The following is a 115,343-nucleotide window of genomic DNA, read 5'->3' on the forward strand; positions in this document are numbered from 1 at the left end:
GCGACAGCTTGAACTGCTCCTGAAATCTCAGATATGTATCGTTGTTCCAACCGGGATAGAACGGAGCAATAATGTTCTTCATCTGCTTCACGGTCATATGCTCATAATAGAAGCTCTCATCCGAGACGTAGCCGATCCGCCCCCGAATCGCAGCCTGCTCCTGACGGTTGTTCTGGCCGAAGACCCGGATGTCCCCTTGATCCTGCGAGATTAAGCCCATCATCAACTTGATCATTGAGGTCTTGCCTGCACCATTCGGGCCGATCAGCCCGGTAATGTAACCCTCCTTAATCGATAACGAAATATCCTTCAGCTCAAAACGGTCGTAGCTCTTCGTTACATGGTCCAGCTCAATTACAGTACTCATTCCTGTTCCTCCTCATAGAGCAGCTTCAGCATCTCCGCGAGTTCAGCGTATTCCATGCCCAGTTGTCTGCTCTCGTCAATAATCTCCTTCAGCTTGCCCTCTACCATCCGCAGCCGCTGTTCCCGGATATATTCCTGATCGGCCCCGGAGACAAAAGACCCCTTGCCGACAATCGAGTTGATCAGCCCCTCCCGCTCCAGCTCCTCATAAGCCCGCTTTGTGGTAATGACGCTAATCTGCAGCTCCTTCGCCAGTAAGCGGATCGATGGCAGCGGAGTACCCGAGACCAGCTCGCCTTGGAGAATCATCTGGCGGACCTGTCCCACAATCTGGGCGTAGATGGGTTCGCCAGATGTACTTGATATCACGATATTCATGCAGCAGCATCAGCTTCCTTTGTGTTTGTTGTAACTAGTGTATATATATATTATATACACTATATTCAGTTGTGTCAATCTCCTAGTGTCATACCCGTAATTAGCCGATCATTCCCTGAGACCGTAGAAAGTGGTATACGATCTCGCTCTGCAGCCTTACTCTTAAGGCATAATCCAGGCTCCAGCAGGTCTCTACGGTCACCGCCCGGGCACCGAGCAGGCGCTGGAAGGCCATCCGGGAAGTTCCTGCACGCTCCCTATGCCGTATGTTGAAGCGGTAAGCTCTATTCGTGATCGTCTGATTCATCCGCATCACAATTTGCTTGGCCAGTCCATGCGCCCGGCTGACCGGGCTGATGATCAGAGTCTGGCCGACCCGCTTCGGATTCAGCTCGGACAACCCGTTCGCCTCATGCAGATCCAGTACCCACGAGGGACGGTAGCGCAAGGCAAGCTGCCATACGGCTGCCGACAATGGATGACGGGCCGGGGCGCCTTGTCCGCGCGGGAAGGTACGGTTCAGGTCGGGCTTCCCGCGAATCCCCTTGCGCCGTGCGATTTGATTCACCAGCGGGACGATAATCAGCTTTCCTGAACGCAGCATCAGATCTCCCCGGCTGAGCCGGCTGGCGATGCCTTGCGCTGCACGGCTGCTCGCCGGCTCATTGCCGTGAACACCGGAGATGATCATGAATACAGGTCCGGGGACACCGCTGCTAATGACATAATAAGGTGTGGCATAGGGCGTTCCTGCCGCCAGCGTATGCTTCTCTACAGACAATGTGGTTCACCTCGCTCTGGATAATGCGGATCATGTGGATGATGGTATACAAGATTCTGGACAGCACCAACGGTTACTCTGTAATGTATGCGGATTACCTGCGGGGGATTGGACGAATAGGACAGCAAAATAACCCCACAAAGTGGAGCTTTAGCGTAGGTGATGACCCAAAAACTTTGCGGGGGCCCCAAAACATATAAATTCTTTCTAAAAAAACCGGACAAGTCCAATATGGACTCATCCGGCTTCTTCTCTGGATACACGATAGTACTAGCGGGTGTCAAGTAGAAACGGCTTCGTAGTCCTTTTAAAGGACGGTACCGTTTCAGCGAGAAATAGAAGGATAGTTTATAGTGTGAAGCATATAAATTTTATTTTAATAAAACACGACCTGGTTCTTCCCGGCAGACTTCGCCTCATAAAGAGCCTTCTCCGCCTTGGCAATGAAGTCAGACGGGCGGTCAGAGGGAACAGGTACCTTCAACAGGCCGCCTATGCTTACAGTGACCACCCCTTCCTCTTCAAAGCGGTCGCGGGGAATCTGCAGATCGGAGACACCTTGACGGACTGACTCGGCTAATTGCTCCGCCTGGGAGGCGGACGCACCCGCCATCGTGAGGATGAAGTTCGCCCCGCTGAAGCGGGCCACGAAGGTGCCGTGCGTGATGCTGATGATATTCAGTACGTCGGCTACCGACTGGATACAGAGATCGCCGCCCTTCAGCCCGTGTACCGCATTATAGGAATGGAAATCATCGATATCAATCGACAGCAGCAGCAAGGGTTCCCGGGTATTCAGCGTATCCTCCCAGCGCTGATCCAGCTCATGCACAAGGGCCTGGCGGTTCGGCAGATCGGTTAGTGAATCGGTCGTCAGATAACTTTGCATCTGATTGGCCGCATCGATATAGGCTTCACCCTTCGCCTCTGTACCGGTTCCAGTGTTAAGCACCGCCATAATGGATGGTCTGCCGCCATGAATAACCGAGGCCAGACTCAGGCTTACGTCCAGCGGTTGCCCGTCACTGCTCAGGAACTGTCCCTGATCGGATACGAACTGGGTCACATTCTGGCTCAGGTCTGTGAAGTGCTGCTCCAGGGCTGGCCGGTAAGACTCCTGCACATAGTTCAGGAACGGCTGCCCGATCAGGGATTTTCCTTTCTCTTCACCCATCAGCTCCACTGCACGGTTATTGCAGTAGGCGATCACATCATCGGTAATCATGAAGAAGGCTACCGGAGACAGATCCATCAGCTGCAGATACCGCTGTTCGTTGTGGCGCAGACTGCGGGCATTCTGCAGGGCCTGTTCTTCCGCCTGACGCAGTTGGTTCTCGGTCTGTCCACGCAGAATAGATTTGAGCTGAGGCAGAATGTTAAGATGCTGCTCTCTCCACGGAAGTGAGGTGGACTGAACCACCTGCCGCCATTTCTCAAAGGACTTGCGGGGAGACAGGCGCTGTCCGTCATTCTCCTGAATGACAGCCTTAGCCGGATCTCCGGCCCAGTCCACAATCTCGACCACCTCAGGCCTGAACCAGATCATGTAATTCTGGTGTCCTGGAGTCAGGGAGAGATAGATGACACCGGAGGCTTTATTCTTGTAAGCTTTGGCTGATTCATATTCCAGACTGAGCCTGGAGGTGCAGTAGGTGTAATCCTTCGACTTCCCTGCCAGCCAGCCGGCAAGCTCCCGCACCTGCTCCTGGGAGGGTGCTACTCCGAACAGCATCAGCTTGTCCTGATAACACACGGCTGCGCCGGAAGCCTCCATCATACCCAGTAGCGTCTGCTCTTCATCGCCGAGCTGTTCAATCACCCGGGAAGAGCTGACGTTACCTGTGAAAATATCGACAATCCTCATCGCCTTGGTCCGCAGCTCCAGCTCCGTCTGATAATTGTCGAGCTGCTGACGCTGGTACAGCTCACTCGAGAAGAAGGCGCCCAGGAAATTACACAGATTACGGATACGGTGCGGGACATACTTGGGAGAATAGTGATGACAGGTGATCAGTCCCCAGAGCTTGTTATTATTGATCAGCGAGATGGTGGTCGTTGCGCCTACCCCCATATTCTGCAAATACTCAATATGGAGCGGAGACACACTACGGAGGATGGACAAGCTGAGGTTCAAGGGCTTACCGGTAAGCGGCTGCAGCACCGGGGTGATCGGAACCGGAAGATAGTTCACATCGACGATTGTTCGCAGCCAGTTGCGCAGATACAGCTCACGCGCCTGCTTCGGAATGTCAGACGCAGGATAATGATGGCCAAGGAACGGTTCCAGTCCTTCTTCCTTGGCTTCCGCAATCACCTTGCCGTTCCACTGTTCATCGAATTCGTAGATCATGACCCGGTCATAACCGAGCATCTCCTTCACCTGCTCGGCGGCGGCCTGGCTGGCTTCGAGACGGTTCGCCGTATGCTTCAGCCGTCCGAAGAACGTGCGGATCCAGTCGAAGTCATTGGAGCTGTCGCTCTGATCGATGGAGGCAGGCTCCAGTTCAACGATCATCAACCCTTCACTTTCGTGAATGATGCAGAAGAAGTCCACCGGCTGATCTGCCACTTTAATCGTTATAACTATATATTGTAAATCTGCTGTTTCTTTCGCATTCACACTGCGTTCAAGCATCATCTTCAGCTGCTCCGGGCCTACCAGGTCAGCCATAGGCGTTCCTAACAGTGATTCTGCAGCTGTTCCCAGTAACTTACCCGTATTCAGACTGGCCTGGACAATCCTAGGAGCTGTGTCCTGAGTTACAGCCAGCAATACACCATGCGGCTGAATAAGTCCGGGAATATGGATGGGCTCCTTCTCACAGTTATTAAGATCCACGGGTTCCTTGGGGTCCAGCCCGGCTTCATTCAACAGGGTCCGGTTCAGCGGCTGATTCTCATGTTCTGTATTAAAATCTGACATAGGTGCAATGCCTCCATTGAAGTAAATGATTTCTAAGCTGTTTTGGCGTAGGTTCATTCTAACTTACTTTGGGCAGCAATAACAAACATAAGTCTGGTCTGCACAGCCTGTTTTGGCTTGTATTACAGTCCTGGAATAATTATGTATAATATGGATGGATAGAGCATAACCTGTGACGGCTAATCCATTCCTATACTCCGAGGTGACCGTAATGCGGCGAACCAAACGTTCAGGTAGAGAGATTGTTTCTTTTCTGCTAAGCGCCTTCTCCATACTGATCATTGCCTTCTTCCTCATCCGCTATGTGCTTCAGACCGTTTCATTCGCACCTTAACAGCCTGCCCACGCAAAAAGGAGCATTTGGGGGAAATGCTCCTCTTCGGCTTGCATATACCAAGTATTAGGTTGCACTTCCGGAAGAATTGTAATCCGAAAGTCTTACCAATAATTTACCTTAAAAACCTCAATAATACAAGTATTTCCTTCTATTCCAGTGAAAATGTGACTAATTCATAACTGCGCTTCGCCGCTTGGCTGCGCATCCGGGGATTTGGGGCGCATCAGGCTTTGCCGCCTGATCTATAGGCCCCTTATAATGAACCTACTCTGCGCAGAGAATAACCGAGAGAAGGAACATTCACATGGATGCTAATCCCCTGTTACAGCGCAAGACCGCACAATTTACACATCTCGTTACCGAAGGCACTCATTATGAGGTCGGACGCGCCTTGGGCGCCCATCATAAGAATAACTCCGCCATGCTATCCTTCTTGTCCTCCCCCTTCATGGGAGCCTCCCCGCTGACTCCCTATGCTGCGGACAAAGCCATGGAGAGCTTCGAGCGCTACTGCCCCGGCTTGAATGAAGAAATTCAAGGCTTCGCCGATGAGACCGGCGTAGAGGCCGCCCATGTCGTATTCTATTATTCCTATTTTCAGGCACCGGGCCACTGCACACAGGCAGCCTACCGAACTGGAGCAAGTGGGGAACAGAGCGGACATATCTGTCATATGCGTAATTATGATTTTGGCTGGGAGGATGAGCCGTATAATCAGCTGCTGCTCAGCACAACCCGGGTGAAGGGCAAACCGGCGCATACCGGCTTTGCGCTGCAGCTGTTCGGGCGTTATGACGGGATGAATGAGGCAGGGCTTACCGTAACCACCACCTCGGGGAGAGTCCGGCCGGAGATGACCGGGGAGGGCTTTATTTTTCCAGGCGTAGTCCGGGCCTTGCTGGATCAATGTACTACCGCGGAAGAAGCGGTCCAGCTCATGCGCAGCATGCCGGTGGCTGACTACAGAAACTTCCTGATCTCTGACGCCCAAGGGAACATCGCCCTTGTGGAGACGGCTGGTACCGGGAAAGCGATCCAATATCATCCGGCTGCTGCCAGCTTAAGCACAAGCCAGCTTGTGCTCTCGGCGAACCATTACACCCTGCCCTCCATGCAGCTACACAATCAGCAAGTCATGGAGAACTCATGGACAAGATATGACGCGCTGCGTGCAGCACTTATGGACGATAACACCCCTATCGATCCTGTAGCAGCCATGAAAGCTGCCGCAGGACGCGAATATCCCGAAGGGATCTGCTGTCACCATTACAGCGAAGGCTTAGGCACCTTATGGTCCATGGTCTGTGACAATACAGCCCGTGAGCTGCATATCTGCTTCGGTTCCCCTCAGCTTAACGGCTGGAGGACATTCGGCTTCTATGACCCGGCGGGAATGCGTGTATACGAGGCAGTGCTGCCAGACAAGCCGTCCGCTGAGGGATTCTGGACCCCTACCCGGTAACCTTACCTCATTCTTGCTGCTGTGACGCCTTCCGCAGAATAGACTGCACAAACGCCGTCTTCCCGTCACAATAGGCATCAATGTCATAACGGTACTCTTCAGCCAGCCGCTGCTTAACCGCCTGATATTCCTCCCGGGCAGCGGGATGGCTGCGCAGATAATCACGGAACCGGATATGCTCCACGTAACCCTTGCCGTCCTTGGGACATACATAAAGATGGTATTTCATGAATCCGTCATCCTGGTTGCTCTTGAAGGCTTCCCGGCCCTCAATGCCCAGATTACCCTGATGCTCATAACCGAACGCCTGCAGTCTGCGGATGATCTCCGGCAGCTGGTCATAGCTCTCCATCACCAGATCGATATCAATCACAGGCTTGGCCCACAATCCTTCAATCGAGGTGCTGCCCACATGCTCCGCTGCGATAATCAGATCTCCGGCGATCTCCAGCATCCGCTTCTCAATTCTGCTATGTTCCGCCTTCCAGGCCGGATCATACGGAACCACCTCTACAACCTTAGTCTTCTCAGCCATAATCCCTCTCCTCCTTCGATTTTATCCATACACTATAGTTCTACAATAAGTCTAATGATAGAATAATAGAATCCTTTTAATAATGACGGAAAGAGTGGACATATGCGAATTGGATTTTTTGACTCCGGAATTGGCGGGTTAACCGTGCTTCATCAGGCGCTTAAGCTCTTGCCGCAAGAGGACTACCTCTTCTATGCAGATACAGACCATGTGCCCTATGGGGAGAAGACGAAAGACGAAGTCAGGGAGTACATCCTGCAAGCGGTGGAATTCATGGCCAAGCAGCATATCAAAGCGTTGGTTATCGCTTGTAACACAGCCACCAGCATCGTGATCGAAGAGCTGCGGCAGCGGTATGACTTCCCGGTCCTCGGGATCGAGCCGGCAGTCAAGCCTGCGGTTGAACAATCGGAGGGCAAGCAGAAGAAGGTGCTGGTACTCGCCACCCGCTTAACGCTGCAGGAGAAGAAGTATCATGATTTGATGCACCGCATTGATCACGGGGAGATTGTAGACAGTCTGCCGCTGCCCGGGCTGGTTCAGTTTGCGGAGCATTTTGATTTTGACGAAGAGAGAATTATTCCCTATCTGAAAAGTGAGCTGGCCCACTTGGACCTTAAGCGGTACAGCACAGTGGTTCTTGGATGTACCCATTTCCCCTACTTCGAGGGAAGCCTGCGGAAGATATTCCCGGATACGGTTGACTTCATCTCGGGCAGTCTCGGAACCGCCAGACATTTGAAACAGCTCCTTGAAGCGGAGGGCCGGATCAACGAGGGGACGGGCGATATCCTTTTTTACAGGTCCAGTGTCCCGGTAGATGATCCCGCAATGTTATCTGAATATAAGCGTCTGTTCCAGCGTCTGGATGACATTGAACAATCGATGAATCTGAGCAAAAGGAGTGATCCCGCATGAGTCACTATACAGCCATAATGGAAAGATTACGCCGGAATCCGCTGAAGAATGTTACGCTGCTCAAAATGATGACGGCTTATCATGCACAGATCGACAGTGTGCTGATTGAACAGCAGAAGGAGTGGGGCGTGCTGCTGCTTATGCCTGCCACTACCTTCGGCTATGATCACCGGACCTACCCGGAGGCTGACACCGTTGTGCTGATGGACTACAGCAGTCCTGAGGTCTTCCCTGCCCTGCTGAAGCGGTTGCCGCGGGACGCCAACCTGGTCTTCAAGCTTCAGGAGGATGCGTACCGTCAGGCGCTGGAACCGTATTTCGCACTGCGGCGGGTCCGTAGTCTATATTCTTATTCTTCGGCCGAAGGCCAGGGGTTCAGCGCAGATGAGGCCTGCACGGTCAGTGAAGCTATCGATGAACGGCTGCTGCCGCTGTGGATGGCGAATGATTATTCGCTAGAGGAGATCACGCAGTATTTTGCAGACGGGGCGTTCGCTGTGACGTTATTTGACGGGGATACGCCACTCAGTACATGTATGGTGTACCGCAATGAGGAACGAATCTGGGAGATTGGCGGTGTGCGTACCATAGAAGCTGCCAGACAGCGAGGCTTGGCACAGCGCGTAGTCCGCACAGCAGTCTTCCACACTCTGCAACGGGGCTACATTCCCAGGTACCAGGTGCTGGAGAACAACCTCGCCTCCATCCGCCTCGCCGAATCCATTGGCCTTACCCGCGCTGTTACGCTGGAGCACTGGGTTAATTATTGATGGATTGAATTAGTGTAATCAACCATATCTACAGGAGGCAGACTATGCAAGCAAGCGAAAGATACGTTTACCACATTGTAACCCGGAAGAAGATGGCCCTGAATCAAATCATTCATTTTGACAACCAGCAAAAAAACACCTTGTATCGCTTCTTTTTTGAGCAAGAACAGTTGAATGCCAAAGGGGAAGACGTTATTCAAATCCTGCACGGCAATTATACTGATGACGGTTTGAAATTGGATAAAGAGGATGCAGATGTTACGGTTAAGTATGCGGAGCAGACCATCCGAGCGGTTCGAGAGGTGATCGTTGAAATGGTAAGGTTACAGGAACATCCTGAGTATCCTTCACGTTTGTCTTGCTTATACGCAGCAAAGAGCTATGAAGACGCCCTGATGTGGAAAAGCATATTCGATTCGTATCACCGGAAAGTGCTGCAGATCGTGAAGCTTAAGGTCACTGGAGCTATTTTTGAAGGTGACGGCAGTCTATTGCCCAAGGAAGACGGGGCCCCATTCTCCCGTAAAATCGAACAAGCCAGAGAATATTGGAAAGGTAATTACAATAATACGCTCCCAGAGCTGTTGATTAACGGAAGAATCGAAGTCGTAGACATCCTCACAGAGTACCCTTGCTCCTAAGAATGCTGATGCTCTCCTGCTGGCGGTATTCTGTGGGGGTAAGGTTGTATTTCTTGCGGAACATTTGGGTGAAATGGCGCATGTCCTGGTAACCTACCCGCTCTGCGATATCGGCCAGCTTCAGCCCCGGATTCAGTAGTAGCAGCTTCGCCTGCTCCAGCCGCAGCGAGGTGACATATTCCTTGTACCCCTGCCCCGTCTTCTGCTTGAACAGCTGGCTGAAATACGCCGGATTCAAGAACACCACCGAAGCGATTCTCTCCAGCGACAGCTCCTCGTAGAAATGCTCCTTAATGTAGTGCAGCGCGACTTCAATCGCCTTCTCTCCACTCCCCTTGAGCGGCTCAAGCGGCGGCCCCTGGAAGGCCGAAGCCTCCCGCATCCGCTTCACGATCTGCGGCACTGTATGGAAGTCACAGCTCCGCCCGGAATAGATCATCTGAAAAGGGATTTTCAAATAATGCGTCAGATGCGTCTTCACCTCCTCCTGGAACTGCTCTACCCGGACGCTCTCGCCCGGTGAGATCAGGCCCAGCAGGTGCTGGCGGTCATAGCTGACCACGAAGCCCCGCCCATACCGCTCGATCAGCTCGGAGAGAACATTCTCAACAATGAAATGCTCCAGCCGGGCGCTCTGATCCCCCGCCTCCAGCTGAACCATCACCAGATAGAAGGAGTGATAATCTTCAATGAACGCGTCGATGTCCAGATTCCCGATATCCAGCCCGGAGGCCAGCCGCTGAAAAACCCCCTCGCGCAGGAACCGCAGACTGGCCTTCAGCCGCTCGCCTTGCCGCGAGATTTGGTTATCCTGCTGGATTTCGCTTGTCAGGCTGTCGATCAGCTCGGTCAGCTTATGCTTGCCGATCGGCTTGAGCAGATAGTCCCGTGCCCCCAGCCGGACCGCTTCCTGGGCATAGGAGAATTCGCTGTGGGCAGAGATGACAATCCATTTCACATACGGATACCGGCGTTTCGAGATTTTCATGAATTCCAGCCCGTTCATGCCCGGCATCAGAATATCGGTCAGCACGATATGGATGTGCTGCTCTTCCAGAATCTTCACCGCTTCCTCCGCCCGCTCAGCCACGAACACCTGATGCTCTGCACTAATCTGCTTAATCGTACGCTTGATGCCTTCACGGATGGCCCGTTCATCATCGGCTATAAGAATATTCATCCTGGTCGCTCTCCTTCCACTGGAATAGGCAGCACGATCGCCACCTGCGTCCCCTCACCGGGGAAGCTCTGAATTTGCAGACCATAGCCCTCCCCGAACATGAACCGCAGGCGGCGGTGCAGGTTCTGGAGTCCGATCCCGCTTTTGCCGCCTTCTCTGCCACTGGAGCCAGAACTATCCGGACCATCCACATTCAGCGACTCCTGTAGCCTTGCAAGCTGCTCCCCGTTCATTCCGTCCCCGTTATCCTCCACAATTAGCTCAAGGTGGTCGTCCTCTTGCCGGGTGTATACCTTAAGAATCCCCTGACGCGAGAGCGGCTCCAGTCCATGCTTGACCGCATTCTCAATGACCGGCTGCACCGTCATCTTCGGGACCCTTATGTTCAGCCAGCGTTCATCGATATCCGTCACGATTACGAGGCGGCCCTCCAGACGGATCGAGATAATCTTCAGGTAATGCCCGATCTGCTCCAGCTCCTCCCTCAGGCTCACCTCAGCCCCGTCTTCCCACTGGCTGCTGTAGCGGAACATTGAGGACAGCGACAGCACCAGCTCGCCAAGCTGTTCATTGCCCTCCTCGTCGAGCATCCAGTAGATCATATCCAGCGTATTGTATAGAAAATGCGGGTTCACCTGAGACTGCAGGGCATGCAGCTCCGCATTTTTTTCGCTGACCGAGGACAGCTTGACCCGTTCAATCAGCTCCTCGATCCGCCGGACCATCCGGTTGAAGGAAGCGACCAGAATATTAATCTCCTGATACGAAGAGACCTTGACCATGCCGCGGAAATTCCCCACCTCCACCTGCCGCATCTCGCGGATCAGCTTCTTCAGCGGCGAAGAGATGGTCTTCGATACAATGGAAGCAATTAATGTGGAGACCAGGATCAGCGCCGAAATCACGATCAAGAGATAACGCTTCATCTCCACCAGCTCCACATTCAGATCCTTGTCCGGCGTAATACTCATCACCCACCAGCCCGAGAAAGACAGCTTAGACGCCACAACCAGTTGGCCGCGCTCCTGCTGAACCATCACATGCTCCGAAGCGGGGAGCTTAGGCAGACGGGCAGCGTCCGGCTGCGGATCTGTGGCCGAGGTGACAAACCGTCCATCCGGGGACATCAGGTAGACCTGGCTGTGCGCGCCCAGCTTCAGATTCTCCAGCGCGTCCAGCACCGGCTGCGGGTCTGTCTCATACAGCACGATGCCTATCGGCTTATGCTCATTCAGGTCATAGAGCTGCCGCCCGAAGGCGAAGACCGGACTGTCCTCCACCTGGTCGATCAGGGAGTGCGGGTACACCCCGAGCCAGACCATTTTCCCTGAGGAAGCCTGCAATTGCCGGTACCAGTCCTCCTGCCTATAATTCGGATCGACCACATTCATATAGTTGCCATAGTTGTAGATCTTGCCGCGGTCCGTGATCACATGAATACCCACCAGATCGTCCCGCGAATAAAAAATCGAGCCGATGATATTCGTCACCGTCTGCTCATTGATATAGGCCACCGCCGGCCCGTCCGTCTTCTCATTAATCAAGCGGATCATCTCGAAGTTATTGCTGAGCGATTTGGACAAGGCGTCATACCCCTTATAGAGAAGCGTGAATAGGCCTGCGCTCTGGGCGACGTTTTTTTGCGACAAATCACCGATCTTCTCATGCAATTGGTCTGTAGTCCGGTTATAGTACAGCAGGCTGACAATAAGCAGAATACTGGACATGCAAAAAAGAAACAGCAAGAACAACCGATGATGAATGGAATGAAAGCCGAGCTTCATAAGACTCTCCCCTTTACGCACCTGTTCTGCCGTTTCCTATTATAAAACTTTTCCATTTTTATGCAATGAGGGAATTCAGCATGCCTTACCCTACCCCTTAACCGCTCCGGCCACCATCCCTTTGGTAATCTGATTCGACAGGAAGAAGTAGATCAGAATGACCGGCAGCGCGCCCATCACCAGGAAGGCCCCGATATTCCCGTAGTTGACCGAATACTGGCTCACGAAGGTATAGACCCCGAATGGAAGGGTTTTGAGCTTCTCTGACGAGATGAACGTAGCAGCCAGGATGTACTCGTTCCAGATATTGATGAAGGTTAAGATACATACGGTCATGACAGGCGGAATCGACACCGGCAGGATAATGCTGCGGAAGATCCGGTACACGCTCGCCCCGTCGATGAACGCCGATTCTTCGATCTCATGTGGAATAGCTCTCATGAAGCCGCTCAAGATGAACACGGCGATGGGAGTCGAGAACGCGATGTACGGCAGAATCAGCGACCAGTGGGTGTTGAGAATATGCATGTTTTTGAAAATAATCATCAGCGGCAGCAGCGTGGCCTGCATCGGAATCATCATCCCCATCAGGAAAATGGTCATCACGACATTGCCGTATTTCCACCGGAACCGGGAGATCGCATAGGCTGCCATAGAAGCCAGCAGAATGACACAAATCATCGTAAGGGCGGTAACGAACACGCTGTTCGACAGGTACTTCAGATAACTGCCCGAGGTGTAAGCCTCGTAGTAGTTATGCCATTGAAATTTTCGCGGTAAAGAAAAGAAGCTCCCGTCCTGAATCTCCTCATTCGTCTTCAGAGAGTATAGCAGGAGCCACAGTAGCGGGTAGAGCTGGGTAATGACAGGAATGGCAAAAAGAAGATACACGATTCCTTTTTTAAGCTTACGCATGGTCCGCGCACTCCTTTCCTATTCGAATTTTCGCTCAAGCCGGTTGAAGATCATGTTGATGATGCCGGTAAAAATGAGACAGACCACCACGAGGAACGTCGCAATCGCGCTGCCGTAGCCATACTTGAAGGACAAGAAGGAGCTGTTATACATATGGGTGGAGATGACATCCGTTGCATGCGCCGGACCGCCGCCAGTCATGACCATGACCAGGTCGAAGGCTTGCAGGGACCCGATAAACGCCAGGATGATCGAAATTTTGAAAATCGGAATGATTAGCGGAAGCGTAATGTAACGATCCGCCTTGAAGCCGTCAGCCCCGTCAATTCTGGCCGCTTCGTACAGCTCGTCGGGAATGTTCTGCACTCCGGTATACTGAATCAGCAGATGGTAGCCGAAATACTGCCACAGGGACACCAGATACAGAGAATACATGGCGATATTAGGCTCGGTCAGCCAGTTATGCGTCCAGCTCTCCAGCCCCAGGGACACCAGCACACCGTTCAGCATCCCCCCCATCGAAGTAGGGTTATAGATGGTCTTCCAGAGTTGTCCAATAATAACGACTGATAAGATGACCGGCGTGAAGTAGATCGACACCAGCGTGTTGGCTCTGCGCAGATAGCGGTTCAGCAGGATCGCCATCCCCAGACAGAGCGGGATTTCCAGCATGGAAGCCACGGCGTACAGCAGCGTTCTCCGAACAGAGGGCCAGAACACCGGGTCATTCCAGAACATATTCTTGAAGTTGCCGAAGCCGACGAACTGAGAGGTCGTTAGACCGTCCCACTTCAATAAGCCCGTGTATAATGAGACCAGTATGGGAACGAATACCAGGCACACATAGAGCAGCAGACATGGCAATATGAAGGCAGCGATTGTGTATGCCGGAACCTTAAGGACTTTCATCTTTCCCGCCTCCTAATCAAGCAGATTCTTCTTTATATACTGATTCATATCATTAATGATTAATGCTATTAACTTTAAAAAGTGCATGATAAACCCGATGCGAAGCAGCCTGAATCAGCTGGCTTCGCATCGAGCAGGACGGCTATACGATTGCAGGGAATGCGTTAGATGGCGTAAATTGAGTGAAGCTTAGATTATACGAAACGCTGAAGTCTTAGGCTTATTTATTGGCTTCAAATGCGGCCTGATGCTCTTTGGCTACCGCCTTGGAATCCATCTTTTGAACGAACAGATTCTGAATGCTGCTGAGGTGGACTTGTGAAGTAGCTGGATTCATCGTGTTGTCGAAGGACAGATCGCCGCCTTTTACTTGGTTGAACAGACCGGCCACAGTGATAGCCAGCTCGGAGTAACCGGCAGCTTTCAGGTCACCGTCTACCTTTTGCCCGATCCCTACAGCATTCTTCAGTTCGAACTGTTTTTTAGGATATTCAGAAGCGAAGAAGTTCAGGAAATCCTTCGTTTCCTTCAGATGCTCGCTGTTTGCAGACACGGCAAATGCGCTGCCCGGTGCAAGCATGAATTCGTTCGGATCACCTTTACCGTTAACAGTAGGAAATTGGAAGGCTCCCACTTTACCGGCTACAGAAGAAGCATCATTCGCGCCCGTCTCCCAAGTACCGATAACCCACATTGCTGCCTTACCGGATCTGAAAATGTTCCCGCCGGCATTTGCATCGATGGAAGTTGCCCCGTCAGGGAATGCGCCTGCTGCTACCAGTTGCTGGAACGCGTCTACCGCTTCAACAAAGGCAGGATCTTCAAATGTTTTCTTGCCATCCACTACGTCTTTCAGGAAGCCAGGACCGCCGTTTGTACGAAGCAGGATGTTCATGAACAGGAACGAGCCGGTCCACGAATCCTTTTCACCGATAGCCAGTGGAGTAATCCCTTTGTCTTTTAAGAGCTTAACGTCCTTCAGTAATTCTTCAAACGTGGTTGGAGGTTCTGCAATTCCGGCTTGGGCGAACAAGTCTTTGTTGTAGTAGACCACTTCAATATTATTGCCGTCAGGAAGCGCATACACATTGTTATCGAAGCTGTAATAGTCGAGCAGACCCGCTTGGTACGTATCTTTCAGTCCATTCTGATCGAGCACATCATTCAGCGGGGCTAATAATCCTGCATCTACAAAGGGCTTCATTTGAGCGGCAGGGTTAACCATCGTAATATCAGGTATTTCTTTGGAGGCTGCTTGTGTTTTCAGCTTCACCTTCTGTTGATCCGTGTTCAGCGTATCCAGCTCAATCTTTACATTGGGATGCTCTTTCATGTACTGGTCAGTCAGCTCGTGGATCATTTTGTAAGACGGTGTTGCAGGGTCAGGGTAGATGTTCTGGAAGGTAATGGTTACCTTCTTGTCGCTCGGAGCGTCTGTAGCAGCGGCATTGCCGCTGCCTGTGGCGGCGTTCGGTGCGGCGGTGTCCTTAGCCTTGGAATTGGCGTTGTTGTTCGAGTTCCCGCATGCGGCAAGGCTTACTGCCATTAGCGCGGCGAACGCGACGGTGGCGGTTTGCTTCATTTTTCTGTTGACCATTCATTAAAGCCCCCTCTGTCGTGATAAGCTAATTATCATCGCGTAGAGCGCTTCCGGGCAAGGTGGGAACTGCAGAAATGAGGTTTGTTTTTTCTAGGGTATGCTTGGGCGGGCTTCGTTCGTCAGCTCTTTATCTAACATCTGCTCATCGTCTTTCACATAGCCACAATCTTCGTAGGTCCGAATAGCCGCAGTGTTCCTTCTACCCGTCAATACCTTGACCCGTTTCACTCCGCGCAACCTAAGCTCGTCTTCCAGACAAGTAATGATAGCTCTGGCAGCTCCCTTTCTTCGGGCGGTATCTTGCACATAGAGTTCTGTAATTTCTCCATAGGGCTCCTCATAGCAAAAGGAATACAGGCTTTGAGCGCAGCCAAAACCGATGATACTACCGTTCAACTCGGCTACGGCAATCAGTTCGTTACGGTTAGTATGTAGATGTTCAATAATTCGGGCCGGGGATCTGTGGACGCCGCCGTTGAACTCTTGATTGAGTCCCGACAGTGCCTCAGCATCTGTTATGGACGCTAGCCTTACAGTTATAAGTGAATTCACTTGGAGTCACCTCGTCTATTTATATTTTTATAAAAAGCACTAAAGAATTGAACTCTAAGCTTGGTCGTCACTGCGGTGAACATTTGGACTTCCGGCCGCTGTTGTCACCAGATTTCTTGATTTAAACCACTGTTCGTGGTAGAAATCCGGTGACTGCTGATGCTTCAGAAGGGAGCTTTCCTGCGGAAAGCTTTCAGGCGGTCGCTATCGCTCCTACAGTTCCAAATTTCCCCTCCGCTTCTTTTTGCTTTTTGCTAATTTCTGAAGTGCATCTTCAGTAAAAGCAGCCGATCACGTTAGATCGGCTGCTTCCAGATTCAACTACTTTGTAAGTCCGGCTTCGCGTACAGTATATTCAGAATGACCGTCTGCACGATAATGAATATCCCGCCAACCACCCAATATAACGGCAAGGCTGCGGGTACCTGAAACGAGAACAGTCCCATCATGACCGGTGACAGCCATCCCATCCAAGCCATTTGGTTACCCGGGCTTTGCTGATTCTGTACAGCTGCAGATTGCGATACGCGGAACTGCACGTAATAGACCGCAGCGGCAATAAGCGGCAGAATCATATCTGCGGTTCCCAGGTTGAACCACAGGAAATCGTGTGCGGCAATCTCTGGGGTACGGCGAATGGCGTAATAAAATGCGAGGGTGATCGGCCATTGGAGCAGCATCGGTAAACAGCCCATACTTAACGGATTAAACTGATGCTTCTGGTAGAGCAGCATCATCTCGGCCTGCTGCTGCTTAGCGGCATCCGCACTGGCATTGTTCTTATACCTCTCCTTCAGCTCCGTTAACTCCGGCTGGAGGACGGCCATCTTTGCTCTCATAGCCATTTGCTTCTTGGTCTGATTCATCATGAGCGGCAGGATTGCAAGCCTGATGATGAGCGTCATCAGCACAATCGATAAACCGTAATTTCCTTGAAAGGCATTTCCGAAGAATTGGATTAAGAACGAAAACGGATAAATAAAGAAGTGGTTGAATATCCCTGGGGAATCCGCACTAATCGGGCTGGTTTGGGATGCTGCTGAGCAGCCGCTAAGCACTATGGCCGTAATAAGTCCCATTGCTAGGACGAGAAGGGGCTTGGCCCATTTTGGATACAGGTTCATCTTGTTCATTGTTGCCCTCCCTAATTGAATGTATGGATCTCAATGTAGGAAAGGACTATTGTCATCCTCATCAGGTGCTTCTCTACGCCTGGCGGTTCGTGCGATCCACCGCTGAATACTGCTCGGCTCCGACAGCCGGACCGATACAGACCAGGTTAAACCGGGTGCAGCAAGTTCATGACCCCAGTGGATCTCCTGCAAAGAAAAGTAGGTAAGGGGTATCGACACTAACGAATAGATAAAAGCGATGGAGAATGCCAATTGAATCAAGTCGTATAAATACTCCAGTCCGGTTCACCTCCGCCTGTATGCGTCATAATGGAATAATTTGAATAATGGTTAAACGTCTATACGTTAGAGTAACGGTGTGGTTCCAGGATGCTGGCGAATCTCACTAACCTCTTAAGCGTAATAGCTCTAATTCTTGAAGAACTTCCTTTACGTCACAGCTGGAATTCAAGATATGGATCATCTCTTCCGTAATGAGGAGATCCTCGTAGATTTTTGCAACAACCTCTAAGGATAGGGATAATTCAAAGTAACCTGTTGCAAATTCCACAAAATCCTCTGGTGTATGGAATATACAGCCCAATAAAAAATCAGAACCATCACTTGTACCTTCTGGAATCTCAACGTTTCCTTTGTGCCAGCTAGTGTCACTGTTTTTACGCCAAATACAAAAAGTCACATCTTCTTTTTCAATTGCATCATCTTCAAGTAATGATAATAATTCCTTTGGGACGTCATCATAAATCCCTTGCCATACTTTATGTTCATCTTGTGCATATGGGCTTAATTCAGATTCGTGATCGAAGCCTTTTATGATGGAGCCTTCAGGAGAAAACAAAATAAACAGATGATCCCCTGATCCATTATCTATTTTCGCCATAGAAACACCCTCATTCCAATCTTGAACATAGCTATGGTAACGAAGCCATTCCTCCTGACAAAGAATAATATTCAGTGATGCTTTGATTTTCATTAGCTTTTGTAACATTGTTGGATCTGGTAAACGCTCTAACGCTTTTGCTTCCATAGAATCCTCACCCACCATATAATATTTTTCTAATTATACCGTAGTTCTTTGTATAATTTCCGTGGTTAAACAAGAAGCAGTTGATCACGATAGGATCAACTGCTTCTTGTTGTATAAGCGAGAGACATCTCCGCATATTGGCTATCACTATATCAATTATGCCGGAGGCTGCTTCCATTGTTTGACCACACCGACCAGACCCGGCACATCAAGGCCGTCGAGCGAAAAAGCTTTGCGCAGCAGGTCATGCGGGATGAACTCATCATATTTGCCGAGGTAAGGGGCTTCATCCGGCTTCAGGAGCGCGAGTGCATCCGTAGCGGCAGCGGTCTCAGCGATAATCTCATCCTCCAGCTTCTCTGCATCCACTTTACCGGCGACTACCATGTAATACGGTTCCATGGGCACGACCGAGCGCAAGCCAAGCGGCTCCTTCAGATTGTTCTTGAGAAGGCGCTCCAGCGTACGGAACTGGCGGCTGCCAGCCCACGGAAGGATGAACATGGAGTCTCCCCCGGCTGGCAGAACGGAACGCGTCAGCAGTCCGCTCTCCTTCGCGAGCCTGCGGGCCCGTTCCAGTCTGGCGGCCGCGCTTGGTGCAAGGTATGGGTACAGAGCCGTAGATCCTAATACTTCGCGGATCTTCGTCATAATCCGGGTATGGACATCTCCGCCTGCGCCGAGCCATAAGGTATCCACTTTACCGCGTGAGCCTTTGACATAAACGGCCTTATGGCGGTTGTCCACCTCCTCGACCTTCCATAGCTTGCCTGCCAGTGTGAAGCAGTAGCCCGGAGGCGGAACGGTGGTAATGGACCCGATCTCCTCGGTTCCGTTATAGACGACATGCTCTTCATCGTCCTTGAATACCGCATAGAAGCGGAAGTTGTTAACGATCTTCTCGCCAGCCATTCCAATTAGCAGGCTGCCTTCATCCATCTTCTCGATATGGCCCATGCCCAGCATGTACTCCATGAAGTCATCATAATCAGCGGGATCGATGCTGCGGAAGGACGGCAGGCTAAGCACAGCCTCTTTCAGCTCCTCCGGCTCTGCTTCGCCCATGCTCTTCAGAATGCTCATCGTCTGATGATACAGGAGACCGACCGGCAGCTGGCGCACGGCCAGCGGCTCTACCCACTTCTCGCGTACGTACAGCTCGATGACGGCAATGGCCCGCAGCAGCGTCCACGGCATGCGCGCCGGGAGCTGCGCCTCCTCGTCCTCCTCCTCTGGCGTGACGAAGATCATCTCGGAGGCGGCGTCCCCGCGCCTGCCCGAGCGGCCCAGCCGCTGCACGAAGCTCGCGCAGCTATAAGGCGCGCCGAGCTGGAGTACCCGCTCCAGCTCGCCCAGGTCAATCCCCAGCTCCAGCGTCAGCGTCGCTGCAGCCACAGCCGGCCCTGCGCCCTCACGGAGCGTGGCCTCGGTCTCCTCGCGCAGCATCGCGGAGATGCTTCCATGATGCACATGGAAGACATCCCGCTCGCCGCGCTTAGCGGCAATGCGCCGCATCTCCAGGATGGCCTCTTCGGCATCGGTGCGGCTGTTCGTGAAGATGAGCGCCTTCTTCACATGCGTGTGATCATAGATGAAGCCATAGTAAGCCTGGCGCGCCCGCTCCAGGTGTTCGGCCTCCTCTTCATTCCGCGCATCCGGGAACGAGAAATGCTCCACGCTCAGCCGCAGCTTGCGCCCGCCCTGCGGCGCGCTGACCTCCACGCTCTCGCGCGTGCCTGCCGCCAGCCACTCCGTGACGGAGGCGTAGTCGCTTAAGGTCGCAGACAGGCCGACCCGCCGCGGATGACAGCCCGCCATCCGCGAGATCCGCGCCAGCTGGCTCAGCACCTGAATGCCGCGGTCCGCGCCCATGAAGGCATGAACTTCATCGATAACGATGAAGCGCAGATCATGGAACAGGGCCGGGATCGCATTCGGGCGGTTCATCAGCAGGCCCTCCAGCGATTCAGGGGTGATCTGCAGCACCCCTGAAGGGTTCTGCATCAGCTTGGTCTTGTCCGCCTGCGGCACATCGCCATGCCAGTGCCAGACCGGAATGTTCCCTTCACGCAGCAGATCATTCAGCCGCGTGAACTGGTCGTTAATCAGCGCCTTCAGCGGCGCGATATATAGAATACCTACCGATGCAGACGGACGCTGGTGCAGCTCCGTAAGCGCCGGGAAGAAAGCTGCTTCGGTCTTGCCTGAAGCCGTCCCTGAAGCGATCAGCAGATGATGCGGCGTGTCAAACAGCACACGGCAGGCATCGACCTGCGCCTCGCGCAGCGTATCCCAGCGGTTCTTGTAGATGAATTCCTTGATGAACGGGGCCAGCCGGTAGAACGGATTATCACTCATAGGTCGAACTCCGCCAGGAAGCCGTCCAGCTCATTCTGTTCCGTCTCGGCAGGCCGCGAAGTCCGCTCCCCGACCAGCTTCTCGAATGAAAGCTCCGGATGCTGGTGCAGGGTATGCAGCAGATCCATGAAGTCCCGCACCACCTCTCGTGCGGTGAGCAGTTCATCAGCTCCCAGCCGGTTGACCGCCTCCTCCATGAAATGCACCAGCTGCTCCTGTGTCAGTCTTGCTTCATATCCGTAGTGCAGCGCGTGGATATCCCGCAGCTTCTGGAGCAGGATCAGAATCTCTTCATGGGACAGCATGTCCAGCGCGATAATCGGCCCTGTGTAATTGTTCAGCCCGCTGCCTGCATACCGTCCGGCCACCAGCCGGGAGCGCAGGGCCTCATAGCTGAACAGACCGCGCCGGTGGTCCTCCACGAACTGCGGCGTACCGCCAACGAAGATGCCCAGCCGCTCTGCTTTGCCCTGCATCGTATCATTGAACATAGTCAGCAGCTTCTCGTAATTGCTCTGCCGCGAGATGCTGTTGGTAATCTTGTAGAGGTTCACCCCTTCATCGATGAACAGCAGCAAGCCCTTATAACCGATGGCTCCGGTGAATTCCGCCCACAGCTTCATGTAGTCATACCAGTTGTCATCATCGATGATGACACCAACGCCGAGCGCCTTCCGCGCTTCCGTGCGGGTCGGGAACTCTCCCCTCAGCCAGCGCAGGGCATCCTGCTTCAGCCCGTCATCGGCCAGCTTGTGCCCGTTCCAGTAGGAGGCCAGCACCTTGGCGAAGTCGAAGCCATGCACCAGACCGCGCATCTCGGAGGCCACCGAATAGATGCGCTGCCCGACCTCATCGCCAAGCTCCGGCGCATCAGGGCCATAGCCCTTATCCTGCATCACCGCCTGCTGCAGCGTCATGATCCACTTCTGCAGCATGATCTCCAGCGCCCCTCCATCCGGGCGGGTCCGGGTCGAGAGATGGCTCATCAGCTCGCGGTAGGTGGCGAGCCCCTGGCCCTTCGTGCCGACCAGCCGCCGCTCCGGCGACAGGTCAGCATCGGCAACCACGAAGTCACGGTCCATCGCATAGTTGCGGATGATCTGGAGCAGGAAGCTTTTACCGCTGCCGAACTTGCCTGTTATCAGCTTGAAGGCAGCTCCGCCATCGGCGATATTCTCCATATCGCGGAGAATCGCCTCCACCTCCGGCCGCCGGCCGACGGCGATATGTTCAAGACCGATACGCGGTACAACTCCCGCTGTCAGCGAATTGACGAGCGCGGTGGTCATCCGCTTCGGTATTTTGAGTGGGTTCATTTACGAATTTCACCTCTTTATATAGTCCAGCATGGATAGACATTCTTCGGTCAGCTCTTCCCCGTCAATAATGAGGTCTCCCAGACTGTCCATTGCCAGCTCATTAATCTCATCGTAGAGCAGCTCTGCCATCGTTCCTGCTCCCGCAGTCAGCCGCTGCACCTTCGCAGAACCGTCCTCCTCTGCCAGCGTCAGCACGGCCTCCCGTTGCAGCGGAGTCAGCTCTGAAGCGAACAGCGTCCAGCGGTCCGCTTCGCTATCTGAGGCTGGCGGCTGAGAATCGGCAAGTTTCTGTCCGGCAGACAGGTGGTTTCCTGAAGGCTCTTCATGGTCCCGCTCGATCCGCTCACCACCAGCCATCCGGCCCGCTTGCTCTTCAGCTTTTGCAGAGTTATCGGAATCACGTTCCGCATTCCCATCATTTTCCTCACCTGCTGATTCGACTCTCTCAGCCGCATCCCCATCAGCTCTAATACCGGCCAATCCGGCTCCTCCATGTGCTCCTTCAGACTCAATTATCCATTCCGCGTCATCCTCATGACCCGGCTCCCCGGTGTCTTCCACCGTAAGCAAGGAACGCACCACCTCGGAGTCGCTTGCCAACTGCTCCAGCTTCTGCTGGTCAATGACCACTGCCGGTCCCTTCTCTTCCTGCTCCGCCTTGCGGAATTCACGCTCCAGGAACCGGGTGACGAGATCATCCATATCGGCATCAACCCGGACATCCTTCAGTCTTCCCCGGTATCCCATCAGCGCCCGCAGCTTATTCTCGGTCAGCCGGAACAGCCGGGTAATCAGGCTGCGCAGCGGCGGGGACTTGCTGACCCGGATAACAGGCACAAGAACAGAATAGCCATACAGGGAGATATCGTATACCGCGCTGCGGAACAAATAACGCTCACGGACGACAGGAGGGGCAGGCGGGAACATCGTGATTAGATTCGAGCCATGCTTCCGCGCGACATAAGCATCAATTAGGGCTACAACCTGGGGAATATAACGATCCGCAGCGATTTTACCCTCGCCGGTATAGAATTTGGACTTGCTGATATCATAGTCCGACATCACACTCAGTACCTCGATCCTAAGCTGCTCCGGGGCAGCCGACAGGCAGCGGACCAATTCAAGCTCAGCCAGATCCCCGGCCAGCCCGCGCGAACGGGCCACAATCTCCGAGAGAGGGATATCCAGCTTATGGACAAAAGAGAAATCCGCAATCCACCCGCCAAGGTACTGATCCAGACGTTTGTAACTATCACGGTAGGCCTCCCACAGCAGACTGAGCTGACGGCAGCCCTCCTGAGGCTCGTCCCAGCCCACACCGTTAATCAGCTCATAGATATGCAGGAAGATATATGAGAGATCGGTCTTCGGGTATCTCCCCTGCCGGACTTCATCCCGCCAAAAGAAATACCATCTGCTCTGCGCGCCGGTCATATGCCCGTAGGTGGGCCAATAGCTTTTGAACGGGACGAACAGCGCCGCAGGCTCCTTGTGCTCTATAAGCTCACGTGCACGCTGGACGAACTCGCTCTCTGTAGTGGTTACCGGCTCCACACTCTCTTCCATATCCCAAAGCTGGAGCTGGACTGTATCGTAACCGGACGTTGTCTTCTTAACCGGCTCTGACTTAGGCTTCCGGCTGCCTTCATCTACAGTACCGCGCGGCGGAATCGCCACATTCTGCTCCGTACTCTCCCAGACCAGCTCCGAGAAATGCAGCCCCTGCCTGTCTTTAGCCATGCTTCATCGCCCCACCCGTATGTCTTGGTAATTCTCACATTATATCATATACCCTATGCAGCGGATGCAGCCGCTCCAGTCATGTATTGGAGCAGTTAATAAAGTTACTATACTTGCTACTCTTACTCCCCGCTACTCCTATCCCGCTCTGCCGGACTGAGATTCCGTTATTCCGAACAAATCCGGCAAATATGACAGTCAAGCGGACTCAGTGCAATTAGAATAAAAAGTGGACGCCACGTTAAGAGACACTGGATAATAGGCTTAACGAAGGAAGGTGTCCAATGTGGGGGAACGACGGCAACGATACAATGAAGAATTCAAGAAGCAGACGGTGAAATATGTGCAGGAGCAGACCAAGAGTATTGGGGATATCTGTGAGGAGCTGAATATCCCCAAGAGTACGATTCACCAATGGATCTCTCAGTACCGCCAATTCGACCAGGAGGCCATTCACCACCCGGAGAAAATGCGTCAGATCGAACAGACGCTTAAGGATGCCGAAGCGGAGAATCACCGCAAAGAACGTGAAATCGAGGACCTGAAAGAAGAGCTGGCCATTCTAAAAAAGGCGCTGCACATCTTCAGCAAAGAAAAGAACTAAGGTTCCAGTTTATCGAAGATCACCGCTCGGATTTTCGATTGGAGAAGATGTGCAAGGTCCTCAAGGTATCCCGAAGCGGGTACTACAAATGGCGTACGGCAGAGCAGCCGGTACGACTCGAGCGAAAAGAGAAGCTGATTCAGCGTATTCGGTGGTATCACCAGGATTCAGGGGGCACCTACGGCAGCCCAAGGATTCATCGGGAACTCCAAAGGGAGGGCTGGAAGGTCTCCGAGCGTACCGTCGGCCTCTTCATGCGCGAGCAAGGGATACGTTCGTGTATGGCCCGTAAATACCGGGTCACGACCACGGACTCGAATCACGATCTGCCGATTGCGCCCAATGAACTCCAGCAAGACTTTTCGGCCACAAGGCCAAATGAAAAATGGGTGGCCGATATTACGTACATTCCGTGTCGTCAAGGCAAACTCTATTTGGCGAGTATTCTGGACCTGTATACGAAACAGATTGTCGGGTGGAAGCTCAGTGACCGGATGACCACGGATCTGGTTCTAGGCGCCCTCCAGCAGGCCTACAAGGCGAAAAAGCCTGGGAAGGACCTGATACACCACTCCGACCGAGGATCTCAGTATGCCTCCAAGGACTACCGGAAACAGCTCCAAACCTATCGCATGAAAGCGAGTATGAGCCGCAGGGGCAACTGCTACGATAATGCTTGTATAGAAGCGTTCCACAGCATTCTGAAGCGCGAGTTGATCTACAGTCATCCGAAGTTTAAAACCAAGGAAGAGGCCTACCAAAAGCTATACTGGTATTTGGAGTTGTTTTACAACCGCAAGCGTTCCAACAGTACTCTGGGATACATGTCGCCAGTGCGTTTTGAGCAACTTTACTACCAGACAGTCGTTTAATTGGCGTCCACTTTATTGACAGAAGAGCACAGAATCCCTTAATTAGACAATATCGTCTCATTTCAGGGCCAAATAACCCAAATAAGCGCTTCTGTGTCCGCTCGGGCCTCATAAAGTAGCTTTTTGAAGAAATAACGGATTCTCAGTCCGCATAACCGCTAAAATATCTGAAGCATCTGTCTATAGAGTCGCACAGTCGCACAGCAGGAATGCACCCGCCGCCGGCGTACCGCCATAAATCAATAAAAAGACCTTGAGAGACTAACTCCTCAAGATCTTGGATGAGAGCGTCTGTCACCACACCGCAACTTGATGTAACCTGCCGGGCAATGAGAACGTTCGTTTGTGTCTCCATAAGAATATACTATACTCACCCTGCGGGCTGCAATAGCGGAGCAAAGCTACAGGGGTTTACTATATAGATTGAACTAAAAATTCAAGTTAAAGGAAAAGTGGCGGAGGGGAATTTTGGAACTGGAGGAGCGGTAGCGCCGCCTTTGTGTTTGAATTTCTACCGCGTAACGCGGTTTAAATCAGGAAATTCAAACACAACAGCGGCCGGAAGTCCAAAACTTCTCTGGAGTCACGGCTATTCCCAAAACATAAAAAACCACTAGTTCAATTTATATAGTACTTGCACCTGCACTTGCCCCCCACCCTCACCCCTTCAAATAATCACTCGGGCTGCGCCCGGTAATCATCTTGAACACCTGACTGAAATAGGCGGGGTTGTTGAAGCCGACCATTTCACTGATCTCATACACCATATGCTGGCCGGATTGCAGGAATTCGATGGCCCGGTCCACCCGGTACTGATTCAGGTAGCTGACGAAATTCTCACCGCTGATCCGTTTGAACAGCTGGCTGAGATATTTCGGATGCACATGCAGCTCCTGCGCGAGGCCCATGAAGCTGATCTCCTGGGTATAGTGGGCTTCCACATAGCTTTTGACGCTCTCTACCAGACGGTTCTTCTTGACATTCATCTCGGTGAACGCTGCGTTCAGGAATGCCGGAATCATCTGGCCCATCCACTCCGTCAAGCTTCTCCAGGTATAGTAGCCCGTCACCGCCTGCAGGAATTCGGACATGCTCATAGGGGGAGTGCGGCCCGGGCAGCAGGCATTCCAGTAATACATCAGCGTAGTGAACAGCCCGACACACACCGTCTGTATGTCCTGAATATTATTCTGGTCCTCCTGCCGGAGCCTGCCGAAGATGATCTCCCAGGTCTCCCATACTTTTGAGGAATCCCTGCACAGCAGCACCTCATTCCACTCTTGGAGCAGCCGGGAATAGTCCTCCAGCGTCCACGGGTTGGTGGCTTTGCACGGCTCATAGGCATAGATGGGACTGGTCTCCTGAAACTCCGCGGAAGCAAGCGCCTCTCTGCTCTCCAGATAAGAATCGATCAGTTCATGTATGGCAGATTTGACCGAACCAATGCCGGCATAGGCCTGAAGCTGAATGTAATTTCGGATCTTATCCATCGTCTCCTGCACTACTTCCTTCAGAACCGGGATTGGTTCTCCCGCCTCACGGTCCAGCAGCAGCACCACCAGCAGATCGTCGGAATAGTCCAGTACATGACCTTGCACAGAGGGATGTCCGGCAAGCTTGTGCTGGAGTGTCTCCCGGCAGATATTGCCCGCTCCGAAGCGCAGCAGCTGCCATTCGCGCTCCTTCAGCTTATGCAGCGGCGAAGGCCGGTTCAGCTGGATGCTGGCCGCCGCCAGCCGCTGCGGACGGGTAATCTGGAGATATCCGAGCCGCTCCTCGGAACATTCCTCCGCACTGTAGCGGGTGGTCAACAGCTCCATAAGCAGACGCTCCCGCAGAAAAGGAAGCGTGCGGCCGATTTCCTGCTGATAACGCTCCTCCAGCCGCTTCTTCTGCTCTCCGGCATCCAGATCCAGCAGCACAGCGCGAAGCACTGCTTCGATCTCGTCTACCCGGGCCGGCTTCAGCAGGAAATGGCTGACGCCCCAGCGCATCGCCTGCCGGGCATTCTCGAATTCCTCGTAGCCGCTCAAGATAATAACCGGCAGCTCCGGGGCCAGCTCCCTTAGCGCCTCTGTAAGCTCCAGCCCGCCCATGCCCGGCATATAGACATCGGTCATCACCAGATCGGGGGAGAGCCTGCGGAACAGCTCCAGCGCTTCATGGCCGTTGACCGCTGTTCCAGCCAGGGTCAGGCCCAGCTTCTCCCAGCCCACATGTCTCGTAAGGGCTTTCAGAATATGCGGGTCGTCATCCACCAGCAGTATAGAGCGGCTCATATCTGATCGCGCAGCAGCCGTTCCAGCTGCTCCTCCGTCTCAATGACTGGCAGCGTAATCATAGCCGCAACCCCTCTCTCCGGCCGGTTGGCCAAGTATAGTCCATACGGTTCCCCGCAGTACAACTGAATCCGGCTCATCACATTCCGGGTGCCGATGCCGCTCACCTGCTCCATCGACCAGCCTTCCTCTAAGCCCCGGCCGTTATCCAGCAGTGTGATTTGCAAGTAAGGCTGCCTTCCCGGCGTCTTAATCTCCTGCACCTCCAGATGAATCTGCAAAGGGCCGGAGCCAGGCTCCCGGCTGCCATGAATAATTGAATTCTCAATCAGCGGCTGGAGAATGACCTTCGGAATGAAATAACTCCGGACCGCCGGGTCCGCAATCGACTCCGTATACTCAATGGCAATCGGCAGCCGTTCCTGCTGGATGCTGACATAACACCGCGCATGCTCCAGCTCGTCGCGCAGACGAATGAGCATTCTGCCGCCGCTCAGGCCGATGCGCAGCATTTTGCCAAGCTGGGTAATCATGTAGCTGATATCCTGGGCGTCGTAATCCATTGCCTTCCAGTGAATCATATCCAGTGTGTTGTACAGGAAATGCGGCTTGATCTGGGCCTCGAGCAGCCCTGCCTGAGCCTCCCGCTTCGCGGCGCTTGCTTCCCGCTCGCTCTGCACCAGCTCCTGCAGCCGGTTCACCATGTGGTTGAAGCCGTAAGACATCTGCGTGTATTCCTCTGTCAGCGACTCACTCATACTGGCCCGGAAATCTCCGCGCTCCAGCTTCCGCATCTCCTGAATCAGCCTGCGCACCGGACGGATCATATTCCGGATGAAGAAGTACGCCAGCAGCGCCGACAGGAGCAGACAGAGCAGGCCGATCCCGATCACCTGCCTGTCCGCCTTACGAACCTCCTGCAGCAACTCACGGGTCGGGATGACCTGAACCAGCCGCCAGGAGATAGTGCTCGGTCTGGAGAACAGGACGAGATAGGACTGTCCGTCCTTGTTCAGCAGCTCATAGCCTTCATTGCCCTCATACGTATGCTGGTAGAGCCAGTCCGCATCTAGTAAAGTTTTGCCGGCAGAGCCCTCCTCCTTGTTCACCAGCAGCAGAAGATTGCCGCTTGTATCCACCAGATGAATCTGACCGTCCAGCACAGCAGGGATATCCTTGAACTGCTTTAGGATATCGTCTGCGGACAGCCGGATATAGAGGTAGCCGATCGTTTTGCCTTCATTTCCGAACAGATGCTGGATATGGCCGATCAGATAAGGCTCGTCTTCGCCGCCGCTGCCCTCCAGGGGAACCCAGAGTGAATCCGCCTGCTTCAGCTGGGGATACCAGCTCTCGTTCCTAATCGAAGAGACAGGAAAGACAAGGTCCGTGGAGCTTTGCGGCACCCCGCTGAACAAGTCACTGTAAATCTCAATTGAGCTTACCCCTTCGTTCAGCACCAGCGAATGCTGGAGAATCTCCGTAATCTCCCGCCTCCTGGAGATCATCTGATACTTGGAGCCAGGCGTAGTCTCCAGCCCCTCAATAACGTTCTTGTTCGCGGCAATAGAGTAGGCGGTGCCTGACACATTGGTCATGAAGTCGAAGCCGCGCTTCGTGCTCTCATTCAGCAGGGCAAGCCTGGTGGTGCTGATCTCGCTGAAGGTTACGTCCGAGAAGGTCCGGTACGCCAGCAGGACTATGAACCCGAGAAAGATCAGATTGAACGTAATAATACTGGCCGCCATCAGCGTGGAGAGCTTGCTCCGCCTGATCCGCAGCAGCCAGGTGCCGAGCATTCTTTTTTGCATTTGCCCCATCCCTATGCTTTTCCCAAGATTCTATCCTTTCAGGCCGGATGTCGCAATTCCTTCCACGAAATACTTTTGCAGCGTGATAAAGAGAATGAAGCACGGCACCAGCGACAGCACCGACATGGCGAACATCGGGCCCCAATCCGACTGCGAGCTGGAGTCCAGGAACAGCCGCAGCCCGAGCGGCACGGTGTATTTTCCAATATCGCTAAGGAAGATGAGCTGGCTGAAGAAATCATCCCAGGTCCACATAAAGGTGAAAATCATCGTCGTGATCAGCGCAGGCAGCGCCAGCGGAATAATAATCCGGCTGAAGATTTGCACCGGCCCGCAGCCGTCAATCGTTGCCGCTTCGTCCAGCTCCTTCGGCAAACCCCGGATGAACTGGACCGTCAGGAAGATAAAGAAGCCGTCCGTCGCCATCCACTTGGGCAGAATCAGCGGCGCGAAGGTGTTCACCCAACCCAGGCTGTTGAAAAGGATATAACGCGGGATAAGGGTCACATGCAGCGGGAGCATAATCGTCATCAGCATCAGCGCGAAGCCCAGTGCCTTGAACCGGAAATTCAGCCGCGCGAACGCATAAGCCGCCATGGAGCAGGTGATCACATTACCGAGCACGGCCCCCAGAGAGACCAGAGCCGAGTTCTGCAGGAACCGGGCGAAGGAGCTGCCCTGGAACCCGAACCAGCCGCTGACATAATTATGGAAATTCCACTGCCGGGGCCAGAACCAGATTTCCGAGAAAATCATATTCGCCGGCTTGAACGAGCTGCCTACTAGCCACAGCACCGGGTACAGCATGACAAAGGCGATCAGACAGATGATGAAGTGCTTGAGCCATATGGCACTTTTCGAAGCGCTGCCTGTATCCATAGCTTATTTCCCCCCATCTTCATAATGCACCCACAGCTTGCTGCTGCCGAATAGCAGGAGTGTGAATACCCCGATCAGCAGCACCAGTACCCAGGCCATCGCCGAGGCATAGCCCATCTGGAAGAAGGAGAAGCCCTTCTTGTACAGGTACAGGGAATACATCAGGGTGGAATTCACCGGTCCCCCGCTGCCGTTACTGATAATGAACGCTTGGGTGAACGACTGGAAGGCGGTGATCGTCTGCATGATGACATTGAAAAAGATAACCGGAGACAGCACCGGCAGCGTAATGTGCAGGAATTGCCCCACTTTGCCTGCACCGTCCACCGAGGAGGCGTCATAATATTCCGGCGGCACCTGCTTCAGCCCGGACAGGAAGATGATCATCGACGAGCCGAATTGCCATACCGACAGCAGGATCAGCGAATACAGCGAGTATTTGGGATTCGATACCCAGTCAGGCGCCTGTATCCCCCCCATGGCCAATAGCTGATTCAGCAGCCCATCGCCGCCGAGCATCTTGCGCCACAGCATCGCAATAGCAACACTGCCTCCAAGCAGCGTAGGGATGTAATAGACCGTCCGGTAGATGCCGAGGCCCCGTATGCCTTTGTTAAGAAGCAGGGCGACCGCCAGGGCAAACATCAGCTTCAGCGGCACCGACACGAATACGAAGATAAACGTCACCTTAAGCGACTGGATAAATAGCGGATCTGCAGTGAGCATGGTGGTGAAGTTATCCAATCCGATCCATCTGGAGCTCTCCAGAATACTGTAATCTGTAAAAGAAAAATAGAGTGAGGCCGCCATCGGCCCCAGGGTCAGGCACACCAGCCCCAGCAGCCAGGGCGACAGGAACAGGAGGGCAATCCCGTTCTGATTGTAGCGCAGCTTTGTTTTACGCCGCTTCATGCCTGCTGGTCTATCTACTGTCATCAGATCTGCACTCAATGGCTCTCTCGCTCCTCTGTATTTATTTGGCCTTGTCCAGTATGGCGTTAGCACCGGAGATGAACTGCTCGCTTACCTGCGGAATGCCGGCCTGACCGAAGGAGATCTGCTCGCTGGCGCTCTTGAAGTTCTTATCAATCTCCGAGAAGCCCTGCGGGTAAGGCGGGTCAATATCACTGGAATGCTTGGAGACCACATCGATAAAATCAAAGATTAACTGCTCCTCGGCGGTAAGCGAGGGCTTCAGCTGCTCCCGCACTGCGGAATTGACCGGTACTCCCCGTTCAGCCCCCAGAATAGCGGTGCCTTCCGGGTCATTGACCATGAAGTCAATCAGCTTCGCTACCTCCTTGGGATACTTGGTCTTGGCATTCCCGGAGATGAACTGGCCGGGCTTCAGATATTCGCCGATCTTCTGCTCCCCTTCCATATGCGGAATTACCTGCATCTTCAGCTTCTGGCTCTGATCCTTCAGCACATTCTGATAGGTAATCAGCTGGTTGGACCAGGCAAAATCAAGGGCAGACTGGCCAACGGACAGTGGCCGGGTCTCCAGAGCATTCGTCATCGCGGCAGTTACTTCTGCCGTTGTAGCGCCGCCGCTGTCCCGCAGCCCCTGCCAGTAATTGAACCATTCATCGATGACCTCCTGGGAGACCCCGAGCTTATTCCCGGCGAACAGGCCGCTCCCGTTCTGGCGCACGAATACCTCGAAGATGTTCGTAGTGCCCGAAATATCCGGCGTACCATAGTAGCCGTCGCCTTTCTTCTTAGCAATCGTATTCGCCATCTCCGCAAAATCCTTCCACGTCCACGACTCCTGCGGCTCCGCAATTCCCAGCTCCTGAAGCACGGAAGCATTATAGACAACGCCGGGAGCGTTCACTCCAAGCGTGACGGCGTACAATTTGCCGTCAATGCTTCCTGCCGAGAGCATGCTGCTGTCATGGTCCTCCGTCCGTAGCGTTCCATCCTGGGTATAAGGCGTCAGGTCAAGCAAGGTGCCGCGCTTGGCGTAATCGGACAGGAACGCATAGTCCATCTGAATGATATCCGGAGCATTCGAGCCTGCCACCTGGGTAGACAGCTTATCGAAATAGCCGTCCCAGCCGGAATATTCCGGCTTAATCGTAATGCCCGGATTCTTCTCCTCGAAGCGCTTGATCATCTTGGTAGTCAGATCGTGGCGTGTCTGCGAGCCCCACCAGGTCATTCGCAGCTCAATTGCAGGTGCCGAACCCTCAGTCTTGGAAGAAGCCTTAGCGCCGTCCGGTGCATTCGATCCGCCGGATGAGCATGCAGCCGTAGTCATCAGCATTATGGAGCTTAGAAGCAGTACAAGTCCTTTGGTCCCCTTGATTGTCATCTGTTGCCTCCTCAAATTTGTGAAGTAAGCGGTTACATTAATGATTATACGGAACGCTCTGCATGGGGTAAATCCAGAAAAGTAAGGGGTTATATCAAATAAGTAAGACAAAAGCCAGCCGGAATCTTCCGGCTGGCCTGTTAGTCCTGGTTAGTTCTTTTAAGTATAAATCTGTTCCGTAAGCAGTCTACTCTAGCTCCAGTCCCTTCGTTTCCTTCCCCAGGAACAGCACCGCCAGAGCGCCGATTATAATCGTGACGAAGAAGATCATGAAGATGGAGCCAATCCCGACCGCCTTGCCAACCAACAGGCCGACCAGCGTTGGGGCAATAATGCCTCCAATCCGTCCAAAGGAGGTGGCGAGTCCGGCACCTGTAGAACGGATCTTAGTCGGATACAACTCAGGTGTGTAGGCGTACATCCCGCCCCACGCTCCCAGGTTGAAGAACGACAGGCAGATCCCGGCAGCCATCAGCATGCCTTCGGTCGTTGAATTGCCGAACCAGGCAGCGCTAACGGCTGTCAACAGCAGGTAGATGACCAGTACGAACTTGCGGCCGTATTTCTCGATGAAATAAGCGGCGGTGAAGTACCCCGGCAACTGGGCGAGTGTCATGATCAGCACATACTCGAAGCTTTTGACCAGACTGAAGCCCTTCAGCACCATCACCGTCGGCAGCCACAGGAACATTCCATAATAAGAGAACACCACGGTAAACCACAGAATCCACAGCATGATGGTCGAGCGGCGGTACTCTGCCGACCAGACTGCCGCTACACGCTTCTTCAAGGGCACTGGAGGAGCTTTCTTGATCTCCGCGAACTTCGGTGAGTCATCGATTGCCCTGCGCAGATAGAGCGCATATAGCGCCGGTACCGCCCCGATGGCGAAGGCGACCCGCCAGCCGTAATCCGGAATGACGAAGTACGCAATCAGCGCCGACAGAATCCAGCCCACCGCCCAGAAGCTCTCAAGCAGCACAACAGCACGGCCTCTTTCCTTGACCGGCATGCTCTCGGATACCAGCGTAGAAGCCACCGGCAGCTCTCCGCCCAGCCCGAAGCCGGCAATGAAGCGCAGCACACATAATACTGCATAACCTGCGGCGAATGCCGACAGTCCGCTTGCAATCGAGAAGATCAGCAGCGTCCAGAGCAGCACCGATTTGCGGCCGAAGCGGTCCGCCATAATTCCGGCTGCGGCTGCACCGACCGCCATCCCTACCGAGTTAATGCTGGTTAAATAGCCGATCTTTTCCGGTCCCAGCGACCATTCCTTGGCTAGTGCAGCCACGACGAACGAGATCATCCCTACGTCCATTGCGTCGAACATCCAGCTTAGACCTGCACTGAAGAGCAGCTTCCGCTGCTTCGGATTCTGCAGCAGCGACATTTGATTCCACATGACTTAAGGCCCCTCTCCCCTGATTCCCGCTAATCCAATAGCTCCTGACTAGTATCACTTACACATTCTAGAAGCGGATGATTCAAAAATCAAGGAATAACACCGCATTGAAATATTGCCGGGCCATCGCCTGAAAATAACAGGTCTGCACCGAAATCGCAGCGATCAGCAGCATATTCTGCACCGCATCCCGCTGCCCTCTGCTCAGGTGGCTGAGCCGCTTCATCATTTTGTCCATGGCCGACTTGATTGCGCTGTCCGATTTCCACAGATATTCCTTGGGATTTCCGGTCAGAGCCTGCCCTTGCGCCGGAAGCGGGGAACGGGTCTTAATCTCCTCGAACAGCTCGGCATACCCGTGATACAGCTGTGCCGGCTCCACCAGATCATCGTCATCGCGCTCAGGCGCCAGGAACAGCATACGAAAGAGCTGCCTGATGCTCTCGAAATCAAGCGCAGCCTTCAGATCATCTATTATAAATAGAATGGCCGCCTGATTAATGGAGTACTTCTTCCCTTCACGCGGGGACCCGAGATATTCCTTGAAATCGCGCTTCACCCAATTCTGCATAGCAGAGACGGATAAAGTGGAATACTCAATCAGACCGCCAAGCGAAGCAATTTCACCCAGGGACAGCCCTTTGACGCCACCGCCTTTGATCAGCTTTTGCAGAATCGGGGGGATATCCGTAGACAGAAAAGCGGGCAGGCTTGTCCCCTCCCGCACCTCGTCACGGTGGAACTTAGTCCAGGCTTCCTGCAGAATATGGAGCGGCTTCCGCTCCGAGTTGGGCCCTAGAGACAGTAATAGTCCGGACATCTCTATCCGGCTAAGTGTAAAAGCTTCCATAGCTGGCAACCCTCCACCATTTGATATTTCACTGAAAAGTTCGTACAATAGGTTCATATGAACTCATAATATGAGTATAACCTATTTTAGGGACGAAAGGGATGGTAAAGATTATATGGGTATAGGACTTAGTTTGACGCTCGTGGCAATTTTGATTATTTTAACCGCATTTTTTGTAGCGACGGAGTTTGCAGTAGTGAGATTACGGGGCAGCCAGGTCAGCCAGATGGTGCTGGACGGCAAGAAGAACGCACTGGCAGTACAGCGGGTAGCCGCTAACCTGGACGGATATCTGTCCGCCTGTCAGCTCGGTATCACGATTACTGCACTCGGGATCGGGGCATTGGCAGAGCCTGCCTTTGAGCAGCTGCTCATTCCACTGTTTGATCTGGCTGGTGTGAGTCACAACGTTAGTAAGCCCATTGCTTTTGCATTGGCCTTCATTATCGCCACCTTCCTCCACGTCGTGGTCGGAGAGCTTGCACCGAAGACCGCCGCTATTAATATTCCGGAGAAAATTGGTCAGATTACCGCACCGCTGATTATTTGGTTCTACAGAATATTGTACCCTTTGATTTGGATCATGAACGGTTCTGCCAACCTGCTCGTCCGTATGTTCGGCATGAAGCCTGCCAGTGAACACGGCGACGCGCACAGTGAAGACGAGATCCGCCTGATCTTGTCCGAGAGCTATGAGAGCGGCAAAATCAACAAAGCGGAATATGGTTATGTTAACCGGATTTTCACCTTTGATGAGATGCTCGCCAAGGAAATTATGGTTCCCCGGACAGATATGGTCTGCCTGTTCACCGATCATTCGCTGCAGGAGAATTTTGAAATTATCCGCAAGGAGCAGTATACCCGCTTCCCTGTAGCTGACGGCAGCAAAGACAATATCATTGGCATGATTAATACCAAGCAGCTCTACCTGCAATACGACAATAATCCTGATTTCGATTTCAAAAGCCTGATCCTGCCTCTGGTGACAGTATCGGAGGTTACGCCAGTAAAGACCCTCCTGACCCGTATGCAGAAGGAGCGCGTGCATATCGCCCTGCTGCTGGATGAATACGGCGGCACCTCCGGTCTGATTACGATTGAGGATATTCTGGAGGAGATCGTCGGTGAGATCCGCGATGAGTTCGACGAGGATGAGCGCAGAAATGTGGAAAAGCTGAGCGACACTCATTATCTGTTCGACGGCAATGTCTCCCTGCTGGAGGTCAAGGATCTTACCGGACTTGATTTCCATGATGAAGAAGTCACCACAATCGGCGGATGGCTGTACAGTCATATGGAAGAACCGGCTGTCGGCAAAAGCCTCACCTACGAGCATGTCACCCTGACGGTCCGAGAGATGAACCGCCACCGTATCCGCAAGGTGGAGATCCTGATCGATCTTCCGGTCACCGAAGAATCAGATGCACACCACGAGTAAGGCTTATAGATAAGCTGCAACAAGTAAGGCGCTCCCCTTGAGTTACTGGGGAGCGCCTTTGTTCTTATTTTAGGAAATTATGGTTTCTTTCTTTTGTGGATAAGGGAGGCACAGAGACCGGGGGCGCCACGTAGGCCAAATGTAATCGAAAAACCGATTACATTCGGACCGGGGGCGCCGCGTAGGCCGAATGTAATCGAAAAACCGATTACATTTGGATCGGGGGCGCCGCGTAAACCGAATGTAATCGAAAAACCGATTACATTTGGACCGGGGGCGCCACGTAGGACGAATGTAATCGAAAAACCGATTACATTTGGATCGGGGGCGCCGCGTAAGCCGAATGTAATCGAAAAACCGATTACATTTGGATCGGGGGCGCCACGTAGGCCAAATGTAATCGAAAAACCGATTACAATTGGACCGGGGGCGCCACGTAGGACGAATGTAATCGAAAAACCGATTACATTAAGCAAATGAGGGGTACTCCTGCCCCTGAATTCACCGGATGCCCCTTGAAGTGGGCGATTTCCGTTCAGTTCCTCCTGTAGGTTGATGCGATATGTATTTTTTGAAAAGCTTGCTTCCCTCTCCGTCGTACCCCAGACGCTCATAGAACCGGTGAGCATCCGTAAGGATGCTCTTGCTTGACAGCCTCACCTTAAGTGCACCTCTGGCTGCGGCAGCCTCTTCTGCGAACCGCAGCATGGAGGCTCCTATTCCCTTGCCCCGCAACTCCTCGATGATGACAAAACGCTCTATCACTGCGAACGGACGGTCACCGCTAAGCGCATCCATACACAGATGCAGATGAACCGTTCCGGCAACTTCCCCGCCCTCTACATAGACAAACAGCAGACTGTCCGGATTATCGGCAATTTGACTTATTCTTTGGGGGGACACATGAATATCGCTGGAATCCGGCAGCAGAATCCGGTATAAGCCCTCTATGCCGGCAGCGTCCTCCGCCCGTGCTTCTCTTATCATCTATAATCCTCCCCTTAACAATAATTAATGAGATTAACCTTTATAATTAATCTCATTAATTAACTGATATAACGGCAGATCATTAACACGTTTCCGTCCGGGTCCTTAAAGTTAAACCAGTGGTCATTCTCAATATCCGTAAGGATCTCTGCCCCGCTGGCTTTGACATAATCATAGGCGGCATCAATATCATCGGTAAGCAGATGGAAGGACGGCACCTTCAGCACGGCTTCGGCTGTGAATATTTTACTGTCCAGTACAATCCCCGGCCCCTGCATCGGCACCTCATACAGATGCCCGAATAATACTTCGCCGTCAAGCGGCAGTCCGAGCAGACTGCAATACCAGTTCTTGGACCTTTCGATATCACTAACCGGGATGAAGACAGCGCCAATCTGATTGCGTATCGGACTTGTCACAGCAGTATAGCCTCCTCATAGAGTGCAAGTTGTTGAATCCTACAGCCTTTAATGATTTCGATAAAATATGTCAATTTCCTGCCTGTTTAGGGATGAGAATATAAGTTATGCTATAATCTTGTCAGATCCTATCCCTATTGTCAGGAGAATGAACTTGGCTAACCTTTTCTTTGGGCATTTGAAGCTGACGCCGCCCAAAATACTATCGCTCGGCTTCGTGCTGCTGATCGCTGCCGGAACCCTGCTGCTGTCCCTGCCTGCCGCTTCTACGGGCGGAAGAATCTCGTTCATTGATGCGCTGTTCATGGCGACCTCTGCGACCTGTGTAACCGGACTTGCCGTCATAGATACGGGTACGCAGCTTTCGACCTTTGGACAGATCGTGCTGCTGGTGCTGTTCCAGTTCGGCGGTCTTGGATTCGTAACGATGGCTACGCTGATTACGCTGGTGCTGAACAAACGAATCTCATTGAAGGAACGCCTCTTGCTGCAGGAATCCATGAACCAGAATTCCATGCAGGGTATTGTGAAGCTGATCCGCCGGGTGCTTATCTACTCCCTCGTGATCCAGTTGACCGGCGCCATTCTGCTGGCCGCAAGATTTATAGTAGATATGCCTATAGGCAAAGCAGTGTATTACGGAATATTCCATAGTATCTCCATCTTCAACAACGCGGGCTTCGATCTGTTCGGCGACGTTCACGGGCCATTCAGCGGTTTAACACGCTATGTGGAAGATCCTATTGTGAATATTACCTCCATGCTGCTGATCTTCCTCGGCGGTATCGGCTTCATTGTATTGTCCGATGTGATCGATTATCCCAAGCGCAAGCGGCTGACACTACATTCGAAGGTCGTGCTCGCAACTTCAGCAGTGCTGATTCTGGTCGGAGCTGTTGTCTTCTTCTGGCTGGAGCTGAACGCTACACTGAAGCCGCTGCATGCCGGAGGCAAGATTATGGCCTCCTTCCTGCAAGCTATTACGCCCCGTTCCGGCGGGGTGACAACCATTGAGATTCCGCTGCTGCGGGAATCCACCCAATTCCTGATGATTCTGCTGATGTTCATCGGGGCGGCTCCCGGCTCCACCGGCGGCGGAATCAAGATTACCACCTTTGCGATTCTGGCCAGCACCGCCTACGCCAAGCTAAGGGGCAAAGAGGATATCGTCATGTTCCGCCACCGGATCTCGAAGGAGAATGTATACAGGGCTATTACTATGACGCTGCTCTCTCTAATGTTGGTGGTCATCTCCACCATGCTGCTGTCGGTAACAGAGAGCGCAGATTTCCTGAGCGTATTGTTCGAGGCGGTGTCCGCTTTCGGCACTTCAGGCATCACTATGGGACTGACCACAGAGCTGACCACGACCGGCAAGGTGCTGGTGATCATTCTTATGTTCGTGGGCCGGACCGGACCGCTTACTCTGGCCTATGCGCTCAAGCCGAAGAACAGCAAGGAGCTGTACCGTTACCCGGAAGGCAATATCACCATCGGCTAAGAAAGCACACATAAGAAATGCGACCCTGCTCGTCCTAGGCAATCAGACGGGACGGGGTCGCATTGTTATATCCGGAATAAGCTTAAGCTTCCTCTTCCGGGATCTCCTGGGTATCCAGCGCTGCATCCAGCAGCTGATTGTACAGATCATCGTCATTCTCCAGCAGCGCATCGACTTCCAGGAACTGCTCCTCACTCCCCGGCTCCCCGGCGAAGCTCAGGCTGTAATCCCATTCGGTTCCACGGGAACTGTAGAAAGTAATCTCATAAGGGGAACGGTGATTCTCTAATGTAAATACCGTTCTCCCCACAAAACTTCTATCCTCTACGCGTTTCATTTCTGCTTTGGTGATTTCCAGGTTCATCCTCTTTCCTTCCTTTCATCTGATCATGCCCACAATATTCAGTATAACATTGATATGTCAGCATTTCTCTTTCCTTTTGCGCTGTAATTGACTTTTTTCATCCGGCGGTTAATAATTTAGTACAATGCTTATATAGAGCTAAAAATAATGGTAATGGAGGAAATGTCAATGACTGAAACAGAGCTTCAGGACAAGCTAAGTAAATATGCTGATTTGGCGGTTCAAATCGGTGTGAATGTTCAGCCGGGACAAATCCTGGTCGTGAACGCACCGATCACTGCGGCTGAGTTCGTCCGCCTGATTACGGCCAAGGCTTATGCCATTGGTGCCAGCCAGGTGAAGGTGAACTGGAGTGACGAGTTCATTACCCGCCAGCAGTTCGAGCATGCCGCACCCGAAGTATTCACCAAGGCGCCAACCTGGTTTGCCGGTGAAATGACTGAGCTTGCAGAGAACGGTGCCGCCTTCCTGTCGGTCATTGCCGAGAACCCGGATGCCCTCAAAGGCATTGATCCTGAGCGGATTGCGAGCTTCCAGAAGACACGGGGCGCAGCGCTTACGAAATACCGTGAATTGCAGATGTCCGACAAGGTTAGTTGGAGCATTGTAGCGATCCCGTCCCAGCCTTGGGCAGACAAGGTGTTCCCTGAGGTCCCTGCTGACCAGCGCGTAGACAAGCTGTGGGAGGCCATCTTCCATACCGTCCGTCTGGACCGTGAGGACCCTGTTGCCGCCTGGCAGGAGCATCTGGACACACTGGAGTCGAAGGCAAATGTTCTTAACGCGAAGAAGTACGCGAGTCTGCACTACATAGCACCCGGAACTGACCTTAGCATTGAGCTGCCTGAAGGCCATCTATGGGCGCAGGGGGACAGCATCAATGCCAAAGGTCATTCTTTTGTCGCCAACATGCCAACGGAAGAAGTGTTCACAGCTCCGCTGAAAACCGGCGTTAACGGTACGGTCCGCAGCACGAAGCCGCTCAGCTACGGCGGAAATGTAATTGACGGTTTCTCGATCACTTTTGAACAGGGCCGGATTACCAGTGTGAGCGCTGAGCAGGGCCAGGAAGCCCTCGAATATCTGATCAGCCTGGATGAAGGCGCCAAGTATCTGGGGGAAGTTGCACTTGTGCCGCATCAGTCGCCGATCTCGGAATCAGGGATTCTCTACTTCAATACCTTGTTCGACGAGAATGCCTCCAACCATCTGGCTATTGGCACCGCCTATGCCTTCTGTCTGGAAGGTGGCAAGGAAATGAACCAGGATGAACTGACCGCCCGCGGCCTCAATAACAGTGTGACTCACGTTGACTTCATGATCGGCTCGGCCGAGATGGATATCTACGGAATTACCGCTGACGGTACACGCGAGCCGGTCTTCCAGAAGGGCAACTGGGCCTTCTAACCCCCCCCTTATAAGCTATTGCATTTCATTAGATAATGAATGGAGCTGAAGCTATTGCTGGATTTCAACCAAAAGCTGGAGAATTACGCACTGCTCGCTGTAAAGATCGGCGTTAATATCCAACCCGGCCAGACCCTTGTCGTGAATGCGGATATCGTATCGGCTGCACTGGTCCGCCTGATTGTACGCCAGGCCTATGAAGCAGGTGCGAAGCTCGTCAAGGTTAACTATTCCGATGAATTCGTCACCCGTACCCGCTATGATCTGGCGCCGTCCGAGAGCTTCCTGGAGCCGCCGAAGTGGCAGGCCGATGAGCTGGAGGATCTGGCAAGAGGCGGAGCGGCATTCCTGACAATCATCTCAGCGAATCCGGACCTGCTGAACGGAGTAGATGCAAGCCGCATTGCGGACCATCAGAAGACCGCCGGTCAAGCTATGGCTTCTTACCGCGAGATGCTGATGGCTAACCAGGTCAGCTGGACCGGCCTCGCCTTCCCATCTGCTTCTTGGGCCGCGAAGGTGTTCCCGGACGCTGCGCCTGAGCAGCAGATTGAACTGCTCTGGAACGCCATCTTCAAGGCCGTGCGCGCAGACCAGGAGAATCCGGTGCAGGCCTGGAGTATCCATCTGGCCGGTCTGAAGCAGCGCTGTGAGCTGTTGAACGCGAAGAAATACCGCAAGCTGCACTACACGGCTCCGGGCACCGATCTGACGATCGAATTGCCTGAAGGACATATCTGGTGTCAGGCGGGTGCGGTGAACAGCCGCGGCATGTCCTTCCTGGCGAACATTCCGACCGAGGAAGTGTTCACCGCTCCGCTGAAGACGGGTGCGAACGGCACGGTCCGCAGCACGAAGCCGCTCAGCTATGGCGGCAACATCATCGACCGCTTCAGCCTGACCTTGGAGAATGGTAAAGTGACAGACTTTACTGCTGAAGTCGGCCAGGAAGCCCTTGCTTCCCTGCTGGCTATGGATGAAGGGGCCGCCTACTTCGGCGAAGTGGCGCTTGTGCCCTTCCACTCCCCGATCTCGGAGAGCGGCATTCTCTACTACACTACCCTGTATGACGAGAATGCTTCCTGCCATCTGGCACTTGGCGCTTCCTACGCCTTCACCCTGCAGGACGGCATTAATATGAGCAAGGAACAGCTTGTAGACAAGGGCATGAACCAAAGTCTCACTCATGTAGACTTCATGATGGGCTCCCCGGAGATGAATATCGACGGAATTGCCGATGACGGCTCCACCGACCCGATCTTCCGGAATGGAGACTGGGCTTAAGCTTAATCTATGTACTATGAATGAGACCCCGCTATCTCCTCTTGAGGAATATGGCGGGGTCTTTGTGTTTACCAGGGGACTTTTCCCCTGAGAGTGCTATGTGATGAGAGTGCTATGAGATTTAATGAGTGACAAAGTGGCTGATTGCACTTTCTGCAATAGAATTCACGGAAACTACGGTTAAAACACCTTCTGCTGTATTTCGTACAACAGATTTCTGGATTTCAGCTCCAAACCCCCGTTTTCTCAAAATTCTAGTGTATAAAGTGCAATAGATCCATTTTTTCGGCGAAATTAGCGCTTATCTATTGTATAAAGTGCAACCGAAGGTGAAGTTAAGTGGGTCAAAGCAACCCAAACAGCCCAAATGTGAACATTCAGTCAAAGAATTTTCACAATATTGTTGAAATTAGTTCACAAATATGTCACAATACAATTATAGATAGTGTTTACAGTTCCAAAAGAGGAATGTTTTAGTCCATGAATAATCTAAGGAGGGAATTCAGATGAAAGAAACTTTCACTCATGACAACACGGATTCTATGGAAACAGAACGTCTGGAAGTCCAGGCTCCCAAAGACTTAAGTATCGTTGCCTCCGACGCCATCAAGTACACTGCCTACATCATGCTGCTGTTCGGATTCCTGTACTTCCTGGTTGCCTACCTTGGCCCCATGCTGTAAGGCTGCTTCAATATACACAAGATACGCAGTACAATCACATATTCGTAAGCGCTTACGGCCAGTCTCCTGCGGGAATGAGATTAGCCGTTTTTATTTGTCTCCCATGTCAAAACGCCAAAAACGGCAGCCCTCTTCATATGAAGGACTACCGTTCTTTGTCTACTTCCAGCCCAGCGCCTTGTTGATCCAGGCAACCGCCTCCGGTGCCCACGCCGCTTCCATACGTGAACGCAACCAGGCTATCGCCTCTTCTCTCGATCCCTCAAAGGGCAGAATGCCCGCTTCATGCATCCAGTGCCCCGAGGTTTCAAAAGAGGTGCTGTTCCAGCCATTCGGCTCTCCGTCCGCATTCACCCGTTGCTTCACGCCGGAGATTACGATATCCAGAGACCCTTGCAGCTCCGTTACTGCATTGTCAAAAGCCGTTTTCTTCTCCTTGGCCTTCATATCCGCCATAGAGCGCAGCTGGCGTGTCTCTATTCCCTCATTCGCCCGGATAATCTCCAGCAGAGTCAGTGCTTCTCTCGTGGCCAGGCCGCTCTGATACCGCTCTTCCAGAGACTGCCGAGGCCCGGACGCTGCCAAGTAAGCCGGAAGCCACTCGCGGGATACGAGCACGGCTTTTTTCTTGATGAATTTTCCGTAGCCGGCTAAGTCTTCTCCGGGAAATCTGACCCGCCAGCGCCAGGGGTCCAGCTCTGTATCCGTATGCCAATTCTCCGCCAGCGTCAGCCCGTTCACAGACGGATGCTCCGGGATCAGGGGTGCCAGCGGCACAATCCCCAGCCTAGCAACTACCTCAGCCATCTCTTCAAAGGTGGTTACATTCTCTTGCTTACCTGCTTCGCCCACGTCATTCAGCCTCCTAAATCAATCTGGCTTGTACACCAAATTAAGCTTATCATTATAAATGAGCAAATTCACTTCCTGCATATGCTCATTAGGAGATTTTGTTTAAAAATATACCATTTTCATTACAGCCAATCTGAAAATGCTCATCCTGTAAAATCCAGGCATCTGATTTCTCGACAAAGAAATGAAAGCCTCCGATGGATTGAACCACTGCCGGATCAATCGGTGTAGCACTTGCATTGATGCCAATTGTAAAAGCATCTGAGCCTCCACCCGCATATTTTGCATAAATCCTTACATGTTGGGCCTCTGCCAAACCCCATTCATCCTTAAAAGAATCAATCGCTTGTTCAGATACCTCAAATGATATCATTTCTCTTCTCTCCTTCCCTTCCTGCAGGTTAATCACATTTTTTAACTTCCCCCCGATAGTTAGCCATTCGAAAACTGGCCCCGCATCCACATGAGGCTTTGGCATTAGGGTTATTCATGGTGAATCCGCCTATCATTCCGCTTTGTTCATAGTCAATTTCGAGACCATCGATATATGGAATACTCTTCGTGTGAACTAATAGACGAAATTTATCTTTATTGAACACCACATCCTCCTCTGTTTGCTGCTCATCCAAGACAAGGGTATAAGACAATCCGCTGCATCCCCCTTCTTCAACACCTACTCTAAGAAAAGAGTGCCTTGTATCAGCGGTTAATAAGATTTCGGCGATTTTCTCTGCTGCGATCTCACTGACCTCAATGTTCATTTTCATTCCTCCTATACAAGCTTAATTTAGTTTTGGGTCCCCCAGTCCATTAGACAAGGTATGAACGTAGCGAGAGCTACTCCTTTTGGTGTAAGTTCATACATGGTTCGTGTAGGACGCTGGGGACTGGTTCTCTTGACCAGATTATGATGTTGAAGCTCCTTTAAACGCTGGGAAAGGATTCTTTGCGTAATGGAAGGAATACTCCGGGTCATTTCGCTAAACTTCTTCGGACCGTAAGAAAGAGTGAATAAGATATGGATCGTCCATTTGGACCCGATGATGTCATAGGCTATAAGAAGTTTCTCCCTATCCTCATTGGACAATGACCGGTACACCCTCTTTCTTAAGATCAGCATTCTTGATGGATTGCGGTGAGATCCGGGTGCTGGCAATGATACTTATGACGATCAACAAGAGATGGAAGCCCATGGCTACAATTAAGCCGGATTGCAGTGACATTCCAGCAGCCTGACACACGACAAGGATGGAACCCCCAATCCCAATAACTACACCGGGTGTAAAAGAATCCGCAAATTGCAGATTTGCCGAGGTTTGGCCCGCGCCGCCTTCCCCTGTTTGGGAAAAGGCTACAACACCGCTAACCGGATGCGCCAATCCAATACCGACCCCCGCGATAATCTGACCCATAACTGCAACGGCAACAGACACAACCGGTATCCAAAAGACGATGGCAATCCCTATGGCAAGCAGAAATACCCCCAGAATAATTCTCATATGACGTCCACGGCCCTGATCTGCCGCATCCCAACGTCCTTGCACATACGCAATGATACACCAGCTTAGTGCAGCACTCGCTACGATTAAACCCGCCTGAGAAGGTGTAATTCCCTGCACATCAATTAGAGCCAATACCAGGAAATTCTGTGTGCTGGCATAGGCAGCGAAGAACAATCCGCGTGTTGCGAGAATCGCCGGCATCCCTCTTCGCAGCGTAAGTGTTCCCTTGGGCAGCAATTGACGGAGCGGTAATATCACACCTACGAGGCCAATCAGGGCGAATATAAATCCCATTATACTTGGAAGCATACTTAGACCAATCAGGAAAAGGCCTGTACCCATCGTTAAGAGTAACGCCATCCAAGTGGATGAAGATCCGCTGTCCCCTCCCGTCTGCTGCACTTTCAATTTCCTGAAAGCCGGTAAACTAAGCACTGCTGAAACAACCAGCACAGGTAAGATCCCCCAGAAAACAAACCGCCACGACCACTGATCTGCTATAAGACCTGCCACATATGGACCGAGCATGGACGGAAGAACATAGGCTGTACCAAAGGCTCCAAGTATTTTGGCACGTAACTCATCCGGGTAACTTAAGGAAATAGCCGTATACACACAAGTCATCATAGCTCCGGCACCCAAACCTTGCAGGGCCCGTGATCCAATCATGATATACATATCGCCTGCGGTTGCGGCAGCGACCAGTCCTGCGATAAACAACAGAAGCGCATATGTGAAGGGTGCAGCAGGTCCTCTTTTATCTATAATTCGACCGACGACCAGTGTACCGATAATCTGCGCAAGCAGGTACGTACTGAATATCCATCCGAACAGGCTAAGACCGTTCAAGTCTCCGGCAATCGAAGGAGCAATGGTGGTTACGGATAGACCTTCGAATCCAACGGCCATCACGGACAGGATAATCCCTATGGATAGTGCAAAATAACGCGGGCTGAAAATACTTTGATGATTAGACGACATGAATGGTGACCTCCAAGAAAATTGGTATGTATACATCGTATCCGGATACTTAGTAAACATTTTTGTTTATAATGTCTAGGCTACATTCGGCCTTTGACTTTGTCAACATTTTTATTTAAAATGTAGGGAGTGATGAAGCTTCAATAGCTGCAAAAAGGAGGAGCACCATGAGCCGGAATGAAATCAAAAAGGATGTCTCCACCCGTACCCGAAGAGCGATCATTGATCTGTTAAAGGAGCGTGGGGGCATGGATGTTATGACCCTCTCCGCTCATTTTTCGCTGTCTGGAATGGCTATTCGCCAACATTTGAATGCACTGAAGGAAGAGGGATTGGTTACGAATGTGGAAGAGGCCCGTCCCATGGGCCGGCCCACCAAGCTGTGGATATTAACACCCGCAGCTAATCGTTTTTTTCCAACCGGATATTCGGATTTATCCATCAGTCTCATTAATTCGATGAAAGAGGCTTTTGGCAATGAAGGGCTGGACAAGCTGCTGGATGTTCGAAATAAAAACATGCAGGCACAATATCTCAAGCATCTTGGTACGGCATCGGATGTTAGAGAGAAATTGGAGAAACTGGCCGAGATTCGAACGAATGAAGGTTATATGGCCGAGGTTAAGGAGCAGGAGGATGGCAGTCTCTTATTCATCGAGAAACATTGCCCGATCTGTGAAGCGGCGGCTGTATGTACCGGGTTATGCAAGAATGAACTGCATTTATTTAAAACCGTTCTAGGGGAGGATATTCATATTGAACGGGGGGAGTACATTTTAAAGGGAGGCAGAAACTGTATCTACACCGTAAGGCAACATAAGCCGTGACAACAAGAGCAACCTCTTCTTGGAGATTGCTCTTTGTTGTTATTTCAGGCGTACTTCGTCCGCTCCCATACAGCGGATTCCCGCAATATAGGTATTAATCAGCCGGGTGAGTGTAACATTCAGGTCAAGCGGCATTCCAAATCCGCCTTGATGCTCCAGGGTAGACAATCCATGCAGGATACTCCGTAGTCCACGGACAGCATGCAGATTGCCTTCCTCATCCAAACCGAATGCGGATATCACCTGGATGATGAGCGACAGGATCTTCCCTCCCGCCGCTTCCAGAGCGGTGTCTCCTTGTTCGGGTGCTTTTAGCGTCGTCTGGTACAGCCCCGGGTGCGCTCTGGTGAATCCGATGTAAGCCTGACTCATGGCATGTACTGCAGCCTCTCCGCTTAGCCCCTCCGTTGCCTCCGATATGACCTCATGCAGCTGCTCCAGACCATATACCGCCATCAGTGTACGCAGCCCTGAGAGTCCGTTAATGTGATTATAGAGCGACGGAGAACGTACGCCCAGCTTGGCGGCCAGCGCAGCAAGCGTAACTTCCTCAATTCCGTGTGCGTCTGCCAGCTCTGCTGCGGCCAGTACCAGCGTGTGTGTATCCAGTCCTGCTCTAGCCATGTACCCTCTCTCCTCCCTTTACTTGCCCTTCGGCCTCCGCAGCCGCCCGCTTCATCGCCTCTATCGGAGCTACAAGCAGATCACCATGTCCTACCGCCAGTACAGAAGGGGCAAGATCAATCAGCCTGTAGGCACTCACCAAGGCCTGTTCGGGGCTCCAAGTCGCCATAGCCGGAAAAGGAAACCAGGGAACCTTCTTGCCGGACACTGCCGTGGCCCGGAAGGTCTGGAACGCATCACCAACGATCAGCGCTCCACTGCGCCGGTCCTGAAAAGACATCGATCCCGGCGTATGTCCGGGAGTGCTGAACGCTGTCAGCGAGCCGATGCTATCGCCGTCATGCACCAGAATGTCGGGCCGGGTCACTATTTTGGCGGGTACACTGCCCTTAATAGGAGTCTGCAGCTCACCGGCTCTAAGCGAGCGGTCACCAGCCAACAATGCAGCATCCCGCTCCGAGATATAGACCTTAGCCTCCGGCACCTCCTTCTTCAAGGCATCAAGCGCCCCGACATGATCCATATGACCATGAGTGAGAATAATACGGGTCAGCGGCTTACCAAGCTTGGCAACCTGATTCAGAATCCCGTGCAGACTATAGGACATTCCCGCGTCAATAAGTGTAAGCTCCTGTTCTTCCTCGATCAAATAACAATTCACTGGAAAAATACGCGGCAGCCACGTAAGCTGATGCAAATGGCCTTCTCTTGTTACTCTCATCGTAACTTCCTCCTCGAAACTAATCTCATTAGTTAAAATATAAACTAATGAGATTAGTTTCGCAAGAGATATTTACTCATACAAAAGTGAACGGCTTAGGCAGGGGTGTGGCGACATCCAGTCTCTGCTCCTCGTGCCAGTCCAATGTGATCGGTTTTTCGATTTCATTGGGTCCGCACGCCCTCGCTCCGCCCAATGTAATCGGTTTTTCGATTACATTAAGTTCGCACGCCCTCGCTCCGCCCAATGTAATCGGTTTTTCGATTACATTGAGTTCGCACGCCCTCGCTCCGCCCAATGTAATCGGTTTTTCGATTACATTGAGTCCGCACGCCCTCGCTCCGCGCAATGTAATCGGTTTTTCGATTACATTGGGTCCGCACGCCCTCGCTCCGCCCAATGTAATCGGTTTTTCGATTACATTGAGTCCGCACGCCCTCGCTCCGCCCAATGTAATCGGTTTTTCGATTACATTGGGTCCGCACGCCCTCGCTCCGCCCAATGTGATCGGTTTTTCGATTACATTGAGTCCGCAAGCCCTCGCTCCGCCCAATGTAATCGGTTTTTCGATTACATTGAGTCCGCCCCCCTCGCGGCTGTTTATCTCCTGAACAGCCAAAAACACCACCCGCATTGGATGGTGTCCTGAACGATCAGTGTGATCGAATTTGTCTATTCCCTTCTATACGCGTCCCGGCCCGTCTCCCGCTCAGCCAAACCGGCCCATAATGTATTCCTGCGTCATCTGGTTCTCGGGGTTCGTGAAGACCTTCTCGGTCTTGTCGTATTCCACCAGAGAGCCGAGATAGAAGTAGGCGGTGTAATCCGAGATCCGCGCGGCCTGCTGCATGTTGTGAGTGACGATCACAATGCGCAGCTCTTCCTTCAGCTCCTTGATCAGCTCCTCTACCTTACCGGTTGATACCGGGTCAAGGGCCGAAGCCGGCTCATCAAGCAGCAGGATCTGCGGGTTGACCGACAGCGCCCGGGCGATACACAGACGCTGCTGCTGTCCGCCGGACAACGCCAGAGCGGAATCCTTCAAGCGGTCTTTGACCTCGTCCCACAGGGCGGCGCGGCGCAGGCTGCTCTCGACGATTTCATCCAGCGCCTGCTTGCCCTTGATGCCGTGATATTTCGGGCCGAAGGCGATATTGTCGTAGATCGATTTGTAGAACGGATTGGGCTTTTGCCAGACCATGCCGATCTTTTGCCGCAGCTTGATTACATCCGTGCCTGTAGCATTGATATCGACACCGTCAATCCAGATGCTGCCCTTGGTCGTAGAGCCGGAAATATCGTCATTCATCCGGTTCAGCGAACGAAGAAAGGTTGATTTCCCGCAGCCCGAAGGGCCGATCAATGCGGTCACCGTATTCTGGGCAAAAGGAAGGCTAATCCCCTTCACCGCCTCATAAGTTCCATAGAATATACTCAGATCCTCCGTTTGAAACGACTCGCGTACGACTGGCTCTGCGATTCCCATCTTAGTTCCTCCTACAGACTCTTTTTGAAAAGCGGATTGCCTTGTCTATTCTTAGCTCATTCTCTTGGATGCAGTAAGCTTGCGGTAGATGAATCTGCCGAAGTAACGGGCAGCCAGATTGAAGATTAATACGGTCAGCACCAGGACGGCTGAAGCACCCGCTGCGATCTGAAGCGCATCCGGTGCCAGGCCTTCACTGTTGACCTTCCAGATATGCACCGCCAGCGTCTCCGCCGGACGGAACGGGTTCAGCGGTGAGGAAGGGCTCAGCGGATTCCAGTTACTGAAGTCCAGGCGCGGGCTGCTCATTCCTGCGGTGAACATCAGCGCGGCTGCTTCACCGAACACGCGGCCAGCCGACAGGATTGTGCCAGTGATAATAGTCGGCAAGGCTACCGGGAGCAAGACCGAGGTAACGATCTTCCACTTGGATAATCCGAGCGCGAAGCCTGCCTCCTTCTGCTGCTTAGGCACCGTGCGGAAGGCTTGCTCCGTGATGCGCACCATCAGCGGAAGGTTGAAGAAGGTTAACGCGAGCGCACCCGAAATCAGGGAGAACCCAAGATTGAAGGTGTTGACGATCAGCAAGAGACCGAACAGACCCACGATAATCGACGGGAAGGAAGACAATACCTCCACGACCAGACGGATGAAGTTGGTCAGCTTGCCGGGACGGGCATACTCCGCCATGAAGATTCCGGCACCCAGCCCCAGCGGCACGGTGATGATCAAGGTCAGCACCAGCAGGAACAGGGAGTTGAACAGCTGCGGCCCGACGCCTCCGCCTGCGCGGATCTTTTGCGGCGCGGAGGTCAGGAAGTCCCAGCTAATATGATTGAAACCGCGGATCAGGATATATCCGAGCAAGCTAACCAGGATGGCTACGATCAGCAATGCAAAGGTTACGATAACGACTGTGGCTATTTTATTCGCAGTTCTCGGCTTCAAATTTTATTTCTCCTTTCGAGCATTCTCACCAGCAGGACGAATACGAAGGTCATCAGCATCAGCACCAGCGCCATACTCCACAGCGCATTGTTCTGCGGTGAACCCATCGTGGTATTCCCCATGCCCAGCGTGATGACACTGGTAAGGGTGGACGCGGACTCGAACAGGGAGTGAGGCACGAACGGCGCGTTACCGATAACCATCTGCACGGCAAGAGCCTCGCCGAAGGCGCGGGCCATACCAAGCACTACACCCGTCATAATCGCCGGGAAGGTCGTCGGGAGAATGACCCGGGAGATCGTCTGCCAGCGTGTGGCACCGAGCGCAAAGGAGGATTCTTTCAAGTTTTGCGGCAATGAAGCAAGCGCGTCTGCAGCCACGCTGGTAATCGTCGGCAGAATCATGACCGACAGCACTAGCGCGCCTGCAGCCACCCCGATGCCCTGTCCGGGCAGCGTATCCCGCAGAAATGGAACAATGACGCTTAAGCCTACGAACCCGTAGACAACAGATGGAATGCCTGACAGCAGCTCGATGACCGGCTGCAGCAGCTTTTTACCCCAGCCCGGCACAATCTCTGTCATGAAGAGCGCAGCGCAGATACTGAGCGGACTTGCGATAAGCGCAGCCAGCAGCGTGACCAGGAAGGAACCCGAGATGAACGGGAAGGCTCCGTAGGAAGGTGTGTCTGCTTCAGGCGACCACTTCGTGCCGAACAGGAATTCAGAGACCTTGACCTCACCGCTCACGAAGTTGGCCACGCCTTTGGAGGCTACGAAATAGACCATGGATATAATGATGACAATGAGCAGCAGTACACAAAAGGACATATAAATACGTCCGATTAAATTTTCTATATGATGTTTTTCCAGCCGCTTGTTTGTTGGTTGTCCCCTCAAGATGCTCCCTCTTTCTAAAGTGAAAAGAGAGGCAGAGTTTATCCGCCTCTAATCACATTAAAGTTGAAATCCGATCCTAACTGTGAACCGTTCAAGGTTATTTAGGTGTTACAGTACCTGCAACATCACGCGATACCTGCATTTTGGAAGCCGGGATGTAGCCAAGCTCGACCACATCGCCAGTCTGTACTTCATCCGTCAGAAAGTAATCCAGGAAGGCTTTTACAGTCTCATTAGGTTCACCGTTAGTGTACATGTGCTCGTAAGCCCACACCGGATATTTACCAGCCACTACGTTGTCAACAGAAGGCTCAACGCCGTCATAGCTTAGAGTTTTTACGGAATCATCGAGGTAGGACAGCGCCAGATAACCGATAGCCCCCGGTGTTTCGCCGATCATTTTCTTAACCGTACCGGAGGAATCCTCCTGGATCGAGCCCTTCAGATCCTCGGTCTTGGTGCCAAGAGCGAAGCTCTCGAAGGTAGCACGGGTACCTGAGCTTGCCGGACGGTTGATGATCTGGATGGCCTGGTCTGCACCGCCGACCTCTTTCCAGTTCGTGATTTTACCTGTGAAAATATCTACCAGCTGCTGCTTGGTCAAGCTGTCTACGCCTGCTGCCGGGTTGCTTACTGCCGCAATCGCTACAACCGCCACCTGATGATCCACCAGCTCAGCCGCCTTCGCTGCATCCTTCAGCTTCTCTTCAGCGAATACGTCCGAGTTCCCGATATCGACTTGCTTCTCAGAGACCTGAGTCAAGCCCGTTCCGCTGCCGCCGCCTTGAACCTGAATGTCCACGCCTGCATTCGCATCCATGAATTTCTCAGCGACCTGCTCTACGAGCGGCTGAAGTGCTGTGGAGCCTGATGCCAGGACCGAACCGCTCAGCTTCGCACCGCTGCTGGATTCTGTGTTTGTAGCAGCCGGTGTATTCCCTCCGTTATTGGTTGTTGCCTTATTTCCCCCGTTGTTTCCGTTGCCGCATGCTGAAAGTGCCAGTACGCTGGTAAGAGTCAAAGCCATGATCCACGATTTTTTGAATTGCATTGTTTTTTTTCCTCCTAAAGGTTTTGTGAGTGTCTGCTGCGTTCCATCTGCTTCGTACAAAACTCACTTGGGAAGCATTATTGTGTGTCTATCAGCGTCTCTTCTGACTCTTCTTATTCTAGGGCCCGTTCGTTAGATAAAAGTACTGAGTTTGTAAACCGGAGGATAAAAGTTATAATATTAATTGAGTAGTTGAATAGATAAAATCTATACCGAAACAACAATAGGGGTCTTTCTGCCCCATCCCCGGAGGAATCTTCATGAACCTTGTAAAGCTGCAAATCCTAGTTCTCATCGAAAAATATAAAAAAGTAACGGATGTCGCCGCCGAGATGAACCTTAAGCAGCCTACCGTCTCCTTCCATATGAAAAGTCTGGAGAGTGAGCTGGGTGCTTCCCTGTTCCAGTACCGGAGCGGCCGGGTCCTGCTGACGGATGCCGGACGCGCCTTGTATCAGTATGCGGTCCGTATTGTCTCGCTGAGCGCCGAGGCCGAGCGGACGGTCAAACAGTTCACCTCGCTTGCCTCGGGGAATCTGGAGCTTACCGCAAGCGATATCCCTGCCAGTTATCTTGTGCCCAAACTGCTGTCCCAATTCACACAGCAATATGACGGGATCGATGTCTACTTATCCGTACTGCCGGATGACGCCATCCGGGAACGTCTGCGCAGCCGGGAGATCCAGCTCGCCGTGCTGCATAGTGCAGAGGGCCAGGATGATACCTTCCATACGCAGGTGATTGCTGAAGAGGAGACCGTGCTGGTCTTTGCGCCGGAGCATCCCTTTGCCAGGGAGCAGGAGCTGACCGCCCAAGCCGTAGCCCGCGAGCCTTGGGTGCAGCATGAAGCCGCCTCCTTCCTGCGCGGAATCTCCGACCAGTGGGCACAGCTTAATAATGTAAGAGTCTGGAACCATGCGGTGCTGGGCTCGCCGGAGGCCGTCAAGGGGATGCTGTACACAGGCAGAATGGTGGGCGTGTTCTCCCGCTCCGGGATTGAGGGTGAAGTAGCGGCGGGCCGTCTGGCCTACGCCAAGCTGCCCGGAATTCTTCCGGCTGACGGATCCTTTGTGCTGGCCTGGCGCAAGGACTATACGCTTTCCCCGCTCCAGCAGGCTTTTGCTGGGATGGCAGCGAGTTCTGCACAAATAAACGGTATCCCCGGAGCGCCTGTGTAACTGCGCTAACGGGGATACCGTGTGATGGTGAACCTTATTATCTTTTGACAGCTACCAGGGTGAAGGTCTTGGGAATTCCCTTATCGTACACATCCGACGACAGATTGGGCTCCTCCACCAGCTCTCTTATCACCAGTCCGCTGGCAGCGGCAGCGGTAACCAGCTCGCCCAGCGTCCAGCGCCGCCAGTAGACGACATTCGGCTTGTCCGCCTCCGGTGCTCCTCCTGGAGAAGGCATGTATTTGGAATAGGACACCTGCTTCTCTTCAAGCGCCGTATCGAAATAATCCCCGCTCACCTTATGCTTACGCACCTTGGCCGTCGACCCCTTGGAGGAGATCAGCTTGGTCGTTACCGGATGGAAATCCCGCAGTACGAACGTTCCGCCCGGTGCCAGCAAGCGGTAGGCCGTAGCCATGAACGGAGTCAAATCCGTAAAATAGTGAACAATCCCCATTTCGGCAAAAACCGTATCATAAGAGCCGTTAAGTTGCGCTTCCGGCAGCTCCAGGACATCCGACACGATATAGTCAAGCTGCACTCCGGCCGCCTGCGCGAGTTCACCAGCATAACGGGCATTGGCCTCCGAGAAATCCGCGACAGTCACCTCAGCCCCTAGCAGCCCCAGCGCTACCGCCTTCATGCCGTTAGAGCCCATCAGATTCATGATCCTCCGGCCCTTCACTTCACCGAGATAGGTATTCAGCGGATACAGCTTCCCCGCAGGGTCCTTCGACAGCTTCTCCGCAGCCTCCGCAGGGGTTCCAAACCGGCTGGTCCAGGCCGCATAGGTATCCTCATTCCACAGCTCCTCGCTTGTAGGTGCCGCCTCCTTATTGAGGCCATCCGGTTCATTCTGATTAGGTTCATTCATTGCTTTCGTTACCCCTTTATCTATGTTCTATAAAATGTAATCAAGTTTGCCTCACGGGTCTGTCCGCATATAGCTAGGAAGCGTTCGGCAGAGACTGCCGGAGCTTCAGCGCTTTCCTTCGCCCGGCATACAGATAGACGCCCAGCCCGGCCATGACCAGCATGCCGCCCGCCCACTGCAGGCCGCTAAGCTGCTCATCCAGCAGCAGGAATGCGAGAATACTCGCGCCAACAGGTTCTCCCAGGATATTCATGGAGACGGTAGTCGCCGACGTATATTGCAGCAGCCAGTTGAACAGGATATGGCCGAAGACGGTGGGCACCACCGCCAGCAGGACGAAGATGCCCCATTCCCGGGCCGGATAATCGAAGAACGGTGTGGCGGTCACGAGATTGTAGACGGCAAATACGGCGGCCGCAGCGATAAATACAATCAGGCTGTACAGATAGGACGGCATACGCGCCACCAGCTTTTGTCCAAGCAGCATATGTGCGGCTACCGCTACGGTTCCTCCAACCGACAGCATGTCGCCCTTCAGATTCTCAGCAGACAAGCCAATGTCTCCCCAGCCGATAAAAGTAACGCCGAAGATGGCAATCGCCATCCCCAGGATAGCAAAGACCGAATTACGCTCTTTATACAGTATGTACGCACCGAGCATAATGAATAACGGCTCCAGCGCCATAATCATCGTCGAGCTGGCTACCGAGGTATAATTCAGCGAACCCATCCACAGCAGAAAATGCAGGGCAAGCATGACACCGGACACTCCCAGCAGCAGCCAGTCCTTCCGCCGCAGCTGAAAGAGTGCGCCGCTATAGGGACGGGCGAACGGCAGCATCAGCAGCGAGGTGAACAGCAGGCGGTACATCCCTTGGACCGATACGGGCGCGGAGGACCATTTAATGAAGATGGAAGAAAACGAAATGGCCACAATTCCGATTACCATCAGGAAAGGTACGGGAACGGACGGTTTATTGGTACGCATGACAGAACGCCCCTTCATAGGATGTAAGACTCATTATGTTAATTTAACGTAAATCGGCGAAAAAAGCAGCATTTTTTCAAAATATAGAATCTATATGTTGCTATTCAGCACAAACAAAGGCACAGAATCCGCCTCCGACGGGTTCCATGCCTTATACTTGTCTCCTTACACTATGGTATAACCCCAAATCCTGCGGATTTATCCGTGCAGCAGCGGAGAATACATCATCAGCGCGTGGTTCTCGGCCACCGCTTCGTCTCCGGCAAGCTCTCCGCTATGCGTCAGCACTCTGCGCCGGATCGCGTTGCGCCGGATATACCCGCCCCACGGCTCCAGGCTGATGCGGTGCCCATCTTCATACACTTCGTAATGGTAGAGCTGCTGCCCGTTACAGCGCCATTCCCCGTGCAGATGGGTCTCATCCAGATGCAGCTTAAGCTGATAAGCGTGCTGTGTATCATTGCGCAGCTGGAGATCCAGATAATTATAGGCACAGGTAGCCCCGCTCCCAAAGGGCTGGGTCCGCTGCTCATCCGGAAAGACATCATAGCTGTGCCGGTGCCGTTCGGTAACGGTCAGCGGCGTATGCAGCGTCATCCAGTAGATCAGATTGGACAATTGACAGAGCCCGCCGCCTGTGCCGGAACGGAACCCGCCATAATGGAGCACCATCCCGTCGAGGTAGCCTTTTCTCCGCGTGGGTTTGCCGATCCTGCGCCAATAAGAGAAGCTCTCGCCCGGTTGAATGACAAGCCCGTCCAGCTTCGCCACCGCGAGCCTCAAGTTCACGATTTTGTTGTGCTGAAGCTGCATATCCACATTGCGCAATTTGCGCAGCAGCGGGGTAGCATGACTGGCCGCTTCGTACGGCAGAGCTTCACTGCGCTGTTCTGTAGCCAGACGTCCGCTGGCTGTGATCCATTTCCAGTATCTTTTCCAGGTGAAATACCGCTTGCCTGCAAATAATCGCAGCTTGGACCGCCGGATGGGCTTCATGTTGCTGATTACCGAATTCATGGAATGATTTCCTCCCTCTCCCACATCATTGTTCAATTATAGTACAACTGAACCAGCCGGAGGCTACAATTCTGTCCCATTTCTATTACAGCAAAAGACCGGAACTCCCCTGTAACGGAAGCCCGGCCATCAGTAACTCTATTCGGTTTCATCCCGGCAGCAGGCGCGCTATTTCCCCCGCTTATTATGCCAGATCAGGGCATGCAGCTGCGGCAGCACCCGTGCACGGTTCATTTGCGGATCGGCAATGACCTGCCCGAACAGCCATTCCAGCCGCCCCAGCAGACGGCCAGAGATGTCGCCTTCCTCGGTGACGTTATCGTTACCCGGCTGCAGGAACAGCGGGACCTCAGGGTACCTGAAACGGACCTTGCGGGCATACTCATAATCCTCCTGGTTAAAAACAACCACCTTCAGGCTATGCGCAGCCTTGCCGTTATCAGCGACTCTATGCATAATCTCATCCAGCTTATCCCAGTCCGTCTGCATCCCGGAGCTGGGCGGCTTGGGGCTGATCGTCAGCACATCCACCTCATGGAACCAGTCCTGCCAACGGCTGCCCTGCGTCTCAATCGCCGCCTGGATGCCCCGCTCGTGGAGGAGGGAGATGAATTCTCCCATCGCCTCCCCGATCAGCGCCGGGTTCCCCCCGGAGATGGTGACACAATTGAAATTCTCCCCGGCCAGCTCCAGCAGCCCGGCGAGAATCTCCTGCGGCGTAAGCATCGTTACTTTATCCTTGGCCGAGCCGTCCCAGGTGAAGGCGGAATCGCACCAGCCGCAGCGGTAGTCACAGCCGTAGGTGCGGACGAACATCGTTTTGACACCAATCACCGCACCTTCCCCCTGAATTGTCGGGCCGAACATTTCAATAACCGGGATTCTACTCATCATCGCAGCCACCATACAGCCGGTACGCCGGTCCCTCCTCGGGGATATCTGCTGCCAGCACCTCAGCCCAGGAGGTCGGAGTCTCCCATAGCTTGACCGAATACACCGGCAACGCCGCTTGTTTCAGCTCATAGGCAATGTAGGTAGACAGATTCTCCGCTGTGGTGCGGAAGGAGAGCAGCGCTACCTTAGAGCCGGTCGCCTTCAGCGTCTCCAGCACAGGCTCATTGCCCATCGCCAGAAAAGCATGATCCAGCCGCCCAACCACCGCCTCCTGCACAGCCGCCTTAATATCGCTGAAATCGATGACGAACCCTTCATCCGACTGCCCTTCCAGTGCGGATGGCACACCCTTCAGCACTACCTCAAGCTTGTAGGTATGCCCATGCAGATTACTGCATTTCCCCTTGTGTCCGATGAGCTGATGGGCAGCGTCGAAGGTGAAAATTTTGCAGACGGCTACTTCGCCCCGCATTATAGTCCCGCCTCCTGACGCTCTGCCTCATATTGCTCCAGACCGCGTTGACGCAGGAGACAAGCCGGACAGGTGCCGCAGCCACTGCCAATGATTCCGTTATAACAGGTCAGAGTCTGCTCCCGGACATAATCGAACTGGCCCAGCTCGTCTGCCAGCTTCCAGGTTTGCTTTTTGTCCAGCCACATCAGCGGGGTATGAATGACGAACTCCACATCCATCGACAGATTAAGCGTGACATTCAGCGACTTCACGAACACATCGCGGCAGTCCGGGTACCCGCTGAAGTCCGTCTGGCAGACCCCGGTGATGATATTGGAGTATCCGAGCTGCTTGGCCAGAATGGCCGCGAAGGACAGGAACAGCAGATTACGTCCATCCACGAACGTGCTGGGCAGCTCTTCACCCTCGCCTGCGGTAATGTCAATATCCTCCCGCGTCAAGGCGTTCGGAGCAAGCTGGTTTAGCAGCCCCAGGTCCAGAATATGCTGCTTCACGCCGAACCTTGCGGCTATCGCCTTGGCTACTTCAATCTCAGCCGCATGGCGCTGATTATAATTGAACGTGACCACCTGAACCTCCTGGAATTCCTGCAATGCCCACGCCAGGCAGGTTGTGCTGTCTTGGCCGCCGCTGAAGACGACTAATGCTTTTCTATTTACCATAATGATCTCTCCTCCTTATTGCTCTGTGAAGCTGGCTTCTGCGGATTAACGGTTGTCCACTTTCTCGGGATACAGATCATGATTCATCAGCCGGTGCTCGGCCATCGCCTCATATTTGGTTCCCGGACGCCCCCAGTTGCAGTAAGGATCGATGGAAATGCCGCCGCGCGGCGTGAATTTGCCCCACACTTCGATATAACGCGGCTCCATCAGCGAGATCAGATCATTCATAATAATGTTGACACAGTCCTCATGGAAATCCCCATGATTGCGGAAGCTGAACAGATAGAGCTTCAGTGACTTCGATTCCACCATTCGGATATCAGGAATGTACGAGATATACATCACCCCGAAATCCGGCTGACCGGTCACGGGACACAGGCTGGTGAACTCGGGACAGTTGAATTTGACGAAATAATCGCGGCCGGGATGCTTGTTATCGAACGCCTCCAGAATCCCCGGATCATAGCCGAACTTGTACTGCGTGCCTTGGTTGCCCAGCAGGGTAACCTCCTGCATTTCCTCTTGCATTCTGCCTTCTGACATGACAAAAAACCCCTCTCTTTTCCCTAGGCCCCTGGCCTGAACTGGAAAGAAGAACGAGATTTCGAAAACCTTGCTCTACTAAGATAGCTTAGTTTTTTATAGAGGGAGTTCGCGAACCTCTCCTGCGCGCGGCGCAGATTCCTTCTTTATCTTGGTGCGTCTTGAACTATACCATGATTACAGCGGGCTTGACAACCCTCACAGCTGATCCAGAATCAGCGAGCACAGCAGTCCCATCGCAGCGATGAACCCCGTGAGCGGCCCCCCTTCTTCGTAGGCTTCGGGCATCATGCTGGAGGACACCATAGCAATAATCCCTCCTCCGGCAAAAGAGGCAATCAGCGCTTCCGTATACCCACTTGCGTGATCCATGAACTCATATCCCGCCCCTGAGGCCAGTGTGGAGATAGCGAGTACGCCGAGCCACAGCAGCATAATCTTGCCTTTGCCATAGCCGTCCTGCTTCAGTCCAGCCGTGCTGGACAAGCCTTCGGGAATATTGCTGATGAAGATGGCAATGACCAGCAGTACGCTAACGCCTTGACCGGCAATGAGGCTTGCGCCGATCATGATTGATTCAGGAATCGCATCCAGTACCGTTCCGGCAAAAATAGCCAGCCCTCCGCCCTTGGCATCACTCTTCCCTGAAGACGCTCTGGCTGAGCGCTTACGTCCGGCTCCGCCCTTGCGCGAGATCAGCCAGTCGAACACCGTGAACACCAGCGCTCCAGCGGTGAACCCGATAATCGTCGGGGCCAGTCCGCCGTCACTGGCCGAATCCTCTAGCAATTCATACGCCGCCGCGCCGATCAGGACACCGGTCCCGAACGCCATAATGAAGCCGATCAGCTTATTCGGAATCCGCAGGAATAAGGCCAAGAGTGCGCCAATCAAGACCGCCGAGCCGGAGACTGCGCCCCATAACAATGCGTTTCCCATCCGCTTCACCTTCTTATAAGATATTGGCATTATTACAATGCATAAGAATAGTTTACACACGAATGAAGAACGGCAAACACCTTGCATAGTTCAACTAATTTGCACGGATTCATTTGCATGGAAAGGGGTAACTTAGAATTAACAATCTCTATTAACCGAAGGATGGGATCATACTATGGAAGCAAACGTACAGAAGCTTATAGATTGGCTGGAAGCCCGGAAAGATACAACGCTGGTCATCGAAAAGCAGGAGCTGGATGACCTGGACACCGTCCACTTCAAGCTGGAGACCGTTGACTACCGGAACGCTGACGATGTCATGGATGATTACCTGGACAGTGCAGTCATACTGCGCGGTACAGGCAGTACCTTGAATGCGGATGGTGAGCTTGTGCCTCTGCCGCAGCCGGGATATGAGCTGGCAGTGAGCGGACTAGAGCTTCATGAGGTATCCGAGGCCAAGGTGGATCTGCAAACGAGCCGGGCGAAATATTCACTGGCTGTAAGCTGATTATCCGGCGGCTCCGGCCGTAAGAATCTAAAGAGGGTGCAGTCCTAAACCAACATTCCGGCTTAGGACTGCACCCTCTTTTTCCACAACTATCGTCTATAGTTCTTCCCCTATAATCTCTACTTCCGTCTCCAGCTCCACATCGAACTTGTGCTTCACCGCTGAGCGTACATGCTGGATCAATCCGATATAATCGCTGGCCGTTGCATTGTCGGCGTTGATAATGAAGCCCGCATGCTTGCGTGAGACCTCTGCACCTCCGATGCGCGTCCCCTGGAGTCCGCTCTCCTGAATCAGCTGCCCCGCGAACCGGCCCGGCGGCCGCTTGAATACACTGCCGCAGGACGGATACTCCAGCGGCTGCTTCGATTCCCGGAGATAGGTTAACTCATCCATGGACGCCTTAATCGCGGCAGGATCGCCTGGAAGAAGCGCAAATCTGGCCTCCAGCACGATATACTTTCCGCTGGAGAAGATACTTTTGCGGTAGCCCCATTGAAGCTGGTCGCTGTGCAGGGTCACAAGCTGGCCGTCCGGGTCAACGACAAGCGCACTGTGCAGCACATCCTTCACTTCCCCGCCGTAGGCTCCAGCATTCATATATAGCGCCCCGCCTACCGTGCCGGGGATGCCACAGGCGAATTCCAGACCGGTCAGCGCCTGCTCCAGCGCATAGCCCGAGACATCGATAATCTTCGCCCCGCACTGCGCATAGAGTAGCCCGTCGCGAATGCCCATCTCAGACAGATCGGAGGTCTGGAGCACGATGCCGCGGATGCCTCCGTCCCGGATAATGACATTGGAGCCGTTGCCGAGAATTGTAAGCGGGATCTGATGATCCTGGGCATAAGCATAGATACTCTGGATCTCTTCATATGTAACAGGAGCAGCCAAAATATCTGCTTCGCCGCCCATGCGGGTATAGACCAGATTCTTAAGGCTCTCCCGGCGTTTCAGTGAGCCTGCTGTAACAAGCGGCTGCAAATCCTCATATATGTTGTCAATATTCATTCTTCATGCTCCTAACTCTATGAACAAGATAATGGTGGGGCTCATCGCCGGCCAATCACGCCTCAGCAACCACAACTTTAACAACGAACAGGCTCCCTTGTCAATGACAGGAGCCTGTTACGAAGCTGCATACAGCATTATTATGTTTCGAAATTCCCAATTATACCCTATTCTCCAGCCGCTGCGCGCTCGGCACGGAATTCCTCCCGCCGTGCGGACCGCTCCTCCTCCTTCATCCGGGGGCAGGTATAACACAGCCGTCCGCCCTCAGTCCTGTAATACATACAGCAGCGGTTACGCAACTGAACCGTCTGCTGCGGGTCCGTGAGCGATTCAATTCTCCGTACCTTCACCTGGAACGGATTCCGCGGCATCCCGAATACGGCAGCGGGCAGCTCATCCTTCAGATACGCGTAATCCTCCTCCAGCCGGCGAAGCAGGAGCGGATCTGTCAGTTCAGCGGCAAAGGCTTCCGCATAATAGTTGAATTTGGTCGGCAGCTGCCCCCAGATCTCCCCGGGCGAAAGTCCGCTCACCTGTGAAGCCATCCGGATCAGCGGCCCGGCCGTGCTCTGGTAGAAGCTGGTGAGCGCCTCATTACGCCAAGCCTTCCGGCCCGACTCATCTGCCGGAGCTTGTACCATCCCCCATTCACGAAGCGAGAAGGCAATTCTGCAGTAGCCATCTGCCGGAACAAGATGCAGTTGAAGGTTCCGTAAGCTGAAGTCCGGTACGCACAAGAAGCCGGTCACGGAATACTGGACCGCGAGTGCAATAATGCTCAGATAACCGCCGAAGTACGCACCGGCCGCTTTATCGTCGAGCGCCTTCATCAGCGGCCGGTAAGCCTCCATGAAGGTCCTCATCCCCGCCTCTTCTGCCAGCTCAGCAGCAGCGAAGGAATACACGGCTCCCTCCGGCACCTCAAGATGGAGGTCAAATTTAGACTTATATTCTTGCCTCAGGAATTCATTCATGTTCCTCTCCTACAGCCCGGCAACTTTGTACGCAGCCAGCTCGTAAGGCAGACAGAGCGGCACACCTGTACGCGGATCAGGTACAATATCCGCCTCAATGCCGAATACCTCACGCAGCACAGCCGGTGTCATTACCTCATTCGGAGCGCCTTCGCTGATCACATTACCGGATTTGATCGCTACCATATGCTGCGCGTAACGGGAGGCATGGTTCAAATCATGGACAACCATAATAATTGTCCGGCCTTCCTGCTCATTGAGCTTCTGCAGCAGCTGAAGCACCTCCAGCTGATGGGCCATATCCAGGAAGGTCGTCGGCTCGTCAAGGAACAGAATATCCGTCTGCTGGGCCAGCGCCATGGCGATCCAGGCCCGCTGCCGCTGTCCGCCGGAGAGACGGTCAATCGGCCGGTCACGGAATTCATTCATGCCGGTCAATTCAATCGCCTCGGCAATAATGCTGCGGTCTTCAGGCGTCAGGCTGCCGAAGCCCTTCTGATGCGGATACCGTCCATACCCTACCAGCTCAGATACCGTTAAGCCGTCCGGGGCAGTAGGATTCTGCGGCAGAATCGCCAGCTGGCGGGCCACCTCTTTGGTGGAGAGATTGTGAATGGACTTCCCGTCAAGCATTACATTGCCGCTTTTCGGCTTCATGATCCGGGCCATTGTCTTCAGAATCGTGGACTTCCCGGAGCCGTTCGCCCCGACAAGCGCTGTAATCTTCCCTGTCGGAAGCGATAGATTCAGCCCCTTTACAATCATAGTCTCCGCATATCCGATGCTCAGCTGCTCTGTATTTAAACGTTCCGACATGATAAACACTCCTTAGATTTTTTAATATATACATCCCTGTATTACGCTTTCGATGTGGCCAAAAGATATAAAAAGTACGGTGCTCCAATAATCGCCACTACGATACCAGTAGGTACCTCCGCAGGCTGCAGGATCCAGCGACCGATCGTATCTGCCGTAAGCAGCAGCAGGGCTCCGATCAGGGCAGCCGCAGGCAGCAGGATCTGATGGCGCGGGCCGACCAGCCTGCGGGCCAGGTGCGGCGCAATTAGCCCGACAAAACCAATGCTGCCGCTTACCGATACACAGGCTCCTGCCAGCGCAACAGCCGCAGCCAGCAGCCACCGCCGTTCCCGTTCGAGCGGCAGGCCCAGTCCCTTGGAGAGCTCATCGCCCAGATTCAGTACGTTGAGCACCCGGGCTTTGTAAAATGCGAACGGCAGCAGGATCAATATCCAGGGTAGCAGGGCCAGCACAAACCGCCAGTCTCCGCCCCAGATTTTGCCGGCCAGCCAGATAGCTACGAACTGATAATTCTGCGGGTCGAGTCTTAATGACAAAATAAGCTGAAAAGCGTATATCCCGGCACCCACAGCAATCCCGATCAGGATCAGCCGTGTCGGCGAGAGCCCATCCTCCCTCCTGTAAGACAGGAAGTAGATCAGTGTTGCAGTAAGCGAGGCCCCTGCAAGCGCCAGTAGCGGAAGCACGAGGATCGGAGCTGCTGTAGTAGCCGGTACAAAGGAGATAAAGATCAGAACGGCGAATCCGGCTCCGGCATTGATCCCCAGGGTGGAAGGCTCAGCCAGAGCATTACGCGACAAGCCTTGCAGAATTGCACCGGCTACCGCGAAGCCTGCACCAATCAGCAAGGAGATCACGATGCGCGGCAGCCGGAAATCAAACAAAATCAGCTGCTGCTGCTTGGTGCCGTTGCCGGATAGGGTATGTAGAACTTCGAGCGGTGACAGACGCATTAAGCCGGTATTCATACTGACCAGAAACAGAATGACGATAAGCACAGCAAGCAGTGTCAGAATACCAGCCTCTCTGGAATGGCGTGGTTTGGCCGGGGGGAATGAGGTGGAACGGTTCATTTCAGCTCCCCCTTGCGTTTGCTGGCCAGATAGATGAAGAACGGTACGCCGAATACTGCAATTAAGGCACCTATTGGTGTTTCGTATGGCGCATTAATCATCCTGGCCGCAATATCGGCCACCAGGACCAGAATGCTTCCAAGGACTGCTGAGCAGGGAATAATCCAGCGGTAGTCAACCCCGACGAGGTAACGCGTAATATGCGGAATCATTAATCCGACAAAAGCGATCGGCCCCACCGTGGAGACTGCCGCTCCGGCGAGGATGACGACAATAATCATCCCTGCAGTCTGTACCAGACCGGTGCGCTGTCCGAGACCTGCTGCAACATCCCTGCCCAGGCTCAGTAGCGTAATCGAACGCGACAACATCAGCGCACCGATCAGGGCCGCCGCGACCCAAGGAGATATTACCTGCAGCTGCTTCCAGCTCGCTCCGCCAATCCCCCCGGCCATCCAAAAGGCGATATCTTGGGAGAGGCTGAACAGGATAGCAATGCCCTGGCTGACCGCCAGCAGCATGGCGCTTACTGCCGCACCGGCGAGGGTCAGCCGAAGCGGGGTCAATCCGCTATGGGAGAGCGAACCGATCCCGAATACCAGCAGTGAGGCCACAGCCGCTCCAAGGAAGCAGTACAGCATGATGTACGCGAAGGATAATGTTGGCGCGAAGGCAAAAGCCAGGGCCAGTCCAACGCCCGCACCTGCATTAAGACCAAGCAGTCCGGAATCCGCCAGCGGGTTGCGGGTCATCCCCTGCATAATCGCACCGGCAACGGCAAAACATGCGCCGACCAGCGCTCCTGCGGCAGCCCGGGGAATCCGCAGCTCCCGGATGACCTGATGCTGGGGCAGCTCCGGATTAAACCGGAACACCGCCTCCCATACGGTAACCAGCCGGATATCCGCCGCACCGACCGATACGGATACCATCAGGCCGAAGACAATCGCTGCTATTCCCAGCACCAGAATAACAGCAGCGGCAAGCGGCCGCGACCGGACAGATGTGTTCCCTTCAACAGAAGGAGCTTGTAGAGCAGAATCTGTGGATGAAGCCATATGCCGTCTCCTTATCAGGATTATTAGGGAAATATAGATGATTATGATTCTCATTATCGCAAAGATATGAATATTGTTCAACTTAAAAAAGAGGCAGGCTTCTATATCCTGAGGATATAAAAGCCTGCACTATTCTCCGGCCGGTAAAGAACCTATTTTACAAAACTGCTCAGAATATCATCGATGGTCTTGGAATTGGCTATAGGGCCGCTGTACAGCCAACTGGTATCTTTGCCGAATTCATGAACATTCCCTGCCTTAACGGCCGGAATTCCCTTCCAGACTGCACCTTCTGTAATCTCAGCTCCGCTTGCCTTGTCACTATTCACCAGAATGATATGCTCTGCAGTCAGCTCAGATAATTTCTCCAGTGAAATCGGGTTCCACGGTGCTCTGGATTCTGCAGGAATGTCGGTCACGAGATTTGGGAGCTTCACTCCAAGATCGCCATACAATACCGCACCGCTGCTGCGGGTCTCGTCCACGATGAAGAAATTCTTAGACACCAGCCACAGGACCGCTACTGAATCATCACCAATCGCCTCAGATACAGCCGCTTTGGCCGAAGCCGCTTTCTGGTCATAGTCTGCAATAGCCTTCTCCGCTTCCGGTGTCTTATTGAGCAGCTCACCGATCTTGAGCAAGGCCGCACGCCAGTCACTGCTGACCTCATCGCCGAGTACATAGGTTGGTGCAATCTTATTCAGCTGGTCATAAAGACCGTTCTGAACCGAGCCCTCCGACTGGACGATGTGAAAATCCGGCGTGAAGCTGGTAACCGCTTCAAGCGGCAGGTCATAGCTGATCGGCGGAACATCCTTAAGCTCAGCAGCGAGGTAAGCCTGAGTACCATTCTTCGTAGACCACTGGGCAACCGGAGTCACGCCGAGTGCTACCAGATAATCCTCCAGATAAGAAGCAATTACACGCTGCGGATTAGCGGGAACGGTCACCTTATGTCCCATTGCATCCGTTACGGTCTTCTCCACAGCGGGTGCTGCAGTTGCTGCAGGTACCGCTGTGGCCTCCGCAGTCGCTTCTGCGGTTGCCGCAGGTGCGGTGCCTGATCCACCGTTACTGCCTGCGTTGCTATTATTATTTCCGCAAGCGGACAGCAGCAGTGTTGTAGTCATAAGTCCGGCCACCGCCAGCTTCCCGCTTCTTGATCCTTGCAGGTTGAACGAAAACATTGAATACCCCTCCAGTATGTTACCCTCATGATTGGCAAAAGCCCTGTTACCTTCATCTTGTCTATACTGATGATATTGATTCTCATTCTCTATGTCAACCAATAACTTATAATAACGACCAAACGGCCGTCTCCGCATCAAGCAGAAACAGCCGTCTTCCTATAATCTTCTATATTATTTATGCAGATGGAAAGGAACCGTGGCGATGACAATGTCCTTCTGATTCATGAGATAAGAGCGGATGAACAGGCTGGTCTGATTATGCAGCACCGCCTGCCACCAGTGCTTGGTCACGAATTGCGGAATCAGGACGGTAATATGATCGGTTGAAGAGGTCTTCCACTCTACTGTATCGATGAACTTCACCAGCGGGCGGATAATGCTGCGGTAGCGGGAGCGCAGGACGATTAGGCGTACGCCGGGGTTCCACTCCTCCCACTTCTGCTCCATCTTGTGAATCTCTTCTTCATCGAAGCCCACATATACAGCGACCACATTATCGGTCAATGACTTCGCATAGCTGATCGAATGCAGTACAGCGCGAGTCACACCGGCGACCGGAACGACTACGGTGCTTCCTTTGATACAAGGCTTATCGGTAGCCGGACAGATCCGCAGCTGATCGGCAATATTCATATAATGGCGGTGAATCCGGTGGAACACGATGATAACAGCCGGCAGGAAGATAAAGGCCATCCACACGCTGGAGAATTTAGTGATTATGAAAATCAGGGTGATCGTTAATGTAGTGAGCATCCCCACCGTATTGACGGCGAACTTGCTCTGCCAGCCTTTCGGCTTCGTTCTGTACCATTGGACCATCATGCCCAGCTGCGACAGCGTGAACGGAATGAATACCCCTACTGCATATAATGGAATGAGTCCTTCCGTATTCCCGTGAAACGCCGCCACCAGCACAGCCGACATGACACCGAGGAAAATAATACCGTTGGAGAAGCCCAGCCGGTCGCCGCGCACCATGAAGGCATGGGGCAGATATTTGTCTTTGGCGAACATGAACGCCAGCAGCGGGAAGGCTGAGTACGCCGTATTGGCTGCCAGGAACAGGATAACCGCCGTAATCCCCTGAATGAAGAAGTACAGTCCGCCGCGGCCGAAGGTAGATTCGGTAATCTGTGAGACCACCGTGGCCTTCTCATCAGGCATGATACCGTACCAGTAAGCGAGCAGCGTAATACCTGTGAACATTACCCCGAGAATGAGGCCCATGAGCATCAGCGTTTTGGCTGCATTTTTCTCCGCGGGCGCTTTGAAGTTAGGAATAGCATTGGAGACCGCTTCTACCCCGGTCAGAGCCGAACAGCCGGAGCTGAAGGCCTTCAGCAGCAGGAACATACTCACGTTCGATACCGCCGAGCCAATCTCAGGAACATGGGCATGGGCGCCGCCGGTCATATATTTGAAGACCCCCGAGATGATGAGCACGAAGATGGAAACAACGAACAGATAGACCGGGATAGCGATGAAGGAGGCCGATTCGGTCACTCCCCGCAGGTTAACAATTGTTAAGAGCACGATAACAGATACCGCTATGAGGACAGTATGATTATGCAGACTTGGAAAAGCTGAAGTGATTGCATCCGTCCCCGCCGAGGCACTTACCGCCACCGTCAGAATGTAATCCACCAGCAGAGAGCCGCCGGCCAGTAAGCCGGTATGAACCCCTAGATTGCTTTTGGCGACAATATACGCGCCCCCGCCTTGGGGATAAGCGAAGATCGTCTGCCGGTAGGACAGAATCAGAATAGCCAGCAGGCCCAATACGGCTAATGCAATTGGCAAGGAGTACCAGATAGCGGTGAACCCGGCGGCCACCAGTACAATCAGAATTTGTTCTGTTCCGTAGGCTACAGACGAGAGCGCATCAGAAGACAGGACAGCCAGTGCTTTCACCTTGGATAACTTTTCATGATCGAGTTCGTTCGACTTCATCGGACGCCCGATCAATAGTCGTTTTACCTTGCTTACCATTGTAGTAACAGTTCCTCTCTTGGTTAAGTTGAAATGGGCTTTCCCTGCGCTGTTTTCATAAGTGGATTTCATAAATGCAGGCACCAAAATAAGCATACGGAAATGATCCGCATGCCTTAGTGTGCATGGTCATTATCCCACTAGTGGCTTACGAGGTTAGCTGGCGGATTCGGACTGTGGTAGCCCTACGGTTACAGGTCAGGTAGCCTGCTCCGATTCACCCCTTTTGGCCTTGGCCAAAGTGTGGTTCCCCCGTTTTTCCTTCCGGAAAATTCAGCGCATATTCAACTTCTCACAAGGACTAATATTAAGCTACAACACGTCTTCCGTAAAGCGTGGAAACAAATGAAAAAAGAATGAAAAGCACTCAAAACAACCAAATCCATCATCCGGTATGTCTTGATCTTTCATTCTCTTTCATTATCCCTTTACCACGTGATTTTACAGGGTTTTTGCCTATTATTTTTTGCTAAAATTAAGGGTATTCTCTTCTCTTCCTTCTGCCCGTCAGCTTCTTACTCTGCCGGCTCCTCTTTGCGTCCTGTCCAGAGCAGAATGGAGATTAAGGCAAAGGCTATAAGTGCAAGCAGAGGGATCGTTATAAATCCGAACCAGTTCAGATAATCCTTGTTGCACGGTACGCCGATGGTGCAGGGAAGCACCTTGCTGAGCGCCGGAATTTTCTGCTCCGCATAATGATAAATAGAGATGCTCCCGCCGATCAGACTAAGGGGAAGCACGTAAGGAATGATCCGCTTGTCCGCCCGGTAGGTGGCGATCCCCAGCAGGAACAGCTGCGGGTACATGAAGATCCGCTGGAACCAGCACAGCTTGCAGGGCTCGTAATGCAGGACCTCACTGAGATACAGGCTTCCCGCTACAGCAACCACACAGACGAACCAGGCCAAGTAGAGACAGTTACGCCGGCAGAAGGCAGAGAAGGCGGTCATTGGGCGGCCCCTGCTCCCGCTGCTGCTGCCTGAATCTGGGCGTCAATCGCCTCCAAATTGAAAGGCTCCTTCACCTTGATGCCGTTCACGTACAAGGATGGCGTATTCGTTACGCCCGTATCGGAGCCAAGCTGAATATCCCGGTCCAGCTCCTTCTCATAGGTGCGGTCATCAATATCCTTGCGCAGCAGATCATAATCCACCGGCAGTTCCAGCTGCTTGGCGAGACTCACCATGAAGTCAGGCGTAGCCCATTCCTCCTCTTCATTCCCCTGATTGGCATAGATCGCATCGAAGTACTTCCAGAACGCTTCCTGGTTCTGATGATACACCGATAGGGCTGCCAGGGAGGCCGTTCTCGAATCCTTACCGATGAAGGCCAGATTCACGAAATAGAAGGCTGCTTTATTCTGATCTACATAGCCCTGAACGATCTGCGGCTTGATGACACCGGTGAACTGGGCGCAAGCCGGACATTTGAAGTCGCCGAATTCCACTATTTTGACCGGAGCATCCTCCTTGCCAAGCCGCATCATTTCACTGTAATTGAAGGCAACCGGCGTGCTGTCTGTGCCGGCAGGCGAAGAGTCCTTGGAAGCAAGCATGAATAAGCCTACAAAAATAATAATAACGATGGCCACCGTACTCACGATCAGAATTCTCGTTTTCTGCTTCTGCTGCTCCTGCTCTGCCCTGCGCTTCTCCTGCTTGCTCATTTGGGGAGCCATGACACGGTTCTTTTTCGTTTTGCTCAAAGAGAGTTCCTTTCCGTCCTCTGGACTGTCGTGATAAAAGAATAGTTACTTTCAAATTATATAATGTTAACTCTCTTGTTGGCAATCGCTGTCTTATACGGCTTCATTCTCCTCTGCTGACTCCCCCTCCCCTGTATCCTTGCCGAAAAATACTTCCGGGGAATCCTCTTGCGACTGCAGCTTAATTCTGAAGAAGAATTGTGTGCCGCCCCCTTCTGCCGGCTCTGCCCAGATCTCTCCTTGCATCAGGTCCACCAGCTTCTTGCAGATCGCAAGCCCCAGACCCGTACCCGGGTACTTGCGGGTATGCGACCCGTCCACTTGTGAGAAGGACTGGAAGAGCAGCTGCAGCTTATCCGGTGAGATGCCAATGCCGGTGTCGCGCACCATGAATTGCAGCGCCTGAGCGGTCTCCCTGACGCCATAGGACTCCACTTTAACTGTTACCGTGCCGGATGGCGTGAATTTCACCGCATTGCCGATCAGGTTGATCAGAATCTGGCGGATACGCGCAGGGTCCCCGGTGAACTTGTCCGGAAGCCCTTCTTCGATCTCCAGCTCCAGAGATAACGGCTTGTCTTGTGTGCTCACCTTGAACAAGTCCATACAGCCCTGGAGCAGCGCCTTTAGCCCGAAAGAATCCTTGTTCAGCGAGAGGGCATCCGCCTCCAGCCGGGAGATATCGAGAATATCGCTCATCACATGCAGCAGAGCATGGCTGCTTGTACTCTGAAGCCGTAGGAGCTCCAGATGCTCAGGATTGCTGATCTCCTCGGCCAGCAGCTGGTTGACGCCGATAATGCCGTTCAGAGGCGTGCGGATCTCATGGCTCATGGTGGCGAGGAACTCGCTTTTCATCGTCACCGCACTCTCCGCGGCATCCCTGGCCTCCAGCAGCTCATACTGATACTTCATCAGGGCAGTCACATCCTCGGCCACAATATAGACCCACTGCTCCGTATGATGCAGCAAAGGAAAGACGGTGACACTACAGATCAGCTGCTCCCCGCCTTTGCTCCGTACCTTCAGCTCCAGCTTGGAGGACTGCCCCCGTGAAGCGCGCGTTATGGCTTCCCGTACGGCAGCTTCATCCCGTTCGCTGTATAGTATCGCCTTATAATTCCCCAGTTCTTCGCTGCTATATCCGGTAATGTCCCGCAGAGCAGGATTAGCACTGATTATCTTCTTACGGGCAGGATCAATGCAGATTACCATATCAGGGTTATGCTCGAACAGCGCTGTATACCGCTGCTCATTGAAGGCGGCTGACTGGAGTACCCGCTGCCGGTCCCTGTACAACAGAGCAAGGACGATCGACACAATGAACAGGAAGGAGCCGCAGAGGATCATTCCCAGTATCGAATCCTGCAAATAGAGCATGTGCGCGGCTGCACTGGACGGTTCTCCTAGAGGGAATGAAGCGCCCGCCATGGCAGCGTAATGGATGCCTGTGAACGCGCCGGTCAGGGTCAGGACAAGCAGCAGCTTTTTGAAGCTGAACATATTGTAGGCCTGCTCCAGCCACTTCGGATCGTAGGAAGCGGTGACCACCGGAACGATCAGGGCGAACAATACCGCCAGAATAATAGAAAAGGCGCCTTGCTCATACGTTGCCGTAAGTCTCATGGACAGAATGCCGCTGAAATGCATAATCAGGATGCCGCTGCTGAACAACAGGCCGCCCAGAGCCAGATAGACCCTGCTGCGGGTGTGCGGGTTATTCAGCATAGCTAACAGCATATAAGAAGCTGCCACGGGAATCACTAGCGAGAACGCCAGTAGTGGCAGATTATATGATACCGGAACGGCCATATCCATTGCACGCATCCCGATGAAGTGCATGCTCCACAGGCCTGTGCCAAGCACCAGGGAGATGAGCAGGATGAACCGGGAGCTCCGCTGGCCGCGAAGCAGACGTTCCGTCAGATCGAGCGCCGTGAAGCAGGAGAGAAAGGCTATCGCAACCGACAAGAGGACAAGCAGATCATTGTAATTGTTGTGAGGATGTTCCAACGCTCCCGCCCCTTTCTTGAATCGGATAGATTACATGTATTTACACTTCCTTACCCGCCTTAAATCCGGCCGAATCGGAGACAGGTCAGAACCATTCATCCTTGTAATGACAAAAAGCACAGCGCTGTAGTAGCGCCATGCTTATATTGTATGCAACAGCTTATGCTCCGGCTTCTTCCGTCAATAACTGCAGCTTCAGCAGCTTGATCCGGGAAATCCGCTTATTATCGGTTTCTTCGACCACGAATAAATGATTGTCGAACTCAATGGACTGGCCCTTTTGCGGCGGATTGACCTCCAGCTTGGAATACAGCCAGCCGCCGATCGTATCATAATCATCAGTCTCCATATGGATTCCGAGCTTGTCGTTAATCTCTTCAATCAGCATCAGTCCGTCAACGGAGAACTCATCCTCTCCCAGCTTCTCAATGCCGGGCCGCTCCTCGTCGAACTCATCCTGAATCTCACCGACAATCTCTTCCATAATATCCTCCAGTGTAACCATCCCCGAGGTACCGCCGTACTCATCAATAAGAATGGCGATCTGGGTCTTGGCACGCTGCATGACCTTCAGGAGGCTGCTGATCTGAATCGATTCCGGTACCGTCAAAATCGGACGGATCAATTCATTATAGCTCGGCGCCTTCTCCCGGATCATATCCTTAATATGAATGAAGCCAAGAATATGGTCCTTGTCTCCGTCACAGACCGGATACCGGGTTCTCATGCCATCGAAGGCAATCTCCAGATTCTCCTCCGTCTCCAGATGCGTGTTCAGACAGATCATCTCGGTACGCGGAATCATAATCTCCCGGGCCATGGTGTCGGCAAATCCAAAAATATTATCCACCAGTGTCATTTCTGTGTTGTCGATGAGGCCGCTTTTGTTACTCTCCTGCATCAGGATGCGGATTTCTTCCTCCGTATGCGCAGTAGCCAGCTCGGAAGCCGGTGTCAGACGGAAGATCCGCAGCAGTCCCCGGGCCAGCCCGTTAACCACCCAGATGAATGGAAACATGATCCGGTAGAAAACGTTCATCGGTCCCGCAGTTAACAGAAGCACCGCCTCAGCCTTATTCACAGCAATGGTCTTCGGTGCAAGCTCGCCGAGTACGATATGGAGAACCGTGATGAACATGAAGGCAATAATCAGGGAGATGACAAATACAGTAGTATCATCAAAGCCCAGTCCCCTGACCAGCGGCCCCACAATCGTGGCCACGGCCGGTTCACCGAGCCAGCCCAGTGCAAGTGAAGCAAGTGTTACCCCAAGCTGGCAGGCCGACAGGAAGCCATCCAGATTATGGACGATGCTCCTTGCGGCCAGCGCTCTCTTGCTGCCTTCCTCAATCAGCGATTCAATGCGCCCGCTGCGCACCTTCACCATCGCGTACTCCACCGAAACGAAAAAACCGTTAAGCAGCACAAGCAAAATAATAAGTCCTACATGTAATATACCGGGTAAAGGGTCGCTCAATTTATACTCCTATCCACCGTAATCTGTACGGCTGGATAGGCCCACCTCCTTCGTTTGCTCAAAATGTCAGACTCGATTACGCTAAAAGAACCCTTGCGTATCAATTCCCCAATGCCCTCATCTCCTATACAAAATCACGGATTATAAATAATACTTTCATTATATAAATATATTAGGTGAAACAGCAAGCATGCGTGTCCCCTCGAAAAATACAGCATATGTACGTACGGGAGCATAAGTAACGGCTGACCGCCTCAAACCAAGGCGGACAGCCGTTTTTGGATGATTCTATGGATAAATGGCCGAAAAAAGCGGATTAGCAGTTGCGCACTCCAAGCGGATTCCCGACAACGCCCGGATATTGATAGACAAGCGGCTCTTCGAAAGTAGCGTAATCAAAGTTAACCATCAGCAGCACTACCCGCTGGCCGGTAGCCCGGTCGCTGATAATCAGGTGGTCACGGCCCGCAGCTTCCAGCACCCCGGTATAGACCTTGGCATTCCAGTCTTTGTTGTTCTCATACGTGAAATAGAAGGTGCCTACCTTGCCCAGGTTCAGGCGGAAAATGTTCTCCACGTAGGACTGTTCAAACACAGGTGCGGCTGTTGAGACCACCGTGCCGCCAGGCAACATGGGACTGCCGCTGCTGACCTGGGGCGGCATGCCGACCATGTTCCCCATATTCCCTATGTTTCCCATGTTTCCCATGTTTCCCATGTTTCCCATGTTTCCCATGTTTCCCATGTTTCCCATTTTCCCCATATTCCCGATGTGCCCCATGTTGTTCATGTTATTCATGTTCTCCATATTATTCATATTGTTCATACTGCCTGCTGGATTGCTGCCCATCATATAAGGAACTGGGCGGTACGGTTGAACGATCATGTACGGATTACCTCCTAAAGTGTAATAACTGCCTTGTCTTGCCTAGTATACTGCCGGACAATCTCCCTGTGTCGGAGTGAAGAAGCAGTGAGCCTTGTAGCGTCCGGTATTCTGCTGATTGTACCAGGTCGCCGGACAGTCGCCGACAGGGCGGAAGAACCAGAGCGCATTCGAGGCCGGCCAGGTTCGCTCCCCGGCAATCGCACGTTTCGCCAGCCGGATATCGGCTTCCCGCGCCCGTTGATAGAAGTATCCCTTCTGCGGGGCTTCGAAGCCGCCGGGGCTCTGGTACACCATGTCGTTCACACTGCGGATGTTGTTGAAATCCAGACAATTTCCAAGAATCCGGTTCACGCCGACATTGCCGACCATCAGCATGCCTGACTCCCCATCCTCTTCAGCCTCTGCCCGCATCAGCCGCGCAAGCACTCTAACGTCCTCCGAGTTTGTTTTGATGACAGCCACGCGTTCTCCTCCTTACATTCATTTCATGGACGGGTGAAGCTATGCAAACTATGTGATTCTCCGTTGTTCTTTTGCTGCTCGCTGTATTGTATGTGTATTCGCCCAGGAGGTGACAGTCTGCGCCCAATTTCCTGCTTCCTCTTCTTCCATCTCTATGCCGGATACACGCAAAAACCCCCTGGCTCCACAGCGGGAACCAGGGGGTCCTATCACCATCTATAATACATTGCCATCTTAGCTACTCCGCCGTGGAGTAGTGAGGACGCCGCTGAAAGCCATGATACCGTGTCCCCTGATACGTCAGTATGCCTTGATCCCCCTCAGCACTCATCCCGTATTCCTGTCCCTCCACCTTGAATTCCCTGCGCACCCCATCCTCAGCTTCATAGGTCAGATAGTAGGTGGTACTGGTCCGGCTGGAGAGGCTATCCTCCTGGGACTGCTGCTGGCGCACTTCGGTCCGCTTGCTCACGATACGGGCGGGAATGGACTGCAGGGGGGCATTATTGTTCCGGCTCCACTGAAGCAATCCCCGGCCAGCAGACACAGCGATGATCCCCACGACCAGAGCGAGAAAGACCGGCAATACCGTTCCTGTAAAATCGAACAGCCAGGATGGATCACTCCCCGTTCCCATTGTCTCTTCCCCCTTATTCCCAAGTAGTTAGCACACCTGCACATATAGGCTTCTCTACATGTATATGCCTCTTGTCTGTCTGGCAGCACCGGTACACACGGCAAAAAGACCATTCAGGCTCCGGTACTTCCGGGAACTTAAATGGTCTTCTATAAAACCCGATTTGCGGTTACATTAAGCATGTACGAGGTCTAAGAGTTGTCTGGTTTCGTTCGTTTCTTCCGGCATCATGCCGTTCTCTGCCCAGCAGGCTTTGCATTGTTCTTCAGTCTGGCACAAGTGAGCGTCATCGCAGTTGTAGCACAGTTGCATCAGGTTTCTAGTCATATAATCCGTTTCAAAAGTTGTCATTGTAATCTCTCCTCTTCGGGTTGGAAGTTTGTTTGAAAGTTTGTGAAAAAAGTAACTTGTTCTCTATGTGTTAAATATATCACAGGATTCAAAGTTTGTCATGTGATTTTTTTCACATTTTTAAAGAAAATTTTAAATAAGATTTTTCCTTATATTGTAGAGGCCTTTAAGCGGATTTAATGTGAAAAAAGAGGCTGTCCGTCAGAACGGACAACCTCTTGTACAGTATTACATTACACGCCAGCTCTCGCCGCCGTTAGTGGTCTGAAGCAGGATCGACTTGCGGTCCTCCTCCTTCGAGATCAGCAGCCAGCCGACGTCACTTGAAATGAACTGCAGCTTCACTACCTCCGGATACTCCAGGAGCTTGGACTGCAGCACCGTGCTGGCCGGGAGGGCTGTCCAGGTCACTCCCTGGTCCACCGTCTTATAGAGCAGATTGCCTTCCAGCGACCAGCCTGTCATGGCATTCAGGAAGTCGGGGGCCACATTCCGGTTCATGCCGGATAGCGCCGGCCGCCCGAAAGTGGTGAATTTCCAGTTCTCTCCCCCGTTGGCGGTAAAATAGCCGTTAAAGGTCATGCTGCCTTCCTTTTCCCTCTGACAGCCGACCGGCATCCAGCCCCCCGACGCATTCTCCCCGAAGAATTCAGGAACACCGGTAACCACCCGGTCACATCCGGCAAAGCTGTCATTGACCAGGAATTCCGAACCCGATACCCAGGTCGCTCCTCCGTCCCTGGTCATATAAATCTTGGGCAGAGCGCCGGTCTGCAGCATAACAAACCCCCGGTTCTCGTCATTAAAGATCATCCCGGTCGTTACCCCCGCATGCGGTATGGAACTAGTCGGCAGATTCGGATTATACTGCTCATTCTGCATCACCAGATTCCAGGTGGCTCCGCCATCCTTGGTAGCATACAAGGCTTTGCTCTCTTTGGTTGCACTTGCATCCCACTTGGTCATCAGCCAGCCGCTGCGGCTAGAGCTGAAATAGATGGAGGACAGCTTGTTGGAATCGGGGAACGCTGAGATCTGCCAGCTGTGTCCACCGTCTGTGGTACGCAGCACCACGGTCTCGGTGGAGCCGAACGAGCTGCGGATGATCCAGCCATGCTCGGGGTCGGTGAAAAAAATCTCTTTGCCGTAGACCGGATTGCTTAGAAATTGTACATTCGTAGCTGGAGAGATATTCGCCCAGGTCTTGCCGTTATTCAGCGTCATGTACATTCGAAGCTCGTTGCGCGTTACCCCCCAGGCTAGTCCTGCTGAGGGGTTGAGCAGCCGGAAATCGGTCAGCCGCGTCTGAATCTGATATTTCTTTGCATTTTCGGGTTCGACATTCTTGTTATCCGGGGTAATGACTGTAATCATCTGCCCTTCTTCCGGCGCTTCAGTCGGCTGAGGAGGCCGGGTAGCCTCCGGCGGAGGGGCGGACGAGCAAGCCGAGAGAATCAGCAGAGTCATAAGAAGCATCAACGCCACTCTTAGAACCTTGGAACATGAAGCTTTGGCTGACAATGCTCTCTCTCCTTTTCTACATTAATGAGTAATTAAAAGATTATTTCTTCGTATTCAGATTACTGCGGTTGTATCCGTACAGTGCGTAGATTACCAGTCCTATTGCAACCCAGATTGCGAAGCCTATCCAAGTCTCCTGACCCAGATTATACATTAAGTACCCGCAGGCTGCCGCACTTAGGAGTGGAATCAGAGGAACCCAGGGAACGCGGAATCCTCTTCTGAGATCTGTCTTCGTACGGCGAAGCATAATGACCCCGAGAGACACAACCAGGAAGGCAAATAAGGTGCCGATACTGGTCAGATTAGCCAGCCGGTCCAGTGGGACGAAGCCGGTAAGTACTGCAATAAGGCTGCCGACCATCCAAGTGCTGCGCACCGGTGTATGCGTCTTGGGGCTAACCTTGGACAAGCTCTGCGGCAGCAGCCCGTCACGCGAGATGGCGAACAGCAGCCGGGTCTGACCGAACAGCATGACCAGCAGTACGGTAGTCATCCCTGCAATAGCCCCGATAGAGATCAGTCCGGCAATCATATTCTGGCCAACGAAACGCAGAGCAAAGGACACCGGATCACTGACATTCAAGCTATGATAAGGCACAATGCCAGTCAGAACCAGGGAAACTGCGATATAGAGGACCGTACAAATAGCCAGGGATGAGATAATCCCAATCGGTAGGTCACGCTGAGGACGCTTCACCTCTTCTGCGGCTGTCGAGATGGCATCAAAGCCGATATAGGCAAAAAATACAGTGGCCGCGCCATTCATCACGCCATGAATCCCAAACGGCAGGAACGGAGTCCAGTTCTCGGGCTTCACATAGAATATGCCTGTGATAATAAACAACAGCACCACGCAGAGCTTAATGGCAACCATCACTGCGTTGAAGCGGGCAGTCTCCTTAACTCCGCGTGTCAGCAGATAGGAGATCAGCAGGATAATGATGACTGCGGGCAGATTAATGAACGTTCCCTTATCCGCATTATACGCTCCAGACAAAGCTGTGGGCAAATGTATCCCGAAGCCTTCCAGCAAGCCCTGGAAATATCCGGACCACCCGCTGCTTACCGCTGCTGCGGCAACCCCGTATTCCAGGACAAGGTCCCAGCCGAGAACCCAGGCGAGCAATTCGCCAAATGCTACATAGCTGTAGGCATAGGCACTGCCGGATACAGGCAGGGTGGACGCAAATTCAGAATAACACAAAGCGGATAACACACAGGCAATCCCCGCTATAATAAAGGAAAGAACAAGGCCCGGTCCGGCATGCTCCGCAGCAGCCACTCCCGTCATTACAAAGATCCCGGTGCCGATTATGGCTCCTACCCCAAGCATCGTCAAATCCAAGGCGCCCAGTGTCTTGCTAAGCTTCTCCGCTCCGGCATTCTGGGGAATAGCCAGCGGTTTTTTGCGGAATAAATCCATACTTCAGTTCGCTCCTGTCAAGTGGTTGAGTGGATAACAGAAAAATCGTTGTTAGCTTACCCTATTACGGGTAATGGATGAAAAACGGATAGCTTGAAAACACTATTCCTAGCGATTATGATGGATAAGATTGGACAGCAAGTGGAATGGCTCTGCCTTCCTTATACTACCAAAATACAAAAGCTGGAGGAGATTTAACATGGCCCCATTTAAGCCCAATCGTGTTGTAGTCATCGGTACCGGTGCAGTCGGAACCACTACAGCCTATACGCTGCTGCTGCGTAAGCGCATGCCCGAGCTTGTACTGATCGATGTGAACCACCAGAAGGCGCTTGGTGAAGCGCTGGATATGAACCATGGTATGCCTTTTGTAGGAGGCGTGAAGCTATGGGCCGGTACCTATGAGGATTGCCGCGAAGCCGACATTATTATCGTCACTGCCGGAGCCTCCCAGAAGCCTGGTGAAACCCGGATCGACCTGCTCCGCAAGAACATCTCGATCTTCAAAGATATCATCCAGAAAATCACGAAATACAACCAGCACGCGATCCTGCTGATTGCGACCAATCCGGTCGATATCCTGGCGTACGCCACCCTGAAGATCAGCGGCTTCGACCGCAGACGAGTTATCGGCTCAGGAACGGTACTGGACAGCGCCCGCTTCCGTTACCTGATCGGGAAGCACAAGGAGATTGACCCGCGCAGCATCCATGGACAGATCATCGGGGAGCATGGCGATTCCGAGCTGCCGGTCTGGAGTCTCGCCAATGTCGCCGGGATTGATCTGGGCTTCGATGAAGCCGAACGCAAAGAAATCTTCGAGGATACGAAGAATGCCGCTTACGAGATTATCGATGCCAAGGGATCGACCTCCTACGCCATCGCGCTTGCACTGGACCGCATTGTAGCGTCCATCCTGAACAATGAAGGCTCCGTTCTGAATGTATCTACACTACTGAACAACTACAACGGCGTCTCCGATGTGTTCCTCGGCGCTCCGTGTGTTGTGGACCGCTCCGGTGTGCGTGAGGTGCTTGATCTTCCGCTCAGCGAAGAAGAACAGAGCTTATTCCAGCAGTCCGCTGACAAGCTCAAGAGTGAAATTACCAAGCTGGAGCTATAATTCCAGCCGGAACGAGCCGGCCGCCAATCCGCAGGGATTGGCGGCCTTTTTTTGAAATCTAAGCATCCAAGCATTTACAAGCCGCGAAGACGCGTTAAGCGGCTAAAGCGAATGTTGCGGTTGATTTCTCATCTCCATTTTTCCCTTTCTCATGGTAGCAATTCATAGACAAGTTGTCATCCTAAAAAAGCACATTGCATGTAATTTATGCGTTAGGATATGAACAAAAATTCATAGTTCAAGTGATAATAATGCTAGACAGTTCGATTACAGGCTACCGCTCAGCTTATCAGTGCTGCTGATTTGCAGTCTGGACATCGCCTCTTCCTTCTCCCGGCTCGTGATATGCGTATAGACTGTAGTTGTCTGAATGGAAGAGTGACCCAGCAGCTCCTGCACCGTCCGCAGATCCGCGCCCTTGCGCAGCAGCATAGTGGCGAACGAATGCCGCAGCTTATGGCTCGAATAGGCACGCTGCTGGGAAGCGGGCAGCTCACTCTGGAAGCGGCTGAAGGTATCCGCAGCAATGCCCTGAATTCCCCGGATCGACAGTCTGCGACCCTTCTGCGAGATGAACATGGCCTCTTCTTTGCTGCGCCAAGGAACCAGCCGGTCCGTAATCGCCTGATCGAGATACGGGGCTACATCCTCGGGAACCGGTATGCCCCGCCATTTGCGCCCTTTGCCGAAGACCCGCAGCGTACGCCGGTCTACATTATAATCACTCAGATTCAGCGTATGTACTTCCCCTACCCGCAGCCCCATATAGGACATAAGCAGGAAGACCGCCAGATTGCGGCTTCTATACTTGCCATCCACCGCCGAGAGGAACCGCTCCAGCTCTTGCTCCTCCAGATAGACCGGCTCACGGTTTTTGTCGGTCTTGGATTTCTTGATCCCTGCCGCCGGGTTAATAGATAACAGCTCCAGCTCGGACAGTGCCTTGAACAGACAGTTAACCGAGGCGTGCTTGCGGTTACGGGTGGCATCGCTGACTCCCCGCTCACGGACCGAGGTCAGGTAGGACAGCACATGCAGCTTCTTAACCGTTCCCAGCTCCTTGCCGTTCAGATGGTCCAGGAATTCCCGCACATCAGCAAGGTAGGATTTCTGGGTATGTGCTGTATAACCGGCATCCTTCATCCAGATCAGGAAGGCCTCCAGCTCTTCTTCGTATGTTCGTTCCAGCTCATTCATGATCTGTCCCCTCCCTCTTAAGTACAACTATTATATCATTCCTCCGCAGTAGCTTCCCTCCATCCGGCAGCATGCTTCTCTACCATTCTGAGGAATTCGCTGAGCGCAGGAGACTTCCATTTCTTGTTATGGTAAGCGATCTGGGTGGCCACCCGCTGCGACTGGTCATTCCAGTTCAGCCGGCCCAGCTTGCCTTCCGCCAGCTCGCGCTTCACCGTAATCTGCGGCAGAAAAGAGAGACCGAGTCCGGCCATCACGCACTGCTTGATCGCTTCAATGCTCCAGAACTCCAGATTCGGATCAGGAAAGACACCGTGGCTGTTCAGATGACGTTCAAACAAGGTGCGGTAGGTGCAGCCCGCTTCGGTATGCAGAATCGTTACGTTCTTCAGCTGATGCGGCTCCACTTCAGCAAGCTCCAGCAGTGGATGATCCAGCGGAGCTACCAGAGCCATGGCTTCATGGATCAGCGTCTCACAGTGCATATCCTTATACTCTGTTTCCGGCTGCAGCAGGAAGGCCAGATCCAGCTCCCCGGAGCGGATGAATTCGGTCAGCTCCCAACAGGCCCCCGGCTTAAGGGTAATCTGCACCTGCGGATAACGGCTGCGGAAATCCTTGATAATTCCGGGAAGCCGGAAGGCCGCCAGGGATTCCGGTGCACCAATCCGCAGCGAACCGGCGATTTCGGTCTCAGACCGGAGGGCATTCTCAGCCATCGTGTGCATCTTGGAGATTTCCTGGGCATACGGCAGCAGGCGGCGGCCTGCATCGGTAAGCATAATCTTTTTGCTTATCCGGTCGAACAGGGGCTGCCCCAGCTCTGCTTCCAGAGCCTGAATCTGTGCGGTAATGCTGGACTGGGCATAATCCAGCTTCTGCGCAGCGCGGGTGAAGCTGCCCGTCTCTACCACAACGAGAAAGGTGAACAGATGCTTCGATTCCATAGCGGACCTTCCTTTGATCCATCGGTTTTTTGAATGGATGTTATTTGATAATTCCGTTTTTCCAATGGATCTATTATCTGATACTCTAGAACTAAATACAAGGAAAGCGGGATTATACATATGAAGAAACACACCTCGTTACAACGTACTATCGGCATGCCTCAGGCCGTTGCCTTATACATCGGGGCTGTCCTCGGTTCGGGGGTATTAATTGTCCCCGGACTGGCAGCCGAGATGGCTGGCCCGGCTTCGCTGCTGGCCTGGGGCTTCATGACCCTGCTCATTCTTCCGCTTGCCTTATCCATGGGCCTGCTCTCTGCCAAGTTCCCTAACGCCGGGGGCGTCTCCCACTTCGTTACTCTAGCCTTCGGGCCGAAGGCTGGGGCCCTTGTCGGCTGGTTCTTCCTGCTGTCCGTTCCGATCGGTGCGCCAGTCGCCGCATTGACCGGTGCAGGATACATGACCGCAGCGATGGGCTGGGGCGATCCGGCCAGAATCGCCCTTGCCGCCGGGATGCTGGTCATTGGACTCCTAACGAACTGGATCGGCATGCAGGTCGCCGGTAAAGTGCAAATTGCTGTGGTGATCGCTATTGTTGCCGTACTGGTCTTCTCTTTTGCCGCTGCGCTTCCAAGGATGGAGCGTGCTCACTTCACTCCGTTTGCGCCGCATGGCTGGATGAGTGTCGGGCAGGCGGCAGCGATCCTCTTCTGGTGCTTCATCGGCTGGGAAGCCGTCTCGCATCTGTCGGAAGAGTTCAAGGAACCTGAACGGGCTGCGGTTAAGGGTGTGACCATCGCGGCTATCATTGTTGGTGTCCTGTATTTCCTCTCGGCACTTGCTACCGTAGGTACGCAGAGCTATCTGCACGGCGGGGCAGATAGCTCCCTGCTATGGATCATCAGCCAGCCGCTGGGGGCATGGGGAGGCTTCATCGCCGGACTCACCGGTCTCTTCATCTGCACGGCGACGATCATTGCCTATGCAGGCGCGGCTTCACGCGTGGCGTATGCCTTGTCCCGGCAAAGCTATGCTCCGGGCTGGATGGGCCTTGTATCCAATCGTTATCAGACACCTGTAGGGGCCATCGGCTTCCTGGCGCTCTGCTTCACCTTGATATTATCGCTCTACGGCAGCGGGGTGCTCTCGATTACGACACTGATCACCTTCCCCAACGCTACCTTCATTCTTACCTATATTGGGGGTTGTGCCGCCGGAATCCGCCTCTTGCGCGGCAGCCGCGCAGGCGTAACGATCAGTTGGGTTTCTTTTGCCGCCACACTGGCCGTGTTCCCGTTCACAGGCTGGGCAATTCTCTACCCGCTGCTGATTACGGCGGCGTTTGCCGGGGTGGACTATTGGAGATCCGGCGCTAGGCGTGTGGGGGAGCGGTGAGGGGGACTTTAGTGCTACATTACTCCCTTCATAAGAATTCACATAAGGGGATCGCACTCGAGGCTTGGTCGTCGCTGCGGTGAACATTTGGCCCTCCGGCCACTGTTGTATTTGGATTTCCTGATTATAACCGCTCCTCGCGGTAGAAATCCAAACCAAGCTTATGCTTACGATGCGAGCTTTCCTGCGGAAAGCTTTCAGGCGGACGCTATCGCTCCTCCAGTTCCAAATTTCCCCTCCACTTCTTTTTGCTTTTCGTTAATTTCTTAAGTGCATTAAACAAAGTCACCTGTGGTCTGTGCTTCCAGCCCTTGTACCTGGAAGCTTGCATATTGTGTTCGGTTTTTCGCCTATATTTGGCCTGCACGCCTCCGCACTGCCCAATGTGTTCGTAAAATTCTTCTACAACCGCAAACAGGCCACGCCATCCATAACAGGACGGCGCGGCCTTTCTTTTATAAGCGTTGAATTTCAGCAGCTATTTGGTCCACTGAACCGGAATCCCCAGACGGAATTGTTGTATATCCTCTGGATATGAGAAGTACCGGGCCATAATCTCAAGCTTATCGGAGGGCTGTACGGGCGGGAAAACCAGCTTAAATGCCAGTTTATCCCGGCTAATCCGCACCGGCTGTCCTGTTTGTGTGATTGGCTGATTTTGTCCTTGCCGTAAGGTTAGCTCGGTTAACTGGCTCATCACCTGACTGGCCTCATAGTATACAACCGTCTGCTTCTCCTCATAATCAACAGCCGTAACTGTAACCGTTCCTCCCTGAATTCCTCTCAAAGTTAGAGGATATGATCCATTCAGACTCTGGCGATCTTCATGTAATTTAATTTGCGAATTCCCTAGTCTCCCAGAGACGATCAGTGTCATATATTCCGGCTTGGGGTTCAGCTCGGTCAGCGGCGAGAAATTGAAATAATAGTAATCGGCAGTCGCCCCATCTCCACCTTGATTCATATATAAGGTTCCAATATCATCTTCGAGCATTACATTAAGCCATGTATCAGGATACCTGTTCATCACAATAACTTGCGAAGTTACAGGACCCAGGGTCAGCTTGTCTACAGTGTAAAGTGATTTATCGTATATGAAATCCAGATTTTTGGGATAGACGGTAGTGCTCAGCGCGTTACTCTTAGCCCTATCTAGCAGGACAGATAAATCCCAGTTCCCCCTCGTCGTCCCGATGCAGTCGATACTCATATTTAATCTTAGCTGATCAGGCAGATCCTTATCCCCGAAGCTTAGACGGGTTGTACCTACGAAGGTATGGTCTCCTGTAATTGTGAAGTCATGGGTTGATATCGTTTGTGGATGATGCCCTACAAAATTAAGCTTATAGAAGACTGCCGCTTCTTTGCCGGTAATAGGCTCTGACGATGACGGATAGGTTACCTCATAATTTAGCACCAATGATATACCATCGTAATATTCCTCTACCAGATGGAAGGTTATTCCTTGATCTGCAATGTCCGCACCTGTCGGACTGCTTAGATGCTTCTCTTCAATGGACTTCAATCCCTCACGATCCCCACCTTTGGCATACAAATAATCGAAGAACGGAATGACGCGCAGCGCCTCTGCAACCTGGGGCGAGATGAATCCGATCCCGGTAATGGATCCGGCTGTAACAGCCAGCGCAGCTGTGGCGCCGATGACCCACTTCCTGTACGATGATAACCGGTGTCTGTCTCTTGGGGCTTTCCCTACTCCTCCAGTATGTAGCTGCCACAATTCATCAAAATCAACAGAAGAAGGCATACTGTGTATCATGTGTTCAGCTTCCTTTTGTAATTGTGCGGTTACTGCTCCGGATTCAACATCCAGCCTGTCCTTAGCTGTCGTCATTTAAGTCCCTCCTTCATCATCAGCACACCGGGGTCAAGCTCGCCGCATTCTCTCAGCTTGCGCAGTGCCGCATGAAGCCTGGATTTGCAGGTTCCCAGCGGAATGCTCAATACCTCTGCGGTCTCTGGCAGCGATAATCCGGCATAATAGTGCAGGGTGATCACTTCGCGCAGCTTCGCGGACAGATGGCTGACCGCCTGCCATAATTCCAGCTGATTCTCACTATGCAGGGCGAAGCTCTCGGCGGAGTGCTCTTTTCCCTCTATAGGAACGCCTGCCAGGAGTTGTATCCAGGTCTTCCTGCGTAACAGATTACGGGACGTATTGACGGCATTCCGATACAGCCAAGGCCGAAGCGGCCTGGAGGGATCGTACAAATGATATTTTGCAAAGGCACGCAGAAAAGTCTCCTGGGTAATATCATCGGCCAGCACCCGCTGCTTGGTCATCATAAGGGCAATCCCATAAATATAAGCGGAGTGTGCTTCAAACATGTCCTTGGCCTGCTGCTCTGTAATGGGATAATTCTTCAACGCTCGCTTCCCCCCTTCCTTACTGGATATACGCTTTGACCCGGGCGATCCGTTCGCTTTACGTTTCAGAAACTTGTCAGGCGGTTATGGATGAGGAGAGCTTGACCTAATCTGCTAGAAGAAGGAGACTGTAACCTATGTCTGATCATAAAAGAGTTATTCTTGAACCTGCAGCTCAGAAATTTGCCGATGATAATGCCAAGCCTCCCTTCCTGCCCGATCTGGGTCCGGAAAAAGGCCGCGAAACGGTCAACACTGTCCAAGCTGGCGATATCGAAAAACCTGAGGCAGATCTTCAGGATCTAACCGTAACCGGCGGCCCCGGCGGTGAAGTGAAGGTCCGCATTGTCCGTCCGGTAGGCACTTCCGGTACTTCCTTGTCGGTCATTCTCTACATTCATGGAGCAGGCTGGGTATTCGGCAACAGTCACACGCATGACCGGCTCATCCGCGAGCTGACTGTGGGTACAGGCGCTGCCGTGGTATTTCCAGAATACAGCCTGTCCCCGGAAGCCAAATATCCTACGGCTATTGAAGAAATCTATGCGGTACTGGAATGGATCGCCAGTGAGGGCTCCACGTATGGACTCGACGCCTCCAGGCTGAGTGTCGCTGGGGACAGTGTCGGCGGTAACATGACTGCTGCCATCACCCTAATGGCCAAAGAACGCAGTGGTCCGGCCATCTCTAAGCAATTACTTTTCTATCCGGTTACAGATGCTTCCTTCGATACGGAATCGTATCATCAGTTCGCAGAAGGATATTTCCTCCAGCGCGAAGGCATGAAATGGTTCTGGGATCAATATACCACCGATCCTGAGGAGCGGGCACAGATTACGGCCTCTCCGCTGCGGGCCAGTCTGGACCAGCTTAGCGGTCTGCCGGAAGCCTTGATTATCACCGGTGAAGCCGATGTGCTTCGTGATGAAGGAGAGGCCTATGCGAATAAGCTTCGCGAAGCAGGCGTTCCCGTTACGGCTGTACGCTTCCAGGGCATTATCCACGATTTCGTGATGCTGAACGCGCTGGCAGACACTAAGGCTAACCAAGGGGCTTTGCTGCTGGCAACGGCTTGGTTGAAGCACTAAGTCCCTGGAATATAACTATGTAAAAATAAAGCAAGCCCGTACCGGAGAATTCCAGTGCGGGCTTGCTTACATATATGAGGTTGCCGGAACCGGCAGCAGTCTGATTGAGAATAACCTGCGGTCCATCTATTTCCGCTGGGAATAGAACTCCGCTGCTTTGATCAGCATATCCTTCAGTGAACCGAAGGAAGTAGTCTTCGCTACATGCTCATCAAGCTGATCCGACGGGAGCGATTTTATCTCCTCTGCTGATCCGGCAGAGAACCCCCCTTTTTGCAGCAGATCCTTCAAGGACTCGAACGGAGTGAACTTTTGCAGAAAAGAACTAGATAGCAGCTGCTCCAGCGGCAGCTTCTGCAGCAGTTGCTCGACAGGCAGCTTGTCTAGCGGTAATTTCTGCAGCAGCTCGTAGGCACGGCCTTCTTTGAGGGAACCGACTACTCCTTGTATTTTATCGCCTAATCCTCCAATGTTAAATCCCATAAGGTCAACCTCCTCCTGAAAATCTGTAGTTGATCCTTATTACCCCGAATTCAGATCAGCGAATTATATTGGTTGACATAATGTTGATTATGTTACTCAATGGCACTTCTCAACTTCACCTCTCCGAACGCAGAAACTCCCCGATCCTCCGGGCAGCTTCCAGCAGACGTTCTTCCTCCTCTACCAGTGCAATTCGCACATACCCTTCCCCCTGGCTGCCAAACGCATCTCCCGGAATGACCGCTACTCCGGTTCTCAGCAGCAGGTCATGCGCGAAGCGGCGCGAATTTCCGGCCTCTCCTGTACTCCCATAGGCATCCGGAAGCCTCGCCCAAATAAACATAGTAGCTTCCGGCGAGGGCACCGCCCACCCTTCAAGATGCAGCGCCTCTACCACAAGATTCCGCCGCCGTTCATACAGCGCAGACAATCCTTGGTCCGGCCCGGAGGCCATCGCTTGCTCCAGCGCGACAACCGCCGCTTCTTGAATCGGCTCGAAGACGCCGTAATCGACATTGCTTTTCAGCTCCCGCAGCGCCCCGACGGCCTGCGCATTGCCCGTCATGAAGCCGATGCGGCAGCCGGCCATGTTGAAGCTTTTGGAGAAGGAATGAAATTCAACGGCGGTGTCCCGCGCCCCAGGTACCTGGAGGATGCTGATCGGCCGGTACCCATCGAAGCCCATCTCTGAATACGCCAGATCATGCACGACCAGCACCTCCCACTTACGGGCAAGCTCCACGAGCCGCTCCATATAAGCCAGATCCACAGTAACCGAAATCGGATTGCCGGGAAAGCTGAGCAGGATAAAAGATGCTTCGCGCCAGACCTCATCAGGAATTCGCTCCAGATCCGGCCGGAACGCATTCTCCTCTAGGAGCGGCAGCGGCCAAGACCTAACCCCTGCTATTGCGAGCGCCCCTGAATAAATGGGATAACCGGGGTCCGGCACAATCGCCAGATCACCGGGATTGCAGATGGCCAGGGCCAGATGCGCCAGCCCGTCCTGCGAACCCATCAGGGACACGATTTCCTCCTCCGGATCTACCTCCGCGCCGAAACGCCACTGCATCCATCTCGCCGCCTGGTTGCGCAGCGCTGCACTCCCCTTGGACGAAGGATAAGCATAGCTATCCTCCCGCAGCACCGCATCACTTAATGCCTGACGAATCTCGGGCAGAGGCGCCCGGTCCGGACTGCCGATTCCAAGATCGATAATGTTAAGTCCCGCTTGCCGGGCTTCTAACTTCCATGCCGCCACCTCGGCGAAGATCGATGACCCCAGATGAGACAGCTTGTCTGATCTCCATTTATGCTGCTTGCTGCTATGAATCAATGGACTCCCTCCAGCTTATGTTTTTTCCAATAGTATAGCATGGGTTCCACACTCCGAAGAGGAGAAAGAACAGACACATTCTCTGCAACGCTCTCCACATGGGCATTAATTCCATTATTAATATATTATTCTACTAAAATCACTCTATTTAAGGTGACAACTAGTGCGGGAAGTGATATAGAAATCGATATGAAGCGAAACAGCGTATAATTTATGTTATACGCTGTTTTTTGGAGGCGATTTTGTTTGTTATTAAGGAATATATGCCTCCGTCGAATCGCCGCTGCCACCCGGGCATAGGATAGAGTATTACAGATGAAAGTGGGAATATACATGTCCAAGAATAAGCGCGGTAAAGCACTTTACACTACCCCCTCCCGGGCCAGGGGCACCTGTCCGATCTGCGGGAGCACCCGGATCAAGCTTTTGTATTTCGGTAAAGGCCCGGAGGGTGAGAAGCTGACGGTCTGCAAGAAATGTGACGGCAAGCAGCAGCAAGCGGTCTGAATTAAGTTGTAAGGTTATTGCACAAAAAAACGGCCTGCTTCCCCCTTCAGGAGAGCAACCGTTTCTTTGTGCCTACTCAAACCCCGATTTCACCCACAGCTTGGAGATATCCAAAAATCCGAAGGAGCCGGGCTCCAGTCCGAACAAATTCTGACTTAATTGCGCTTTTTTATTCATGTGACAGCCATACAGTACCCAACCGTTATCTCTCAGCTTGCCTTCGGCCAGTTCCAGTACCTCTGCCCTCTCCCCGGCGGCCAGCCGGGCGAAAGGCTTCAGCACCTCTGTGAGCTCAGATTTCTGGCTGTCCAGCAAGAGGTGATGCAGATAATTCGACTCATTGCGAAAATAATTAATCATCCCCCACTGCCAGTCATCCTCCAGTACTTCTTCGCAGATCACAAGATCCGCTTGGTTTATCAGGTCCGGCAGGTCATATTCGGATACGGGGCACAGCTCAAGCAGTAGCCCAATCTTCCTGCAGCGCTCCTGCAGCCAGAATGCCTCATCCCGCTCCTCTTGGTGGGTGCGGTAGGCCAGCTTCACCGCCTCTCCTTTGTATCCGTCTGCCTCAAGCAGTGCCCGCGCTTCCTCCAATAGCGGCTCTTCAAACTCCCGCTTACTACTCTGCCAGGGAAGGAAGCTATCCGCCGGCATAATCCGGTTGCCTCCCAGCTCACGGATCAGAGCAAGCTGATTATAGAGGATACGCATGGCCTGCCGGAGCGCGGGATGATGGTGTATGCCTTCTTTTCTAAAATTAAACAGAATGTATCTGCACCCGACAGCCGGATAATCGATATTGTGACTCCTCCCGTCCTCCGCTGCCGGTAAGCTGTTCAGGCTGGTACTGGCATGGGTCAGCTGATATTGACGTACCCCCGAGGCCAAATGCGGCAGGTACCAGATCTCGACCCGGTCTAGCAAAGGGCGTATTCCATAGTAGAGATCGTAAGCGCTGAGTACAAGCACATCCTGGCTCAGATCCACTACCTGATAGGGCCCCGTGCCGACCGGATTCGCTGCGAAATCCATATCATACGGAACAATCGACATATAGATCGAGCTGAACAGATGAAGGAAGAAGAAATTAGGCTGTACCAGATCGAACCGTATAACGTAGTCCCCCTCCAGCTCCACATGAATGATATCCTCAAAATGACAGATCGCCGGACTTTTAAGCCTGATCAGACGCTGCAGGGTTTCTTTTACATCCCGAGAAGTCATCATGCGGCCGTGGTGGAATCGCACCCCCTTGCGCAGATAGAACAGGTAGCTTGTACTGCTCTCGTTCGCCTCCCACGTGTGGGCCAGCCCCGGCAGGAAAATCTCGTTCTGTGCATCATAGGTAATCAGGGTACTGCAAATATGCCCCAGCAAATAGGTCTCAAAAGCGGTGTATACGGTGGCCGGGTCCAGCTTCTCCATCGCACGGTTACGGGAGATTCGGAGCACCTCCTGCCCGGATGTGGAGCCGGGTTCGCTCCAGAAGCCCATTTGCTTATCGAGAACCGCCAGCAGGCGTTCTTTGAGCGGCTCGTTAACCTGGTATTGACCAATCAATTCGATGGCAGGCTTAATCCGGCCTTTGCTGACCAGCTCTTGAAATCTCTCCTCCAGTACCTCATCTATATGACGCAAAAAAGTCATCTGCGAGCGATTTCCTCTCCCTCTTCCGGGTATCCAGGCAATTAGCTGCTGCTCCTCCAGCTTCCGCAGAATAAACTTCACATTGCGCGGTGTGCAGCACAGGATACCGGTCAACTGCTCAATCGTCACCGGAATCGGCTGCTGGAGGCTATATGCCGGAGCCAAGGCTGCGGCCAAACAGAGATAATGCGTGCTGCTGGTGTCCATATGATCAACCCCCTTTTAAAAGGTGAAAAGTGACATATGATTCTTACACTTTTATTTCCCCCTTTGTTCTATACAATTATACATAATCATTCGATAAGAAGCATGCTTCAAATTCAAACTATTGATTAGGAGACAGGGATTCAAATGAAACAACATCTGCGCCATATTCACCCGCTGGCCTGGACCATCATCATCGGAACGATGTTCGGCCGGCTGGTTACTTCAATGAGCATTCCTTTTCTCTCTATTTATCTCACGCAGGTACTTGGCGCATCCGCTACCCAGACCGGGTTCACTGTGGCCGTCAGCTCGCTGGCAGGGGTAATGATCAGCTTCTACGGCGGTTATATCTCGGATGTGATCGGGCGCCGGATCGTCATGCTGGTCTCCGTGTTCGGCTGGGCCTGCGTATTCTTCGGCTTCGCCGCAGCGCAGCATTTATGGGTGTTTTTCTTGGTGAACACGCTCAACGGACTGTGCCGCGCCGTATTTGAACCGACTTCGCGGGCATTATTATCGGACATCACCCCTCCAGATCAAAAATTACTGGTCTACAACCTGCGGTATGCTGCGATCAATCTGGGTGTGGTCTTCGGACCGATTATCGGCCTCCAGCTCGGCTCCGCGAAGTCCACCTTCCCGTTCGTGATCGCAGGGATCGTCTATATCGCCTATGGACTTGTTCTGTTTCTGCAATTCTCGGTGCACCGTGCCAGCCTGCCTGTTCATGGAAAAGCCCAGACCCCGAAGCTGCTTGATGCGCTCGCGGTTACCGGAAGAGATAAGGTATTTCTGCCCGTTCTGCTGGGAACCATCTTCTGCGTCCTCGGCTACGGCCACTTTGGCTCAACGCTGGCTCAGTATCTGGCGATGAATCCACACTTCAGCAATGGCGCACAGGTCTTCTCTTACATGTTGTCGCTAAATGCCGTAACAGTGCTGGTCGTGCAGTATCCGATAGTGCGCATAGCCAGAAAATTCCCACCGCTGATTCCGCTGATTCTGGGCAATGTCTTTGTAGCGCTTAGTCTGCTACTGTTCGGGATGCCCGGAGGGGTGCCCCTGCTGATGTTCAGCGTGGTCCTGTTCACTGTCGGGGAGGTCCTGCTCTTCACGATGATGGATATGCTGATCGACCGGATCGCCAAGCCGGAATGGAAAGGTACCTATTTCGGCACGATTGGCTTCAATAATATAGGCAGCGTCATGGCGCCTATTCTTGGAGGACTGCTGCTGGATCAGTTCGGCGCTCTGAACGGGCCCGCTGTGTTCGTACCGCTTGCGCTGTCCACGGCGCTCGGCCTTCCTTTCCTGATTACCGCGCATAAAAGACTCCGCATCCGCGAGCTTGCTGAAGTAAGTGCGCAGCGTGAGCTTGGTGCTTGAGCTATTTGAGACGAAAATAAACCCCATACCTGCTGTAAAGCGGGTTTGGGGTTTATTTATTTAGGCTTAAAATTGTTTTAGACATGTATTTTTAAACTTAAACTTACTTTTATGCGTGTAAATCTCTATTAGTTAACATAATATTTATTACGTTACTAAAGAATGGTACACTTTATTCCATCCCTGCATCTAATTGCCGACGTACTCTTTTAGCTCCGGTAGTCCCACACAAAATCAGCTTGAACTACTAGTAGCCGCACCAAACTTCGCACCAGCCTAACCGGATGAGGTTTTTCACATGCATTCAGACCATGTCCCATCACACCAGCGATTATATATACTGTTTTTCACATATATTCAGCCCATTCACCTTCACACCAGCCAATGTATGATGATTTCCACATACATTCGAACCATACACCCTCACACCAGTCGAATGTATGCCGTTATCCACACACATTCAGCCCATGTACCTTCACGCCAGCCGATTGTATGCTGTTTTCCACATACATTTGGCCTATCTGCCAACGCATAGCCCGCTGTTCCCGCTTTTTCGCATACAACACCAACTCTCAGCAAAAAACGGGCAACCCACATCGTAAGTAACGATGCGTGTTGCCCGCCCTGTAACTCTATAATACAACCCCATCCCGCTTCAGCTGCTCCTGCAGCTGAAGGATATCGAGCGCCTGCGGCTTCACCCCTGCGGCCGCCGCGAGCGCCGCTGCTGTTCCGGCCGCCTGGCCTGTGGCCATGCAGCTTGGCGTCAGGCGGGTCGTGGCCAGCGCTTCGTGCGAGGTCGAGATGCATCTGCCTGCAGCCAGCAGATTGGACACATTGGCGGAAAGCAGACAGCCGTACGGAATATCGTAAGCGCCGTCTCCGGCGATGAAGGAAGCCGTTACCCCCTTGCCGGACGGATCGTGAATGTCGATCGGGTAGCCGCTGCGGGCAATGACATCACTGAACTTCCGGCCTTCTACGACATCTTCTTGGGTCAATTGGTAATAGCCTTTAATCCGCCGTGATTCGCGGATGCCGATCTGTGGCGCAACCGCTGAGATTGAGGCCCGTTCGAAGCCCGGAACGTCGCGCTTCAGAAACTCAGCCATGAGCAGCACCTGTTTGCGGCCCTCCTGCTCCGCCAAGGTCAGATCCTCCGCATTCGTTGCATCCAGCCCCTGGACACGGGTGCAGTTGATCAGCACCTCGTCATCAGCCGGACCGGCAAAGAACAACACCTGGTCACGGTTGATCGGCACCTCTGCCCGCTTCCATTGCGAGTAGAATCCGCTTACCCCGGTGAGCGGCAGGTCCGGCAGTTCAGCGATTGGGGTTTTGCTGTAGAACTCTTCGGGGTGGCTGATCATATACGCTTTGACCTTGTGCAGATCAACGCCGCGCATTCTGAACTTCATCGTCATCGGCTGGGAGCGGTTATCCCCCTCCCGGCCTTGCAGCGTTTCGGCCCCGGACAGCTTGGCTACATCGGCATCTCCGCTGCAATCCACGAAGATGCGCCCCGTTACAGGCGTACGCCCGGATTTATTGGTCACCACGACATGTTCAATCGCGCCGTCACTGACCAGCACCTCATCCACAAAGCTGTGCAGAAGCAGCTTCACCCCAGCTTCATGCAGCATATCTGTAGCTACCACTTGATAAATCTCAGGATGGTACGGCGTCAACGTATGCACGAAGCCTACCGTATCCCGGAGATGGCCCGGCGAACCACCGCTGGCCTGCAGCCGGTCTACGATTTCCTGGGCGATGCCCTTGATCACCTGCTCGCCGCTATCGGTGTGAAAGGTCATCCAAGGATAGACCATAGCAGCGGTGGACATCCCGCCCACGAACCCGTAACGTTCAATGAGCAAGGTCTGTGCACCCAGCCGTCCGGCGGCGATGGCCGCCGTGATTCCTGCCGGGCCGCCCCCCACGATAACGACATCTGCCTCTATTGCAGGATTCATATCATCTACTCCTTTTCGGTGTGTGCTATTCCTTCAGCCCCGTCATAGCTACGCCCTCGATGAACCGCTTCTGCGCCATGAAGAAGACGATCAGCAGCGGCACGGTTGCCATGACGGTGGCGCTCATCAGATAATGCCAGGAAGTGCCCACTTCATCTGTAAACAACGATAATCCCAGCGGCAAAGTCATCAGCTCACGCGTATTAATGAAAATAAGCGGGTCGAAGAACTCATTCCAGATGGACACGAACGTGAAGATCGTCAGTGTCGCCATGCCGGGACGGGCAATCGGCAGCATAATTGTCCAGTAAATGCGGAACCGGCTGCAGCCGTCGATCATCGCCGCCTCCTCAAGCTCCGTGGGTACAGTAATGAAGAATTGCCGCATGACGAAGATTCCGAACACGCCGCTTGCGCCGAAGATCGGCAGCAGAATCAGCGGCAGATGCGTGTCAATCCAGCCCAGGTCGCGCATGAACAGGAACATCGGGATCGCCGTCACTTCATGCGGGATCATCATCGCGCTGAGCAGCACCAGAAACACGGCATTTCTGCCTGTGAAGGGAATTTTGGCAAACGCATAACCGGCCAGCGAAGCGAAAAATACCGTTCCCGCCACGACGACAAACGAGATATAGACACTGTTAAAATAGAAGCGGTGAAACGGGATCAGTGTAAAGACATCCACATAATTCTGAAACTGGAATACCGGCGGAATCAGCTGCGGCGGGTAGGTGAAAATATCCTGCGGCCGTTTGAAGGAAGTGGACAGCATCCACAGAAACGGAACAAGCATAATCAGCGATACCGCCGTTAATGCAGCATACACTCCTGCTACAGACAGCCTTTTGCTGGTGTTAGGCGTCGCCTTCATTGAATACCCACCTCTTTCGCAGCTGCCACTGCAGCAGAGTCAAGATCAACACGACAAAGAACAACACAAATGCCAGCGCCGAAGCGTAGCCCATCTGGAACAGCTTGAACGCTTTTTCCCAAATGTAGTAGACCAGTACCTTAGTGCTGTTACTCGGTCCGCCCTGGGTCATGACGTAGATCTGGCCGAACACCTTTAGCGAGCCGATTACGGTCATCACCACGGTCAGAAATACGGTGGGCGTAATCATAGGCAGGGTCACGTTGAAAAAGGTTTTGGTCTTGCCTGCCCCGTCCAGCTCAGCCGCCTCATATAACGAACGCGATACCTGCTGGATCGCAGCGATAAATAACACCATATTTAGGCCCACGTTCTTCAGCACACTTGTCACTATAACGGCCGGCATCGCCAGTCTCTCATCATACAGCCAGGCGGCTCCTTTAATGTTGAACAACATCAGCAGCTGATTGATCAGCCCGGAATCGGTGGCGAACATATACTTCCAGACGATAGACCAGACAATCAGCGAAGTCATTACGGGAACGAAGATCGCGGTGCGGAAGATGCCGATGCCCTTCAAGCTTCGGGATAACAGCAGCGCCAGCATCAGAGCCAGCACAATGTTAAACGGCACCAGACCCAGTGTGAAATAAGCTGTGTTGCCGAAGACCTTCCAGAACAGCGGGTCCACCGCAATATCCTTGTAATTATCCAGACCGACAAACCGGTGCTCGCCAAGCAGCGGCCAGTCATTTAAGCTCATATAGAGCGCTTTCCCCATTGGAAATAACAATAATAACGTGAAACCAAGCAGCATTGGCGATATAAAAAGCCATCCTGTCACCTGTGCCTCGCGGGCAAGCGGACCCTTGTTTCGTCTCTTGACCTTTCTGTTCATGCCTGAATTCACCGCCCCCCTAGCTCAATTTGTCTATTGCACCACGGAACGAGCTAACCGCACGCCGCAGCTCATCCTCTGTCTTGCCCGTCACCACCGCACCTAACATGATCGCTTTCACTCCCGCGCGCTGCAAGGAAGGTACATCTCCTGTAACCAGCTTACGCTGGGAAGGCACCAGCACGGGAAGACCGGAATGGTCGGCCAAATACCGGTATTTCAGCAGATCTGCGAAGCTAAGTCCCGTACCGTATTCGCTGCCGGGCACAATGGAAGCTTCAAGCGCCGTGATCCCGAATTGCGCCCCTTCCCGAACCTGACTGAGATCATAGGTGTCATTAATGGCAAAGGTCCGGTCCAATCCATGGTCCTCCAGCATAAAGGACGGTAGATGATGGGCATAGATCGAATAGAAATCGAACTCGAGCGGAGCAAGCCGCCTAATCTCTTCTTCCGACACACCTTCTAAGCTGCCTGAGGGCACTACCCCCAAGGGACCGTCAAAGGTAGAGCGGATCTCGCTAAAAATGTCTTCATAGCCCTCAAGCGGACCGAAATGCGTACCGCTGGCCCGGTGGCCGACATTAAAATGAACCTTCAGAGCATCCGCGCCTTCCTCTAGCGCTGCCTTCGCCAATCTCACATCGTTGGCAGGAAGGCTGATGAACAAGGACAGGCCGCTGTGCTCCAATCTTTGCTTCAATTTACCCATGGTTTTCGCTCCCTTACCGGGCGGCCCGTCAAGCCGGATGCTGCACTCTGCTGAACACCGGTTGACGGCCCCTTGCCCGGAATCTTATTTCAAAATAGCCTCGACATCGCTCTGCATCTTCGCAATGTTGTCCTTGGCGGACGCGGACCTGCCGAACAGGCGGTCAAAGCCTTGCAGCACCGCATTGTCGATATCCTGCCAGCGGATGTGGCCCGGAATGATGCGCGCCTTCGGCATTTCATCGATAACCGCTTGCACGATGTGCTCAGCTGGCGGGTTGTTCGGCTGATTCAGGAACGCATCGGAACTCAGCACCGATGTGCGCGGAGGTACGAAATAGGTGGATGTCGCCTCAATGCCTGACTGGCTGGCGAACAGCTTGAGCAGCTTTTTGGCTTCCTCCGGATGCTTGCTGTCCTTGAACAGCGTATAGCCTGCTTGACCCAGCATCGGAACACTTCCTGCGGAGCCGGACGGCATCGGCGCAATGCTCCATTCAAACCCTTTAATGTCACGCGCTTTCGAGACATAGCTGTAGTTGTCGAAGAACATGCCCAGATTCCCTGCGTCGAAGCTGATCTGCTCGCCTGCTTTCGGGTGGGATTCGTCCTTATACATCATCCGCTCCAGCAGCTCCATGGTCTCCACGCCGTACTGGTCATTCCAGGTGAACGCGGTCAGATCCTCATTGAACGGGCCGCTTCCATAAGACCACGAGTAAGAGGACAGAATGGCCCAGGTCTTCCAGTCACGGAAGAAATTCGCGCCATACACCCGGCCCCCAGCGTCTTTGACAGCAATCGCTTTGGCCGATTCCTCAAAGGTCTTCCAGGTCCATTTCCCTTCGGAGGCCAGCGTGTTCGGGTCCGTCAGATTCGCCTTATCGAACAGCGTCTTGTTGTAGAACATGACCACCGGCGGGGTAGAGAACGGCAGGCCAAGCAATTGATCCCCGTCCCGGAACAAATCTAGCGTGCTCGGAATATAATCGTCCAGGTTAAAGGAAGCATCGTCCTTGAAGGAGGAGACATCCGCCAGAATGCCGTTGGCCTTGAACTGCGGGATCATCCGCTCCGATACCCAGGCGATATCCGGAAGGGATTTTCCTGCGGCCAGCACGGATATTTTCTGCTGATAATCGGTGAACGGCACCGAATCCATGGTCACCTTAATGCCCGGATTGTCTGCTTCAAATTGGCTGATCAGCTTGTTGTACACATCCATATGCCCTTGATTGCCCCACATCAGAAACTTTAACTCCACATCTTCCTGTTTCCCGGGACTCTCGGCATTTCCGCTTGCTGCGGGTTTGGCACAACCTGCCGTCAAGCCCAGCAGCATGGCTGAAAGAAGCACTGCTCCTGCTTTTTTCATGAATATCCCCCTTTGATATGTTAGTTTTAATGACTCTTTTAGTATAAAGGAGACTAATCTGACGGATAAATCACCCAGAATACAGGAAAGGTTCGTTTTGTTTATGATCTATGTTAGATTAATTAACGTTTCATTCCTAATGATTAAATTGATTGCGGTACTCTCCCGCCGTTCCCCCTGTCTGCTGCTTGAACACCAGCATGAAATGCTTCGGGCTTTGATGGCCGGATAACCGGGCGACATCATATATTTTGAGCTGGGTATGGCTGAGCAGCCATTTCGCACGTTCCATCCGGGAATCCGTTACATAGTCTGAATAATTGCAGCCCGCTTCTCCCTTGAACAGCTGGCTCAGATACGTAGCGTTCAGATTGACATGGGAAGCTACCGTCTGCAGCCGCAGATCACCGTCAATATGCAGCCTGACATATTCCTTAACATCCCGTATGATCTTGCGTGTATCCCCTCCGCTCTCCACCCGCAGCGGGCCTGGCGTCTGTTCCAGGGAAGTTATGCCATGACGCTTATCGAGCAGCAGCCGTGCTTTTTCCATCACGCTAACAAGCTCATGACGTTCTACGGGCTTTAACAGGTAATGAAGAACGCCGTATTCAATGGCCTTTTGGGCATATTCAAATTCGCCGTATCCGCTTACAATGATGATGAGCAGCCCGGGGTACATCGACTTCACCTTTTCGGCCAGCGCCAGTCCGTCCATTTCCTTCATGCGGATATCGGTAATCATTACGTCCGGCAGCTCGGACTTTAAGTACAGGAGCGCCTCCCGTCCGCCCGGCATTTCAGCGGTCACCTCGAAAAAGGGTGCCGACCTGCTAATTAGCTCGCGCATCCCTTGTCTAATCACGATCTCGTCCTCTACGAGCAGCACTTTATACATCCTCTTCTCCCCCTGATTCCGGTATCGTTATCGTAATAGTCACGGCCAGCCCTTGTCCCGGACTTCCGTCAACCGTGAGGCTCCCTCCTTCTCCGTACAGCAGCTTGATCCGCTGGCCGATATTGCGCAGCCCCAGACTCTCCTCCTCGCTGCGCCGGAGCGAATCCATGGAAGGATCTTGTTCGATCTCCCGGTTCAGCGCCGTGAGTTCCTCCTCCTCTAAGCCGTTCCCGTCGTCACGCACCGTAATCAATAGCTCGTTGTCAAAACGCAGCGCTGACACCCAGATCGTCCCTTCTTCGCGCCCGGCGATCCCGTGATCGATGGCATTCTCCACCAGCGGCTGAATAGTAAGCTTCGGAATGCGCAAATGCAGCACTTCTTCTTCAATCTCGTTATGCACCGTCAGCTTCCCGCCAAAGCGGATCTGCTGGATACGCACATAGGAGTCTACGAACGCAATTTCCTCTCCCAGCGCTACGAGCCGGCCGGCCTTGTCAATCGTATAGCGAAGCAGCTTGCCCAGTGCGGATACCATATCGGATACCTCATCATGCCTGCGCTGGACGGCCATCATATTGATCGATTCCAGCGTATTATAGATAAAATGCGGGTTAATCTGACTCTGCAGGGCGGACAGCTCAGCCTCCTTTTCCCGGAGTCCAATCACGAGTACCTCATGAAACAGGCGGTTGATTTCCTCCATCATCTTATTAAATCCGCGCCCGAGCTGCCCGAATTCATCTCCCCCCAGCGGACTGACCCGCATGTTGAAATCACCCCGCTCCACCCTGGACATATTGCTCTTGAGCTCTACCAGAGGGAGGGTGATCCGGTACGATACCGCATAAGCGAGCAACAGCACCGTCACCAGGCAAAAAAGGGCAAGCCATAACGTGAAAATCATCATCGCGCGCGATTCCTTCAGCATGACTCCAATGGGGGTCAGACCGATGACGGACAAGCCCGAATACGGGGACTTATGGCTGACAAACAAATAATCTGTGCCTCCCAGCCTCTCCCGCTCCCCGCCGTGCAGCTCCTTGATCCGCCCGGAGTGAATCAGCTCGCCGTATGCCGACTGCCCGTTTCCCGGCTTTTGCTCATACAGCAAGCGCTGGTCTCCGTCAATGATCATCAGATTCGTAGACTCTTCAATCTTCAGCTTAGAGAAGACGGAGCCGAAGGCCGATTGCTTAGCGTCGATGAGTATGTAGCCCAGACGCCTCAGCGTTCTGGGTTCCTTGATTACCCTGGCTACCGAAATGTAGGCTAAGGGGTCGCTTCCGGCATAATAAGACGGATGATGCGGAGGAAGAATGATCCACTCGCCGTCTGACCGCTTGAGGGCGCTGAACCATTCGTCATGCCTGCCATCCCATGAGGTGTTGACCGCCAGCGGCTCCACGTTGGAGAACAGAGTTCCGCTGTTGCTCAGCAGATGGATGCCCCGGATTTCCGGACGATCGTACGCCTGTGCGGAGGTATATAGCTTCATTTTCTGATAATCGTCCGACAGCGCCCATGTGCCTGAACCCATAGGACCATCGTATTTAGCCAGAATAGACAACACCTGTTCATCATACAGAGGCATCAGCGACAACCGCTCCAGATCCTTCAGCAGCCTGTCCAGATTGGCGTTGGCCTGTCCGGCGACATCCACCGTATATTGCTTTGTTTTCTCGTTCAGGGTGGAGGAGAAATGACGGTACGTCACCATTCCCTGCACACTTAACGGCAGCAGCGTCAGCATGGTGAACAGGAGCAGCAATCTGGTGCGCATTTTACTTCTTCTCAACCGTAGGATCAGCCCCCGCAGCATCTCAAGCCCTCCTTTTGTCAAGTAAGCTGACATCTAAACCTCTTTACAGTTTATCGTATAATGTTCCGTAATTGAATTCTATCCTCTTATGTTTGGAAAAGGTACGGTTCAACAAAGTCAATAAACCCCAAACCTGCTGAAAAGCAAGGTCTGGGGTTTATTATTTCACTATTCAATTGTAGAATAAGTTAACATAATATTGATTATGTCTCCTTGTTTCAATTATACATTTTATCCCACATTCGCACTTGATTGCTGACATACTCTCTCAGCTCTGGCGGCCCCACAATTTCAGCATGAACCAATAGCGGCAGCACCCTCGCACAGGCCGAGCTATAATCGTACATATTCACATTAAACAGCCAGGCATCTCCATCAGATCCGGTATTCATGACCTCCAGCCCCTGCAACATCTGCTCATTCTTAACACGGGTACGGATGACCACCGGATAGAACTCCCGCGCTCTGCTGGTCTGAACGAAGGCTTGCTCTGCTTGACTCCAGTATGCTTGGAGGGAGAAATGCTCAGGGATGGCATAGGTCTCCTCCAATAAAGTAACGGCTGTGAACCGTTCGCACTTGAATGTCCGCAGATCCCCGGCGCTCTCGCAGTAGGCGGCAAGATACCATTCCCCCTGCTTCACGATGAGTCCATAAGGCTGCAGCTTCCGCTGCGAGCTCTCCCCATTCACCTTAAGGTACTCTGCCGCAATCTTCCGTCCCCGCCACACCGCAGTGCGCAGAATCTCAAGATACGGCACCGCTGCCTGACCGCTCCACCACGGCGTATCATCGAACAGAAACCGGCGCTGCGCGGTACGGATATCCTCTTGATACGGAGCAGGCAAGCTTGCTTCCAGCTTCAGGAGCGCATTTTTGAGCAGCAGACTGGTCTCTCCTGAAGCGCCCGCCGGCATTCCCATCCCCGTCAAAAAGAGCTGGACCACCTCTTCCCCATGCAGTCTCCGCAGACTCACCGTATAGCCTTCCATGAGCGAAATTCCGCCGTTCGGCCCGGTGGTGGTGACCAGCGGGATTCCCGATTCCGCCAAAACATCGATATCTCTGTAAATGGAGCGGACGGACGTTTCGAGGGCGATGGACAGCTCGTTCGCCTTCATCCGGCCCCGGGATTCAAGCAGTAAAAGTATAGCAATCAATCGGTGCAGCCGCATGCTTCTCCCCCAAACCTTCTTATTCGTCATCTATTCTTGCCACTCTGTTGTCAACAATACTGCGTTATGATGAATGTATCAAAATCAAGGAGCTGCTGCAAATGAATATTGGCCTATTGGGAACTGGGTTCGGGGCGTATCACGCCTCTCTCCTGAAGCAAATGGAGTTCGTGAACCGGATTGTGGTTTTCGGGAGAAATGAGGACAAGCTGCTGAAGCTGAAGGAAGAGCTGGGGGTAGAGATTACGATGAATGCTGAGGACATTCTGTCTGATCCCTCGATTGACGTAGTGGATATCTGCCTGCCGTCTGCGCTACATAAGACCTATGCGGTAGAGGCGATGAGACGGGGCAAACATGTTTTTTGCGAGACGCCGGTTGTTCTGGAGCCGGAAGAAGGGCGGGAGCTGCTGGACGCCGAACAGCGGTATGGCCGCAGAATCCTCGTCAATCAATTCATCAAATTCGATTATGCCTATGAATACCTGGAACAGTCCGCCCGTGAATCCACCTACGGCCAACTGCTGCATGTCAGCTTCCGCAGGGAGACCGCCCCGGTGTGGGGGGATCTGGGCCTGTCCGCGATCGCTGCCAATCTGATGATTCATGAGCTGGATGCTATCGCGTGGCTGCTGGACACCCCTGTACCCTCTTCCGTCTGTGGGACCTCTGGAGGTGTGGACGGTCAGGCGCTGGTTCATGCTTCTTTCACTAACACTGGTGTTAGCGCGCACATAACCGTGTCTTCACAGATGCCGGAAGTGTACCCGTTCACGGTTGGTTACGAAGCTTATTTCGAGCGCGGCAAGCTGGTATTCCACGAGACCAATGCTGCGAATGGAGAGGTTGAAGCCAGCCTAACCAGCTATACTTCTGAGGGCAAGACGGCTATCCCGGTAATCCCGAACAATCCTTATGAGAAAAGCCTGCGCCATGCCCTGCTCTCTTTGCAAAACGGGACCATCTCCCAACTGTCATTGCAATCTGCACTGAAGTCCGTGGATATGGCCTGTAAGCTGACGGATCAGCTTACAGCGGACACAGTAGCTTTGTAATTATGCCGGCCAGATACTGTCCAATGCAGGCTTAACGAATCAGGCCCGGTAGAAAGCAAAGTTGGAGAACGGAACTAGTTGGATTTTCTACATTTGCTGATCAACGAATCGTTCCTGTTGGGCTAACAGTTGGAAAAATGGCACTTCTTCAGGCGAATTCCGGCCAAATCCGCAACATTGCCTCCAGTAGATGCTGTTTTTCCAATTGCTACAGAAATCCAACTTGATACAGGTGAAACAAGATACATTTTTCCACTTGCTTCCTTTAGCTAGCTCCGTTCCGCAGCCCTGTACGGGCTGATCAACGACAAGTCCAGGTGCGTAACCCGCCCGGAGGGGTTGACAGCGATGATCTGATTTGGCAGGCGTTCAGCTCTCTTTTTCTGTTAGTTAGTTGCTAAGGTTAGTTGAAAGTTTGGGTTTTGGCGTAGTGATTAGGGTGAGTTGGGGTATTGTTTTTTCTATTATGAATTTTTCATATAATGAAATAAGGTGATTAGAGAGTGTGGAATTGGTATCTTTTCACTTTTGTGTGTTTTTGTTTTGGTACAATTTCGTTAATGACTATAAGTTAACATAATATTTGTTATGTCGTTTTGATTTCTTGCTATCTCTCTTGTCTGCTATTTCCTCCCTTCGATTTAACGCATTGCCGCTTCAAAATGCCGCTGCTCCACTTCATTCCATCGCCGCCAACCTTCATTCCCCTCCTCCCTACTCGCCCGCCGACATCGTATGCACGAAGCGCTCCAGCTTATCCATGGATAGCCCGCCTCCTGTCTTGTGCTCCTTACCTTTTACCATACGCAGAATCCACTTGTCTAAGGCAGATATCCGGTCCGGGTAGATCTCATCGCCCATGATCTCCCTGGCAAGCGCCTTGTTGTAGATAATCTCAGGGTAAGCCTGCTTCAGTTCCTCCTCCCCCTTCTCCCCTGTCATTCCTGCACAGATGAACAAGCCCAGCCGTTTGGTTAAAAGCTCCTGCTTATGCTGGGCTGTGAATGCAGCCATCTCCTTACGGATTCTGCCATAGTAGATGGAGCCGCCTAGGATTACTGTGCCGTAGCCAGTTAGATCCGGCAACTGGCCAGAGCTCAGATTCACCACTTCGGCCGCGTTCAGCCTGGCTTGCAGCAGTAATGCGGCTTTTTCCGTACATCCGTATTTGCTTGCATACACGATCAAGATCCGATTGCTCACTTAAGTCCGCCTCTATTCTATAGGTAATGGGCTTGCAGGTGGTGCGGGTTCCTGCGCATAACGCAGTACCAGAATGAGACACCCGATGACTGCCAGATTGAAGATTGGGAACAGGGTCAACTCTACCATCGAGACATGAACTCCTGCCCTCAGCATCCCAATCATCATGGAGGAGATGGAGGTCAGCAGGGTTGCGGCTTTTACCAGGACAACTGGAGCCAGAAGATAACCATAAGACTGCCTGCGGACGAGCAATGCCCCTGTCAGAACCATGAGCGGAAGCAATACAGCTAAATCCAGTGCCTGAATCACCAGCGTGGTGTAATGCTCAAGCAGATCAGGTGCGGTTCCATTCCGCCAGCCGCCGGCAATCCGGCCCAGCCATAACATGATAATCAGGAAGGCAATCATCAGGAGAATAAAGCCGATGCTTCGGGCCGGAAGCTTCGAGTTGAAGGATATCCCGTCCCGCTCCAGCGAGCGAAAAACTAATATAAACGCATACAACCCCGCCGAAAACAACATGACATAGACCAAAAACAGAGGATTATACATCGCCAGGAAAGAGTAGGATGCGTACGTATATGTGAAATATCCGAGTGTCCCGGCAAGCAGCAGCCGCCCTCTGATTCGTCTGCTGAGACTCAAAAGCAAGGAAATCAGCAGCAATGGAACGCCGGCGAACAGTGTAACGCCATCCTGGGCGATGGCCTGGGCTGCTGCGGACACCGAATCATCCTTGTAGATTCCGTTTCCGTACAGCTCAACTTGTTCTCCCCGGATGGAAGTATAGTATGGATGCCCCCCTTCACTCTCAGCTCCATGGCCTGAGAACAGCCCGATTCCTGACGCTACAATGCTGAGAGCCAGGATAAGCAAGGTTAACACGCTTATGGCTCTGCTATGCTTCATCCTGCCCCTCCTGACCCTGTGCGATATGCACCATAGCTTCAATATGCCGGGCGATCAGCGCCTCCCTCTGCTCCTCCGGGAGCTGCTTCTCCACGGTCAGTCTCAGAATCAGCCCGAAGGCCGCACTCCAGATAATTTGGGCCGTCAGCTCAATCTCCTGTTCACTCCGTGAGGCCAGCCCTCTGAACCGCCGCAGATTGCTGCAGAGCATACGGATCGCGTTGCGCTCCCGTGCCGCGCCTTGGTGCAATACCGCCGTGTGGCTAAGTACAGCCGGTGAGTCGTTCAGCATAACCGTCCGGTAGGAGGAGCCTTCCGCAGTGGTCATTCGTATATACTGGGCCAGTGAGCGCCTTAAGTGGTCTTCCGCCGATTCTCCGTCCGGCAGCGGAGCGGGTCCGGTGACCAGCCCGGCCATGAATTCGTCGTAGCCCTGTTGAAGAAGCTGCTCCACAATATCCTCCTTCCCCTCAAAATAATGATAAATACTTCCCGCGGAGTAATCCATCCGCTGTGCAATTTTACGGATCGACAGCTGTTCAATTCCCTTCTCCTTCACTAATTCACCGGCTGTGGCCAGAATCAGATTCCGCATCGCTTCGCGTTCCTGCGCTTTCCTCTCTTCCTTGCTCATGACTATCAGACACCTCCGTTTGTGTGATGGCCGTTCATTGAACGCTGTATTAATTTTTGAACACTGTTCAATGACAATTATAAGCATTTGGAGCGCACAAGAGTGTGATTATTGATACATTTATTGCCCCTTTAACACATTTGGTTTCCCGGTGAAATCTGAGTTTTTCAACTAACCGGATCGCCCTAAGATTAATCTTTGAGATTTATTTGGAAAAATGATGTTGATCTCATCCGTTCAAACATATTATAATAAACAGTAAATATATGGGATGCGTAACTGGCGAGAACGTAGATTACTACGGGGGAGCGCATCCGTCAAATAAGCCGTTCGCCTGGGCAAAGCATTTGGTTGATTTTTAACCAAATGCTTTTCTATTTTCAAGGAGAGTGTTGGAATGGGAACAGCGAAAAAAGTAGCGGTGCTGGTATATGATCAAGTGGATGCTTTAGATGTAACGGGACCGTTCGACGCATTCGCGGTGGCGAGCAATTGGGGGAAGGACTTTCTGGTCTATACGGTCGCTCTGGAATCAAAAATGCCGATCAGGACAATCAGCGGCTTGACAATTCATCCGGAATTCGCTTCTTCAGAGTGTCCGAATCCGGACATCCTGATCGTTCCGGGAGGCTGGGGGGCGCGTAAGGAGATGCATAATGAGAAGTTAACCGACTGGATTAACGCAACCTCACAGCGGGCTGCATTTACGCTGTCCGTCTGCACGGGTGCACTGCTGCTCGCCAAGGCCGGACTTCTCGAAGGACTACGGGCTACCACCAATATGCGGGCCATGGATTTGCTAATGGAGGCCGCGCCGGCAAGCACGACGCTGATAGAGAACGTCCGATACGTGGACAATGGCCGAATCATTACATCGGCGGGTGTTACGGCAGGCATTGATGCAGCACTGCATCTTATCGCAAAACTTCATGGGGAGGAACGGTCGATTGATACTGCGTCGATGCTTGAGCATGACTGGAGACGGGAGCCTTCCGAATCGCTCGCTATCCGCAGGGCAACGGATGAAGATGTGGACGGTATTCGCTCCCTTCTTATTGACGCAGCACAATGGATTCATTCGGCCCATGGCTTTTGGCAATGGCGCGTCGAAAACTTCGAACGCGAGATTGTCGAGGCATTTGTCCGGGATAATGAAGTGTTCGTTGCGGTTCACAGGAATGAACTCGTCGGGTGTTGCTCCGTCCACTGGGGATACGAGGAAATATGGGGAGAGCAATTTCACGAGGACGCGGGGTATGTTCACAGGTTATGTGTTGCGCGCAAAAGGAAAGGAGAAGGAATTGGCTTGCAGCTCATTCGCTACGCAGAAAGTTATATTCGGGCCAAGGGAAAAAGCTGGCTTCGCCTCGACTGCATGGCCGACAACCCAAGCCTAAATTCATACTACGTCAGTCTAGGATTCGTATTGCAGGGCCGATTTGATGAGGAGTTCTGGAGCGCGAACTTGTATGAAAGAGAAGTACCCTGCCAGTAAGCGTAACGATCAATCTTCTGTTAATGCTTTTTCTTCACCAAGGTTTAAAAAAAGCCTGAGCTCCCCCGAGGGAATCCCAAGCTTATGGGTTAATCAATATTAGCGATCTTCCATTCTCCCTGCTTGTTCTTCAGCAAAGAAATCTCATAGATTTCGTCCCGGATATAACCCTCCGAAGTCATACGCTTAAAACTGATATAGAAGCCTGCCCGCTTGGTTCCCTCAATAGGAATTCCTACAACGGTCAGTTCATTGAACCGGTAGCTGTTCTTCTCATCCAACAGGAATTGCAGTGCTTCGTCAAGCTGAGGGGTAATCATCGTGGCTGCAAACTTTTCTTTATCTCTGGCGGACCAGGCTTCAATGCAAGCCATTGTCTCCCGCAGCGCTTGCTTGTTGCCCGGACTTTTGCCTACCTCAGGAGCCTTCAGGAACACGCCCGGTGTAATCGGCGGCTGCTTCTCCAGGTATTCAACATTACTAAGCATAGACAGGAAAAGAGGCAGCAGCTTATAAGATTCCGCTTCCAGCATATGAATCTCGGCCCGGTAAGCGGTACCCTTGGCTTGGAAAACAAACGCTTCTACGCGCTGGTCACCTTCCCGCTTCATTCCGGTATATTCCTTGTACTTCAGCAGCTTCGGGTCCGTACCAGGTTCCAGCTTCTCATTACGCGCTGCACCCTTATCGTCTCCAAGCTTCACGAACTTAATATAGTTCCGTTTGTCCGCTGTCCCCCAGGCGGTTCTCCCATCCTGTTCGAAGCGGACCATCGATTCCGGCAGGAACACACCGAGCGGCAGGCGCTGATCCGCCGAGAAGGCGGTCGGGATTTTGACTCCTTCCAATACATAATCGATTCCGCTCTCTGAATAGTCCCGAACCTCGGGAATCAGGGTTGCTGACTTAGGTGCAGGGGCTGCTGTTGCAGTGGGCGGGGGAGCCGCCGTCACAAGGGGCGTTGCTGATTCCGCAGCGGCTGTAGCCGCGGATAATGGCTGATCCGCCGTTTGCTCTGGCGGGCCGGGTGAGCCCTGCTTCACTTCATCGCTGCAGCCTGTGCTCAGCACTAGTGCCAGTGCGATACATCCCGCTCCCAATAAGCGCTTACGCTTGTACACAATCATCACCTCAGTTACCAGACGCTGGATACGATCCAAAGTTGCGCTGAAGCCTGCCAGAAATAGGTGAATTTATTTCTTAACCCTATTCGTATTTAATGTGCTGAAGTATTGGCTGGGATTGCCTTGGCGGGAGTTGAACCGCTCCTGGAAATCACCGCCGGTGTAAGCTCCGATGACCCGGTGCCAGAAATCCCGTGCTGGAGTGTTGGCACGAATCTGTGACACCTTCCAGTTGCCGGGGAACATATCGAACAGCCGGTGTGCGGCCCAGGTTCCTACCCCGCTGCGCCGGTAGCGCTGCATTACAAAAAACTCCGTCATATAGAACTCGCCCTCCGGGTCGCGCAGCAGACGGTCGATCAGGGCAAAGCCTGCGACATTGCCATCTACAGTGAACAGGTAGGCGAATTTATTTTTACCGCTGCTCCAGTAAGCCTCAAGTCCCGGATAGGACGGGAACAACCCTTCACGGTCGACCTGCAGCTCCAGATAGCGGGTAAAGTCATACAAGTAGAACTGCATTAATCTGCTGATAATCTGCTTCTGCTCTTTAGGAACCAGCTCGATTCCAAGTTCCATTCAGGTTCACCTCAACCGTTTTTGTTTACTACCCATCATATAACTTTGTCTCATCAGGAGCAAGGTTTGCCAGAAACATGGTAATATAGAAGGACAGCCCTCCCTCTTGGGGAAACTATAAAGAAGGTGAAGCTCATCAGTATTCAAAAAGCGACCGACCGGGCAAACCTGGATCAGCGGCTGCCGCAGATGCCCTGGTTTGTCCAGCAGTTTATCGACTATAAACGGCCGGATTTGTCCCCCTCCACGCTGCTGGAGTATATCCGGGACTATGAATCTTTTTTCGGCTGGCTGCGGGGTGAAGGTCTCTCTGTAGCGGCCAGCAATGCTGACATCACACTGCTTGAGCTGGAGACCCTGCATATGGACAGCATTGTCGGCTACCGTCTGCACTTGACCACAAGGGCTGAGAATGCCAATTCGCGGGTGACCGTATCCCGTAAGCTGTCTGCGCTGCGCTCGCTATTCCATTATCTGAGCCAGATTGCCGAGGATGAGAACTTCTACCCGCTGCTGAAGCGTAACATTATGGCCAAGGTTGAGATCAAGCGCATTCACAAACCGAAGGATACCGCCGCTAAGCTCAAAGGTAAAATTCTGGAGGACGCGGAGCTGCTGGAGTTCGTTGGCTATATCTATGAAGGATACGGCACAGCTGTGGAAGCCAATAAGCAGGCTTATTATTCTTGGCAGCTTAACCGTGAACGGGATGCCTGTATTGCCAGTCTGATCCTCAATTCCGGCCTCCGCGTCTCCGAGGTGGTCAATCTCAACGTGGATGATCTGGATGTCAACAATAAGCTGCTCTATGTCTTCCGCAAGGGTCATAACGACGAGACCTTCAAGACCCCGGTCTATTTCCGGGAACAGTCGAAGGATGATCTCAGCTTGTATCTAAGCCTCCGCCAGAGCAGGTACAAGACGCCGAAACGGGAAAAAGCGCTCTTCATTGCCCTGCCCAACGGCAGCAAAGAAGGCAAACGGATGACCAAACGGGCCATCCAGGAGATGATCATCAAATACGCCAAACGTTTCGGCAAGCCTTATCTGACGGTGCATAAGCTGCGGCACTCTTTTGCCACCGATTATTACCTGCAGAATGACATCTACCGGACGAAGGAACAATTGGGCCATGCTTCTACGGAGACTACCGAGATCTATGCCCATCTCACAGATAAAACGATGTCCGAGGCGATTGAACGCCGTATGAACAATGAACCGCCGCAGTAATTCGCATGGACTTCTAAATTAATGACATTAATTTTTGGAGGAATACGTTTGTTAGACAATCATTCATCTACTGAATTCCCTACGAATCCCGGACTGCCGGAGCTGCAATCGGATTGCCTGAACTGCTTCGGGCTATGCTGCGCAGCGCTTCATTTCTCTGCTTCCTCAGACTTCGCCATAGACAAGCCTGCCGGACAGCCCTGTCCCAATCTGCGGGAAGACTTCCTCTGCGGCATTCATACTGAGCTACGAGAACGCGGCTTCCGGGGCTGCACCGTGTACGACTGCTTCGGGGCCGGGCAGAAAATCTCCAATCTGACCTATGGCGGACGCGACTGGCGTCAGGCTCCAGAGACTGCGGGACAGATGTTCGAGGTTCTTCCCGTAATGCGCCAACTGCATGAGCTGCTATGGTATCTGCACGAGGCACTCACACTGCGCGGGGCCGAGACCCTGCATGATTCGCTTATCAAATTGCTGGAGCAGACGCAGGCCCTCACCCTGCTCAGCCCGGACAAGCTGCTTCAGCTCGAAGTGTCCCTGCACCGAGTTGAAGTCAACGAGCTGCTGCTGCGTGCCAGCGAGCTTGCGCGCACCGCTGCCCGCAAGCAGCTCTCTCCGGCCCCGAAGCGCCAGAAGAACTATGGGCGCGGGGCGGATCTGATCGGGGCCAAGCTGCGCGGGGCCGACCTCCGCTGCCTCAGCTTACGGGGCGCGTATCTGATCGCTGCGGATCTCAGCGGCGCTGACCTGCGGTTCGCCGATCTGATTGGCGCGGACTTCCGCGACACGAATCTGCGCGGAGCCGATCTGCGGGGCAGCCTCTTCCTGACCCAGGCGCAGCTGCAAGCTGCGCAAGGCAGCCCGTCCACCAAGCTGCCGGAATCCTTAAGGCATCCGGAGCACTGGGCTTGAGGAGAAGAAACCGGATGATGTTCTATCCGGTTTTTTTTGTGTCGTCCAGAGGGTTGGTTCAACGATTTTCCCTTGCCATTTGCCTGCCGATGTTTTATATTGACATGACAGCAGGTCTAAAATAAATGAGGTGAACGGATAAGATGACTCCCCGCACGAAGGAACAGAACGAAGATATCCGGCTGCGGCGGCTGGTGCAGATCCGAAAAGCAGCAGCGGACGTATTTTTGAATAAAGGGCCTTTATTAGAAATCCGGGATGTGGCTGCGGAGGCCGATCTCGGTTATGGTACGGTCTATCATTATTACAGCAATAAGGGTGATTTGCTTCACGACTTGTTATGGGATGCGCTCGACCGGGCCGGGGAATGGCTGAAGTTCCCGCCTATGGCAGAGCCCGGGCTACCGCTAAAGATCCCGCTGGAGGGTTCTGCCGCCGGGGTGCGGCTATTGCAGCTATGGGCGGAGGATCACGCTATCTATCTGCTGTGTAAGCAGGCTGGTGAGGGATTCCCTTCCCTGCCTGAAGCCCGCTCTTCCCCGCTCACTGCCGAGTTCCGGCGGGAGGTGCTGACCCCGCTGTCCATGATGCTTGGCACTGGACTTACGGAGGAATCACTTTCTCCTGGAGGGACAGTAGTCGATGCACCGTCTGGATTACAATATACAGAGATGCTGTTAGCCGCTCTGGTTGGCTGTGCTGCTTTGTCCCTCCGGCGGGGACAGCTGAATGAAGAGGCACCGGAGATCGTCAGGGTTCTTAAACTATAAAAGACAGACACTATTGAAAGATTAAGGAGCGAATGCACACAAGATGATTATTCTTAAATCCCCCAGAGAAATCGAAGAGATGAAGCAGGCCAGCCAAATTGTTGCCGACTGCTATCGTGAGGTGTCCAGACACATTGTGCCTGGAATCACCACGCTTGAAATTAATGATTTTGTGGCCAGACATATCACCAAGCTCGGCGGCAAGCAGTTCACCAAAGGCTACAACGGATTCCCTGCCGAGACCTGCATCTCCATTAATGATGTGGTAGCACACGGGATTCCATCCAGCAGACGGGTCGTGAAGGAAGGCGACTTGCTGAAGCTGGACATTGTGGCGCAATACGGGGGTTGGTTCGGAGATTCGTGCGTGAGCTACGCTGTCGGTGAGATCGGGCCGGAGGCACAGAGATTAATGCAGGTAACGAAGGAGTGCCTGGATCTGGGGATCGCCCGGGCTGTTCCGGGAGGACGGCTGGGCGACATCACATCGGCCATACAACAGCATGCCGAAGCACACGGTTATTCGGTCGTGCGCGATCTGCTGGCGCATGGCATCGGACGAAGCCTGCATGAGGAGCCGAGCTACGTGCACATCGGCACCGCAGGCAAAGGCATCCGCCTCAAAGAAGGCATGGTATTTACGATTGAGCCCATGATCAACGAAGGCACGTACCACATCACCATTGACGATGATGAATGGACAGCGAGAACGGCTGACGGCAAGCTGTCCGCGCAGTATGAGCACACCATTGCCATCACCGCAGATGGACCGCTGATTTTAACGGCCCAGTAATCATTGAAGTTGAACGTTAACACATATAGGCTAGATCAAGTTGACCACTTACGAACCCTACAAACCCTCCCGTTTCTGTCTAGGAACTGACCCCAATTAGAGAACGGGAGGGTTTTGTTTTTTACCTTTATGACCGGGTTTTGCGGTTACGGCGTTGGATGCTGCCGTGCAATTGGATGGTCCTGCTTGTTGGCTGCTGGTCAGTGTTTTGGGGTTAGGTTTTGAACTTACTATTGTGAATTTTTCATGTATTGAATTTTTAACTAATTTTGAGTTCAAAGCAGCAGTTATTTAGGTGCTTTAGACGCTGGAACAACAGCAAATGTATTTTGTACAATAGAACGCGGTAAAAACGGCTTCGAAAAAGAATCTATTGTATTCGGTACAATTGAATGTTGTACCAAGGCCCTTTTTCATCCAAAACACAACATTCCACTGTATGAAATACAATCGAATCTCATTTCACGGTCAAGTATGCGTTTTCTATTGCAGGAAATACAATCAGCTACCGTTATCCAGATAAATGACCGGGTTTTGCGATTATATTATGAATTTTTCATATGATGAAATTTGATAATAAAGATTTAGTTGGTTTGTCATTTGACTTGTCATTTTGCTGACCGGTCAATACTAGAAATACTAAGCCTTGCCGTGCTGCTCCCCTCGAATCTCACCCGGCAGCTTCAGCACAGTTACTTTGTCACCAGCGGATAATTGTCCGCTATCCGGCGGGATGACGATCAGGCAATCGCTGTCTTTGATCGTAACTGTGACGGATGACTCGTCCACGGCGGCTGGATAAACATAGAGAACTGCTTCGCGGATCTCCAGACGGGCGCGGACATAGCGGGTGAAGCTGTTGGCCCGCTTATAATCTTCACCCAGCACCGCTGTCCACTCCGGCAGATACGGCTGTACTGCACCCTGCATCAGCCCGATGACCGGACGGGCAAACAGTTGGAATCCTACGAAGCAGGCGCCCGGATTGCCGGATAAGGCGAGCAGGATGCTCCCGCTGCGAACGGCTGCCGTAGTGACGCTGCCGGGGCGCATGGCTATTTTATTGAACAGCATCTCTCCGCTCTGCTCACGGACCAAATCACCCATAATATCATAATCCCCGACAGATACGCCGCCGGTAGTAATCACCAGATCATAGCTCTCCAGTGCCATATGCACCTTACTGCGGGCCAGCTCCAGATCATCGATGATTGCACCCAGCATCACGGGCTCCCCGCCCGCTTCCCGGATTAGCGCCTCCAGCATGGGTGAGTTGCTGTTGCGGATTTTGCCCGGTACTAACGGCTCGTCCACCTCCAGCAGCTCAGTCCCGGTAGCGAAGACCGCCACCTTGGGCCTGCGGCGTACAAGAACCTCCGGCACTCCGAGCGCTGCCAGAACAGCAATTTCGCCAGCGCCGATTAGAGTCCCTTCAGGAAGCACTGGATCACCTGTACTAAGCTCCAGCCCGCAAGGGGTAATATGCTGCCCCCGCTCTTGCGGCTTGCGGATACCGACATAAGTGACTCCAGCTTCCTTCCGGTTCTCCGTGGCTTCCATCATAATCACTGTATCTGCGCCGTCTGGAATCTGCGCTCCCGTCATTATGCGCGCAGCAGTGCCAGCCGTAATCTCTCTTGAGGCTACTGCGCCGCAGGGTATGACTTCGATGACTTCAAGCCACACCGTCTCAGGGTCTCCTGCCGCCAAAGTATCTGCCGCAATCACGGCGAAGCCGTCCATACTGGAGCGGTCAAATGCCGGAAAGGGATGTGGTGCAGCAACCGGCTCAGCCAGATAACGCCCGCTGCTGAGATGCAGGGGTACAGCTTCCGGCGCAAGCAGCGCAGCATAAGGCTTCAGCCTGCCTTGCGCCTCTGTAACTTGAAGCGCTGC

General features: G+C 52.9%; 109 protein-coding genes, 1 pseudogene and 3 riboswitches (2 of these 113 running past the window's edge). Of the genes and pseudogenes, 26 read left to right on the forward strand and 84 right to left on the reverse strand.

The annotated features are described in order from the left end of the window. The 4 genes from MKY86_RS15560 to MKY86_RS15575 form a co-directional block, all read right to left on the reverse strand. Window positions 1-367 carry the 5' portion of an ABC transporter ATP-binding protein gene (locus MKY86_RS15560; protein WP_076085778.1) on the reverse strand. Its footprint begins 503 nt before the window's first position, so only the first 367 of its 870 coding nucleotides appear in the window; the start codon lies at window positions 365-367; its stop codon lies off the left edge, out of view. After that, on the reverse strand, window positions 364-744 hold the full coding sequence (locus tag MKY86_RS15565; RefSeq protein ID WP_036695325.1) for a GntR family transcriptional regulator: 381 nt from the start codon (window positions 742-744) through the stop codon (window positions 364-366). Before MKY86_RS15565 ends, MKY86_RS15560 begins: the two co-directional genes overlap by 4 nt. 100 nt (window positions 745-844) lie before the next feature. Further along, window positions 845-1,525 (reverse strand): succinylglutamate desuccinylase/aspartoacylase family protein, encoded by a 681-nt coding sequence (locus tag MKY86_RS15570; protein ID WP_076085775.1) that lies wholly within the window; start codon window positions 1,523-1,525, stop codon window positions 845-847. A gap of 376 nt (window positions 1,526-1,901) precedes the next feature. Then, window positions 1,902-4,448: a diguanylate cyclase domain-containing protein gene (locus tag MKY86_RS15575; RefSeq protein WP_076085772.1), complete on the reverse strand. Its 2,547-nt coding sequence runs from the start codon at window positions 4,446-4,448 to the stop codon at window positions 1,902-1,904. A 211-nt stretch (window positions 4,449-4,659) separates the two neighbouring features. Between MKY86_RS15575 and MKY86_RS15580 the strand changes: the two genes are divergently transcribed. Together MKY86_RS15580 and MKY86_RS15585 are read left to right on the forward strand one after the other, a co-directional pair. Continuing rightward, entirely contained in the window at window positions 4,660-4,782 is a 123-nt protein-coding gene (locus tag MKY86_RS15580; RefSeq protein WP_268748454.1) for a hypothetical protein, read from the forward strand. A gap of 307 nt (window positions 4,783-5,089) precedes the next feature. Then, the gene (locus MKY86_RS15585; RefSeq protein ID WP_076085769.1) at window positions 5,090-6,247 is read left to right on the forward strand and encodes a C45 family autoproteolytic acyltransferase/hydolase; all 1,158 of its coding nucleotides are present in this window, start codon (window positions 5,090-5,092) and stop codon (window positions 6,245-6,247) included. A gap of 7 nt (window positions 6,248-6,254) precedes the next feature. Here MKY86_RS15585 and MKY86_RS15590 read toward each other — a convergent pair whose 3' ends face one another. Continuing rightward, the gene (locus MKY86_RS15590; protein WP_076085766.1) at window positions 6,255-6,782 is read right to left on the reverse strand and encodes a GrpB family protein; all 528 of its coding nucleotides are present in this window, start codon (window positions 6,780-6,782) and stop codon (window positions 6,255-6,257) included. A 102-nt stretch (window positions 6,783-6,884) separates the two neighbouring features. On the opposite strand from MKY86_RS15590, the gene murI reads away from it, so the two are divergent. The 3 genes from murI to MKY86_RS15605 are packed head-to-tail and all read left to right on the forward strand — an operon-like array spanning window position 6,885 to window position 9,111. Continuing rightward, window positions 6,885-7,700 (forward strand): glutamate racemase, encoded by an 816-nt coding sequence (gene murI, locus MKY86_RS15595; RefSeq protein WP_076085763.1) that lies wholly within the window; start codon window positions 6,885-6,887, stop codon window positions 7,698-7,700. Then, complete coding sequence (locus tag MKY86_RS15600; RefSeq protein ID WP_076085760.1) at window positions 7,697-8,470, forward strand: GNAT family N-acetyltransferase; 774 nt, start codon at window positions 7,697-7,699, stop codon at window positions 8,468-8,470. Before murI ends, MKY86_RS15600 begins: the two co-directional genes overlap by 4 nt. A gap of 44 nt (window positions 8,471-8,514) precedes the next feature. After that, complete coding sequence (locus MKY86_RS15605) at window positions 8,515-9,111, forward strand: DUF2441 domain-containing protein (protein WP_076085757.1); 597 nt, start codon at window positions 8,515-8,517, stop codon at window positions 9,109-9,111. On the opposite strand, the gene MKY86_RS15610 is transcribed toward MKY86_RS15605, so the two are convergent. The 11 genes from MKY86_RS15610 to MKY86_RS15660 form a co-directional block, all read right to left on the reverse strand. Next, the gene (locus MKY86_RS15610) at window positions 9,089-10,291 is read right to left on the reverse strand and encodes a response regulator (protein WP_076085754.1); all 1,203 of its coding nucleotides are present in this window, start codon (window positions 10,289-10,291) and stop codon (window positions 9,089-9,091) included. The two genes, MKY86_RS15605 and MKY86_RS15610, sit on opposite strands and share 23 nt — an antisense overlap. Continuing rightward, window positions 10,288-12,075: a cache domain-containing sensor histidine kinase gene (locus tag MKY86_RS15615; RefSeq protein ID WP_076085751.1), complete on the reverse strand. Its 1,788-nt coding sequence runs from the start codon at window positions 12,073-12,075 to the stop codon at window positions 10,288-10,290. The genes MKY86_RS15610 and MKY86_RS15615 overlap by 4 nt, the downstream gene beginning before the upstream one ends. A gap of 90 nt (window positions 12,076-12,165) precedes the next feature. Next, the gene (locus MKY86_RS15620) at window positions 12,166-12,990 is read right to left on the reverse strand and encodes a carbohydrate ABC transporter permease (protein WP_076085749.1); all 825 of its coding nucleotides are present in this window, start codon (window positions 12,988-12,990) and stop codon (window positions 12,166-12,168) included. 18 nt (window positions 12,991-13,008) lie between these two features. Next, entirely contained in the window at window positions 13,009-13,899 is an 891-nt protein-coding gene (locus MKY86_RS15625; protein ID WP_036726672.1) for a carbohydrate ABC transporter permease, read from the reverse strand. A 220-nt stretch (window positions 13,900-14,119) separates the two neighbouring features. Continuing rightward, a complete protein-coding gene (locus tag MKY86_RS15630) occupies window positions 14,120-15,496 on the reverse strand; it encodes an extracellular solute-binding protein (protein ID WP_076085746.1) in 1,377 nt (458 codons plus the stop codon). Window positions 15,497-15,589: 93 nt separating this feature from the next. Next, window positions 15,590-16,051 carry a GNAT family N-acetyltransferase gene (locus tag MKY86_RS15635; RefSeq protein ID WP_076085743.1) on the reverse strand — a complete coding sequence of 154 codons (462 nt, stop codon included), beginning with the start codon at window positions 16,049-16,051 and terminating at the stop codon, window positions 15,590-15,592. A 317-nt stretch (window positions 16,052-16,368) separates the two neighbouring features. Continuing rightward, window positions 16,369-17,184 carry a membrane protein insertase YidC gene (yidC, locus tag MKY86_RS15640; RefSeq protein ID WP_076085740.1) on the reverse strand — a complete coding sequence of 272 codons (816 nt, stop codon included), beginning with the start codon at window positions 17,182-17,184 and terminating at the stop codon, window positions 16,369-16,371. A gap of 385 nt (window positions 17,185-17,569) precedes the next feature. Continuing rightward, entirely contained in the window at window positions 17,570-18,211 is a 642-nt protein-coding gene (locus tag MKY86_RS15645) for a hypothetical protein (RefSeq protein WP_076085809.1), read from the reverse strand. Between the two features lie 156 nt (window positions 18,212-18,367). Further along, on the reverse strand, window positions 18,368-20,569 hold the full coding sequence (locus MKY86_RS15650) for a DEAD/DEAH box helicase (protein ID WP_076085737.1): 2,202 nt from the start codon (window positions 20,567-20,569) through the stop codon (window positions 18,368-18,370). Next, complete coding sequence (locus MKY86_RS15655; RefSeq protein ID WP_076085734.1) at window positions 20,566-21,885, reverse strand: ATP-binding protein; 1,320 nt, start codon at window positions 21,883-21,885, stop codon at window positions 20,566-20,568. Before MKY86_RS15655 ends, MKY86_RS15650 begins: the two co-directional genes overlap by 4 nt. A gap of 9 nt (window positions 21,886-21,894) precedes the next feature. After that, on the reverse strand, window positions 21,895-23,628 hold the full coding sequence (locus MKY86_RS15660) for a TerB N-terminal domain-containing protein (RefSeq protein WP_076085731.1): 1,734 nt from the start codon (window positions 23,626-23,628) through the stop codon (window positions 21,895-21,897). A 286-nt stretch (window positions 23,629-23,914) separates the two neighbouring features. Here MKY86_RS15660 and MKY86_RS15665 point away from each other — a divergent pair, with 286 nt between their 5' ends. Further along, entirely contained in the window at window positions 23,915-24,232 is a 318-nt protein-coding gene (locus tag MKY86_RS15665) for a transposase (protein WP_076086950.1), read from the forward strand. Between the two features lie 11 nt (window positions 24,233-24,243). Next, complete coding sequence (locus MKY86_RS15670; RefSeq protein ID WP_340827831.1) at window positions 24,244-25,104, forward strand: IS3 family transposase; 861 nt, start codon at window positions 24,244-24,246, stop codon at window positions 25,102-25,104. Between the two features lie 659 nt (window positions 25,105-25,763). Here MKY86_RS15670 and MKY86_RS15675 read toward each other — a convergent pair. The 7 genes from MKY86_RS15675 to MKY86_RS15705 form a co-directional block, all read right to left on the reverse strand. Then, complete coding sequence (locus MKY86_RS15675; protein ID WP_076086206.1) at window positions 25,764-27,383, reverse strand: response regulator; 1,620 nt, start codon at window positions 27,381-27,383, stop codon at window positions 25,764-25,766. Next, a complete protein-coding gene (locus MKY86_RS15680; protein WP_340827167.1) occupies window positions 27,380-29,194 on the reverse strand; it encodes a sensor histidine kinase in 1,815 nt (604 codons plus the stop codon). The genes MKY86_RS15675 and MKY86_RS15680 overlap by 4 nt, the downstream gene beginning before the upstream one ends. A gap of 30 nt (window positions 29,195-29,224) precedes the next feature. After that, window positions 29,225-30,073: a carbohydrate ABC transporter permease gene (locus MKY86_RS15685; protein WP_076086200.1), complete on the reverse strand. Its 849-nt coding sequence runs from the start codon at window positions 30,071-30,073 to the stop codon at window positions 29,225-29,227. A 3-nt stretch (window positions 30,074-30,076) separates the two neighbouring features. Further along, window positions 30,077-30,985, reverse strand: a complete 909-nt coding sequence (locus tag MKY86_RS15690) for a carbohydrate ABC transporter permease (RefSeq protein WP_076086211.1) — start codon at window positions 30,983-30,985, stop codon at window positions 30,077-30,079. Between the two features lie 61 nt (window positions 30,986-31,046). Next, on the reverse strand, window positions 31,047-32,390 hold the full coding sequence (locus tag MKY86_RS15695) for an ABC transporter substrate-binding protein (protein ID WP_076086197.1): 1,344 nt from the start codon (window positions 32,388-32,390) through the stop codon (window positions 31,047-31,049). A 187-nt stretch (window positions 32,391-32,577) separates the two neighbouring features. Further along, entirely contained in the window at window positions 32,578-33,795 is a 1,218-nt protein-coding gene (locus tag MKY86_RS15700; protein ID WP_076086194.1) for an MFS transporter, read from the reverse strand. 82 nt (window positions 33,796-33,877) lie between these two features. Then, on the reverse strand, window positions 33,878-34,645 hold the full coding sequence (locus MKY86_RS15705; protein ID WP_076086191.1) for a DUF1836 domain-containing protein: 768 nt from the start codon (window positions 34,643-34,645) through the stop codon (window positions 33,878-33,880). Window positions 34,646-34,760: 115 nt separating this feature from the next. On the opposite strand from MKY86_RS15705, the gene MKY86_RS15710 reads away from it, so the two are divergent. Next, window positions 34,761-36,083 (forward strand): hemolysin family protein, encoded by a 1,323-nt coding sequence (locus MKY86_RS15710; RefSeq protein ID WP_076086188.1) that lies wholly within the window; start codon window positions 34,761-34,763, stop codon window positions 36,081-36,083. Window positions 36,084-36,584: 501 nt separating this feature from the next. Here MKY86_RS15710 and MKY86_RS15715 read toward each other — a convergent pair. Both MKY86_RS15715 and MKY86_RS15720 read right to left on the reverse strand, forming a co-directional pair. Further along, complete coding sequence (locus MKY86_RS15715) at window positions 36,585-37,070, reverse strand: GNAT family N-acetyltransferase (RefSeq protein WP_076086182.1); 486 nt, start codon at window positions 37,068-37,070, stop codon at window positions 36,585-36,587. A 59-nt stretch (window positions 37,071-37,129) separates the two neighbouring features. Continuing rightward, window positions 37,130-37,489 (reverse strand): VOC family protein, encoded by a 360-nt coding sequence (locus MKY86_RS15720; protein ID WP_076086179.1) that lies wholly within the window; start codon window positions 37,487-37,489, stop codon window positions 37,130-37,132. Between the two features lie 148 nt (window positions 37,490-37,637). Here MKY86_RS15720 and MKY86_RS15725 point away from each other — a divergent pair, with 148 nt between their 5' ends. After that, window positions 37,638-38,990, forward strand: coding sequence for a TrkH family potassium uptake protein (locus tag MKY86_RS15725; RefSeq protein WP_076086176.1), 1,353 nt, complete (start codon window positions 37,638-37,640; stop codon window positions 38,988-38,990). An 82-nt stretch (window positions 38,991-39,072) separates the two neighbouring features. On the opposite strand, the gene MKY86_RS15730 is transcribed toward MKY86_RS15725, so the two are convergent. Beyond that, entirely contained in the window at window positions 39,073-39,354 is a 282-nt protein-coding gene (locus MKY86_RS15730; protein WP_036695355.1) for a hypothetical protein, read from the reverse strand. 162 nt (window positions 39,355-39,516) lie between these two features. On the opposite strand from MKY86_RS15730, the gene MKY86_RS15735 reads away from it, so the two are divergent. From MKY86_RS15735 to MKY86_RS15745, 3 genes are all read left to right on the forward strand, one after another. Beyond that, window positions 39,517-40,761: an aminopeptidase gene (locus MKY86_RS15735; protein ID WP_340827171.1), complete on the forward strand. Its 1,245-nt coding sequence runs from the start codon at window positions 39,517-39,519 to the stop codon at window positions 40,759-40,761. Between the two features lie 54 nt (window positions 40,762-40,815). Further along, window positions 40,816-42,045 carry an aminopeptidase gene (locus MKY86_RS15740; protein WP_340827174.1) on the forward strand — a complete coding sequence of 410 codons (1,230 nt, stop codon included), beginning with the start codon at window positions 40,816-40,818 and terminating at the stop codon, window positions 42,043-42,045. Window positions 42,046-42,551: 506 nt separating this feature from the next. Beyond that, entirely contained in the window at window positions 42,552-42,728 is a 177-nt protein-coding gene (locus MKY86_RS15745; RefSeq protein WP_155991496.1) for a hypothetical protein, read from the forward strand. Window positions 42,729-42,887: 159 nt separating this feature from the next. Here MKY86_RS15745 and MKY86_RS15750 read toward each other — a convergent pair whose 3' ends face one another. The 5 genes from MKY86_RS15750 to MKY86_RS15765 form a co-directional block, all read right to left on the reverse strand. After that, window positions 42,888-43,580 (reverse strand): AlkZ-related protein, encoded by a 693-nt coding sequence (locus tag MKY86_RS15750; RefSeq protein ID WP_340827176.1) that lies wholly within the window; start codon window positions 43,578-43,580, stop codon window positions 42,888-42,890. 88 nt (window positions 43,581-43,668) lie between these two features. Beyond that, window positions 43,669-43,989, reverse strand: coding sequence for a hypothetical protein (locus MKY86_RS15755; protein ID WP_076086130.1), 321 nt, complete (start codon window positions 43,987-43,989; stop codon window positions 43,669-43,671). Further along, window positions 43,982-44,341 (reverse strand): HesB/IscA family protein, encoded by a 360-nt coding sequence (locus tag MKY86_RS15760; protein WP_339257200.1) that lies wholly within the window; start codon window positions 44,339-44,341, stop codon window positions 43,982-43,984. Before MKY86_RS15760 ends, MKY86_RS15755 begins: the two co-directional genes overlap by 8 nt. Before the next feature lie 26 nt (window positions 44,342-44,367). Beyond that, window positions 44,368-44,700, reverse strand: coding sequence for a winged helix-turn-helix transcriptional regulator (locus tag MKY86_RS34160; protein ID WP_081751207.1), 333 nt, complete (start codon window positions 44,698-44,700; stop codon window positions 44,368-44,370). After that, complete coding sequence (locus MKY86_RS15765) at window positions 44,657-46,063, reverse strand: MFS transporter (protein WP_076086124.1); 1,407 nt, start codon at window positions 46,061-46,063, stop codon at window positions 44,657-44,659. Before MKY86_RS15765 ends, MKY86_RS34160 begins: the two co-directional genes overlap by 44 nt. A 167-nt stretch (window positions 46,064-46,230) precedes the next feature. Between MKY86_RS15765 and MKY86_RS15770 the strand changes: the two genes are divergently transcribed. After that, complete coding sequence (locus MKY86_RS15770; RefSeq protein ID WP_076086121.1) at window positions 46,231-46,890, forward strand: helix-turn-helix transcriptional regulator; 660 nt, start codon at window positions 46,231-46,233, stop codon at window positions 46,888-46,890. Between the two features lie 39 nt (window positions 46,891-46,929). Here the strand turns inward: MKY86_RS15770 and MKY86_RS15775 are convergent, their stop codons facing one another. From MKY86_RS15775 to MKY86_RS15805, 7 genes are all read right to left on the reverse strand, one after another. Next, window positions 46,930-47,514, reverse strand: coding sequence for a TetR/AcrR family transcriptional regulator (locus MKY86_RS15775; protein WP_076086118.1), 585 nt, complete (start codon window positions 47,512-47,514; stop codon window positions 46,930-46,932). Beyond that, window positions 47,507-48,235 (reverse strand): MBL fold metallo-hydrolase, encoded by a 729-nt coding sequence (locus tag MKY86_RS15780; RefSeq protein ID WP_076086115.1) that lies wholly within the window; start codon window positions 48,233-48,235, stop codon window positions 47,507-47,509. Before MKY86_RS15780 ends, MKY86_RS15775 begins: the two co-directional genes overlap by 8 nt. 76 nt (window positions 48,236-48,311) lie before the next feature. Next, window positions 48,312-48,869 (reverse strand): hypothetical protein, encoded by a 558-nt coding sequence (locus tag MKY86_RS15785; protein WP_340827180.1) that lies wholly within the window; start codon window positions 48,867-48,869, stop codon window positions 48,312-48,314. Between the two features lie 75 nt (window positions 48,870-48,944). Continuing rightward, window positions 48,945-49,721 (reverse strand): phosphate ABC transporter ATP-binding protein PstB, encoded by a 777-nt coding sequence (pstB, locus tag MKY86_RS15790; protein WP_076079259.1) that lies wholly within the window; start codon window positions 49,719-49,721, stop codon window positions 48,945-48,947. A gap of 51 nt (window positions 49,722-49,772) precedes the next feature. Continuing rightward, window positions 49,773-50,669, reverse strand: coding sequence for a phosphate ABC transporter permease PstA (pstA, locus tag MKY86_RS15795; protein ID WP_036726586.1), 897 nt, complete (start codon window positions 50,667-50,669; stop codon window positions 49,773-49,775). After that, window positions 50,666-51,499, reverse strand: coding sequence for a phosphate ABC transporter permease subunit PstC (gene pstC, locus MKY86_RS15800; RefSeq protein WP_442792645.1), 834 nt, complete (start codon window positions 51,497-51,499; stop codon window positions 50,666-50,668). Before pstC ends, pstA begins: the two co-directional genes overlap by 4 nt. A gap of 166 nt (window positions 51,500-51,665) precedes the next feature. Further along, window positions 51,666-52,619 (reverse strand): phosphate ABC transporter substrate-binding protein PstS family protein, encoded by a 954-nt coding sequence (locus MKY86_RS15805; protein ID WP_076079260.1) that lies wholly within the window; start codon window positions 52,617-52,619, stop codon window positions 51,666-51,668. A gap of 260 nt (window positions 52,620-52,879) precedes the next feature. Between MKY86_RS15805 and MKY86_RS15810 the strand changes: the two genes are divergently transcribed. Further along, window positions 52,880-53,797: a LysR family transcriptional regulator gene (locus MKY86_RS15810; protein ID WP_076079261.1), complete on the forward strand. Its 918-nt coding sequence runs from the start codon at window positions 52,880-52,882 to the stop codon at window positions 53,795-53,797. 37 nt (window positions 53,798-53,834) lie between these two features. On the opposite strand, the gene MKY86_RS15815 is transcribed toward MKY86_RS15810, so the two are convergent. The 8 genes from MKY86_RS15815 to MKY86_RS15850 all read right to left on the reverse strand — a co-directional run bounded on the left by MKY86_RS15815 (window position 53,835) and on the right by MKY86_RS15850 (window position 60,192). Next, complete coding sequence (locus MKY86_RS15815; RefSeq protein WP_076079262.1) at window positions 53,835-54,671, reverse strand: class I SAM-dependent methyltransferase; 837 nt, start codon at window positions 54,669-54,671, stop codon at window positions 53,835-53,837. 73 nt (window positions 54,672-54,744) lie between these two features. Continuing rightward, window positions 54,745-55,659 carry a DMT family transporter gene (locus MKY86_RS15820; protein ID WP_076079263.1) on the reverse strand — a complete coding sequence of 305 codons (915 nt, stop codon included), beginning with the start codon at window positions 55,657-55,659 and terminating at the stop codon, window positions 54,745-54,747. 198 nt (window positions 55,660-55,857) lie between these two features. Then, the gene (locus MKY86_RS15825) at window positions 55,858-56,676 is read right to left on the reverse strand and encodes a VanW family protein (protein ID WP_076079264.1); all 819 of its coding nucleotides are present in this window, start codon (window positions 56,674-56,676) and stop codon (window positions 55,858-55,860) included. 168 nt (window positions 56,677-56,844) lie between these two features. After that, window positions 56,845-57,567: a 7-carboxy-7-deazaguanine synthase QueE gene (queE, locus tag MKY86_RS15830; RefSeq protein WP_076079265.1), complete on the reverse strand. Its 723-nt coding sequence runs from the start codon at window positions 57,565-57,567 to the stop codon at window positions 56,845-56,847. Next, window positions 57,560-58,042 carry a 6-pyruvoyl trahydropterin synthase family protein gene (locus MKY86_RS15835; protein WP_076079266.1) on the reverse strand — a complete coding sequence of 161 codons (483 nt, stop codon included), beginning with the start codon at window positions 58,040-58,042 and terminating at the stop codon, window positions 57,560-57,562. The genes queE and MKY86_RS15835 overlap by 8 nt, the downstream gene beginning before the upstream one ends. Then, window positions 58,042-58,707 carry a 7-cyano-7-deazaguanine synthase QueC gene (gene queC / locus MKY86_RS15840; protein WP_076079267.1) on the reverse strand — a complete coding sequence of 222 codons (666 nt, stop codon included), beginning with the start codon at window positions 58,705-58,707 and terminating at the stop codon, window positions 58,042-58,044. The genes MKY86_RS15835 and queC overlap by 1 nt, the downstream gene beginning before the upstream one ends. A gap of 45 nt (window positions 58,708-58,752) precedes the next feature. Beyond that, the gene (queF, locus tag MKY86_RS15845) at window positions 58,753-59,253 is read right to left on the reverse strand and encodes a preQ(1) synthase (RefSeq protein WP_036726570.1); all 501 of its coding nucleotides are present in this window, start codon (window positions 59,251-59,253) and stop codon (window positions 58,753-58,755) included. Between the two features lie 82 nt (window positions 59,254-59,335). Then, window positions 59,336-59,379: riboswitch (PreQ1 riboswitch) on the reverse strand. 72 nt (window positions 59,380-59,451) lie between these two features. Then, a complete protein-coding gene (locus MKY86_RS15850) occupies window positions 59,452-60,192 on the reverse strand; it encodes a ZIP family metal transporter (protein ID WP_076079268.1) in 741 nt (246 codons plus the stop codon). Between the two features lie 175 nt (window positions 60,193-60,367). Here MKY86_RS15850 and MKY86_RS15855 point away from each other — a divergent pair, with 175 nt between their 5' ends. Beyond that, on the forward strand, window positions 60,368-60,703 hold the full coding sequence (locus MKY86_RS15855; protein ID WP_076079269.1) for a hypothetical protein: 336 nt from the start codon (window positions 60,368-60,370) through the stop codon (window positions 60,701-60,703). 96 nt (window positions 60,704-60,799) lie between these two features. Here MKY86_RS15855 and murB read toward each other — a convergent pair whose 3' ends face one another. The 17 genes from murB to MKY86_RS15940 form a co-directional block, all read right to left on the reverse strand. Beyond that, a complete protein-coding gene (gene murB / locus MKY86_RS15860; protein ID WP_076079270.1) occupies window positions 60,800-61,714 on the reverse strand; it encodes a UDP-N-acetylmuramate dehydrogenase in 915 nt (304 codons plus the stop codon). A gap of 167 nt (window positions 61,715-61,881) precedes the next feature. Beyond that, entirely contained in the window at window positions 61,882-62,691 is an 810-nt protein-coding gene (locus MKY86_RS15865) for a (2Fe-2S)-binding protein (RefSeq protein WP_076079271.1), read from the reverse strand. A 9-nt stretch (window positions 62,692-62,700) separates the two neighbouring features. Beyond that, entirely contained in the window at window positions 62,701-63,507 is an 807-nt protein-coding gene (locus tag MKY86_RS15870) for an ABC transporter ATP-binding protein (RefSeq protein ID WP_036726562.1), read from the reverse strand. A gap of 41 nt (window positions 63,508-63,548) precedes the next feature. Further along, window positions 63,549-64,583, reverse strand: coding sequence for a FecCD family ABC transporter permease (locus tag MKY86_RS15875; protein WP_076079272.1), 1,035 nt, complete (start codon window positions 64,581-64,583; stop codon window positions 63,549-63,551). Beyond that, window positions 64,580-65,641, reverse strand: a complete 1,062-nt coding sequence (locus tag MKY86_RS15880; protein ID WP_076079273.1) for a FecCD family ABC transporter permease — start codon at window positions 65,639-65,641, stop codon at window positions 64,580-64,582. The genes MKY86_RS15875 and MKY86_RS15880 overlap by 4 nt, the downstream gene beginning before the upstream one ends. Window positions 65,642-65,793: 152 nt before the next feature. After that, complete coding sequence (locus MKY86_RS15885; RefSeq protein WP_076079274.1) at window positions 65,794-66,831, reverse strand: ABC transporter substrate-binding protein; 1,038 nt, start codon at window positions 66,829-66,831, stop codon at window positions 65,794-65,796. 174 nt (window positions 66,832-67,005) lie between these two features. Next, window positions 67,006-68,823 carry an APC family permease gene (locus MKY86_RS15890; RefSeq protein ID WP_076079275.1) on the reverse strand — a complete coding sequence of 606 codons (1,818 nt, stop codon included), beginning with the start codon at window positions 68,821-68,823 and terminating at the stop codon, window positions 67,006-67,008. A 129-nt stretch (window positions 68,824-68,952) separates the two neighbouring features. Next, a riboswitch (cyclic di-AMP (ydaO/yuaA leader) is annotated at window positions 68,953-69,112 on the reverse strand. A 226-nt stretch (window positions 69,113-69,338) separates the two neighbouring features. Further along, on the reverse strand, window positions 69,339-69,773 hold the full coding sequence (locus tag MKY86_RS15895) for a disulfide oxidoreductase (protein WP_076079276.1): 435 nt from the start codon (window positions 69,771-69,773) through the stop codon (window positions 69,339-69,341). Further along, the gene (locus tag MKY86_RS15900; protein WP_083685062.1) at window positions 69,770-70,528 is read right to left on the reverse strand and encodes a thioredoxin domain-containing protein; all 759 of its coding nucleotides are present in this window, start codon (window positions 70,526-70,528) and stop codon (window positions 69,770-69,772) included. Before MKY86_RS15900 ends, MKY86_RS15895 begins: the two co-directional genes overlap by 4 nt. Window positions 70,529-70,621: 93 nt before the next feature. Continuing rightward, complete coding sequence (locus MKY86_RS15905; RefSeq protein ID WP_076079277.1) at window positions 70,622-72,541, reverse strand: sensor histidine kinase; 1,920 nt, start codon at window positions 72,539-72,541, stop codon at window positions 70,622-70,624. Between the two features lie 160 nt (window positions 72,542-72,701). Further along, the gene (locus MKY86_RS15910) at window positions 72,702-74,018 is read right to left on the reverse strand and encodes a hemolysin family protein (RefSeq protein ID WP_076079278.1); all 1,317 of its coding nucleotides are present in this window, start codon (window positions 74,016-74,018) and stop codon (window positions 72,702-72,704) included. Between the two features lie 316 nt (window positions 74,019-74,334). Beyond that, window positions 74,335-74,736 carry a spore coat protein GerQ gene (gerQ, locus tag MKY86_RS15915; protein ID WP_076079363.1) on the reverse strand — a complete coding sequence of 134 codons (402 nt, stop codon included), beginning with the start codon at window positions 74,734-74,736 and terminating at the stop codon, window positions 74,335-74,337. Window positions 74,737-74,946: 210 nt separating this feature from the next. Then, entirely contained in the window at window positions 74,947-75,369 is a 423-nt protein-coding gene (locus tag MKY86_RS15920; protein ID WP_036726550.1) for a cell wall hydrolase, read from the reverse strand. A gap of 238 nt (window positions 75,370-75,607) precedes the next feature. Then, complete coding sequence (locus MKY86_RS15925) at window positions 75,608-76,006, reverse strand: DUF2500 domain-containing protein (protein WP_076079279.1); 399 nt, start codon at window positions 76,004-76,006, stop codon at window positions 75,608-75,610. A 174-nt stretch (window positions 76,007-76,180) separates the two neighbouring features. Beyond that, the gene (locus tag MKY86_RS15930; RefSeq protein ID WP_179090460.1) at window positions 76,181-76,357 is read right to left on the reverse strand and encodes a hypothetical protein; all 177 of its coding nucleotides are present in this window, start codon (window positions 76,355-76,357) and stop codon (window positions 76,181-76,183) included. Window positions 76,358-76,585: 228 nt separating this feature from the next. Next, window positions 76,586-77,833 (reverse strand): WD40/YVTN/BNR-like repeat-containing protein, encoded by a 1,248-nt coding sequence (locus MKY86_RS15935; RefSeq protein WP_076079280.1) that lies wholly within the window; start codon window positions 77,831-77,833, stop codon window positions 76,586-76,588. An 85-nt stretch (window positions 77,834-77,918) separates the two neighbouring features. Continuing rightward, window positions 77,919-79,304, reverse strand: a complete 1,386-nt coding sequence (locus MKY86_RS15940; protein ID WP_076079281.1) for an APC family permease — start codon at window positions 79,302-79,304, stop codon at window positions 77,919-77,921. A gap of 199 nt (window positions 79,305-79,503) precedes the next feature. On the opposite strand from MKY86_RS15940, the gene MKY86_RS15945 reads away from it, so the two are divergent. Further along, window positions 79,504-80,427 carry an L-lactate dehydrogenase gene (locus MKY86_RS15945; RefSeq protein ID WP_036726543.1) on the forward strand — a complete coding sequence of 308 codons (924 nt, stop codon included), beginning with the start codon at window positions 79,504-79,506 and terminating at the stop codon, window positions 80,425-80,427. A 267-nt stretch (window positions 80,428-80,694) separates the two neighbouring features. Here MKY86_RS15945 and MKY86_RS15950 read toward each other — a convergent pair whose 3' ends face one another. Both MKY86_RS15950 and MKY86_RS15955 read right to left on the reverse strand, forming a co-directional pair. Then, on the reverse strand, window positions 80,695-81,624 hold the full coding sequence (locus MKY86_RS15950; protein ID WP_076079282.1) for a tyrosine-type recombinase/integrase: 930 nt from the start codon (window positions 81,622-81,624) through the stop codon (window positions 80,695-80,697). Window positions 81,625-81,659: 35 nt separating this feature from the next. Then, entirely contained in the window at window positions 81,660-82,571 is a 912-nt protein-coding gene (locus MKY86_RS15955) for a LysR family transcriptional regulator (protein ID WP_076079283.1), read from the reverse strand. A 120-nt stretch (window positions 82,572-82,691) separates the two neighbouring features. On the opposite strand from MKY86_RS15955, the gene MKY86_RS15960 reads away from it, so the two are divergent. After that, window positions 82,692-83,966 carry an APC family permease gene (locus MKY86_RS15960; RefSeq protein ID WP_076079284.1) on the forward strand — a complete coding sequence of 425 codons (1,275 nt, stop codon included), beginning with the start codon at window positions 82,692-82,694 and terminating at the stop codon, window positions 83,964-83,966. Between the two features lie 478 nt (window positions 83,967-84,444). Here MKY86_RS15960 and MKY86_RS15965 read toward each other — a convergent pair whose 3' ends face one another. Next, window positions 84,445-85,821: a DUF4179 domain-containing protein gene (locus tag MKY86_RS15965; protein ID WP_076079285.1), complete on the reverse strand. Its 1,377-nt coding sequence runs from the start codon at window positions 85,819-85,821 to the stop codon at window positions 84,445-84,447. Then, the gene (locus MKY86_RS15970) at window positions 85,818-86,354 is read right to left on the reverse strand and encodes a sigma-70 family RNA polymerase sigma factor (protein WP_083685065.1); all 537 of its coding nucleotides are present in this window, start codon (window positions 86,352-86,354) and stop codon (window positions 85,818-85,820) included. The genes MKY86_RS15965 and MKY86_RS15970 overlap by 4 nt, the downstream gene beginning before the upstream one ends. Before the next feature lie 137 nt (window positions 86,355-86,491). Between MKY86_RS15970 and MKY86_RS15975 the strand changes: the two genes are divergently transcribed. Continuing rightward, window positions 86,492-87,442 (forward strand): alpha/beta hydrolase, encoded by a 951-nt coding sequence (locus MKY86_RS15975; RefSeq protein ID WP_076079286.1) that lies wholly within the window; start codon window positions 86,492-86,494, stop codon window positions 87,440-87,442. Between the two features lie 126 nt (window positions 87,443-87,568). Here the strand turns inward: MKY86_RS15975 and MKY86_RS15980 are convergent, their stop codons facing one another. Both MKY86_RS15980 and MKY86_RS15985 read right to left on the reverse strand, forming a co-directional pair. Further along, entirely contained in the window at window positions 87,569-87,925 is a 357-nt protein-coding gene (locus tag MKY86_RS15980; RefSeq protein ID WP_051478104.1) for a hypothetical protein, read from the reverse strand. Window positions 87,926-88,040: 115 nt separating this feature from the next. After that, window positions 88,041-89,261 (reverse strand): aminotransferase class I/II-fold pyridoxal phosphate-dependent enzyme, encoded by a 1,221-nt coding sequence (locus tag MKY86_RS15985; RefSeq protein ID WP_076079287.1) that lies wholly within the window; start codon window positions 89,259-89,261, stop codon window positions 88,041-88,043. 333 nt (window positions 89,262-89,594) lie between these two features. Here MKY86_RS15985 and MKY86_RS15990 point away from each other — a divergent pair, with 333 nt between their 5' ends. Then, window positions 89,595-89,768, forward strand: a complete 174-nt coding sequence (locus tag MKY86_RS15990) for a hypothetical protein (RefSeq protein ID WP_200869554.1) — start codon at window positions 89,595-89,597, stop codon at window positions 89,766-89,768. Between the two features lie 72 nt (window positions 89,769-89,840). Here the strand turns inward: MKY86_RS15990 and MKY86_RS15995 are convergent, their stop codons facing one another. Next, a complete protein-coding gene (locus MKY86_RS15995) occupies window positions 89,841-91,625 on the reverse strand; it encodes an ABC transporter substrate-binding protein (protein WP_076079288.1) in 1,785 nt (594 codons plus the stop codon). 144 nt (window positions 91,626-91,769) lie between these two features. Between MKY86_RS15995 and MKY86_RS16000 the strand changes: the two genes are divergently transcribed. Further along, on the forward strand, window positions 91,770-93,011 hold the full coding sequence (locus MKY86_RS16000) for an MDR family MFS transporter (RefSeq protein WP_076079289.1): 1,242 nt from the start codon (window positions 91,770-91,772) through the stop codon (window positions 93,009-93,011). A gap of 632 nt (window positions 93,012-93,643) precedes the next feature. Here the strand turns inward: MKY86_RS16000 and MKY86_RS16005 are convergent. The 8 genes and pseudogenes from MKY86_RS16005 to MKY86_RS16040 form a co-directional block, all read right to left on the reverse strand. Beyond that, window positions 93,644-94,987 (reverse strand): annotated as a pseudogene (locus MKY86_RS16005) (FAD-dependent oxidoreductase); the annotation flags it as partial. A gap of 22 nt (window positions 94,988-95,009) precedes the next feature. Further along, window positions 95,010-95,858: a carbohydrate ABC transporter permease gene (locus tag MKY86_RS16010; RefSeq protein WP_076079291.1), complete on the reverse strand. Its 849-nt coding sequence runs from the start codon at window positions 95,856-95,858 to the stop codon at window positions 95,010-95,012. After that, window positions 95,842-96,621, reverse strand: a complete 780-nt coding sequence (locus MKY86_RS16015; protein WP_340827201.1) for a carbohydrate ABC transporter permease — start codon at window positions 96,619-96,621, stop codon at window positions 95,842-95,844. The genes MKY86_RS16010 and MKY86_RS16015 overlap by 17 nt, the downstream gene beginning before the upstream one ends. A gap of 154 nt (window positions 96,622-96,775) precedes the next feature. Continuing rightward, window positions 96,776-97,468: a hypothetical protein gene (locus MKY86_RS16020; RefSeq protein ID WP_076079293.1), complete on the reverse strand. Its 693-nt coding sequence runs from the start codon at window positions 97,466-97,468 to the stop codon at window positions 96,776-96,778. Window positions 97,469-97,552: 84 nt separating this feature from the next. Continuing rightward, window positions 97,553-98,842, reverse strand: coding sequence for an ABC transporter substrate-binding protein (locus MKY86_RS16025; RefSeq protein WP_076079294.1), 1,290 nt, complete (start codon window positions 98,840-98,842; stop codon window positions 97,553-97,555). A 136-nt stretch (window positions 98,843-98,978) separates the two neighbouring features. Then, window positions 98,979-99,740 (reverse strand): response regulator transcription factor, encoded by a 762-nt coding sequence (locus tag MKY86_RS16030; RefSeq protein ID WP_076079295.1) that lies wholly within the window; start codon window positions 99,738-99,740, stop codon window positions 98,979-98,981. Next, window positions 99,733-101,523: a cache domain-containing sensor histidine kinase gene (locus MKY86_RS16035; protein WP_340827203.1), complete on the reverse strand. Its 1,791-nt coding sequence runs from the start codon at window positions 101,521-101,523 to the stop codon at window positions 99,733-99,735. The genes MKY86_RS16030 and MKY86_RS16035 overlap by 8 nt, the downstream gene beginning before the upstream one ends. 257 nt (window positions 101,524-101,780) lie before the next feature. Next, on the reverse strand, window positions 101,781-102,737 hold the full coding sequence (locus tag MKY86_RS16040) for a helix-turn-helix transcriptional regulator (protein ID WP_076079297.1): 957 nt from the start codon (window positions 102,735-102,737) through the stop codon (window positions 101,781-101,783). A 101-nt stretch (window positions 102,738-102,838) separates the two neighbouring features. Here MKY86_RS16040 and MKY86_RS16045 point away from each other — a divergent pair, with 101 nt between their 5' ends. After that, window positions 102,839-103,792, forward strand: a complete 954-nt coding sequence (locus MKY86_RS16045) for a Gfo/Idh/MocA family protein (RefSeq protein WP_076079298.1) — start codon at window positions 102,839-102,841, stop codon at window positions 103,790-103,792. A gap of 714 nt (window positions 103,793-104,506) precedes the next feature. On the opposite strand, the gene MKY86_RS16050 is transcribed toward MKY86_RS16045, so the two are convergent. From MKY86_RS16050 to MKY86_RS16060, 3 genes are read right to left on the reverse strand one after another with little or no spacing between them, the layout of a single operon-like run. Next, complete coding sequence (locus MKY86_RS16050; protein WP_076079299.1) at window positions 104,507-104,995, reverse strand: flavodoxin domain-containing protein; 489 nt, start codon at window positions 104,993-104,995, stop codon at window positions 104,507-104,509. A 12-nt stretch (window positions 104,996-105,007) separates the two neighbouring features. Continuing rightward, the gene (locus tag MKY86_RS16055) at window positions 105,008-105,907 is read right to left on the reverse strand and encodes a hypothetical protein (protein ID WP_083685070.1); all 900 of its coding nucleotides are present in this window, start codon (window positions 105,905-105,907) and stop codon (window positions 105,008-105,010) included. Continuing rightward, window positions 105,897-106,541 (reverse strand): TetR/AcrR family transcriptional regulator, encoded by a 645-nt coding sequence (locus MKY86_RS16060; protein WP_076079300.1) that lies wholly within the window; start codon window positions 106,539-106,541, stop codon window positions 105,897-105,899. The genes MKY86_RS16055 and MKY86_RS16060 overlap by 11 nt, the downstream gene beginning before the upstream one ends. 265 nt (window positions 106,542-106,806) lie before the next feature. Continuing rightward, a riboswitch (ZMP/ZTP riboswitch) is annotated at window positions 106,807-106,888 on the forward strand. A gap of 50 nt (window positions 106,889-106,938) precedes the next feature. Between MKY86_RS16060 and MKY86_RS16065 the strand changes: the two genes are divergently transcribed. After that, complete coding sequence (locus tag MKY86_RS16065) at window positions 106,939-108,036, forward strand: GNAT family N-acetyltransferase (protein WP_076079301.1); 1,098 nt, start codon at window positions 106,939-106,941, stop codon at window positions 108,034-108,036. Window positions 108,037-108,125: 89 nt separating this feature from the next. On the opposite strand, the gene MKY86_RS16070 is transcribed toward MKY86_RS16065, so the two are convergent. Together MKY86_RS16070 and MKY86_RS16075 are read right to left on the reverse strand one after the other, a co-directional pair. Continuing rightward, on the reverse strand, window positions 108,126-109,196 hold the full coding sequence (locus tag MKY86_RS16070) for a hypothetical protein (protein ID WP_076079302.1): 1,071 nt from the start codon (window positions 109,194-109,196) through the stop codon (window positions 108,126-108,128). 33 nt (window positions 109,197-109,229) lie between these two features. After that, window positions 109,230-109,739: a GNAT family N-acetyltransferase gene (locus MKY86_RS16075; protein ID WP_036726510.1), complete on the reverse strand. Its 510-nt coding sequence runs from the start codon at window positions 109,737-109,739 to the stop codon at window positions 109,230-109,232. Between the two features lie 135 nt (window positions 109,740-109,874). Here MKY86_RS16075 and xerS point away from each other — a divergent pair, with 135 nt between their 5' ends. The 4 genes from xerS (at window position 109,875) to map (ending at window position 113,447) form a co-directional block, all read left to right on the forward strand. Continuing rightward, window positions 109,875-110,969 (forward strand): tyrosine recombinase XerS, encoded by a 1,095-nt coding sequence (gene xerS / locus MKY86_RS16080; RefSeq protein ID WP_076079366.1) that lies wholly within the window; start codon window positions 109,875-109,877, stop codon window positions 110,967-110,969. 48 nt (window positions 110,970-111,017) lie between these two features. Next, window positions 111,018-111,884, forward strand: coding sequence for a pentapeptide repeat-containing protein (locus MKY86_RS16085; protein WP_076079303.1), 867 nt, complete (start codon window positions 111,018-111,020; stop codon window positions 111,882-111,884). Between the two features lie 143 nt (window positions 111,885-112,027). Beyond that, window positions 112,028-112,654 (forward strand): TetR/AcrR family transcriptional regulator, encoded by a 627-nt coding sequence (locus MKY86_RS16090; RefSeq protein ID WP_076079304.1) that lies wholly within the window; start codon window positions 112,028-112,030, stop codon window positions 112,652-112,654. A gap of 43 nt (window positions 112,655-112,697) precedes the next feature. Beyond that, entirely contained in the window at window positions 112,698-113,447 is a 750-nt protein-coding gene (map, locus tag MKY86_RS16095; RefSeq protein ID WP_076079305.1) for a type I methionyl aminopeptidase, read from the forward strand. Window positions 113,448-114,086: 639 nt separating this feature from the next. On the opposite strand, the gene MKY86_RS16100 is transcribed toward map, so the two are convergent. Further along, window positions 114,087-115,343: the 3' portion of a molybdopterin molybdotransferase MoeA gene (locus MKY86_RS16100; RefSeq protein ID WP_076079306.1), read on the reverse strand. 90 nt of this gene lie beyond the right edge of the window; only the last 1,257 of its 1,347 coding nucleotides appear in the window; its start codon lies off the right edge, out of view — the gene reads right to left on this strand; it ends in the stop codon at window positions 114,087-114,089.

It is taken from the genome of Paenibacillus sp. FSL R7-0333 (genome assembly GCF_038000365.1).
Classification (GTDB): Bacteria; Bacillota; Bacilli; order Paenibacillales; family Paenibacillaceae; genus Paenibacillus_AQ; species Paenibacillus_AQ silagei.

Coding starts and splice junctions, on each gene's coding strand:
- MKY86_RS15825 (WP_076079264.1), bottom strand. CDS start 56,676: ATGAATTCGGTAATCAGCAACATGAAGCCCATCCGGCGGTCCAAGCTG.
- MKY86_RS15785 (WP_340827180.1), bottom strand. CDS start 48,869: ATGCGGGTGGTGTTTTTGGCTGTTCAGGAGATAAACAGCCGCGAGGGG.
- MKY86_RS15850 (WP_076079268.1), bottom strand. CDS start 60,192: ATGGGAAACGCATTGTTATGGGGCGCAGTCTCCGGCTCGGCGGTCTTG.
- MKY86_RS15690 (WP_076086211.1), bottom strand. CDS start 30,985: ATGAAGCGGCGTAAAACAAAGCTGCGCTACAATCAGAACGGGATTGCC.
- MKY86_RS15870 (WP_036726562.1), bottom strand. CDS start 63,507: ATGTCGGAACGTTTAAATACAGAGCAGCTGAGCATCGGATATGCGGAG.
- MKY86_RS15975 (WP_076079286.1), top strand. CDS start 86,492: ATGTCTGATCATAAAAGAGTTATTCTTGAACCTGCAGCTCAGAAATTT.
- MKY86_RS15685 (WP_076086200.1), bottom strand. CDS start 30,073: ATGGATACAGGCAGCGCTTCGAAAAGTGCCATATGGCTCAAGCACTTC.
- MKY86_RS15875 (WP_076079272.1), bottom strand. CDS start 64,583: ATGAACCGTTCCACCTCATTCCCCCCGGCCAAACCACGCCATTCCAGA.
- MKY86_RS15950 (WP_076079282.1), bottom strand. CDS start 81,624: ATGAATGAGCTGGAACGAACATACGAAGAAGAGCTGGAGGCCTTCCTG.
- MKY86_RS15765 (WP_076086124.1), bottom strand. CDS start 46,063: ATGTCGTCTAATCATCAAAGTATTTTCAGCCCGCGTTATTTTGCACTA.
- MKY86_RS16025 (WP_076079294.1), bottom strand. CDS start 98,842: ATGAAAAAAGCAGGAGCAGTGCTTCTTTCAGCCATGCTGCTGGGCTTG.
- MKY86_RS15655 (WP_076085734.1), bottom strand. CDS start 21,885: ATGAACCCACTCAAAATACCGAAGCGGATGACCACCGCGCTCGTCAAT.
- MKY86_RS15810 (WP_076079261.1), top strand. CDS start 52,880: ATGAACCTTGTAAAGCTGCAAATCCTAGTTCTCATCGAAAAATATAAA.
- MKY86_RS16060 (WP_076079300.1), bottom strand. CDS start 106,541: ATGAGCAAGGAAGAGAGGAAAGCGCAGGAACGCGAAGCGATGCGGAAT.
- MKY86_RS15780 (WP_076086115.1), bottom strand. CDS start 48,235: ATGAGAGTAACAAGAGAAGGCCATTTGCATCAGCTTACGTGGCTGCCG.
- pstB (WP_076079259.1), bottom strand. CDS start 49,721: ATGGGAATCGCAGAGCCAGTCGTACGCGAGTCGTTTCAAACGGAGGAT.
- MKY86_RS16035 (WP_340827203.1), bottom strand. CDS start 101,523: ATGCGCACCAGATTGCTGCTCCTGTTCACCATGCTGACGCTGCTGCCG.
- MKY86_RS16000 (WP_076079289.1), top strand. CDS start 91,770: ATGAAACAACATCTGCGCCATATTCACCCGCTGGCCTGGACCATCATC.
- MKY86_RS15855 (WP_076079269.1), top strand. CDS start 60,368: ATGGAAGCAAACGTACAGAAGCTTATAGATTGGCTGGAAGCCCGGAAA.
- MKY86_RS15575 (WP_076085772.1), bottom strand. CDS start 4,448: ATGTCAGATTTTAATACAGAACATGAGAATCAGCCGCTGAACCGGACC.
- MKY86_RS15580 (WP_268748454.1), top strand. CDS start 4,660: ATGCGGCGAACCAAACGTTCAGGTAGAGAGATTGTTTCTTTTCTGCTA.
- MKY86_RS15815 (WP_076079262.1), bottom strand. CDS start 54,671: ATGAATGAACCTAATCAGAATGAACCGGATGGCCTCAATAAGGAGGCG.
- MKY86_RS15745 (WP_155991496.1), top strand. CDS start 42,552: ATGAAAGAAACTTTCACTCATGACAACACGGATTCTATGGAAACAGAA.
- MKY86_RS15675 (WP_076086206.1), bottom strand. CDS start 27,383: ATGAGCCGCTCTATACTGCTGGTGGATGACGACCCGCATATTCTGAAA.
- MKY86_RS15725 (WP_076086176.1), top strand. CDS start 37,638: ATGAACTTGGCTAACCTTTTCTTTGGGCATTTGAAGCTGACGCCGCCC.
- MKY86_RS15680 (WP_340827167.1), bottom strand. CDS start 29,194: ATGCAAAAAAGAATGCTCGGCACCTGGCTGCTGCGGATCAGGCGGAGC.
- MKY86_RS16020 (WP_076079293.1), bottom strand. CDS start 97,468: ATGGGTAAATTGAAGCAAAGATTGGAGCACAGCGGCCTGTCCTTGTTC.
- MKY86_RS15735 (WP_340827171.1), top strand. CDS start 39,517: ATGTCAATGACTGAAACAGAGCTTCAGGACAAGCTAAGTAAATATGCT.
- queC (WP_076079267.1), bottom strand. CDS start 58,707: ATGGTAAATAGAAAAGCATTAGTCGTCTTCAGCGGCGGCCAAGACAGC.
- MKY86_RS15590 (WP_076085766.1), bottom strand. CDS start 6,782: ATGGCTGAGAAGACTAAGGTTGTAGAGGTGGTTCCGTATGATCCGGCC.
- MKY86_RS15935 (WP_076079280.1), bottom strand. CDS start 77,833: ATGCTTCTTATGACTCTGCTGATTCTCTCGGCTTGCTCGTCCGCCCCT.
- MKY86_RS15965 (WP_076079285.1), bottom strand. CDS start 85,821: ATGACGACAGCTAAGGACAGGCTGGATGTTGAATCCGGAGCAGTAACC.
- MKY86_RS15940 (WP_076079281.1), bottom strand. CDS start 79,304: ATGGATTTATTCCGCAAAAAACCGCTGGCTATTCCCCAGAATGCCGGA.
- MKY86_RS15585 (WP_076085769.1), top strand. CDS start 5,090: ATGGATGCTAATCCCCTGTTACAGCGCAAGACCGCACAATTTACACAT.
- murB (WP_076079270.1), bottom strand. CDS start 61,714: ATGAATATTGACAACATATATGAGGATTTGCAGCCGCTTGTTACAGCA.
- MKY86_RS15880 (WP_076079273.1), bottom strand. CDS start 65,641: ATGGCTTCATCCACAGATTCTGCTCTACAAGCTCCTTCTGTTGAAGGG.
- MKY86_RS34160 (WP_081751207.1), bottom strand. CDS start 44,700: ATGCTGATCTTAAGAAAGAGGGTGTACCGGTCATTGTCCAATGAGGAT.
- pstC (WP_442792645.1), bottom strand. CDS start 51,499: ATGTCCTTTTGTGTACTGCTGCTCATTGTCATCATTATATCCATGGTC.
- MKY86_RS15805 (WP_076079260.1), bottom strand. CDS start 52,619: ATGCAATTCAAAAAATCGTGGATCATGGCTTTGACTCTTACCAGCGTA.
- MKY86_RS15820 (WP_076079263.1), bottom strand. CDS start 55,659: ATGCGTACCAATAAACCGTCCGTTCCCGTACCTTTCCTGATGGTAATC.
- MKY86_RS15925 (WP_076079279.1), bottom strand. CDS start 76,006: ATGGGAACGGGGAGTGATCCATCCTGGCTGTTCGATTTTACAGGAACG.
- MKY86_RS16015 (WP_340827201.1), bottom strand. CDS start 96,621: ATGAGCTTAAATGACTGGCCGCTGCTTGGCGAGCACCGGTTTGTCGGT.
- MKY86_RS15610 (WP_076085754.1), bottom strand. CDS start 10,291: ATGAATATTCTTATAGCCGATGATGAACGGGCCATCCGTGAAGGCATC.
- map (WP_076079305.1), top strand. CDS start 112,698: ATGATTATTCTTAAATCCCCCAGAGAAATCGAAGAGATGAAGCAGGCC.
- MKY86_RS15705 (WP_076086191.1), bottom strand. CDS start 34,645: ATGGAAGCTTTTACACTTAGCCGGATAGAGATGTCCGGACTATTACTG.
- MKY86_RS15890 (WP_076079275.1), bottom strand. CDS start 68,823: ATGGTAAGCAAGGTAAAACGACTATTGATCGGGCGTCCGATGAAGTCG.
- MKY86_RS15770 (WP_076086121.1), top strand. CDS start 46,231: ATGAGCCGGAATGAAATCAAAAAGGATGTCTCCACCCGTACCCGAAGA.
- queF (WP_036726570.1), bottom strand. CDS start 59,253: ATGTCAGAAGGCAGAATGCAAGAGGAAATGCAGGAGGTTACCCTGCTG.
- MKY86_RS15995 (WP_076079288.1), bottom strand. CDS start 91,625: ATGGACACCAGCAGCACGCATTATCTCTGTTTGGCCGCAGCCTTGGCT.
- MKY86_RS16010 (WP_076079291.1), bottom strand. CDS start 95,858: ATGAAGGCGACGCCTAACACCAGCAAAAGGCTGTCTGTAGCAGGAGTG.
- queE (WP_076079265.1), bottom strand. CDS start 57,567: ATGAGTAGAATCCCGGTTATTGAAATGTTCGGCCCGACAATTCAGGGG.
- MKY86_RS15955 (WP_076079283.1), bottom strand. CDS start 82,571: ATGGAATCGAAGCATCTGTTCACCTTTCTCGTTGTGGTAGAGACGGGC.
- MKY86_RS15565 (WP_036695325.1), bottom strand. CDS start 744: ATGAATATCGTGATATCAAGTACATCTGGCGAACCCATCTACGCCCAG.
- MKY86_RS15960 (WP_076079284.1), top strand. CDS start 82,692: ATGAAGAAACACACCTCGTTACAACGTACTATCGGCATGCCTCAGGCC.
- MKY86_RS15710 (WP_076086188.1), top strand. CDS start 34,761: ATGGGTATAGGACTTAGTTTGACGCTCGTGGCAATTTTGATTATTTTA.
- MKY86_RS15600 (WP_076085760.1), top strand. CDS start 7,697: ATGAGTCACTATACAGCCATAATGGAAAGATTACGCCGGAATCCGCTG.
- MKY86_RS16075 (WP_036726510.1), bottom strand. CDS start 109,739: ATGGAACTTGGAATCGAGCTGGTTCCTAAAGAGCAGAAGCAGATTATC.
- murI (WP_076085763.1), top strand. CDS start 6,885: ATGCGAATTGGATTTTTTGACTCCGGAATTGGCGGGTTAACCGTGCTT.
- MKY86_RS16065 (WP_076079301.1), top strand. CDS start 106,939: ATGGGAACAGCGAAAAAAGTAGCGGTGCTGGTATATGATCAAGTGGAT.
- MKY86_RS16040 (WP_076079297.1), bottom strand. CDS start 102,737: ATGCGGCTGCACCGATTGATTGCTATACTTTTACTGCTTGAATCCCGG.
- MKY86_RS15650 (WP_076085737.1), bottom strand. CDS start 20,569: ATGAGTGATAATCCGTTCTACCGGCTGGCCCCGTTCATCAAGGAATTC.
- gerQ (WP_076079363.1), bottom strand. CDS start 74,736: ATGGGAAACATGGGAAACATGGGAAACATAGGGAATATGGGGAACATG.
- MKY86_RS15605 (WP_076085757.1), top strand. CDS start 8,515: ATGCAAGCAAGCGAAAGATACGTTTACCACATTGTAACCCGGAAGAAG.
- MKY86_RS16045 (WP_076079298.1), top strand. CDS start 102,839: ATGAATATTGGCCTATTGGGAACTGGGTTCGGGGCGTATCACGCCTCT.
- MKY86_RS15980 (WP_051478104.1), bottom strand. CDS start 87,925: ATGGGATTTAACATTGGAGGATTAGGCGATAAAATACAAGGAGTAGTC.
- MKY86_RS15990 (WP_200869554.1), top strand. CDS start 89,595: ATGTCCAAGAATAAGCGCGGTAAAGCACTTTACACTACCCCCTCCCGG.
- MKY86_RS15895 (WP_076079276.1), bottom strand. CDS start 69,773: ATGACCGCCTTCTCTGCCTTCTGCCGGCGTAACTGTCTCTACTTGGCC.
- MKY86_RS15695 (WP_076086197.1), bottom strand. CDS start 32,390: ATGACAATCAAGGGGACCAAAGGACTTGTACTGCTTCTAAGCTCCATA.
- MKY86_RS15700 (WP_076086194.1), bottom strand. CDS start 33,795: ATGTGGAATCAAATGTCGCTGCTGCAGAATCCGAAGCAGCGGAAGCTG.
- MKY86_RS15615 (WP_076085751.1), bottom strand. CDS start 12,075: ATGAAGCTCGGCTTTCATTCCATTCATCATCGGTTGTTCTTGCTGTTT.
- MKY86_RS15835 (WP_076079266.1), bottom strand. CDS start 58,042: ATGCGGGGCGAAGTAGCCGTCTGCAAAATTTTCACCTTCGACGCTGCC.
- MKY86_RS15885 (WP_076079274.1), bottom strand. CDS start 66,831: ATGTTTTCGTTCAACCTGCAAGGATCAAGAAGCGGGAAGCTGGCGGTG.
- MKY86_RS15620 (WP_076085749.1), bottom strand. CDS start 12,990: ATGCGTAAGCTTAAAAAAGGAATCGTGTATCTTCTTTTTGCCATTCCT.
- MKY86_RS16055 (WP_083685070.1), bottom strand. CDS start 105,907: ATGAAGCATAGCAGAGCCATAAGCGTGTTAACCTTGCTTATCCTGGCT.
- MKY86_RS15760 (WP_339257200.1), bottom strand. CDS start 44,341: ATGAACATTGAGGTCAGTGAGATCGCAGCAGAGAAAATCGCCGAAATC.
- MKY86_RS15660 (WP_076085731.1), bottom strand. CDS start 23,628: ATGGCTAAAGACAGGCAGGGGCTGCATTTCTCGGAGCTGGTCTGGGAG.
- MKY86_RS15775 (WP_076086118.1), bottom strand. CDS start 47,514: ATGGCTAGAGCAGGACTGGATACACACACGCTGGTACTGGCCGCAGCA.
- MKY86_RS15715 (WP_076086182.1), bottom strand. CDS start 37,070: ATGATAAGAGAAGCACGGGCGGAGGACGCTGCCGGCATAGAGGGCTTA.
- MKY86_RS15730 (WP_036695355.1), bottom strand. CDS start 39,354: ATGAACCTGGAAATCACCAAAGCAGAAATGAAACGCGTAGAGGATAGA.
- MKY86_RS15945 (WP_036726543.1), top strand. CDS start 79,504: ATGGCCCCATTTAAGCCCAATCGTGTTGTAGTCATCGGTACCGGTGCA.
- MKY86_RS15630 (WP_076085746.1), bottom strand. CDS start 15,496: ATGGTCAACAGAAAAATGAAGCAAACCGCCACCGTCGCGTTCGCCGCG.
- MKY86_RS15865 (WP_076079271.1), bottom strand. CDS start 62,691: ATGAATGAATTCCTGAGGCAAGAATATAAGTCTAAATTTGACCTCCAT.
- MKY86_RS15930 (WP_179090460.1), bottom strand. CDS start 76,357: ATGACAACTTTTGAAACGGATTATATGACTAGAAACCTGATGCAACTG.
- MKY86_RS15625 (WP_036726672.1), bottom strand. CDS start 13,899: ATGAAAGTCCTTAAGGTTCCGGCATACACAATCGCTGCCTTCATATTG.
- MKY86_RS15645 (WP_076085809.1), bottom strand. CDS start 18,211: ATGGAAGCAAAAGCGTTAGAGCGTTTACCAGATCCAACAATGTTACAA.
- MKY86_RS16030 (WP_076079295.1), bottom strand. CDS start 99,740: ATGTATAAAGTGCTGCTCGTAGAGGACGAGATCGTGATTAGACAAGGG.
- MKY86_RS16090 (WP_076079304.1), top strand. CDS start 112,028: ATGACTCCCCGCACGAAGGAACAGAACGAAGATATCCGGCTGCGGCGG.
- yidC (WP_076085740.1), bottom strand. CDS start 17,184: ATGAACAAGATGAACCTGTATCCAAAATGGGCCAAGCCCCTTCTCGTC.